Genomic DNA, 100,401 nt, shown 5'->3' on the forward strand with positions numbered 1-100,401 from the left:
GCGGCTGATGTATCTGGACCTGGAGTATCAGTCCGGATATTGCCGCTTACGCACTGCGGGCAGTGAGACGCAGATGGTGCCCGACGTGCTTATCTTTGCCCACCGCAGCGGGATGGCCGGTCTTTTCCCTGGCTTTGACCGTCGTCTGGTAAACGCACTGCTGATGTGCGATGAGTCTCCCTGCGTAATCGCACCCGCCAGTCCGGCTCCTTCGCCATCAGGCGCATTGTCTTTCTGGCGACTGATTCAGGCCATTACCGGGCGCAGGCGGGTGACTCTGATTGCCGAGGGGCAGCGCTGTGAGCGGCTGGCTCCCTGCCGGTTACTTATCCACCAGCAGGCCTGGTATCTGGTGGCAGAGCACGACGGACATATCGCCGTATTCTCCCTGGATGAAATCCATCTGGTTCAGCCCCTGCAGGAGACTTTCCGGCGTAACGACAGTCTGTGTCGTCTTGTTGAAGACCCGGGCTTTATTCAGTCCTTACCCCATTTTCGCTTTATCCAGCAGTCACTGCTTACGTTTGTTCCGGCCAACAGCTCACCAGAATAGCGCAAGCGTTGTTATCAACCCGGCAACAGGGAGGAGCCCTATGCCCGTTATTGCCATTATCGCCATTGTTGTCATCGTCATCATTCTGAACAAAACCGGGGTGTCCGACAGTCTCGCGGCCCTGACCCTTGCCACTGTTGCCGCACTGCTGACGGGAGGTGGCGCAGCCGGTGCTGCCAGTGTCGCGCTGACACCGTTCGTCGGCGTGCCGGTGGGTATTTTCGTGGGCATTTATGTCTTTGCCAAAGTGGTTCGTCTGATTTCAGGAAAAAAATAATGAAACGTAAAACACTGCCTCTGCTGGCGCTGGTTGCCACCACTCTGTTTCTCATCGCATGCGATGACAGAAGTGATGACCTGAAGGCCATCAGTAAATTTAAGGACCTCACCCCACCGCGTTTCAGTGATGTGGTCAGCCACCAGGATGATGTCAGCGAAGAATGGTCACAGGTTGACTACTTATCCGGTCCCACCTTGCAGGTTTTACGTACCCGCCAGTCGCCCGATGGCTGCGAGGATGGCAGTTACTACTACCTCGTGGATATGCAGGAAAAAACCGTCCAGCCACTGATGAATGCGCTGTGTATTGCCGATAACATCAAACTGGAATACCAGGAGGTGACGGACCCGTATACCAAAGAAAAATACTTTGAGTACGCCCATGACGGCAAACTGATGGGGCGACTGCTGATACCCTCAAACCCTGAGAACTAGGAATAAAACAACGACAAAGGAGACAAGAATGACAATACTTTCACTAAGTCGGTTTATGCTGGCGGGTGTACTGCTCGCGAGCTTTAATGCCTCTGCTATCCCGGGGTTCTGGCAGCAGGGTTACGGTCAGGGCAATACGGAATACAGTGTGACCGAAGCCAGCGGAAAGACGTTTACCATCAACTGCACAGGGAACCCGGACCAGAATGGTTTCTATCAGCATTCAGTCTTTCTTACCCTTGCCGATGACAAGATGGTCAGTTCGCACGATGACGACACTACTATCACCGTAGTGATGGATCACCAGCAGTACATTATTCCGTCCAGCCTGGGCTGGCGTAACGGCGATAACGCCTGGTTTGACTTCATCAGCAATATCTCTGAGGCCGGGCAGTTCGACGTCTACGTCAATGACCACAAAGCAGGGACCTTCACTGCGGACCGGAAGAACGCTGAGAAAGTTCTGTCCACTCTCGGAGACTGCAGCAACGACTGATAGTAGTATCTTCCCCAGCAAATCCACCCCGACAGCTAGCAGGCTGCCGGGGTTTTCTTTTATCAGGAGCCCGAAAATGACCCAATCCGTGTTGCTGCCACCGGGGCCTTTCACCCGGAGACAAGCGCAAGCGGTCACTACCACGTACAGCAATATCACACTCGAAGACGACCAGGGCAGTCACTTCCGTCTGGTGGTTCGTGATACTGAAGGCCGGATGGTCTGGCGGGCATGGAACTTTGAGCCGGATGCCGGTGAAGGTCTTAACCGCTATATCCGCACCTCAGGCATCCGTACAGACACGGCCACCCGCTGATCGCGAAGCATTTACCCGCATTCACCTCCCCGAACACACTTTATATCCCCATACGCCAGCCATCGCCGCTGGCGTTTTTATTGACGGAGACATACCCATGACAACACAGACGCAGCACGACCTCGCACCCGCTAACCAACCCGAATTTGAACTGACCGTCACGCCGGTCCCCGATGAACAGCGTATCGATTTCTGGCCACAGTACTTTGGCGCTATCCCGCAGTGGCTACTCCTGGAGCCGCATATCTTCGCCTGGATGGACCGCTTCTGTGAGGGCTACAGCGGTGGTATCTGGTCGTTCTACACCCTCAGCAATGGCGGCGCATTTATGTCCCCCGAGCCTGACAACGATGAGACATGGCGTCTGTTTAACTGCCTGAACGGTAACGATGCCCAAATGAGTGCAGAAGCAGCAGGTATTGCTGTCTGCCTGATTGCGTATAGCCACCATGCCTGCCGTACAGAATGTGACGCGATGACCGCACACTATTACCGCCTGCGGGAGTATGCCATGCAACATCCAGAGGCTCACGCCATTCTGCGTATTATCGACTGACCGAAGGAGCAACAGATGAAACAGCTTTCCTTTTTACCCGGCGAGATGACGCCACAGGACCGGCGTCTCATTCAGCGGGCGCTCAGGGCTCTGGACCGCCACCTGCATGAGCCCGGCGTAGCCTTCACCTCTACCCACGCCGTACGTGAATGGCTGCGACTGCATATGGCCGCGCTTGAGCGGGAAAAGTTCCGGGTGTTGTATCTGGACAACCAGAATCAGTTGATTGCCCATGAAACGCTCTTCACCGGCACGATTAACCGCACCGAGGTGCATCCCCGGGAGGTGGTCAAACGTGCTCTGCACTTCAACGCGGCGGCGGTGATACTCGCGCATAACCATCCTTCCGGCGAGACGACACCTAGCCAGGCCGACAAAACCCTCACGCAGCGACTGGTTCAGGTGCTTCAGCTGGTGGATATCCGCGTCCCTGACCACCTGATTGTCGGTGGCAGGCAAATCTATTCGTTCGCAGAACACGGTCTGTTGTGAGGTATGACATGAAAATTATCAGTAAACGCCGGGCAATGACGATATACCGCCAGCATCCTGAGTCCCGGATCTTTCGCTACTGCAGTGGAAAATATCAGTGGCACGGTAGCGTCTGCCATTACACCGGCAGGGATGTGCCGGATATCACAGGAGTCCTCGCGGTATACGCCGAACGCCGCCAGGACCGTAACGGGCCTTATGCCTGCCTAATTAGTATTACCCTGAACTGACAATAAAAGGAGAGCCGCCATGACCCACATCAACTGGGGCCTGCAGCGGGCTATCACGCCGCGCCTGGGAGCCCGTCTGGTGCAGGAGGGTAACCGACTGCACTATCTGGCTGACAGGGCCAGCATCACCGGCAGGTTCAGTGACACCGAATGCCGGAAGCTGGATGAAACATGCCCGCACTTTATCCGCCAGATGGAGTCGATGCTAACCACCGGTGAACTCAGTCCCCAACACGCCCACTGCGTCACCCTGTACCACAACGGTTTCACCTGCGAAGCCGATACTCTTGGCAGTTGCGGCTACGTATACATCGCCATTTACCCCACTCAGAGTTAATTACCTTCACGAGAGTAAACATGAAAACTTTACCTGCAACAACTCAGCGGGCGGCGAAGCCCTGCCTAACACCCGTGGCTGTCTGGCAAATGCTACTGACCCGCCTGCTGAAACAGCACTATGGTCTCACCCTCAACGACACACCGTTCAGTGAGGAACGTGTTATACAGGAACATATCGATGCCGGAATCACGCTGGCTGATGCCGTGAATTTTCTGGTGGAAAAATACGAACTGGTGCGTATCGACAGGAAGGGATTTAACTGGCAGGAACAATCCCCTTATCTCCGGGCTGTAGACATTCTGCGAGCACGGCAGGCAACTGGCTTGTTGCGGCAAAGCCGTAAAAATTCGGTACGGTGAATATTACAGGCAGTGCTACTGGCTTTCATCACTATCCGGGGATGCTGGCAGCGAGATGAAGAGGGCAGGGTAGCAATTCCTTACCTGACCCATTACCTGACCCAAATTGCATCCAAAGAAAAAGGAGTTAGACGATTTCTCATCTAACTCCTTGTTTTATCTGGTGGCCCCTGTTGGGTTTGAACCAACGACCAAGCGATTATGAGTCGCCTGCTCTAACCACTGAGCTAAGGGGCCGTGGCGGTGGATTATAAAGTAACTCTGCGTCGCAATCCAGACATATGCGAACGGATGCTGATTTTATAAACAATGTATTTTCAGTCCGTTATACTGTTACTCTGATGTATTGTTCGGAGTAATTATGGTTAAGGACATACTGGCACCAGGGCTGCGGGTGGTGTTTTGCGGCATCAATCCGGGACTATCTTCCGCAGGTACAGGGTTCCCCTTTGCACATCCCGCCAATCGCTTCTGGAAGGTCATCCATCAGGCGGGATTTACCGATCGCCAACTGAAACCAGAAGAGGCGCAACACCTGCTGGATTTCCGCTGTGGCGTGACCAAGTTTGTCGACAGGCCGACGGTGCAGGCTAATGAAGTGAAGCTACAGGAGATGCGTAACGGTGGTCGTCTGCTCATTGAGAAAATAGAAGAGTATCAGCCAGCCGCGCTCGCTATCCTTGGGAAGCAGGCATTTGAGCAGGGGCTTAGCCAGCGTGGGGCGCAGTGGGGAAAACAGACGCTGACCATTGGCGCGACGCAAATATGGGTATTGCCGAATCCCAGCGGGTTAAGCCGGATCACGCTGGATAAACTGGTAGAGGCGTATCGGGAAGTGAATGACGCCCTGGTCAGGCGGGGACTATAAAGAAAAACGCCACCTTGCGGTGGCGTTTATGCTTATGCGGCGAGATTAATCGTCCAGGAAGCTACGCAGTACTTCAGAGCGGCTCGGGTGGCGCAGTTTACGCAGCGCCTTCGCTTCGATCTGACGGATACGTTCGCGGGTAACGTCGAACTGTTTACCCACTTCTTCCAGCGTGTGGTCGGTGTTCATATCGATACCGAAACGCATACGCAGAACTTTCGCTTCACGGGCGGTCAGGCCAGCCAGAACGTCGTGCGTTGCGGCACGCAGGCTCTCGGTGGTCGCAGAGTCCAGCGGCAGCTCGAGGGTGGTATCCTCGATGAAATCACCCAGATGCGAATCTTCATCGTCGCCGATCGGCGTTTCCATGGAGATAGGTTCTTTAGCGATTTTCAGCACTTTACGGATCTTGTCTTCCGGCATCAGCATGCGCTCAGCCAGTTCTTCTGGCGTCGGCTCGCGGCCCATCTCTTGCAGCATCTGACGGGAGATACGGTTGAGCTTGTTGATAGTCTCAATCATATGCACCGGAATACGGATGGTGCGCGCCTGATCCGCGATCGAACGGGTGATCGCCTGACGGATCCACCAGGTTGCATAGGTGGAGAACTTGTAACCACGACGGTATTCAAACTTATCAACCGCTTTCATCAGACCAATGTTACCTTCCTGAATCAGATCCAGGAACTGCAAGCCACGGTTGGTGTATTTTTTAGCGATAGAGATAACCAGACGTAAGTTCGCTTCAACCATCTCTTTTTTCGCACGGCGGGCTTTCGCTTCACCGATGGACATGCGACGGTTGATATCTTTAACCTGCTCGATGGTCAGGCCGGTTTCTTCTTCAATCTGCTGCAGTTTCTGCAGGCCGCGGTGAACGTCATCTGCAACGTCGTGCAGTTTTTCAGACCACGGTTTGTTCATCGCGATTGCCGCGTTGAACCAGGTTTCGCTGGTTTCGTTGCCAGTGAACAGGGTGATGAAGTTTTTCTTCGGCATTTTGCACTGCTCAACGCAGAGCTTCATGATCAGACGTTCCTGAGTACGCACGCGGTCCATCATGACGCGCATGCTGTTTACCAGGTAGTCGAACTGCTTCGGCACCAGGCGGAACTGTTTGAACACTTCGGACAGCTTCTGAATTTCTTCCTGCGCGGCAGCATGGCTGCGGCCTTTCGCTTTGATGGTGTCGCGAGTGATTTCGTACTGAGTACGCAGTTCACCGAATTTTTCACGCGCTAACTCAGGGTCGATGCTGTTGTCATCATCGCTGCTGTCGTCGTCGCCATCTTCTTCATCTTCGTCTTCATCGTCATCCATCTCTTCCTGAGAGAGTTCAGAACCGACGTGGGTCGCCGTTGGCGCCATGTCTTCTTCCGCGTTTGGATCGACAAAGCCAGTGATCAGATCGGAAAGACGTGCTTCTTCAGCTTCTACGCGATCGTACTGCTCAAGCAGGTAGGTGATAGCTTCCGGGTATTCGGCAACGGAGCATTGAACCTGGTTAATCCCGTCTTCGATGCGTTTAGCGATGTCGATTTCGCCTTCGCGGGTTAACAGTTCAACGGTACCCATTTCACGCATGTACATGCGGACCGGGTCAGTCGTACGACCGATTTCGGACTCAACGCTGGACAGAACCTGGGCAGCCGCTTCTTCCGCGTCTTCATCGGTGCTGTTGGAGGTTTCAGCAAGCAGCAGATCATCGGCATCAGGTGCTTCTTCCATCACCTGAATACCCATGTCATTGATCATTTGGATGATGTCTTCGATTTGATCTGAATCGACGATATCTTCCGGCAGATGGTCATTGACCTCGGCATAGGTCAGATAGCCTTGCTCCTTACCACGTTGGACAAGAAGCTTCAGCTGTGACTGCGGGTTTTGCTCCATAAGACGGTATCCACACTTAATTCGTTTGATTGGTGTTGGGCGGTAAAACCGCCAACGGCAAAACGAGGGCATACTTATATTTTGCCGCTGCCTCTCCGTGCGGCTGTCGGGGGCTTCCCGATCGATATTCGGCAGTTAAGCCGTTAAATACTTCATCTTTCACGTTGTCTCTGCGTTAGCTGCGTTCGTTACTCGGCTCATCCTGAGCCTCGCCCCTTACGGGGCCGCCGCAAGCAGCGTTCAAATCCGCTCCCGGCGGATTTGTCATCCTGGTCATGTACTTATGTACACTCCCAGGCGTTCGTTCACTTGCTGCCTTGATACAACGCGAATGATTTTGTCTTTGTTTTGTCTTTCTTTTATTTCTTGGCCAGTTCCTGGTTCAGTGTCCAGAGTTCCCGGCGTTCTTCGCTGCTTAAACCGTGTGTGCGCTCACGAGCTATCAACTCTTCCTGGCGCAGTTCAAGCATCGAATCAAACATATGGTTGAGTGAGTCGGTGAAGGTTTTTTCCGCGATATCTTTATCTGCTATATCGTCCCACATCGACAGTTTTTCAAGGGTCGCAGCATCATTTGTGCCACGGTAGTGTTCTAAAAGTTGCCCGGTGGTCAGACCTGGCTGAGCCAGACAAGTGTTGACCAGTTCTCTGAATAAGCCAAGTCCAGGCAGCTTATTACTATCCAGTGCGCCTAACGGTGGAACCAGCGGGGCGAGGCCCGGGTTCTGTACCAGCAACCCTATAAGTATACGCATGGTCGTACGTTTTAGCTGTGGAACAGGGCGGGAAGCCCCATTTTCTGCCAGTTTAGGCATTAAACGTTCAAGCTGGCTGTCATCCAGAATGCCGAGCTTGTTCCCCAACTCCTGTCGCAGGTAAATGCGCAACGTTTCGCCTGGTACCTGAGTAATCAACGGTAATGCCAGCGTACTGAGCTGTGCGCGTCCGTCCGGGGTACTCAAATCAACCTGCGGCAGCAGGCTGTTAAATAAAAACGCGGAGAGCGGCAGCGCCTGCTCCATCCGGGCTTCAAAGGCCTCTTTCCCTTCTTTACGCACCAGCGTATCGGGGTCTTCGCCGTCAGGTAAAAACATAAAGCGTAGCTGGCGTCCGTCTGTCATATAGGGCAGTGCGGTTTCCAGCGCGCGCCATGCTGCGTCACGTCCGGCACGGTCGCCGTCGTAACAGCAAATTACGTTGTTCGTCGCGCGGAACAACAGTTGGATGTGATCGGCGGTAGTTGACGTCCCAAGGGATGCCACGGCGTAGTTAATGCCGTATTGCGCCAGCGCCACCACATCCATATAGCCTTCTACCACTAACAGGCGCTGTGGATCGGCGTTATCCTGCTGGGCTTCATAAAGGCCATACAGCTGGCGACCTTTATGGAAAATATCGGTTTCCGGGGAGTTCAGATATTTCGGCAGGGCATCGCCCAGCACGCGTCCACCAAAACCAATGACCCGACCACGTTTGTCGCGAATGGGGAACATTACCCGTTCGCGGAAGCGATCGTAACTGCGTCCCTGATCGTTGGTGACCAACATCCCCGCATCGACCAGCGATTTGCGATTCTCAGCATTGCCGCCAAACCGTTTCAGGACGTTGTCCCAGCCGGGGGGCGCAAAACCAATAGCAAAACGGGTGATAACGTCGCTACTTAATCCTCGCTTTTCCAGGTACTGGCGCGCAGGGGTAGCGGCGGGCTGCATCAAAGACTGTTGATAAAAAGTGTTCAGGCCGTCCATCAATTGATAAAGGCTTTGCCGTTGATGGCGCTCTATCTGATTGGGGCCACTGCCTGCTTCATAGGGCACTTCAAGGTTGTGCATTGCGGCCAGTTCTTCGACGGTTTCCACAAACTCGAGCTTGTCGTAGTTCATCAGAAAGTCGACGGCGTTGCCATGCGCGCCACACCCAAAGCAGTGATAAAACTGTTTTTCACCGTTTACGGTGAAAGAGGGGGTTTTTTCGTTATGGAACGGACAGCACGCGTGATAATTTTTGCCCTGCTTTTTCAGCTTTACCCGCGCGTCGATGAGATCGACGATGTCGGTTCTTGCCAGCAGGTCATTGATAAAAACGCGAGGAATTCGTCCAGCCATAAGCCCCTGTTTTTTGATGACTCATATACACAAAATCATTCAGGATGCATCAAGGCGGCAAGGAAGCGAATCCTCAGGAGCGTACAGCAGTACGTGACTGGGGTGAGCGACTGCAGCCAACACTGAGGCAGCTTGAATGATGACGTGTATAAACGAAAATAAGCCGCGCATTCCTTCCGGAAGCACGGCCTTACAACTACAACTCAGTCTGAATTGAGAGCTTTGGCTCTCAATGGATTAGTACAGACGAGTACGGCGTGCGTTTTCGCGAGCCAGTTTCTTCGCGTGACGTTTCACAGCAGAAGCTTTAGCGCGCTTACGTTCGGTAGTCGGTTTTTCATAGAACTCACGACGACGAACTTCCGCCAGAACACCTGCTTTTTCGCATGAACGCTTGAAGCGACGCAGTGCTACGTCGAACGGCTCGTTTTCACGTACTTTAATTACCGGCATGTAACTCTCACCTTTAATAAATTCGGTTTGCCGCTGGCATCAACGCCAGCTTATTTCAAAATGGTGCGGAATTTTACTGCAATTGCTGCTGCTTTGTAAAGCACCGACGCGATTTTGAAAGGGACTTTTATAAGGACAAGGAGTATACACGAGCGAAACTCCTGGGGCGAACAAAGTTTTACATCAACCCGCATTGGTCCTACACTGCGCGGTAATAAAGCGAGGTAAAACAAGTCATGCGTGTACTGGGTATTGAAACATCCTGCGATGAAACCGGCATCGCCATTTACGACGATGAAAAAGGTCTTTTAGCCAACCAATTGTATAGTCAGGTGAAATTACATGCTGACTACGGCGGCGTAGTGCCAGAACTGGCCTCGCGCGATCACGTACGTAAAACCGTACCGTTGATCCAGGCCGCGCTGAAAGAAGCGGGACTGACGGCAAAAGAGATCGATGCGGTGGCGTATACCGCAGGTCCTGGTCTGGTTGGTGCGCTGCTGGTTGGCGCTACCGTAGGACGTTCGCTGGCGTTCGCCTGGGGCGTACCGGCAATTCCTGTGCACCACATGGAAGGGCATCTGCTGGCGCCAATGCTGGAAGATAATCCCCCTGCGTTCCCGTTCGTCGCGCTGCTGGTTTCCGGCGGTCACACTCAGTTGATCAGCGTCACCGGTATCGGTCAGTATGAATTGCTGGGCGAATCGATTGATGATGCCGCAGGCGAAGCGTTCGACAAAACAGCCAAGCTGTTGGGGCTGGATTATCCTGGCGGCCCAATGCTGTCAAAGCTGGCTTCGCAAGGCGTTGAAAAACGTTTTGTTTTCCCGCGTCCAATGACTGACCGTCCGGGGTTGGATTTCAGCTTCTCCGGTCTGAAAACCTTCGCTGCGAATACCATTCGTAATAACGAAAATGACGATCAGACCCGCGCTGATATCGCCCGTGCGTTTGAAGACGCGGTAGTTGATACGCTGATGATCAAGTGCAAACGCGCGCTGGATCAAACCGGTTTTAAACGTCTGGTGATGGCGGGGGGCGTGAGTGCGAACCGTACGCTGCGCGCAAAACTGGCCGAGATGATGCAAAAACGTCGTGGCGAAGTGTTTTACGCGCGTCCGGAATTTTGTACCGATAACGGGGCGATGATCGCCTACGCGGGCATGGTGCGCTTTAAAGCGGGTGCAACGGCGGATCTTGGCGTGACCGTGCGTCCACGCTGGCCGCTGGCGGAATTACCGGCAGCATAAGTTTTTTTGCCCGGTGGCGCTGCGTTTACCGGGCTTACAAAACCGTAGGCCGGGTCAGGCGAATCCGCCGCCCGGCGATAGCTCTCACTACATCCGCAACATTCCTTTCTCTTCCAGAAACGCGATAATTTTTTCCAGGCCTTCTCCTGATTTTAAATTACTAAACGTCCATGGATGCTCGCCGCGCATGCGCAAGGTATCGCGCTCCATCACCTCCAGCGATGCGCCGACGTAAGGGGCCAGATCGGTTTTATTGATCACCAGAAAATCGGATTTGGTGATCCCCGGACCACCTTTACGCGGGATCTTCTCGCCTTCAGCAACATCGATCACATAGATCGTCAGATCCGCGAGTTCCGGGCTGAAGGTGGCGCTCAGGTTATCGCCGCCGCTTTCCACAAAAATCAGATCCAGATTACCGAATTTCTCGCTCAGCGCTTCTACGGCGGCCAGATTCATCGACGCATCTTCGCGGATGGCGGTATGCGGGCAGCCACCGGTTTCCACGCCGACGATCCTCTCTGGCTCCAGTGCGCCCGCCTCGGTGAGAATGCGCTGGTCTTCTTTGGTGTAGATATCGTTGGTCACCACCGCCAACTGATAGCTGCTGCGCATGGCTTTACATAACGCTTCCAGCAGCGCCGTTTTGCCCGAGCCAACCGGGCCGCCAACGCCCACACGCAGGGGATGCTTGTAGTTACTCATTTTTTCTCCTCAGGAGCGGAATAATCGGGAATATTGGGTTTCATGCCGGGCAGACGCGATAGCGGCCAACGGCGTTGCGGAGCCGAGGCTGGTGTCAGGACACGTCAGCGCCTGTGCCAAACCCTGCGCATAGCGATCGCAGAGCGCAATAATCAAACGCTGGGCCGCCTGTTGTCCAAAAGGAACCAGCTTGACGCCAGCCATGACAGCGCTCTCAATCCAGCTGTAGCCGAGGCTTAACGCCAGCTCCGTCAGCGGAATTTTCCAGCGTACGCCCAGCCAGGCCATGCCGCAGAGTTGGCTGTCGACAAAGAGGGTGCGCCATTCTCGCGAGCAATCCGACTCCCAGTCGGTGACCAGCCGCGTAAACGCTGCACCCCGACTGCGTTCTTCATCCCGCAGTTCGCGGGTTTCGCGACAGGCCAGCAGGTAAGCGCTCCAGCGGCGTGCTGCGTCGAGATCGTCCAGCTCGCAGGCGCGATACAGTCTCGCCAGCAGCGGTAGGTCAACGGTAAAAAAGTTTTGCTCCATCTGCTGGATTTGCCAGGCAGAGAAGTCATCGACGCTTTTCACCCAGCCGATTTCCACCGCCCACTCCAGACCCTGGGACCAGGTAAACGACCCCACCGGGAGCGCGCTGCTGGCGAGCTGCATCAGACGTAGCTGTTGGCTGTTATGCATCAGTGCGCATGGCCGTGGTGATGCCCGTGTGATTCACTGGCATAAGCGCCTGCTTCAGGTTCAAACGGCAACTGGGCGAAGGTCACCTCAAGGTTGAACTGGCGCAGCATGTCGTCCAGCACATGATCGTGGTGGTAACGCAGTTCGTCCGGCAGGATTTGCAGCGGAACGTGGCGATTGCCGAGGTGATAACAGGCTTTGGCGAGCAGGAAAGGATCGGCGCAGCGCACCACGGAAACCGACTCCGGTGCGGCGATCACTTCGATCACTTCGCTGCCATCTTCGGTACTTAGCAGATCGCCACCGCGCAGCAGCAAACCACGCGGTAGCATTAGCCCGGCTTCGCGACCGTCGTTCAGTGCTACCCTGGCGCGACTTTTTACCCGGACATCAATGGGCAGCGTGACGCTTGCAGTAACGTGGTGAGAGTGGTCAAGGCGTTGGGTCAGATAGATCATCGTCACTCCTCAAAACAGAAAATAGCGTTGCGCCATCGGCAAAACATCTGCCGGTTCGCTGGTGATAAGTTCGTCATCAATACGCACCTCGTAAGTCTGAGCATCGACGGTGATATTGGGTTGCAGGCCGTTGTGGATCATGTCGACCTTTTTCACCGTCCGACAGCCTTTGACGACGGCGATAGCGCTTTGCAGATTGAGCTGCTGCGGGATGTTTTGCGCGTCAGCGGCCTGCGAAATAAAGGTCAGCCGGGTGTGGTGCCGCGCCGCGCCAAGCGCGCCGAACATCATGCGGTAATGCACCGGCTGCGGGGTGGGGATCGAGGCGTTGATATCGCCCATTGGCGCGCAGGCAATCATCCCGCCCTTGACGATCGTCGCCGGTTTTACGCCAAAAAAGGCGGGCGACCACAGCACCAGATCGGCCAGTTTGCCAGGCTCAACGGAGCCGACTTCATGGGCGATACCGTGGGTTAATGCCGGGTTGATGGTGTATTTGGCGACGTAGCGTTTAACGCGCAGGTTGTCGTTGTCACCGGTTTCTTCTGCCAACGGGCCACGCTGAACCTTCATGCGGTGCGCCACCTGCCAGGTACGCAGGATCACTTCGCCCACTCGCCCCATCGCCTGTGAATCGGACGAGGTCAGGGAAAACGCGCCAATGTCATGCAGCACATCTTCGGCAGCGATTGTTTCCCGGCGAATGCGGGATTCGGCAAAGGCCACGTCTTCGGCGATATCCGGATCGAGGTGGTGGCAAACCATCAGCATGTCGAGATGCTCGTCGATAGTGTTGACGGTATAGGGCAGCGTCGGATTTGTGGAGGAGGGCAAAATATTCGGATGCGCGCAGGCGGTGATGATATCCGGCGCATGGCCGCCGCCCGCGCCTTCGGTGTGAAAGGTATGAATGGTGCGATCGCCAATTGCCGCCAGCGTATCTTCAACGAAACCGGACTCATTGAGCGTATCGCTGTGCAACGCGACCTGGATGTCCATCTCGTCGGCCACGGTCAGCGCGCAGTCGATAGCGGCAGGCGTGGCGCCCCAGTCTTCATGGATTTTCAGGCCAATTGCGCCCGCGCTGATTTGCTCGCGCAGGGCGTCTGGATTTGAGCCATTGCCTTTACCCAGCAAACCAATGTTAACCGGCAACGTGTCTGCCGCCTGCAGCATACGCGTGATGTACCACGGACCCGGCGTACAGGTGGTGGCGTGAGTGCCTGCCGCCGGACCGGTACCGCCGCCGATCATCGTCGTCACGCCAGAAACCAGCGCCTCCTGCGCCTGCTGTGGGCAGATCCAGTGAATATGCGTATCCACGCCGCCCGCGGTGACGATCTTGCCTTCCCCGGCAATGACTTCAGTTCCTACGCCTATCGGGATCGTCACGTTGGGTTGAATATCGGGATTACCTGCTTTGCCGATGGCGAAGATCCTGCCGTTTTTGATGCCGATATCCGCTTTCACGATCCCCCAGTGATCGACGATCAGCGCGTTGGTGATCACCAGATCCACGCATGTATCGGCGCGCATTTGTCCCTGGCCCATGCCGTCGCGGATCACTTTTCCGCCGCCGAATTTGACCTCTTCCCCGTAGGTGGTGAAGTCTTGTTCCACCTCGATCCACAGGTCGGTATCCGCCAGGCGCACTTTATCGCCGGTGGTTGGGCCAAACATGTCGGCGTACGCCTGCCGGGAAATGTCACTCATTATCTGCCTCCAGTGCGCCCATCACTTCGCTGCGAAAACCCACGATCCTTTGTGCACCAGCAACGCGCACCAGTTCGACTTCGCGTTTTTGTCCCGGCTCAAAACGTACTGCCGTGCCCGCAGCAATGTTCAGACGAAAGCCGCGTGCGGCCAGCCTGTCAAAGCGCAGCGCCGGGTTCACTTCGTAAAAGTGATAGTGCGATCCCACCTGTATGGGTCTGTCGCCATGATTTTCCACCACGATCGTGCAGATCTCTCGCCCTTGATTAAGCGCAATATTGCCTTTTGCGATCTGATATTCACCTGGGATCATTGCTGCTCCTTAGACGATCGGGTTGTGGACAGTGACCAGCTTCGATCCGTCCGGAAATGTGGCTTCAACCTGAATATCCGGGATCATCTCCGGTACGCCTTCCATCACCTGATCGCGGCGCAGGACGTGACGCCCGTCTTCCATCAGCGCGGCCACGGTTTGCCCGTCCCGTGCCCCTTCCATGATGAAAGCGCTAATCAGCGCCACCGATTCCGGGTAGTTCAGCTTCAGCCCGCGGGCCAGGCGACGTTCCGCCACCAGCGCGGCGGTAAACAGCAACAGCTTGTCTTTTTCTCTGGGAGTCAGTTCCATTAGGGTTCTCTTAGGTTTGCCAGATTCGCGGGAGTACGGGCGCTTTGTGTGTCAGCAGCGGGCGCAGAAATTGCCAGATGTCGCGCATAACGCGCTGGACAACCAGGTTGTCGTTAGCAAGAAAACGGATTGTCAGCAGCGAATCGTTAAGCGTTGCCCCGGCGTAATCGCCAAGCGCCGTAAGCCGCTCCCGCGTGCCCTCGAGCATGTGCTCGCTGGCCGGATAACACAGTAACGTACCGACCCAGGGATGATGTGCGACGCTGCTCAGATTCCACTCCTGCAACTGCAAGCGTTCTATCAGCAGTGGCTGCCCATCTCGCCACACTTCCAGGCGGTTTTGCAGCGTGCCGTAACTGAAGGTCTCCTGCATAACCGGTCGGCCAAGACACAGCAGATCCCAGGCCAGCAGGCGGCTTGCGGATGTCAGATGAAAGACGGTCTGAATAGCGGCGTTGGCACCGGGAAAGAGGATCGTATCCTGCGGCAGCCACTCCAGCGTCGCACGAGGCGCGAGGGTAAAATGCTGGCGCAGCAATGCCTGCGGTCCGCGGCTGCGGTAAAACTTTCCCGCACCAGGCTGGGTGATTAACGCGTGGCTGTTTTCGTCGAGCGTTACGGCGATATGGAGCTCATCTCCGCCGACGATCCCCGCCGGTGGATGAAGCAGATAAAGATGGCAGACGTTTTCTTCGGGGTAAAATGGGCGCTGAACCGTCAGTGGACCATGATGACGCGCCGAGGCGAGCACCGTTTTGTGCCCGGTGCAGGTAAAATGCAGATCCAGTTCGGCCTGCCAGCCCCGTGTGAGTGTCTCGTGCGCAACCGTGTCCAGAGCGTTTCCCTTATCAGCATGAGGGTGTTTGCATACAAAAAAGTATGCCTCAGCGCATCGGGAAATCGATCATACGAGAAGCTTATGGATAAAGGGGCGACAATACGTCGCCCCACCAGGGTTTTACAGTAAAACGAGGGGCATCCAGACCAGACCGGTAATCACCAGCAGCACGAGGAAAATCAGGCCAAAAATAGCACCGAGTCGCCAGTAATCCACCGTTGGCAAATAGCCGCTGCCGTAGTAGATAGGGCTAGGGCCGGTGGCGTACGGGGTCAGAATGCTGCCCAGACCAATGGCGGCGCCGACCATCAGGCAGAAGACCGGTAGCGGGATTTCCGGCATCGCCAGCGCGGCGGCAATCATCATCGGCGCGAGGGCGGAGGTATAGGCCGTGGCGCTGGCAAAGAAGTAACGCAGCAGATAGAACACCACGATCAGCGCTACCATCACCATCATCGGCGAATAGCCACTCAGCCCGTTTGCCAGCAGCTTGCCGAACCAGGTAATAAAACCGGTGTTATTGAGCCCGGTGGCCAGCGTGATCAGTGAGGCCAGCCAGAAAAAGACGTTCCACGCGGCTTTATTGCTGACGATGTCATCCCAGCTAATGATGCGCAATACCAGCATCAACGCTACCACGCTGTATCCGACCATCGCGGCGTCAATATAGTCACCGCCGAAGATCCACAGCACCAGTGCGCCGACCATCAGCACCAGCATCTTTTTCTCGCGAGCGCAGAGCGGTCCCATCGCTTTTAGCTCCGCATCCGCCCAGCGTGGCACCTGATCGCCGGATTTCAGCACCGGTGGATATAACACGTACGCCAGCCACGGCACGATCAGCACCAGTAAAATGCTCAGCGGCAGCATACCTAAGAACCAGTCCCCCCAGCTCAGCGCGGTGTGGGACGCGCCTTTCATCAGACCGATCAACAGCAGGTTCGGTGCCATTGCCGTTAAGAAAATAGCGCTGGTAACGCAGTCGGCGACAATCCCCATCCACATGATGTACGAGCCAATAGAGCGTGAACTGGCGCTATTGGGTTGTGAGTTATACAGCGGCGGCAGGTTGCGGATAATCGGGTAGATTATTCCGGCCCCACGGGCGGAGTTGGAAGGTGTGACGGGAGCGAGGATAAGTTCGGAGAACATCACCGCATAGCCGAGAAACAGCGTCCTATGCCCCATCTTTTTCACCAGCATCAGCGCGATTCGCCGACCGAGTCCGGTTTTCTCATAGCCAGTACCAAACATAAAGGCCGCGAAGATCAGCCAGATGACCGAGTTTGAAAAGCCAGATACCGCCCACGACAGCGATTTGGCGGTAAATTTAAAACCGTCCTGCGCGAGTTGCTCCGGGCTGAACAGGATCCACGGCGAAAGCACAGCGATGATCGAAATGCCAATCATCGCCACTACCGCACCTGGTACAGGTTCCAGAATAAGCCCGACAATCACACCGGTAAAGACGGCAAAATAGAGCCAGGTGTGGCTCTCAAGACCGGTGGGGACGGGTAGAACAGCAATAATGGCGATGACCACCAGCGGAGCCAGGTATCGCCACCAACCAGCTAAAGGTGCCATTGTTGTATCCCTGCGAAAGGGGAGAGGCGTAGCGCCTCTCCGGGAGGGTTATTTGATGTAATGCACGTGCTCGCAGATTTCATCGACGATAGGGTCGCGACGTTCAGCGAACAGCTTTTTGTTTTCAGCGATCAGGTTATTGCCGTGGGTATCGATGGAAACGATCAGCGGGCCGAACTCTTTTACCCGACACACCCACAGGGACTCCGGCATGCCGAGTTCCGTCCAGTGCACCTCTTCGATCTCCTCAACCTGGGTTGCCGCCACGACTGCGCAGCCTGCCGGGAAGATGACGTGCAGCGCTTTAAACTGCTTGCAGCCTTCTTCTGTCAGCGGTCCCATGCCGCCCTTGCCGACCACCAGTTTGACGCCAGTCTGTTCGATAAAGTCTTTCTCAAACGCTTCCATACGCATGCTGGTGGTTGGGCCGACGGAAACCATTTCCCATTTTTCACCGTTCTTACGTACGATCGGGCCCGCGTGGAAAATGGCTTTGCCGTTCAGGTCATAAGGAATCGGGCGCTTCAGTTCGATCAGGCGGCGGTGGCAAACGTCACGGCAGGTCACCAGCGTACCGGTCAGGTAAATGACATCGCCAACGCGAATGTCTGCCAGATCTTCGGCTTTGATCGGGGTTGTGAGGATCTTTTTCATAACGCGCTCCGGGTGTGAGACAGGTTTTCGAAGGAGAGGTCAGCATGAACCAACAGCGTGCCGCGACGGTGGGCCCAGCAGCCGGTAGAGACGGCAACGCCGATAGTCGACGGGTGGCGCGCGGCGGATTCGATATGCACGCCCATCACCGAGCTATTACCGGTCAATCCTTGCGGACCAATGCCCAGACGGTTAAGTCCTTCTTCCAGACGCAGTTCCAGTTCGGCCGCTTTCGGATTCGGATGACGTGAGCCGATAGGGCGCAGCACCGCTTTACGAGAAAGAACGGCGGCGGTTTCTACGGAGGTGGCAATACCTACGCCCACCAGCACTGGCGGACAGGCGTTGACTGCCAGCGTGGAGATATTTTCAAAAACAAATTTCACGACGCCTTCGTAGCCCTCAGAAGGCATTAACACTTTTGAGCGTCCCGGCAGCGTACAGCCGCCGCCTGCCATGTAGACTTCGATTTCCGCGTCATCGTTATCAGGGATGATGTCCCAGGTGACCCACGGCACACCGGTACCGGTATTTTTGCCGGTATTCACTTCGTCAAAAATCTCGACCGCGTTATGGCGCAGCGGCGCTTTTACCGTGGCGTCTTCAACGGCCTGCTTCAGGATGCTTTGCAGTTCGCCGAGGAGTGGAAAACGGGAACCGACCTTCACGAAGAACATAATCTCCCCGGTGTCCTGACAGGCTGGGCGGTTCAGGTCGATAGCTTTCTGCATGTTGTCAAACATGGTGTGGTAGATGATTTTACCCATCGGCGAGGTTTCGCCTTCACGCAGCTGTTTTAATTTATCCACGACGTCATCGGGCATGCGGGTAGAAATCATGGCGGTAAAATCAGCGACAATGTTCGTCAGCGTATTTATCGCATTTTGGTTATTTTGATTGCTCATCTTGTTAACTCCAGTTCTTTTATTTATCTGGAAATAAATTCTCCGCCACAAACTACCACTAAAAATGTGGATTAATATTATTTGCCACTGTGAATATCCAATTAACAGTTCGTGAATGATGTCCGGATAAGGCAATAAAAATTGCGCAAAGGCAGGGTTTAAGACGCATGAGAGAATTACACTGCGGTGAACAACATTACGGATAGACCGATCATGCTGAACACGTATCCCCTGGCGAAAGACCTGCAGGTGTTGGTTGAAATTGTGCATAGCGGCAGCTTCAGCGCCGCAGCCGCGACGCTGGGACAAACGCCGGCGTTTGTGACAAAACGCATTCAGATCCTAGAGTCCACGCTGGGAACGACGCTGCTAAGCCGCTCAGCGCGTGGCGTAGCGCTCACGGAGAGTGGTCAACGTTGCTATGAACATGCGCAGGCGATCCTCGCGAGTTATCAGCATCTGGTCGATGACGTCACGCAACTCAAAACGCGCCCGGCAGGGATGATTCGTATTGGCTGTAGTTTTGGCTTTGGGCGCAGTTATATTGCACCGGCAATTACCGAATTGATGCATAGCTACCCTGAATTACAGGTGCATTTTGAGCTTTACGATCGGCAAATTGATTTGGCACAGGATAATATAGATTTGGATATTCGTATTAATGATGAGATTCCGGATTATTATATTGCGCATTTGTTAACGAAAAACAAAAGAATATTGTGTGCGGCCCCACCGTATTTACAAAAATACGGTGAGCCGACGACGTTACAGGAATTAAGTCGTCATGATTGTCTGGTCACTAAAGAACGAGATATGACTCACGGGGTGTGGGAACTGGACAATGGTCAGGAGAAAAAGTCGGTCAAGGTGGCGGGACATCTTTCCTCTAACAGCGGTGAGATTGTGTTGCAGTGGGCGCTACAGGGAAAAGGGATTATGTTGCGTTCCGAATGGGATGTGCAGCCTTTTCTGGCCAGCGGTGAACTGGTGCGTGTGCTGCCGGACTATGCGCAGAGCGCTAATATCTGGGCGGTTTATCAGGAGCCTCTGTATCGCAGCGTGAAGCTGCGCGTGTGCGTGGAATTTCTGGCGATGTGGTGTCAGAACCGATTAGGCAAGCCAGTGGAGGGGTATCACATCCCCCACGCCGGATAAGACGCCGTTGCGTCGCTATCCGACAATAAAATCACTCGGGGTCTCGTTCGCGTTTTTTCTTCAGCTTGGTCCAGATCTTCGGCTCCTGACGACGCCACAGACGCTGAATGTTGTCATGGTGACGAAGCAGAATTAAGCACGACAGCATGGACACCGGAAAAGTGAACTGGGGATTGAACCACCAGACGTAAAAAGGGGCGATTAGCGCGCTGACGATAGCGCCTAACGACGAGTAGCCGCTTAATAAGACGGTCAGCAGCCAGGTCCCGGCCATCACGCCGGTTAAGTCCCAACCAATCGGCGCAATCGCGCCAAAAGCGGTGGCAACGCCTTTCCCACCTTTAAAGCCGAAGAATACCGGCCAAATGTGGCCCAGACAGGCGGCGATTGCGATCAATCCCAGCCAGAAGGGGCTGACGCCTAGCGCATAGGCCCCCCAGACGGGTAACATACCTTTCAGGACGTCGAAAATCAGCACCGCGACGGCGGCTCCCTTGCCACCGATGCGCAGCACGTTTGTCGCGCCCGGATTCCCAGAGCCGCTGTCGCGCGGGTCCGGCAATCCAGCAAGGCGGCATACCAGAATAGCACTGGAAATTGAGCCACAGAGGTACGCGAAGATAATCATTCCAGGCGCGATTGCACTCATAAGCTGTTCCGTTTTGAAAATGTCGTGTAAAACGCTACTTCTGTGGATAATACGCATATTTCGCCGGAAGTGGTATCCGGGTTAGCCAAAAAGCAGGCAGGTCGTGATGGATATTGTATTTATAGAGCAACTTTCTGTAATCACCACTATTGGTGTTTACGACTGGGAACAAACGATCGAACAACGGTTGGTGTTCGATATCGAAATGGCATGGGATAACCGCAAATCGGCTAAAAGCGATGATGTGGCTGATTGCCTGAGCTATGCTGATATTGCTCAAACGGTTGTTAATCATGTGGAAGGTGGGCGCTTTGCGCTGGTAGAACGGGTTGCGGAAGAGGTGGCGGATCTGCTGCTTAGCCGCTTTAATTCTCCCTGGGTACGGATCAAACTCAGTAAACCTGGCGCGGTAGCCCGTGCGGCGAACGTCGGGGTTATCATTGAGCGTGGCAATAATCTGAAAGAAAATAATTAATTTAATAATTTCTAAAACAAACGGGTATAAAAGGGTCCTTTCGTCGGCTCTTTTTTGCCGTGGTTTCTCTATCTAGGGGTTTATTAATGAGTGATATGCACTCGCTGCTGGTAGCGGCAATTTTGGGTGTGGTCGAAGGATTGACGGAATTTTTACCCGTTTCCAGTACCGGCCATATGATTATTGTTGGCCACCTGTTGGGTTTTGAGGGTGACACTGCAAAAACATTCGAAGTGGTTATCCAGTTAGGTTCTATCCTGGCCGTAGTGGTCATGTTCTGGCGACGTCTGTTTGGCCTGATCGGTATTCACTTCGGCAAGGCTCCTCATGAAGGCACTGGCAAAGGTCGACTGACGCTGGGACATATCCTGTTGGGGATGATTCCAGCCGTGGTACTGGGGCTAATCTTCCACGACACTATCAAATCGCTGTTTAACCCGATCAACGTGATGTATGCGCTGGTGGTGGGTGGTGTACTGCTGATTGCCGCAGAATGCCTGAAGCCGAAGGAGCCGCGTGCGCCGGGGCTGGATGATATGACCTATCGCCAGGCGTTTATGATTGGCTGTTTCCAGTGTCTGGCGCTGTGGCCGGGTTTTTCTCGCTCCGGGGCGACGATTTCTGGCGGCATGCTGATGGGCGTGAGTCGTTACGCGGCCTCGGAATTCTCCTTCCTACTGGCTGTGCCGATGATGATGGGCGCGACGGCGCTGGATCTCTACAAGAGCTGGTCTTTCCTCAGCGCATCAGATATCCCGATGTTTGCAGTCGGATTTGTGACGGCGTTTATCGTGGCGCTGGTGGCGATCAAAACCTTCCTGCAACTGATTAAACGCATCTCGTTCATTCCGTTTGCGATTTACCGCTTTATTGTGGCGGCTGCCGTTTACGTCGTGTTCTTCTGATGACTTACCGTGGTGCCGGATGGCGGCGTTCTGCCTTATCCGGCCTACGGGTTATATCCGTGTCGAACCTGTAGGCCGGATAAGCACAGCGCATTCGGCAACGCAGTGTCTACGCTTTCGGGCAACGCTGCTCCTTCCAACTGGCTACCGCCGCGATGCGACGCCGGGTCAGTTCTTCACGAATTGCCTGACCTTTGAATCCAGCTTCAACTACGTCTTTCGTTGGCACCGCCTGCGCAACCTGCCAGGCTTCGCGCAACAGCCTGCCTTGCGGATAATCTGCCGCTTCAAAACCGGTTCGCCCACGCACATCAGCCTCGCTGGTGAGGGCGATTTGCTCCACGCGCTGCGGTTTGCGCCAGGCATCTATGGAATCAAACAGCTTAACGATGGTTTTTGGCTGCAGGATCGGGAAGGTATGAATGAGGTCGTGGAACTCGGAAACCAGTTTGGCTAAATCACGGATGTCATTCGGTACGCGCAGGCGCTGGCACAGTTGTTCGACAAGCTTAACACCCGCCGGACCGTGGCCGTGATGGCGCGGCCACAGCGCTTTAGGCGTCAATGCTTTGCCAAGATCGTGGCACAGCGTAGCAAAACGCACGTCGACTTCCGGACTTAACATGGCTGCCATCGACAGCGTCATCAGCGTATGAATACCGGTGTCGATTTCCGGATGCCACTTCGCGGGGGCAGGAACGCCAAACAAAGCATCTACTTCCGGAAACAGGACGCGCAGTGCGTCGCAGTCGCGCAGGACCTGAAAAAATATCTGTGGGTTACGGGTGGTTAATGCGCCTTCGGTTTCTTTCCACACCCGCTCTGGTGTCAGATGCTCCAGTTCACCAGCGATGGTCATGTCACGCATCAGCGTCATGGTTTCTTCAGCGATACGAAAACCGAGGTGCGCATAGCGGGCAGCAAAACGCGCCACGCGCAGCACGCGCAGCGGATCTTCGCTAAAGGCAGATGAAACATGGCGCAGCAGACGGTTTTCCAGATCGTCGCGTCCGTTATACGGGTCGATAATCTCCCCGTTGTCATCGCGGGCCATTGCGTTGATGGTCAGGTCACGACGCTGAAGATCGGCCTCCAGCGTGACATCTGCGGCGGCATAGCAGGTGAATCCGGTGTACCCCGAGCCTGACTTACGTTCGGTACGCGCCAGCGCATACTCTTCGCGGGTTTGCGGATGCAGAAACACGGGAAAATCGCGGCCTACCTGCTGGTAGCCCGCGTCGAGCATTTCTTGCGGCGTGGCGCCAACAACAACCCAATCTTTATCTTTAATCGGTAGCCCTAATAACGCATCCCGAACAGCACCACCGACCAGATAAATCTTCACGCCACTTTCCTTTTGAAAACTATGATCCCTTAATCATATGTCAGTGTGGCGGAGAAGGCGATTCAGTTCATCCAGCGATCTTTGCGTTTACGGCTTGGGATCATGTGTGGCAGAACCAGGCCGAGCAGCAGACCAAGACCCAACACGCCGCCACCGTACATAAACCACTGCATGATGATGGTGCGCTGTTTGTCATCAAGCTGAAGGTTGGCTGCGCTGACCTTCTTTTGCGCCACGATAAGCTCGTTTTTCAGCTTCTGGTTTTCTTGTTTCAGCCCGTCGATCACGCTGTCGCTTTGCGCTACCTTTTGCTGCATATCGGCGGTGCGCTGGTTCCACGTGGTATCGATATTATTGAGCTTATCGGTCAAGGTCTTAACCTGGTTTTCCAGGTCGGGAACGCGGGTACGCAGGCTCGGCGTACTGTTCAGCTCTTTCAGCGGGATCCAGGCGGTACGTCCGGTGCTGTCTTTCACCTGACCGTAGTTAGTGTTGGCATCAGTCTGTAATAGCGTGACTTCCTCGCCGGCGTTAACCGTACCCACGAGGCGATAATTATCTCCCGGACCGCTGCGGACCCAGGTGTTCAGTTCATCAGAGACATAGCGCTTTTCTTCGGCATGAGAGACTGCAGTGGCGCTAAGTGCGAGTAAAGTTAATCCAATCAGGCGTAATTTTGGCATCAGGCTGTCGTTATTGTCATAGAAAGTGGAACGATAGTAGTGGCATCAGTGTCTCTACGCAAAGCATTCGACATCAATCGGAATCATCTGTGTCCTTTTTGCCACCACTCGAAACTTTTACGCCCGTCAAATTGCTCGTTGCATGGCAATTTGGCGCAAAATACTATCTACTGACCATAAAGAACGAACTTAGTTCGCAGTCAGTTTTCTCAACTGTGACATAACCCATAAGTACAAGACCATGGCCCAGGAAATCGAATTAAAATTTATCGTCAATAGTGACGCTGTAGATGCGCTACGTGAACGTCTGAATACGCTGGGGGGAGAGCATCATGCGCCCAGTCAGTTGCTGAATATCTACTACGAAACACCGGATGCGTGGTTGCGTGGTCACGATATGGGGCTGCGTATTCGCGGTGAAAATGGTCATTACGAAATGACCATGAAAATTGCCGGACGCGTGACGGGCGGACTGCACCAGCGGCCAGAATATAACGTTGCGCTAAACGCGCCTGAGCTGGACCTCACCTTGTTCCCAACGGAAGTCTGGCCTGATGGCGAGCTGCCTGCTGAACTTGCTTCTCAAGTGCAGCCGTTGTTCAGCACCGATTTTTACCGTGAGAAATGGTTGGTTGATGTTGATGGCAGCCGGATTGAAATGGCCCTCGATCTGGGGGAGGTGAAAGCGGGCGAGTTTGCAGAACCTATCTGTGAGCTTGAACTTGAACTGCTAAGCGGCGATACCCGTGCGGTACTGAAGCTGGCAAACCAGCTGGTTTCGCAAACCGGTTTACGCCAGGGTAGCTTGAGCAAAGCAGCGCGCGGTTATCACCTGGCTCAGGGGAATGCGCCGCGAGAACTCAAACCGACACGCATTTTGAAAGTTCCGGCGAAAGCGAGTATTGAGCAGGGGCTGGAAGCGGCGCTGGAGCTGGCACTATCACAGTGGCAGTACCATGAAGAGCTGTGGGTGCGCGGCGTTAAAGGGGCGAAAGCCGAGGTGCTGGCGGCTATGGGCCTGGTGCGTCACATTCTGATGCTTTTTGGCGGTAATGTGCCGCGAAAAGCGAGCGCTCACTTACGTGATTTTTTGACCCAGTCGGAAGCGATCATTTCGTCGGACGTTTCTGCTGTTTCGGCGGTTTACAGCACGCAAACGGCAATGGCCAAGCTGGCGCTGACCGAATGGCTGGTGACCAAAGGATGGCAGCCGTTCCTTGATGCGAAGGCGCAGGGAAAAATTGCCGACTCCTTTAAGCGTTTCTCGGATACCCATCTTTCACGCCATGCCGCTGAGCTTAAGACCGCTTTTGCGCAGCCGCTGGGCGATCAGTACGCCGATCAGCTTCCTCGTTTGACGCGCAACATTGATAGCATGCTGATGCTGGCGGGATACTACGATGAAAATGTCGCATCAGAATGGATCGCCAACTGGCAGGGTTTGCGCCACGCCATTGCGGCCAACCAATATATTGAAATTGAACACTTCCGTAACGAGGCAATTGCACTGGAACCGTTCTGGCTGCACAGCGGAAGACGATAATCAGGGCCGAGGCCGGGATGCCTGATGGCGCTGCGCTTATCAGGCCTACGCGATGTGTGTAACTGTCATGTAGGCCGGATAAGGCGAAAAGACGCATCCGGCACCATTCAAAGGATAACCCATAAATGAAGCAGCTCTCTTCACCGTTACAGCAGTACTGGCCGACCGTTGTTGAGCGGCTGCCAGCAGCAATATCTGAGTCCTTGCTTAGCGTTCAGGCGAAGTCAGTACTTACATTCAGTGATTTTGTCCGTGACAGCATTATTGCCCATCCCGAATGGCTGGTTGAGCTGGAAAGCACCCCACCCCTGGCGGATGAATGGCAACACTATGCCGACTGGTTACAGCAAGCATTGGCTGACGTTAGTGACGAAAACACGCTGATGCGTGAGTTACGCCTGTTTCGCCGTCGCATTATGGTGCGTATCGCCTGGGCACAGACGCTGTCGCTGGTGACCGAAGAGAGTATTTTGCAGCAGCTAAGCCATCTGGCTGAAACGTTGATCGTCGCCGCGCGTGACTGGTTATACGCCGCCTGCTGTCGCGAATGGGGTACGCCCTGTAATCCTGAAGGTGTGGCGCAGCCGCTGCTGATTTTAGGCATGGGGAAACTGGGTGGCGGCGAGCTGAATTTTTCCTCCGATATCGATCTGATTTTTGCCTGGCCAGAACATGGCAGCACACAGGGCGGGCGCCGCGAGCTGGATAACGCCCAGTTCTTTACCCGTATGGGCCAGCGGCTCATCAAGGTATTAGATCAGCCCACAATGGATGGGTTTGTCTATCGGGTGGATATGCGTTTACGCCCGTTTGGCGACAGCGGTCCGTTGGTACTGAGCTTCTCTGCGCTGGAGGATTATTACCAGGAGCAAGGGCGCGACTGGGAACGCTATGCGATGGTCAAAGCCCGCATTATGGGCGATGCCGACGGCACTTACGTCAGCGAGCTTCGTGCCATGCTGCGGCCTTTTGTTTTCCGTCGCTATATTGATTTCAGCGTGATCCAGTCGTTGCGTAACATGAAAGGGATGATTGCGCGTGAAGTGCGCCGCCGTGGTCTGAAAGACAACATCAAGCTGGGGGCGGGCGGTATTCGCGAAATTGAATTTATCGTGCAGGTATTCCAGCTTATTCGCGGTGGGCGCGAGCCGTCGCTGCAATCCCGCTCGCTGTTACCGACGCTTAGCGCCATCAATGCGCTGCACCTGCTGTCTGATACCGATACGGAACAACTGCGAGCAGCCTATCTCTATTTACGCCGCCTGGAAAACCTGCTGCAAAGCATCAATGATGAACAGACCCAAACGCTGCCAGGCGATGAGCTGAATCGCGCGCGGCTGGCGTGGGGGATGAACGTTGATGACTGGCAGCAATTAACTGATGTGCTGGCCAATCATATGGACAACGTACGCCGGGTATTTAACGAGCTGATTGGCGATGACGAGGCCGAAACTCAGGAAGAGTCGCTCTCAGAACAGTGGCGCGAACTGTGGCAGGATGCATTACAGGAAGATGACACCACGCCGGTGCTGACGCATCTGGCGGATGACGATCGTCGGCGCGTGCTGTCTCTGATAGCCGATTTCCGCAAAGAGCTGGATAAACGCACTATTGGCCCACGCGGACGCCAGGTGCTGGACCATTTAATGCCGCATCTGCTGAGCGATGTCTGTACGCGTGACGACGCCTCAGTCCCGCTGTCGCGCATTACCCCTCTGCTGGTGGGGATTGTTACCCGTACGACCTATCTGGAACTACTAAGCGAATTCCCCGGGGCGCTGAAGCATCTGATATCGCTCTGTGCGGCCTCGCCGATGGTCGCCAGCCAGCTGGCGCGGTATCCGCTGTTGCTCGATGAACTGCTGGATCCGAACACCCTGTATCAACCCACCGCGACGGACGCCTACCGTGATGAGCTGCGCCAGTATTTGCTGCGCGTGCCTGAAGATGATGAAGAGCAGCAACTGGAGGCTCTGCGCCAGTTTAAGCAAACGCAGCTACTGCGTATTGCCGCGGCTGATATCGCCGGTACACTGCCGGTGATGAAGGTGAGCGACCATTTAACCTGGCTGGCGGAAGCTATTATTGATGCGGTAGTCCAGCAGGCGTGGACGCAGATGGTCGCGCGCTACGGTCAACCCACTCATCTTAGCGAACGCGAGGGGCGTGGTTTTGCCGTCGTCGGTTATGGCAAGCTGGGCGGCTGGGAACTGGGGTACAGCTCGGATCTCGATTTGATCTTCCTGCATGACTGTCCGATGGACGTGATGACGGACGGTGAGCGTGAGATTGACGGGCGACAGTTCTATCTGCGTCTGGCGCAGCGCATTATGCACCTCTTTAGTACCCGTACTTCGTCCGGTATTTTATACGAAGTGGATGCGCGTTTGCGTCCGTCAGGGGCTGCGGGGATGCTGGTGACATCAGCTGACGCTTTCGCCGATTATCAGCGTAACGAAGCCTGGACATGGGAGCATCAGGCGCTGGTGCGTGCTCGCGTAGTGTACGGCGACCCGCAGTTGACCTCTCAGTTTGATGCGATTCGTCGCGATATCATGACCCTCGTCCGTGATGGGAAAACCTTGCAGACCGAGGTGCGCGAAATGCGTGAGAAAATGCGTGCCCATTTGGGTAATAAGCATCGCGATCGTTTTGATATCAAAGCGGATGAAGGCGGCATCACAGATATTGAGTTTATTACGCAGTATCTGGTGCTGCGCTATGCGCATGAAAAACCGAAGCTGACGCGCTGGTCGGATAACGTGCGCATTCTGGAATTACTGGCGCAAAACGACATTATGGACGAGCAGGAAGCGCTGGCGCTTACCCGTGCTTATACGACGTTGCGTGATGAACTTCACCATCTTGCATTGCAGGAACTTCCGGGCCATGTGGCGCCGGAGCACTTCGACGCTGAACGTACACTGGTGCGTGACAGCTGGCAGAAGTGGCTGGGTGCCGAGTGAAGTGTGCTATTATCGCGCGCAAATTTTAAGACACTCAGAGAATCTCTCAGGAGACAGGAATGAAAGTAACTCTGCCAGAGTTTGAACGTGCAGGAGTCATGGTTGTCGGTGATGTGATGCTGGATCGCTACTGGTACGGTCCTACCAGCCGTATTTCACCTGAAGCGCCTGTTCCGGTGGTAAAAGTGGATACCATCGAAGAACGTCCCGGTGGCGCAGCAAACGTGGCGATGAACATTGCCTCTCTGGGAGCGAATTCGCGCCTGGTGGGCCTGACCGGTATTGACGACGCGGCGCGTGCGCTGAGCAAAACGCTGACGGATGTAAACGTAAAATGCGATTTCGTATCCGTGCCGACCCATCCGACGATCACCAAACTGCGCGTGCTTTCCCGCAATCAGCAGCTGATTCGCCTGGATTTCGAAGAAGGTTTTGAAGGTGTGGATCCGCAGCCGCTGCACGAGCGTATTAACCAGGCGCTGGGTTCTATCGGTGCTCTGGTGCTCTCCGACTACGCCAAAGGCGCGTTGGCAAGCGTGCAGCAGATGATTGCTCTGGCGCGTAAGGCTGGGGTGCCGGTGCTTATCGATCCGAAAGGAACCGATTTTGAACGCTACCGTGGCGCAACGCTGCTGACGCCGAACCTGTCTGAGTTTGAAGCGGTGGCGGGCAAGTGCAAAAGCGAAGATGAACTGGTTGAACGCGGCATGAAAGTGATTGCTGATTTCGACCTTTCCGCACTGCTGATCACGCGATCCGAGCAGGGGATGACGTTACTGCAACCGGGCAAATCGCCGCTGCATATGCCGACGCAGGCGCAGGAAGTGTATGACGTGACCGGTGCAGGCGATACGGTTATTGGCGTGCTGGCGGCGACGCTGGCGGCGGGTAACTCACTGGAAGAGGCGTGCTATTTTGCTAACGCCGCAGCCGGTGTTGTCGTTGGTAAGCTGGGGACCTCTACCGTTTCACCGATCGAGCTGGAAAACGCCGTGCGCGGTCGGGCTGATACTGGCTTTGGCGTGATGAGCGAATCGGAGCTGAAACAGGCCGTTGCCAGCGCCCGCAAGCGCGGCGAGAAAGTGGTAATGACCAACGGTGTGTTCGACATCCTGCATGCGGGCCATGTTTCCTATCTGGCGAATGCGCGCAAGCTGGGCGATCGCCTGATCGTGGCGGTCAACAGCGATGCTTCGACCAAACGTCTGAAAGGTGAAACGCGTCCGGTCAACCCGCTGGAACAGCGTATGATCGTACTGGGCGCGCTGGAATCTGTCGACTGGGTGGTCTCTTTTGAAGAAGATACGCCGCAGCGTCTGATTGCTGGCATTCTGCCGGATCTGCTGGTCAAAGGCGGCGACTATAAGCCGGAGCAGATTGCGGGCAGTGAAGAGGTGTGGGCGAACGGCGGTGAAGTGCTGGTGCTGAACTTCGAAGATGGCTGCTCCACGACTAATATCATCAAGAAGATCCAGAAAGACAGCGATAAGTGAACCCTGACCTGATAGCCGGATAAGCGAAGTTCCTTCAGGCTTACAGGATGTACCGATTACAGGCCGGATAAGACGTTTGCGCGTCACAATCCGGCTTTTTTTCGCTTTATTCTTCAGCCGCTGCGCCTCTTTCCCTGATATACCCGCCATACTTCAAGCCTTCTTAGATTTCATAGGAAACTGTGAACCCGCGCAGTAGTTTTGCGCACAATATGTACAGAATAACTTCGTATCCAGGGAAATACTGAAATTAGAAAAAGCATATGGCCTTAGCAGATATTCAATAACTGGAGGGTATGCTCATGAACAGCAATATGTATTCACTAAACAATTTCGATTTCCTGGCCCGTAGTTTTGCCAGGATGCAGGCTGAGGGCCATCCCATTGATATCCAGGCGATAACCGGGAATATGGATGAAGAACATCGTAGCTGGTTTTGCAAACGCTATGCGCTGTACTGCCAGCAGGCGACGGAAGCCAGGAAGCTAGAACTGGAACACTAACAGAAAAACGGGCCTTGCGGCCCGTTGTCGTTTTTACTCTTGCGGATCGACTGACGGGATCGCGGGGGCAGGTTTAATTTCTGCCGTTTTATCACGTGATTCAAGCTCAGTCAGACGTTGCTCAAGCATCGCCAGCTTTTCGCGCGTGCGCAATAAAACCTGAGTCTGTACATCGAATTCTTCGCGGCTTACCAGATCCAGACGGGTCAGCTGTGACTGCAGCGTTTGACGAATTTTCTTCTCGACGTCTTCGCCAAACTCGCGGATCCCTTTCGGCATCGACTCGTGAACCTGACGAGCAATCTGCTCAATTTTTTTCGGGTCAATCATTGTGGTTTCCCTGAACTGGTACGTGTTGCTGCCTATTGTAGTGCGAACTGGCACAGGCATAAACCAGAATTGTGTGAAGCTAAGACGAGTAAAGGCGTTGATGAAGGTAATCAATAGCGTTATAGTTAACCCGCTTATTCTCAGGGCGGGGCGAAATTCCCCACCGGCGGTAAATCAACTGATGTTGAAAGCCCGCGAGCGCTTTTTGTTACGGCAAAAAGGTCAGCAGATCCGGTGTAATTCCGGGGCCGACGGTTAGAGTCCGGATGGGAGAGAGTAACGATCCAGTCGGGCATGGACCCGCTCACGTTATTTTTTTGCCGCTTAGACGGTACTCCTAAGACTGCCCTGATTCTGGTAACCATAATTTTAGTGAGGTTTTTTTACCATGAATCAGACGCTACTTTCCTCTTTTGGTACGCCTTTCGAACGTGTTGAACATGCGCTGTCTGCGCTGCGTGAAGGACGCGGTGTAATGGTGCTTGACGACGAAGACCGTGAAAACGAAGGCGATATGATTTTCCCGGCAGAAACCATGACTGTTGAACAGATGGCGCTGACCATCCGTCACGGTAGCGGTATTGTATGCCTGTGCATCACTGAAGACCGACGCAAACAGCTCGATCTGCCAATGATGGTGGAAAACAACACCAGCGCTTACGGTACCGGTTTTACCGTGACCATTGAAGCCGCAGAAGGCGTGACCACCGGCGTTTCCGCTGCAGACCGTGTTACTACGGTACGTGCGGCAATTAAGGATGGCGCTAAACCTTCCGATCTTAACCGTCCGGGGCACGTTTTCCCGCTGCGTGCTCAGGCAGGTGGCGTGTTGACCCGCGGTGGTCATACTGAAGCAACCATCGACCTGATGACGCTGGCAGGGTTTAAACCGGCGGGTGTGCTGTGCGAACTGACCAATGACGATGGCACCATGGCGCGTGCGCCAGAATGCATCGAATTTGCCGGTAAGCATAATATGGCTGTGGTTACTATCGAAGACCTGGTGGCTTACCGTCAGGCGCATGAGCGCAAAGCCAGCTAATTGCTGACTACCGCGACAACCGTGGTGGGGATAAAAAAACCGAAGTCAGTTTTCTGGCTTCGGTTTTTTGTTATTGCGGCCTGGCTATTTTTTTCTGGCCAGTTTAAGTGCCCAGGCTCCGCTCATTACCAGCAACAGCACTAAACACAAACCAAAGGCGAGCAGGCAGGCCTGCGCCATATTCATAAAATGCCATGGCGGGAGCAGATACCAGCCTTCGGACTGCTGGTACAGATCGACAAACCACTTTTGCGTACTGCTGAGCGCTACGCCATCGGGAACGACAGGTGCGTCATAGCCGCAATCTCCAGTGGGCTTAAACCATTCTGGAGCCCAGTTTGCCAGCGGCAAATTGAAAGGGAATGTCGGATCGGTGGAACATCCCTGTACACCAAAGAGTGAATCCGGGTCCGGGTTATGTACTGCATAATGGATGCCATTAAGTTTGATTGAAAACTTAATTCCCATAATGCTGCCATAAAATGCCGCAATGCAGCCGACCAGTTTTAGGATGAGGTTTTTAGGGTTTATTGCCGCGATCAGCCCACCGAAAACCATCACAAACATGGCAAAGCGGATGTATACACATTGCTCGCAAGGGGCCATGTAGAGATAGATTTGGAAGAACGAGTGCGCCAGAATAATTAACCCACCCATGGCACAAGCCATTAGCAACCACAAAAAGCGTCGCTCCTGCCATCTCACCAGGGTATCAACCGGTGCGGTACATAAGTCTCGCCACAATCCTTTGATAAAATCCATAGCCGGTTCCCTGTTTATTTTGTCGCCAGCTCTCTGACAAGCTCAGCCATGGAATCAATCGATTTGATGCTTTTGGTGTAGATCAGGTACTTACCATTGACGACGTAAGCCGGAACCCCCTGGATTTTGGCAACATCATAGGCCGCTTTCCATTTTTCCAAGGTCTCCTGAACTACGGGTTCTTTTAAGGCGTTCTCGAAGTCTGCTTGACTCATACCCGCAGCATCCAGCCCTGTTTTGATGAATGAAGCGGGATCTTTACCGTCAGACCAGCGTTCCTTCTTGTCGTGGTAGGCAGTGTAGTAAGCAAACTTGGCTTTTTTGAACTGTGATTTGGCGTCAAACAATGAGACCCCTGCGGCCTGATCCTTCGCAATCATTACTGCAAATACTTCACTGGCCTGTTTACCGTATTCTCCTTTGGTCCCAAGATGAAAAGGTGTGAAGGCGACGAGATCGGCAACTTTTTCTGACACCGGGCCGGTCACGGCTTTATCATATTTGTAGCAGAATGGGCAGGCATAGCTGAATACTTTGATCAACGTTTTATCAGCATTGGGAATCGGTTTCTCCAGCACCATATAGTCAGTACCTTCAGTAAAAGCCGATGCTGCAAATGGTGTTACCAGCGCCGCCGTTAATACCACGCTTTTAAATAATGAAGTAATCCATTTAGATGACATAATTAATCCTTAATCTAACGATACTATTTAAACATTTGTTGTGGGCGAACCAGTAATGCGCGGTAGTGCGTTTGGTTTGGTTTATCGGAAAGGACATCAATTTCGACTTTGACTTCTTTTGTTTTGTAGTCAATTTCGTTGATTTTGCCGGTGGTTGGCTGTCCAACGTCAAATAAATTAATAGAACCACCAAATCCAAACATGGTGTCGCGGTCTTTTTGATATTCAATTACCGACGTGATAGGACTGTAGAAATCATAACTGCGCTCTTTCCCGTACTCCCAAATTTGCTGAACGGTTCCTTTTTTCTCGTCAATTTTATATTCGACGAACCGGGAATATTTCATTGTTGGTAGCGCCGGTTGTTCGAGTCCACGCCCATCGCCATTGTCAAAGATGGTTAGCGTTCCTTTGCTGGAGAGCCAGGCGGTGTGTTGGGTGTAGGTAAAATCGAAATCAGTATTCTCGCACTTACCGTTTTCATCACACTTCAGCGCATTGCCCTTATCATCAACCGGTTTTAACAATTTGCTTGCCAGCGACTTATTCCAGCCTTTAGACGGTGCCAGAATCCATTTCACCTGTTTATCGCGACCGATTTTGACGACACCCTGATGGCGGGAAGAAAGAATGATGGAGTCATCTTTAGCGTCATAGGCAATGGAGTTGACGTGAGCCCAGTTACGGCCCGCACCAACGCCGAGGGCGTCACCATAGGGGGTATCTGGCTCCAGTTTCGCCTGTTGGCCTGCGTGAGCGAGATCCACGTTGACGCATACCGCGCCTGCGTCCAGCGCACCCAGCAGCGCGTCACGCATCGGGTCGAGAATTTTGGTTAGATCCCACACGTCAACAACACGTCCAGATTTATCGACTTCAATAATCTGGTCGCGGATGGTATGCACGTGAAGACCATCCTCTTTGCGATAGTCGCGTTTACCTACGCGCAGCAATACAGTGTTATTGACCGTTTCGATCGATTCATGTGATGCATCCATGAATCCGCGCGGTAGTTTATGGTCGGCCAGAATCTGGCCCAGCATATCGAATTCATACCAGTGCTGGCCTTGTACGGCGGTGAATGTGCCGCGCGGTGTCTCACGAATACCCATCAGGTAGCCGCGCTTGTTGATATCCATGTCGTGGCCGTCATAGAAGGTGTCCTGATCCAGCCACCACCGATATTCGCCTTCCGTATCGACGACAAAGGTAAAGGGTGCGATATCAAAAGGGAGTGCGCCGCCAGCCGGACCCGCATCCAGGATGCCGGCATTTTTATCTTTTTCACCATGCCAGTGGAATTCTGCACCCTGCGGGGTAAAGGTATGGGTATTCACCAGATAAAGGCGATCTTCAAAACCCGGTGCTACTTTAATCACTTTTGTTTGCTGTAAATCAGATATAGAGCGGTTATCCATATAGTGATTAACGATGGCGGATGTTTGAACCACGTAATCATCTTTCATGGTTTTGCCATTTTCTTTATATTCAACGGTTACCTTATTTGCGAACTTTTGATAAAGGCCAAAAATAGGAATGCCATCGTACGTGGCGAGCGACTCTTTGCCGACGGTATAAGTCACCGGAACGCCTTTTTCACCTTTACCATGGACGGTAACTTTAACATCTGAAATAACGTGGCTATCTAATTCAACCAGCGCAGTAAGCGGGGCATTTCCATAAGGGTCAACTACTATTGCGCCCAATTTTCCTGCAGGCTGGGCCGGTTGAAAACCAGCGGCAAGAGAGTTTCCTGCTGCCAATCCAAATGTCAGTGCCAGAGTCCCAGCCAGAAGTGTTTTTCGGTATTGTGTAAACATGGATATATCTCCTTATATTACCTATAAATATAATTTTGCTGAATATATTATGTTTTTACTATTTTGATAAAATAAAATGGTATTACTAATGCTACATTTCACAATGTATTAATTAATGTTGATGAAATGTATTATTCTGCAGGAGCTAATTTTTATTATTTTCTGGATAGTATGAGTGCGATATTTTAAGAACAATATTTATTATTGCGTAGTGTGATCTTGTCGACATTGTTTTAATTGTTTATAACGAGTTTGGCTAATAGCTTAGCCGCTGATTTATATGATCGAAATCATATATTTGTTTCTGAAATATGCCACTATATGAGTATGTCAGAATAAGGTTGTGTAAAATTTTAACGTTAAATGTTTAATGATGTTAAATTTTAAGGGTAGAAGAATGTTTATTGCCTGGTATTGGATTGTATTAATCGCACTCGTTGCGGTGGGTTATTATTGTCATATGAAACGTTATTGTCGGGCATTCCGCCAGGACAGAGATGCCTTACTTGAAGCGCGAAACAAACTCTTTCGCCGTTCTGGTGAAGATAACAGCGCGATTAAGGAACAGGATTAGTCCTTCATATTCTGCTATGGATGAGCGGATGCTGTAAATTTGCAGAGTGGCATCCGCCCTCTGGATTATCCGATTCCCATCGACTGGAGGATGACGAGGCTTAACCCCATCACCGACATTCCACATAACACCCCATAGCTGGGATTATTATTGGGATCGATCTCTTTTGCCAACGGCATCAATTCATCGACGGACAGCGCCACCATAATACCTGCGACAGCCGCCATTATTGCCGCCATTACCACCGGTGATATAAGGCTACCGAGAATTAACCACGCCAGTACGCCGCCCAGTATTTCTGCCATACCTGAAATCCCTGCCCAGAATATCGCCGTACGTTTGGAGCCTGTGGCGGCATAGACGGGACCCGCCACCGCTAATCCTTCAGGAATATTGTGTAATGCAACGGCGAGGGCAATACCAAAGCCCAGCTCAAGGTTGCTACTGGCGGTAACAAACGTCGCAATCCCTTCAGGAAAGTTGTGCAGGCTGATGCCGAGCGTTAATAAAATCGCGGTGCGTTTAATAGAGCCGGGTAGAGGCTGCGTTGTTTTTTGTACCAGATCCTGAGGGTGCGCGTGCGGCAATAGACGGTCCAGACCAAAGTAGCCCAGTAAGCCGACGATAAACATTCCGTAGCCCAGCACTGGCGACATACCTTCAGCGGCCAGCGCAGCAGGTAGCATCTCCATAAGGGAGATCAGTAGCATAATCCCGGCGGCGAAGCCTAAAGAAAAGGCGAGAACGCGGTTAGACGGTTTTTGCCCTAACACGCCGAGAAATGCGCCGATAAACGTGGCGGCACCTGCCAGTAAAGTCAGAAGTAAAGGTACTGACATCGACAAATAAAACTCCTTATCAATCTGCTGTCCGGGTTGGATCGTCAAAATAACTGATGATCTTCATCATGGTTATCTGAGTTCTTCATCAACCGAATAAGCGTATTGTGGTGGTATCAAAATGACTCCCTCAGTAAGGATATCATCATGTCTTCAACTCGTATGCCAGCATTGTTTTTGGGCCACGGTAGCCCGATGAATGTTCTGGAAGATAACGTTTATACCCGTGCCTGGCAGCAACTGGGGGAAACGTTGCCGCGTCCGAAAGCCATTGTGGTGGTCTCGGCGCACTGGTTCACCCGTGGAACGGGTGTGACTGCGATGGAAGCCCCCAAAACGATCCACGATTTTGGCGGTTTTCCGCAAGCATTATATGACACCCATTACCCGGCTCCTGGTTCGCCTGAACTGGCACAGCATCTGGTTAACTTGCTTGCTCCAGTGCCTGTTACCCTGGACAAAGAAGCGTGGGGTTTTGACCACGGTTCCTGGGGCGTGCTGATCAAGATGTACCCGAATGCGGATATTCCGATGGTGCAACTGAGCATTGATAGCACCAAACCCGCGGCATGGCATTTTGAGATGGGCCGTAAGCTGGCGGCGCTGCGTGATGAGGGCATTATGCTGGTGGCCAGTGGTAACGTGGTGCATAACCTGCGCACTGCGCGCTGGCACGGTGAGAACACGCCTTATCCGTGGGCGACTTCATTCAATGATTATGTTAAGGCAAACCTGACATGGCAGGGACCGGTTGAGCAGCACCCATTGGTGAACTATCTCGATCATGAAGGTGGATCGTTATCAAACCCGACGCCGGATCACTATCTGCCGCTGCTGTATGTACTCGGGGCATGGGACGGTAAAGAGTCTGTCACGATCCCGGTAGATGGTATTGAGATGGGAAGTTTAAGTATGTTGTCGGTGCAGGTTGGATGATGAATGCCCGATGGCACTGCGCTTATCGGGCAATAAGTTCATGCTGAAGGCCGGGTAAGGCGGAGCCGCCACCCGGCACTCTCAATTATTCGACAAAAATATGCGGATAGAAACGTGACAGATCCTGTGTGATCAACGCGCGGTCTTCACGAATGCCGATCCCGGCTGGTTGATCGTTGATCAGCCAGCTGCCAATCAGCATATAGCTGTCGCCAAACTTCGGTAGCTGATGGAACTGCTGCACGATCATACCTTCTTCACCGTACGGCCCTTCCACTGCTTCGATCGTTTTACCGTTCTCAACAATGGAGACGTTAGCCCCCTCGCGTGAGAAGATCGGTTTGACGACGAATTTATCCATCTGCGGATGATCGTCTTCGGCGAAGTACGCTGGCAGCAGGTTCGGATGGTCCGGGAACATTTCCCATAACAGCGGCAACAGTGCTTTATTGGAGATAATGCTCTTCCAGGCCGGTTCCAGCCAGCGAACGCCAGCATCTTCCAGCTTGGTGGAGAACATTTCACGCAGCATGAATTCCCATGGATAGAGCTTGAACAGGTTAGCGATTACCTGATCCTGCATGTCGGTGAACTGACCTTTTTCACCAAGACCAATATCTTCTACATAGAGGAATTCTGTAGCGATCTCAGCTTCGGCCGCGCAATCCTGTAGATACTGGATCGTACCGCGATCTTCCACCGTATCACGACAGCAGGTCAGATGAAGCAGTTGAAAACCATACTGCTCACGCAGCTCGGTGAAACGCTCGATCAGTTTTTCCTGCAGACTGTTGAACTGATCGCTGCCTTCCGGCAGGTTGCCCGCATTGAGCTGATCTTCCAGCCAGATCCACTGGAAAAACGCGGCTTCGTACAGCGAGGTTGGCGTATCGGCGTTGTTTTCTAAAAGCTTGGGTTCACCCGTGCCGTCCCATGCCAGATCGAGACGTGAATAGAGCGACGGTTGCTGCGTCTGCCAGGACTGGCGGACAAAGCCCCAGGTATGCTTCGGAATGCGAAACTTGGTCATCAACTCATCGCTGGCGATGACCTTTTCCACCACCTTGAGGCACATTTGATGCAGCTCTGCGGTGACCTCTTCCAGCTTTTCGACCTGAGCAAGGGTGAGCTTATAGTACGCGTCTTCACACCAGTACGGCTCGCCGTACATCGTGTGAAAATTGAAACCGTATTCGGTGGCTTTGTCGCGCCAGTCCGGGCGCTCAACAATACTGACTCTTTCCATGACGATCAGCCACCCATTGAACGTGTGGTGGTGCCGCTTGCGCTACGCTGCATGGTGCTCTGTTTGGCCACAGACTCACCAAATCCGCCGCGGGTTACGGTAGAGGTGGTGGCAGGTTTCGGTGCCATAGCGGTTTTCGGTACGGTCATGGTGCGACCCGGCGTTGCTGCACCGTAGTTTTTACCGCTGGCATCCGTGTATTTGCCGTAAGCCGGGCTGGCTGGGTTTTTCGAGCTGAACAGCGGTTGCTGAGCGCCCATTCCGCCGCCCATCAGTCGGCCCATCATGTAGCCCGCCATCAGCGGCATCCAGAAGCTGCCGCTGCTTTGATTCTGCGCCTGAGCCTGGCCTTCACCGGTCGGCGCCATACCTGCTTGCGCAGGAGCCTGCTGGCACTGGCCTTCGCCGAATTCAGCGATACAGTCTTCACGAGTGGCGTATTTTGGCGCGGTACGTTCAGCTTCTTTCAGCGCATTGTTAAACGCAGTAGTACATTCGGCGCTTTTACCCGGGTTAGCTGCAGAGCAGTCGTCAGCGTTCTGATAAAGCGAAACCGTTTCGTCGCTCTTTTCACAGCCCGCGAGCATAAACACAGCGGTAACTGCCAGGGCGACAGGAGTCAGATGGCGCGCGCTCCAGCTTTTGCGGAACGAGGCGTGATGTATAGATTTTGTCCGTTTCATTTATGTCTTCCAGTACCCAGTGGTAACTCTGCTCAGAATAGAGGATGACTGGTCGAAATTGAAGCGGGAAGAGGCGAGAATGCGGAAGAAGAGGCGGATCTTTACGTTGTCTTACGTTCAGACGGGGCCGAAGCCCCGTCATCAGCATCAGTTACGGAACGGGTTGTTGCCGTTGCTGCTGGTTGAACGCGCGGCCGTTGGCTGAGCTGCAGGCGTCGCGCTGTTGGACGTATAACCGTCCGCCGCGGCATCTTGCTGCGCGTTTTCCGGCGCGATCGTATCCGGAGTCGTGGATACGGGTTTACCCAGCGTATTGTTCAGTGCTACCAGATCTTGCTCGTTCAGCGTACCGAGCGCAGATTTGACGTTTAACTGGTTAATAAGATAGGTATAACGCGCATTCGCCAGTTGCTGCTTGGCGTTGTACAGCGTGGTGGTGGCATCCAACACATCCACGATGGTACGTGTACCTACGGAATAGCCGGCTTCCATCGCATCCAAAGAGCTTTGGGCCGAGACAACCGCTTGTTTGTACGCGTTAATGCTACTGATGGAAGCATTAATGTTGTTGAACGAAGAACGCACGGTTTGCACCACGCTGCGGTGCGCGCTTTCCAGCTGTTCGCTCGCGCCAACAAAGTTGTACTGCGCTTGTTTCACCTGCGAGTTAACCATTCCGCCCTGATACAGCGGCAGCGAGAAGCTCAGACCAATTTTGTTCTGGCCCATGTTGCTGTCGTCGTACTGGGAGGTGTTGGTTTTAGAGCCGCTGTAAGAGGTGTCAGAAACGCCGGTAGAGGCAGTCAAATTCAGAGTCGGTAAATGACCATCCTGCGCCAGACGAATCTGCTCACGTGCCAGATCCTGGCTCAAACGGGCCTGCAATAATGACAGGTTGCGGTTTTCTGCTTCTTTCAGCAGCGCGTTCACCGCCTGCGGTTTGTTGGTTTTAAAACCATCAACGTTCAGTGAAGCCAGTTCCGGGTAGTAGTTACCGGTTACCTGGCGCAGCTGTTCTACCGCGTTATCCAGATTGTTACGCGCGGTAACTTCGTTCGCCAGTACAGTATCGTATTGTGAACGGGCGTTCTGTACGTCAGTGATGGCAACCAGGCCAACGTTAAAACGCTGAGTGGTCTGATCTAACTGACGATAGACCGCATCTTTCTGTGCCTGGGTATAAGAAAGCACGTCAATTGCGTTCAATACGTTAAAATAGGCTGTGGCGGTATTCAGGATCAGCGTTTGCTGATCGGTCTGATAGGTCACGTCCTGGATGCCCGCTGATTTTTCTTGCAGCGTCAGGGCACGCCATTTAGACATGTCAAAAATAGACTGAGTTAACTGCAAAGATGCGCTGGTTGCATTGGAGTTGACGCCATTTGCATCACGGTAGCCATTGCTGTAGGTGTAATCGGCACCTAAACCCAGTTGCGGCAGCAATGGACTACGCGCTTCGTTAATTTTTTCGAATGCAGCATCGCGATCGGCGGCGGATTTACGCAATTCCGGGTTGCTCAGGCGTGCTTGCTGATAAACCTGCATCAGGTTTTCTGCCTGGCTCAAAGTACTGAACCCCGACAGGCTCAGGCCGATAAGGATGGGGAGCAATTTCTTCATTTGCATTCCTTGTTGTGAAGCAGTATTTAGCGCTGATCAAATTGTAAAAATATTTGCTGATTCTAGCAGAATCCGCCACTTCAAAAAGTTGGCGTTACGTGCCATACGGCGTTAATTTGCATCAATTTAACACAAGGGCGTTCAAACATCAGTCAAACGACCTTGAAATTCACATTTTAATCACTATTGGTTTCAGGACAGCACAATGCGTAAACCAGACAACTTGCCAATGACTTTCACTAAAAATGATGTAGAAATTATTGCACGAGAAACGCTATACCGCGGTTTTTTTTCACTGGATCTTTATCGGTTTCGCCACCGCCTGTTTAACGGGGGGATGAGCGGTGAGGTAACGCGCGAAATTTTTGAGCGCGGACACGCGGCTGTCTTGCTACCCTTTGACCCTGAGCGGGATGAAGTTGTGCTGGTCGAGCAGATTCGTATTGCGGCATTTGATACCAGCGAAAGCCCGTGGCTACTGGAAATGGTAGCCGGAATGATCGAAGAGGGCGAAACCGTTGAAGATGTAGCCCGTCGTGAAGCAATGGAAGAGGCCGGGCTGGAAGTTAAACGGACGAAACCCGTTCTGAGCTATCTGGCAAGCCCAGGTGGCACCAGTGAGCGTCTGTCTATTTTAGTCGGCGAAGTGGACGCCACGACCGCGAGCGGAATACACGGTCTGGCTGATGAAAACGAAGATATTCGTGTTCATGTGGTAAGCCGGGAACAGGCTTACCAATGGGTAGAAGAGGGGAAAATCGACAACGCAGCGTCTGTCATCGCCTTGCAATGGTTACAGCTGCACTATCAAGAGTTAAAAACTGAGTGGAAAAAATGAAGCGTTACACACCTGACTTCCCTGAAATGATGCGTCTGTGCGAAACCAACTATTCGCAATTGCGCCGCCTGCTGCCACGTAATGATGCAGCCGGTGAAACAGTGAGCTATCAGGTAGCAAACGCACAATATCGGTTAACGATCGTTGAATCGACCCGATACACTACGCTTGTCGCGATCGAACAAACGGCACCGGCCGTCACTTACTGGAGCCTGCCGTCATTGACTGTGCGCCTGTATCATGACGCAAGGGTGGCTGAAGTGTGTTCAAGTCAGCAGATCTTTCGCTTCAAAGCGCGGTATGATTATCCAAATAAAAAGTTGCATCAACGCGACGAAAAGCATCAAATTAATCAGTTTCTGGCCGACTGGTTACGGTACTGTTTAGCACATGGAGCGATGGCGATTCCGGTTTATTAGCGTCGTGAAACCTAAGGACACCATTTGGAAAGCCTGTTAACCCTTCCTTTGGCTGGTGAGGCCAGAGTCAGGATCTTACAAATTACAGACACTCACCTGTTTGCCGAAAAGCATGAAACGCTGCTGGGTGTGAACACCTGGGACAGCTATCAATCCGTACTGGATGCAATACATGCAGAGTCGCCTGAGTACGATCTGATCGTCGCGACGGGTGATTTGGCGCAGGATCAATCCGCTGCGGCTTATCAGCATTTTGCTGAGGGCATCGCAAGTTTTCGTGCGCCTTGCGTTTGGCTACCGGGCAATCACGATTTTCAGCCGGCAATGTACAGCGCGCTGCAGGATGCGGGCATTTCCCCGGCCAAACGTGTTTTCATTGGCGAACAGTGGCAAATATTGTTGCTGGACAGCCAGGTGTTCGGCGTTCCCCACGGTGAGTTAAGTGAATTCCAGCTCGAATGGCTGGAGCGTAAACTTGCTGATGCGCCAGAGCGTAATACCTTGTTGCTTCTGCATCATCATCCTCTGCCTGCAGGCTGCAGCTGGCTCGATCAGCACAGTCTGCGTAATGCCGCTGAGCTGGATAACGTGCTGGTGAATTATCCTCGCGCCAGGTATCTATTGTGCGGGCATATTCATCAGGAACTGGATCTGGACTGGAACGGTCGCCGTCTGCTGGCGACGCCGTCGACCTGCGTGCAGTTTAAACCGCACTGTTCCAACTTCACATTGGATACCATCAGCCCAGGCTGGCGGACGCTGGAGCTTTTTGCCGACGGAACGTTGCAGACTCAGGTACGTCGTCTGCAGGGTAATCGGTTCCACCCTGATACCGCTTCAGAAGGCTACTGATGTCTACGCTTCTCTATCTTCACGGATTTAATAGCTCTCCTCGTTCGGCGAAGGCGTGTTTACTGAAAAACTGGCTGGCGGAGCACCACCCGCACGTTGAGATGATCGTGCCGCAGCTACCTCCGTATCCAGCGCAGGCCGCAGAGATGCTGGAATCGATCATTCTTGAACATGGCGGAGAGTCGCTGGGGATTGTCGGTTCCTCTTTAGGCGGTTATTACGCCACCTGGCTGTCGCAATGTTTTATGCTGCCGGCAGTGGTGGTGAACCCTGCCGTACGGCCTTATGAACTGCTGGTCGACTATCTCGGTCAAAACGAGAACCCCTACACGGGGCAGCAATATGTGCTAGAGTCACGCCATATTTACGATCTTAAAGTCATGCAGATTGACCCGCTGGAAGCGCCGGATTTGATCTGGCTGCTCCAACAAACGGGCGATGAAGTGTTGGACTACCGCCAGGCGGTGGCGTATTACGCCTCCTGCCGTCAGACAGTTATTGAGGGCGGAAACCACGCATTCACGGGCTTCGAAGATTATTTCAACCCGATTGTCGATTTCCTTGGACTGCACAGTTTCTGACGATCAATTCGAATTGCTTATTTAAACCATGACGCAAACTTATAACGCTGATGCCATTGAGGTACTCACTGGGCTTGAGCCGGTACGCCGTCGCCCTGGGATGTACACCGATACGACCCGTCCGAACCATCTTGGACAGGAAGTGATTGATAACAGTGTGGATGAAGCACTGGCGGGTCACGCAAAACGCGTGGACGTGATCTTACATGCCGACCAGTCACTGGAAGTCATTGATGACGGACGCGGCATGCCGGTAGATATTCACCCTGAAGAAGGCGTTCCGGCGGTTGAGCTGATCCTCTGTCGTCTGCACGCGGGCGGCAAGTTCTCTAACAAGAACTACCAGTTCTCCGGCGGTCTGCACGGTGTGGGTATCTCCGTCGTCAACGCCCTGTCCAAACGTGTGGAAGTGAACGTGCGCCGCGACGGGCAGGTATACAACATCGCGTTTGAGAATGGCGATAAAGTGCAGGATTTACAGGTAGTCGGTACCTGCGGCAAACGCAATACTGGGACCAGCGTGCACTTCTGGCCGGATGAAAGCTTCTTTGACAGCCCGCGTTTTTCTGTTTCGCGCTTAACGCACGTACTGAAAGCAAAAGCGGTACTGTGCCCAGGCGTTGAGATCACTTTTAAGGATGAGGTCAACAACAGCGAGCAGCGCTGGTGCTACCAGGATGGTTTAAATGACTATCTGAGCGAAGCGGTGAATGGCCTACCGACGCTGCCGGAAAAACCGTTTATCGGTAATTTCAGCGGTGAGACGGAGACGGTGGACTGGGCGCTGCTCTGGCTGCCGGAAGGCGGCGAGCTGCTGACCGAAAGCTATGTGAACCTGATCCCAACCATGCAGGGCGGTACGCACGTTAACGGTCTGCGTCAGGGACTGCTGGATGCGATGCGCGAGTTCTGTGAATACCGTAACATCCTGCCGCGTGGCGTGAAGCTGTCGGCGGAAGATATCTGGGATCGCTGTGCTTATGTATTGTCGGTAAAAATGCAGGATCCGCAGTTTGCCGGACAAACCAAAGAGCGCCTCTCTTCGCGTCAGTGTGCGGCATTCGTCTCTGGCGTGGTGAAAGATGCATTCAGTTTGTGGCTGAACCAGAATGTGCAGTCAGCCGAACTGCTGGCTGAGATGGCGATTTCCAGCGCGCAGCGTCGTCTGCGTGCGGCGAAAAAAGTAGTGCGTAAAAAGCTGACCAGCGGTCCGGCGCTGCCGGGTAAACTGGCGGACTGTACCGCACAGGATCTTAATCGCACCGAACTGTTCCTTGTCGAAGGTGACTCGGCGGGCGGATCGGCCAAGCAGGCGCGCGATCGTGAATATCAGGCGATCATGCCGCTGAAAGGTAAGATCCTCAATACATGGGAAGTCTCTTCCGATGAAGTGCTGGCTTCGCAGGAGGTTCACGATATTTCCGTGGCGATCGGCATCGATCCGGACAGCGACGATCTGAGCCAATTGCGCTACGGCAAGATCTGTATCCTGGCGGATGCGGACTCCGATGGCCTGCACATCGCCACGCTGCTGTGCGCGCTGTTTGTGAAACACTTCCGCACGCTGGTGAAACACGGTCACGTCTACGTGGCGCTGCCGCCGTTATACCGTATCGACCTTGGTAAAGAGGTGTATTACGCGCTGACGGAAGAAGAGAAAGCGGGCGTACTGGAGCAGTTAAAGCGCAAGAAAGGCAAGCCGAACGTGCAGCGCTTTAAAGGTCTGGGTGAAATGAACCCGATGCAGCTTCGTGAAACTACGCTGGATCCGAACACCCGTCGCCTGGTGCAGCTCATTATCGATGATGAAGACGATCAGCGTACCAACGCAATGATGGATATGCTGCTGGCCAAAAAGCGTTCTGAAGATCGTCGAAACTGGTTGCAAGAGAAAGGCGACCTGGCGGATCTCGAAGGGTAATTGCATGTAGAAAAGCCGGAGACGGGCGTAAAATGCCTTATCCGGCTCTCATCTGACGAAGCGATTTATGCCGGATAGCTAAGCGTCACCCGGCAAATCGACAATCTTAAATGCCCGACTCCAGAATACGAATATTCATGTCCAGCACGTCACCTTTCACGGCTTCGCTGTAGGCTTTCATATGCGGGGTCTGCAAATGCGCCTCAAGATGCGCAATGCTTTCCCACTGCTCAACCATCACGATTGAATCTGGCGCTGTGGTCTGAAAACTGACACCTGCGGCATGATCCACCATCGGCGCATAGCCGTGGCAGCCTTCTTCTTTCAGTACGGTCGGAACGATTTTAGCAAACTGATCCAGTACCGCCTGGCGGTGATGTTGACCTGGACGTGTACGGATTTCTGCAATAACGGTAAGCATGGTTAACTCCTTCTAATTCCAGGTTACCAGTTAACCAAAAATTTCGGTCAGATGCTTGCGATATTCTGCGATATAACGCGGGACGTCCGGCATTTTAATCACGTCATTGGTGATAAAGGTCGGCAGCGCTTCCATTCCCAGGAACTGGTTTGCTTTATGGAACGGGAGATAGACGCCATCAACGCCAACGCCATGGAAAAACTGGTCTTTTTCAGTGAAGGCTTCCATCGGTGCGTTCCAGGTCAGGGACAGCATGTATTTTTTGCCCTGAATCAGCCCGCCGGAGCCGTATTTTTTAGAGGCATCTGAACGTGTGCGGCCGTCGCTGGCGTACAGCGTACCGTGACCTTCGGTAAACACGTCATCGATGTATTTTTTCACGGTCCACGGTGCGCCCATCCACCAGCCAGGCATCTGCCAGATAACCGCATCGGCCCAGACGAAATTCTGCACTTCTGCTTTTACGTCATAATCGCTGTCTGCGCGTACGACTTTAACATCATGCCCGAGGTCGCGCAGGATACCGTCCGCGACCTCGGTCAGGGTGTCATTCAGTTGACCATTAGAATGGCCGAATTTTTTCGCCCCGTTGATAATTAGAATGTTGCTCATTTTGTGTCCTCAAGGAAATACGTTTGAGGACGATTTTACTCCCACCAGCGGTGCGGTGAAATTAGCAAAATGTGCAAAGTCTTTTGCTATGTGAGCAACAATAACGCAATTACCAACTGACTTTTGCTTCAAAGCCACCTTCCGGGGCATTGCCAAACGAGGCTGACATTCCATGCAGTGTTGCGATACGGCGGACAATCGACAGGCCGAGGCCGCTGCCGGTCACGCTTTGTCCCGGTGGACGATAAAAGCGTTCACCGATGTGTGTAAGTACCTCCGGCGCAACGCCAGGACCATTATCTTTGACGCTGAAGTTACGGGCGTTGAGCGTCACTTCCACAATGCTCCCCTGCGGACTGTAGCGAATGGCATTATCCAGCAGATTTCGTACCATCAGGCTCAGCAACAGCGGCTGTCCTGTGCGCGTGATATTGTGTGCGTTAATCTGCAAACGTACGTCAATATGCGCCTGCAGGGCCGGGTGGTAGATATCCATCACCGCGGATTGCAGTAGCTCCTCCAGCGAGATTTCTGCCACATCCTGAAGATTATCGAGGGAGTCGAGGCGCGAAAGCGTCAGGAGCTGATCGACCAGTCGGGTGGCGCGTTCAATTCCCGCATGCAGCTGCACCAGCGCTTTTTCCCGCGTTTGCGGGTCGTCGTCTGACAGTTGCACCACTTCGGTTTGCACCTTCAGCGCGGTCAACGGACTGCGTAGCTCGTGAGCAGCGTCAGAGGTAAAGCGTCGTTCGCGGACCATCATAGAGTGGATACGGGTAAACAGCTGATTAAGCGATTCAACCAGCGGGCGCACTTCGCTTGGCACACCTTTCGGGTCGAGCGGTTCTTCTGACTCCGGGGCGCGCCAGCGCAGAGCTTGCGCCAGTTTTTTTAGCGGCCTGAGTTCGCGACTCAGCATGACCACCAGGATCAGCAACATCAGCGGCAGCGCAACCAGCCACGGGGTTAACTGTGCGGTAAGGATCGACAGCGCCATATCCTCCCGGTATTCCCACTCCTGGCCCACCACAATGCGATATTTTCCATCAGCGGAATTCAGCCACAGGAAGCGCCAGGAATCGTTGTCGCCCCTGAGTTGGCCGTCGCTAAACCCCTCCCGGCTGTAGCTGTAGGGAATATCCTGGCCATTGTCGCCATCGTGTAGCACCATTTTGCCGTCGGTGGAGTAGATGGCAAACGCCAGTGCGTCGTCATCAATATGGCCATGTTTCAGTTTTTTTGGCGTGCGGGCCATCGTGCTTGAGGTGGTGACATCGCTGATATCCAGCGTGCTAAGCCGCTTGGCGAACAGCATCAGCTGCGTATCAAACAGTTCATCGACATTATCGGTAGTCTGCCTCCAGGCCACAAAACTGGATACGGCCCAGGTCGCTGATGCCAGAATCAGAAAAATAAGCGTTAGCCTGACTCGCAGGCTGAGGCGTTGTGTGAGTTTCATGCGTCACCCAGGGTATAGCCAATGCCATGTACGGTACGGATAAAGTCGCTGCCGAGCTTACGGCGTAAGTGATGGACATGGACCTCAACCGCATTGCTGGAGACATTTTCGTCCCAGGTATACAGTTTTTCTTCAATCAGTTTGCGGGGCAGGACGCGACCTTTGTTGCGCATCAGCAGTTCCAGCAGCGCGAACTCTTTAGGTTTGAGTGACAAAGGTTCACCCGCCGCCGTGGCGACCAGCGCGCCGGGATCGAGCGTTACCTGGCCATGGCACAATGTGTTGCTGGCCTGGCCGCTGGCACGACGTACCAGTGCCTCCAGTCTGGCGGCAACTTCGATCAGCGCAAAGGGTTTGCACAGATAGTCATCTGCGCCCAGGCGCAGGCCTTCAACGCGTTCTGCCAGCGCGTCGCGAGCGGTCAGAATCAGCACAGGCTCCTGCTTTCCGTTGGCTCGCCATTCGCGCAAAATGTCCCGTCCGTCTATGCCCGGCAGTGTCAGGTCGAGGATTACCGCATCATAAGGTGCGCTGTAGAGTGCTTCTTTCCCTTGGCGACCTTCGGTAAACCAGTCGATGCTGAAACCCATTTTACTCAGACCTGTTTTCAGGCCATCGCCAATCAACGTGTCATCTTCGATCAGTAAAATACGCATATGTTCATCCCTGCGATAACTCATTTGCAGTCAGTAAACCTGTGGCTACAGTCTCTGTACAGCAAAAAAAGTATCTTTTTTTGCCTTAAGAACTTGTTAAGGATTAACTTATTTAATAGTCGTAAACCAACATGAAAGGGAGACATGACGATGAAAAAATTAGCTGCAATGGTTGCCGTAATGGCACTGTGTTCCGCACCTGTTCTGGCAGCTCAGCAGGGCGGCTTCTCTGGGCCAACGACAACCACCACGCAGAGCCAAAACGGCGGATTTGTCGGCCCGAACGGTAGCAGCACGACGGTAGAAAGCGCCAAATCACTGCGTGATGACACCTGGGTTACCCTGCGTGGGAACATCGTTGAGCGTATTTCCGACGACCTGTACGTGTTTAAAGATGCGACCGGCACGGTGAATGTGGATATCGACCACAAGCGCTGGAACGGCGTAACCGTCACACCGCAGGATGTGGTTGAAATCCAGGGTGAAGTGGATAAAGACTGGAACTCCGTTGAAATCGACGTGAAACAGATTACCAAAGTTGCTAAGTAATCCCCATCAGGGCCGCATTCGCGGCCCTTTTCTTTGTGACTCAACACGCCAGATAGGGTAGTATCTGCGGCAATATTGCCCTTCAATAGAGGGGTACAAAGTTGAGGAACCACGATTAATGAGCGATATGGCAGAGCGCCTGGCGCTGCATGAATTCACGGAAAACGCCTATCTGAACTATTCCATGTACGTCATCATGGACAGGGCGTTGCCGTTTATTGGCGATGGTTTGAAACCCGTTCAGCGTCGCATCGTGTACGCGATGTCCGAACTGGGGCTGAATGCCAGCGCCAAATTTAAAAAATCCGCCCGTACCGTCGGTGACGTGCTGGGTAAATACCATCCGCATGGCGACAGCGCCTGCTATGAAGCGATGGTGCTGATGGCGCAGCCGTTCTCTTACCGTTACCCGCTGGTTGACGGGCAGGGGAACTGGGGGGCACCGGACGATCCGAAATCCTTCGCGGCGATGCGTTATACCGAATCACGCCTGTCTAAATATGCGGAAGTCTTGCTGGGCGAACTCGGTCAGGGAACGTCGGACTGGGTGCCAAACTTCGACGGCACCATGCAGGAGCCGAAGATGCTGCCTGCGCGTCTGCCAAATATTCTGCTGAACGGTACGACCGGTATTGCCGTTGGTATGGCAACGGACATTCCGCCACATAACCTGCGTGAAGTGGCAAAAGCAGCGATTACTCTGATTGAGCAGCCGAAAACGACGCTGGATCAGTTGCTGGATATCGTGCAAGGGCCGGATTACCCGACCGAAGCGGAGATCATTACCTCTCGCGCGGAGATTCGTAAAATTTACGAAAACGGACGCGGCTCCGTACGTATGCGTGCGGTATGGACGAAAGAAGACGGCGCGGTGGTGATTTCCGCGCTGCCGCATCAGGTTTCCGGGGCAAAAGTGCTGGAGCAGATCGCCGCTCAAATGCGCAATAAAAAGCTGCCGATGGTAGACGACCTGCGCGACGAATCGGATCACGAAAACCCGACCCGTCTGGTGATTGTCCCGCGCTCGAATCGTGTGGATATGGAGCAGGTGATGAACCACCTGTTTGCCACTACCGATCTCGAAAAAAGCTACCGTATCAACCTGAACATGATCGGTCTTGATGGTCGTCCGGCGGTGAAAAACCTGTTGGAGATCCTCACCGAATGGCTGGCGTTCCGCCGCGATACCGTGCGTCGCCGCCTGAATTATCGTCTGGAAAAAGTGCTCAAGCGCCTGCACATCCTTGAAGGTTTGCTGGTGGCGTTCCTCAACATTGACGAAGTAATCGAAATTATTCGTCATGAAGATGAACCTAAGCCTGAGCTGATGTCGCGGTTTGGCATTTCTGAAACCCAGGCTGAAGCCATCCTTGAGCTGAAATTGCGCCACCTTGCCAAACTCGAAGAGATGAAAATCCGCGGTGAGCAGGATGAGCTGGCGAAAGAGCGCGATCAGTTGCAGGCCATTCTGGCTTCCGAACGTAAAATGAGTAACCTGCTGAAGAAAGAGCTGCAGGCCGATGCAGACGCCTATGGCGACGATCGTCGTTCTCCGTTGCAGGAGCGCGAAGAAGCGAAGGCGATGAGCGAGCACGACATGCTGCCATCTGAGCCGGTGACCATTGTGTTGTCCCAGAGTGGCTGGGTGCGTAGCGCCAAAGGCCACGACATCGATGCACCGGGATTAAGCTATAAAGCGGGCGACAGCTTTAAGTCGGCAGTGAAGGGTAAGAGCAACCAGCCGGTGGTGTTCGTGGACTCGACCGGACGCAGCTATGCCATCGACCCGATTACGCTGCCGTCGGCGCGTGGTCAGGGTGAACCGCTGACCGGGAAGCTCACGCTGCCGCCAGGCGCGACGGTTGAGCACATGCTGATGGAAGGCGACGATCAGAAACTGCTGATGGCCTCCGATGCGGGCTACGGTTTTGTCTGCACCTTCAATGACCTGGTCGCACGTAACCGTGCTGGTAAGGCGTTGATTACGCTGCCAGAAAATGCGCGCGTGATGCAGCCGGTGGTGATTGAAGATGAAACCGACATGCTACTGGCTATTACCCAGGCCGGTCGCATGTTGATGTTCCCGGTGAGCGATTTACCGCAGTTGTCGAAAGGCAAAGGGAACAAGATCATTAATATCCCTTCAGCGGAAGCGGCGAAAGGCGAGGATGGTCTGGCGCAACTTTACGTGCTGCCGCCGCAGAGCACGCTGACCATCCACGTCGGTAAGCGCAAAATCAAACTGCGTCCTGAAGAGTTGCAGAAAGTGACCGGTGAGCGCGGTCGTCGCGGCACGCTAATGCGTGGTCTGCAGCGTATCGACAGCATTGAGATTGACTCGCCTCGACGCGCCAGTCACGGCGACAGCGAAGAATAACGCTACCGTCCGGCTCTCCCTGTTAAAGCCCAGGGAGAGCCAACGTTAAAAATTCCCGTGAAACCGTTGTTTATTCGTGCGTTGCGATTAACAATACGCTTTTCCAGAGAGCCGCCCTTAACAAAGCCCTAACCTGATACCGCATGATGAATCAGGTGACGTAAAATGCCAGGCTCTTAGGCCTTAGAGGTTGTTATGCTATATATTTTTCGTTTAATTATTACTGTTATTTACTGCGTTCTGGTCTGTATTTTCGGTTGCATATACTGTCTGTTCAGCCCACGAAATCCAAAACACGTCGCAACGTTCGGTCATATGTTTGGCCGCCTGGCTCCCCTTTATGGCCTGAAGGTCGAGTGCCGCATGCCGGCAGACGCGCAGAACTATGGTAATGCTATCTATATTTGTAACCATCAGAACAACTATGACATGGTTACCGCTGCGAATATCGTTCAGCCGCCGACGGTGACAGTAGGTAAAAAAAGCCTGCTGTGGATCCCTTTCTTCGGGCAGCTGTACTGGTTAACCGGTAACCTGTTGATTGACAGAAACAACCGCGCTAAAGCGCACAGCACCATTGCTGCCGTGGTGAATCATTTCAAAAAACGTCGCATTTCTATCTGGATGTTCCCGGAAGGGACGCGTAGCCGTGGTCGCGGTCTGCTGCCGTTTAAAACCGGTGCGTTCCATGCAGCGATTGCTGCAGGTGTCCCGGTCATTCCGGTGTGCGTTTCCACAACCTCGAACAAGATAAAACTCAATCGACTCAATAATGGTCTGGCGATTGTCGAGATGTTGCCGCCGGTGGATATTAGCCACTTTGGGAAAGATCAGGTTCGTGAACTGGCAGCGCATTGCCGCACGCTGATGGAACAAAAAATCGCAGAACTCGATAAAGAAGTTGCTGAGCGGGAAGCCGCCGGTAAGGTTTAATCCGCGCAATTCGGGTTTTTTACAGGAAATGACTTCCTGCGTGTTAATAGCCAGTTTTTTATGGAGTTTATATGTCATTCAGTCGGCGTCAGTTCATTCAGGCATCGGGGATCGCACTGTGTGCAGGTGCTGTTCCGCTGAAGGCTAATGCTGCCGGTCAGCAACAACCGTTACCCGTGCCTCCGCTGCTGGAATCCCGCCGGGGGCAGCCGCTATTTATGACGCTGCAACGTGCGCACTGGTCCTTTACGCAAGGCACGCGCGCACCTGTCTGGGGAATTAACGGCCGCTATCTGGGACCGACAATCCGCGTCTGGAAAGGGGATGACGTCAAGCTTATCTACAGCAACCGTCTGACTGAAAATGTCTCGATGACCGTCGCCGGGTTACAGGTACCTGGCCCGCTGATGGGCGGCCCGGCGCGCATGATGTCCCCGAATGCTGACTGGGCGCCGGTGCTACCGATTCGCCAGAATGCCGCCACGTTGTGGTATCACGCTAATACGCCAAATCGTACTGCTCAGCAGGTCTATAACGGTCTTGCCGGGATGTGGCTGGTTGAAGATGAAGTGAGTAAATCACTATCTATTCCCAACCACTATGGCGTGGATGATTTTCCGGTCATTATCCAGGACAAGCGGCTGGACAACTTTGGCACGCCGGAATACAGCGAGCCCGGCAGCGGTGGCTTTGTCGGTGATACGCTGCTGGTCAATGGGGCGCAAAGCCCGTATGTCGAAGTCTCCCGCGGCTGGGTGCGCTTGCGTTTGCTGAACGCTTCAAACTCGCGTCGTTACCAGCTGCAAATGAGTGATGGCCGTGCTCTGCATGTGATTTCCGGCGATCAGGGTTTTTTACCTGCGCCTGTTTCGGTGAAGCAGCTCTCGCTGGCTCCGGGCGAGCGTCGTGAGATCCTGGTGGATATGACTAATGGTAATGAGGTCTCTATCACCTGTGGTGAGGCGGCCAGTATTGTCGACAGGATCCGCGGGTTCTTTGAGCCTTCCAGTATTCTCATCTCCACGCTGGTATTGACGTTGCGCCCGACAGGTCTTCTGCCGCTGGTGACTGACAGCCTGCCAATGCGCCTGCTGCCAACGGAAATCCTCAGCGGTTCGCCGATTCGCAGCCGTGATATCAGCCTGGACGACGATCCTGGCATCAACGGTCAGCTGTGGGACGTCAATCGTATGGATATTACTGCCCAGCAGGGCTCCTGGGAGCGCTGGACGGTGCGGGCGGATATGCCCCAGTCCTTCCATATTGAAGGCGTCTCGTTCCTGATCCGTAATGTGAATGGCGCGATGCCGTTCCCGGAAGACAGAGGCTGGAAAGATACTGTCTGGGTTGATGGCCAGGTTGAATTACTGGTTTATTACGGACAGCCTTCCTGGGCCCATTTCCCGTTCTACTTTAATAGCCAGACGCTGGAAATGGCGGATCGTGGCTCAATCGGACAGATGTTGGTGAACCCGGCGCCGTAATGCGCCGGGGTATTCGTTACGCCCGCCAGAACATGCGCGAGAACAGGATCAGAATGGGGTAAATCTCCAGACGCCCCATGATCATGGCCGCGCACATCAGTAGCTTTGCTTCCTCGTTTAAGGTGCCAAATGTCGTGGCGGTGACGCCAAATCCTAGCCCCATATTGTTGATGCAGGCGGCGACGGTGGCGAAAGAGGAGAATAGATCGTAGCCCATCAGATTGAGCGCCCAGATAAAAAAGCTGGTGAGCAAAACGTAGAGAAAGAAAAAGCTCCATACCGAACGCACTACCCGGTCGCTTACCACGCTATTGCCCACTTTGATATTCAGCAGGGCGCGAGGGTGCGCGAGCTGGTGTAACTCCTGGCGGCACTGCTTGAACATAATCAAAAAGCGCAGCACCTTAATCCCCCCGCAGGTCGATCCCACACAACCGCCGAAGAAACTGGCGCTGAGCAGCATGAAGATCGTGTGCGAAGGCCATTGTGCGTAATCCGCCGTCGACAGGCCATTATCTGTCAGCATCGAACTGGCCAGAAAAAAAGCATGCACCAGGCTGTCCGTTAATCCGTACATGCCTGCCCGCCAAACTTGCCAGGTGGCGATCAGAGTGACCACCAACGCAATAAGCAAAAAGAAACGCAATTCGGCATTACGACGAAAGGGTTTGAAGGTACGTTTCACGATAGCAACGTACCAGAGGGTGAAGTTAAATGCAGACAGCAGTGAAAATATCCCGGCGACAAGCTCAATGGCATGGCTGTTATAAAAGCCGATGCTCTCGCTGCGAGTGGAAAATCCGCCGAGAGAGACCGTCGACAGCCCGTGGCATAAGGCGTCGAAAAACGACATCCCGGCAGCCCAGTAGGCCAGAGTACAGATCAGACCCAGAATGACATAGGTCATCCACAGCGTACGTGCAGTATCAGCAAGTCTTGGCGTGAGGCGCTCTTCTTTAAAAGGGCCCGGCATTTCAGACTGATACAGCTTCATGCCACCAATACCCAGCAGCGGCAATACCGCTACGGCGAGGACAATAACACCCAGACCGCCAATAAAATTGAGCTGAGCCCGATAGTACAGATACGACTTCGGCAAGGCGCTGACGTCATCAATCACCGTTGCGCCTGTAGTGGTAATTCCAGAAACTCCTTCAAACAGGGCATCCGCAAAAGAGAGGTTTAAGCCATCGTCCATCCACATCGGCATCGCGCTGATAAATGAAAACAACAGCCAGAACAGGACGATAATGACGAAACCATCCCGGGTGCGCAGTTGAATACCCGCATGTTTGGTTGCCAACCACGCCCCGCCGCCGAGGGTGAAGAAAGTCATAAATGTGCTGAAAAAAGCGAACAAGCTCCGCTCTTTATTTAACAAAGCGATGAGCATCGGTGGCAGCATAGAAAAGCTGTAGAGAAGAACCAGAAATCCGCACAGGTGAACAACAACCCGTAACTGGGAAATATGCAGTGAATCGTTGAGTCGCAATGAAAAATCCCCCGCCGAAAAAGAGTTATCTCAGCTGGCTGGCATGGTGTTAATTATGATTGATAAAAATGATTGTCGTAAAATTTAACAATTTATATAACTTTCTACTGGTCTGGTTCAGACTCCACTTCATTTCTTGCCGATATACAGCGTATAATCCTCGGCCTTTGATTATTTTTTTACCATTTTTGGAAGCATTATGAGCGCAATATCCCTGATCCAGCCGGACAGAGACCTTTTCTCCTGGCCGCAGTACTGGGCTGCCTGTTTTGGCCCGGCACCGTTTTTGCCGATGTCACGCGACGAAATGGACCAACTTGGCTGGGATAGCTGCGACATCATTCTGGTTACCGGCGATGCATACGTCGATCATCCCAGCTTTGGCATGGCAATTTGCGGACGTATGCTGGAAGCACAAGGCTTTCGCGTAGGGATTATCGCCCAGCCGGAGTGGAACAACAAAGACGATTTTATGCGTTTGGGCAAACCGAACCTGTTCTTTGGTGTGACCGCAGGCAACATGGACTCGATGATCAACCGCTACACCGCAGATCGCCGACTGCGCCATGACGATGCCTACACACCGGACAACGTTGCGGGCAAACGTCCGGACCGCGCCACGCTGGTCTATACCCAGCGCTGTAAAGAAGCATGGAAAGATGTGCCGGTTATTCTCGGCGGTATTGAGGCCAGCCTGCGCCGTACTGCGCACTATGACTATTGGTCTGATACCGTTCGCCGCTCTGTTCTGGTGGATTCCAAAGCCGACATGCTGATGTTCGGCAACGGCGAACGTCCGCTGGTGGAAGTGGCGCATCGTCTGGCGATGGGCGAAACCATCGATCAGATCCGCGACGTGCGTAACACTGCGATTATGGTTAAAGAAGCGCTGCCGGGCTGGAGTGGGGTGGATTCCACGCGCCTCGACACGCCGGGCAAGATTGACCCGATCCCGCATCCGTATGGTGAAGATCTGCCGTGTGCTGACAACAAACCGGTCGCACCGAAAAAGCAGGAAGCGAAAGCGGTAACCGTACAGCCGCCGCGCCCGAAACCGTGGGAGAAAACCTACGTGCTGCTGCCGTCCTTCGAAAAAGTGAAGGGCGATAAAGTGCTGTATGCGCATGCGTCGCGTATCCTGCACCACGAAACCAACCCAGGTTGTGCGCGTGCGCTGATGCAAAAGCACGGCGATCGCTACATCTGGATCAACCCGCCAGCCATTCCGCTCTCTACCGAAGAGATGGATAGCGTCTTTGCGCTGCCGTACAAACGCGTGCCGCATCCGGCGTATGGCGACAGCCGCATTCCGGCCTATGAGATGATCCGTTTCTCGATCAACATTATGCGTGGCTGCTTTGGCGGCTGTTCGTTCTGTTCGATCACCGAGCACGAAGGTCGTATCATCCAGAGCCGCTCTGAAGACTCGATCATCAATGAAATCGAAGCCATTCGCGACACCGTTCCGGGCTTTACCGGCGTGATTTCCGATCTCGGCGGCCCAACGGCAAACATGTATATGCTGCGCTGTAAGTCACCGCGCGCGGAACAGACCTGCCGTCGTCTGTCATGCGTCTACCCGGATATCTGTCCGCATATGGACACCAACCACGAACCGACGATTAACCTTTATCGTCGAGCGCGTGATTTGAAAGGCATTAAAAAGATCCTCATCGCTTCGGGCGTGCGCTATGACATCGCGGTTGAAGACCCACGCTATATCAAAGAGCTGGCGACCCACCACGTTGGCGGTTATCTCAAGATTGCGCCAGAGCATACCGAAGAAGGCCCGCTGTCGAAGATGATGAAGCCGGGGATGGGCAGCTACGATCGCTTTAAGGAATTGTTCGATACCTACTCTAAACAGGCGGGTAAAGAGCAGTATCTGATCCCGTACTTTATTTCCGCGCACCCAGGTACGCGTGACGAAGATATGGTGAATCTGGCGTTGTGGCTGAAGCAACGTCGTTTCCGTCTGGATCAGGTGCAGAACTTCTATCCATCGCCGTTGGCGAACTCCACAACCATGTATTACACCGGGAAAAACCCGCTGGGTAAAATTGGTTATAAGAGTGAAGATGTGGTGGTGCCGAAAGGTGATAAGCAGCGTCGTTTGCATAAAGCCCTGCTGCGTTACCACGATCCAGCTAACTGGCCGTTAATCCGCCAGGCGCTGGAAGATATGGGTAAAAAGCATCTGATCGGCGGTCGTCGCGAATGTCTGGTCCCGGCACCTACGCTGGAAGAGATGCGCGAAGCGCGTCGCCAGAACCGTCATACCCGTCCGGCGTTGACCAAGCACACACCGGTGGCGCATCAGCGCCAGACGCCTGCTGCAAACAAAAAACGCGGGAAAGTGGCAGGGCGCTAATCTGTCTTGCCCGATGGTGAAAGCTAATCCGGCCTACGTACAGCACAGTTTTGTAGGCCGGATAAGTTCCTTGTACCGCCATCCGGTAGAAAGACGCAGTATTTATGCTTCACGAATTCTGGCCGCTAATGCGGCCAGTTTTGCATCATCCGCTCGTTCGTGGTCATGTGACGACAGATATCCTTCATATTGCTCGAAAAATTTATTCTGCCGCGCTTCAATCGGTTTCCAGTGGGTTAGATCGCCAGTGCCATGCATGGGGCTTAATTTGCTGTGTACATGGTCTACGCCGAAACCTTCGAAGAACATCCCTGTACGACTGACATCCGGGAAAGCCTTATCCAGTTTCTTAGCCACTTTTTGGGTTGCCAGCATCAGATCAGCCAGTGCCTGCGGCGGCATATCGAAGGCATAGCTGGGATAATGCTTTTTCGGGATCACCACGGTAAAACCGTCGGTGTTCGGGAAAATCGACAGAAAAGCCAGATGATGCTCGTCTTCCCAGACCTTATGGCAGGGGGCTTTACCTTCAACTATTTGACAGAAAATACAGGTCATTCCTTTTCTCCGCAGGTAAGGTGATTCGTCTGGACGCAGTCAGTTTAGTACAGACCCAACACCTTCCACCACATCAGACCCACGGTGATAAACACCGCCTGGTTAAACAAGCTGATGATAAATCCTGTGCGCCACCAGACGCCCGTTGGAACATACCCGGCACCAAACAGGATTGGACCGCGAGCGTGGGTGTACTGGGTGAGCGAGCAGTACAAACTGCTGGTGAAGGCCAGCATTAATGCCGTGGGGGCTGCGGGAATATTCAGATGCAGACCGACGCCGAGGAAAACGGCGTACAGCGCGGCAATCTGTGCATTACCGCTGGCAAAAAAGTAGTGGGTATAGAAGTAGGCGGCGTTCAGCAGCAGCAGGACGATCACCCAACTGGTACCGTGCATAGTACTGCTCAGGCTATCGCCGATCAGATTGCCAAACCAGGTGGTGAAGCCCAGTTTTTTCAGCTGGTTCGCCATCATCAACAGCGCGGCAAACCAAATCAGTGTGTCCCATGCACCTTTCTCGCTCTTCACATCTTCCCAGCTCAGAACGCCGCTTAGCAATAAAATGGACAGTCCCACGAACGAGGCAGTGGTGGCGTCGACGCCTAACGTATCGCCAAAAATCCACAGCACCAGCAGTACGCCGACGGTAGCCAGCATCAGCCATTCGCCGCGAGACATACTGCCCATTTCCGCCAGCTCTTTGCGCGCCAGATTCGGGGCATCCGGCGTGTGCTTAATTTCCGGGCGCACGATCCAGTAGACCAGCAGTGGAACCAGCAGTAAGGACACCAGGCATGGCAGCAGCGCCGCCATAAACCAGCCGCCCCAGGTCAGCGCGACGCCTGCATTGGCCGCCAGTTTCACCGCCAACAGATTGCCGGTATAGCCGGTCATAAAGAGCGCGGCGGTGACGTCGTTGACGTTGCCAATACAGGTGATAAGAAAGGTACCGATTTTACTGCGGGACTCATCTTCCGGGTTCGAATGGAAACTGCGTGCCAGAGAGTCAGCAATCGGATAGATGACGCCGCCGCAGCGTGCTGTATTACTCGGCATTGCCGGGGAGAGGATCAGATCGGCAAAAGCCAGACCATAGGCGAGTCCCAGCGTGCGCTTGCCGAGCAGACGGATCATCTGCAGCGCAATGCGTCGTCCGAGGCCAGTTTTGATAAATCCGCGGGCAATCATAAAAGCCACGACGATAAGCCAGATAAGTGAACTGTTCAGCTCACTCAGTGCCGTGGTGATAGCGCCGCTGGCGGTTTTATCCCCGGCAGCATAGGCGAGTGCAAAAACCGTAATCCCAATAATACCGACCGCGCCGATGGGTAAAACTTTTGCCACGATAGAGGCAATCGTCGCGACGAAGATAATTGCCGAATGCCAGGCTGGCGCACTTAACCCCGAGGGAGGGGTAAGTTGCCACAGTCCGGCAGAAATGAATATTATAAGAATTAATGGGAGCCATTTGACTCCGCTACTTTTTTTCTCAGTCACGCTTACGCACCTATGGATATGGTGAATATATTCATCAAATAAATATATTTATTTAATAATTAACAGGTTATGTTGCGTAATGCTGCTCCAGCGACTGCAAGAAATACATCAATATATGTGCGTGAATTGTTTCCTGATATTTCAAATCAGTAAAGGCCCGACGAGAGTGTCGGGCTGGAGGGAAGGGGTTAACCGCCGAACTGATCCGGGTCTGGCCCCAGACGTTTGCCCTGATCGAGTTTCGCGATTTCGCCTAATTCGTCTTTATCCAGGCGGAAGTCCCAGACGTTAAAGTTTTCTGCGATACGCGCCGGGGTGACTGATTTCGGAATCACCACCAGCCCGCTATCCAGGTGCCAGCGGATGACAATCTGCGCCGGTGATTTGCCATATTTCTCGGCGAGGTCACGGATGATCTTTTGATCAAAGACGTCTTTGCCGCCCTGCGCCAGCGGGCTCCAGGATTCGGTCTGGATTTTATGCGTTGCGTTCCAGGCGTGCAGTTGGCGCTGTTGCATAAGCGGATGAAGTTCGATCTGGTTAATCACTGGAGGTACGCCGGTTTCATCCATCAACCGCTGGAGATGATTGATCTGAAAGTTGCACACGCCGATGCTCTTAATCAGACCTTCTTTTTGCAGGTCGATCATGTTTTCCCACGCTTCAACGTAGTGGTCGATCGCCGGAACCGGCCAGTGCATCAGGTATAGATCGAGGTAATCAAGCTGGAGTTTTTCCATGCTTTCGAGCAAGGCTTCCCGGGGGCGTTTTTGGTCATCATTCCACAGCTTGGTGGTGATGAATAACTCGTCCCGTGGTACGCCAGCATCGCGTATTGCTTTGCCGACACCTTCTTCGTTTTTGTACGCAGCAGCGGTATCAATTGAGCGATACCCCACTTCCAGCGCTTTATGAATGGCGGTGATGACTTCTTCGTTACTTGCCTTCCAGACCCCCAGGCCCAGTTGCGGCATGACGTTACCATCCTGTAGTTTGATAATGGTTGGACCGGTCATAATTCCCCCCCTGGATTACAGTCACCGGGGCAGCCCCCGGTGAGTTAGGTGTGACTTAAGCCTGGTATAAATACCCAAAAACGAAAGGCGGAGGTTAAAAAACCTTAGCGGGCAGCTTCGTAAATCCGACGGCTGACTTCAAGCGTAATGTCCTGATGTTCGCCCAGTTGCGTACCACCGTGTGCTTTCAGTTTTTCCAGCAATGCCGGGATAGAGCTACCGTCCAGGCCGTAGTCAGACAGGCGAGTGGGTACACCCATTTGTTCGAAGAAAGTACGGGTAGCGGCAATGGCGGCGTCGATGCGCTGGTCGTCGGAACCTTCGGTGATATTCCAGATACGCTCTGCGTATTGCAGCAGTTTGGCACGCTTGGTATCACGTTTTTCATTCCACAGCGCTGGCAGAACGATGGCCAGCGTTTGAGCATGATCCAGACCATGCATTGCGGTCAGTTCATGGCCCAACATATGCGTTGCCCAGTCCTGCGGTACGCCTGCGCCAATCAGGCCGTTCAGCGCCTGGGTTGCCGCCCACATGACGTTCGCACGCACGTTGTAGTTTTCCGGCTCCTGCAAGGCTTTCGGACCTTCTTCTACCAGCGTGAGCAGAATGCCTTCGGCAAAGCGATCCTGAATTTTCCCGTCTACCGGATAAGTCACATACTGTTCCACGGTATGAACAAAAGCATCCACAACGCCGTTTGCAACCTGACGCGGCGGCAGGGTGTAGGTGTAAACCGGATCCAGTACGGCAAATACTGGCTGCACAAACGGGGTCATAAAGGCCAGTTTATCGCCGGTGGTTTTACGCGAAATTACCGCGCCGGAGTTAGATTCAGAGCCGGTTGCAGGCAGGGTTAATACGGAGCCCATCGGGATGGCGCTTGTTACGTCGCTGCCGTGGGTTTCCAGAATGCGCCATGGATCGATGCTGTCAGCGTACTGTGCCGCTGCCGCGATGAATTTGGTGCCGTCCAGCACTGAACCGCCACCTACTGCCAGCAGAAACGTCACTTTCTCATCACGCACGATTTTTACTGCGTTCATCAGCGTTTCGTAAGACGGGTTTGGCTCGATACCGCCAAACTCCAGCACATCCAGGCCTTTTAGCGCGTCCTGAACCTGTGCCAGGACGCCGGTTTTTTTCACGCTGCCGCCGCCGTAGGTAACCAGTACGCGAGCGTCCTGAGGAATTTGATCGCGCAGCTCAGCAATCGCGCCTTTACCAAACAAAATACGTGTTGGGGTATGGAGATTAAAGTTGTTCATTGCTCGTTCCCTTTGGTGGGTAATAAAAGAGGGCAGGAGAGTGTCTGCCGGATGATGAACATTGTGGTCGCCCGCCGCGCTGCTCTCAATGCTCATTTCTGCCGATGTCTTGCCCATTTCTACAGACTGCTGGAGAAAACGGATAAATCTGCGCATTATGTCAGGGTCGAAAACCGATGATGAAATGGTGCTCCATGAACCGTGATGAGATCTGCCTTCTGCTGACAGATAAAATTAAGCAGCTGAAAAGCAATGAAAATAGACTTAACGAACTGCTGCCAGATGTCCGCCTGCTATACGGTACGGAGCCGGCGGCACGTACACCAGTCATGTATCAGCCAGGCATCATATTTCTCTTTTCGGGACATAAAATTGGTTACATCAATGAGCGCATATTTCGCTATGACGCCAACGAATACCTGCTGCTAACCGTACCTTTACCCTTTGAATGTGAAACCTATGCGACGCCGGAGGTTCCTCTGGCCGGTATTTACCTGAATGTCGATATTCTGCAATTGCAGGAGCTGCTGATGGACATTGGGGAAGACGAACTGTTCCAGCCCGCCATGGCTGCCAGTGGGATTAACTCTGCGACACTCTCTGACGAAATTCTCTGTGCCGCAGAGCGCCTGCTGGATGTAATGGAGCGGCCGCTGGATGCGCGTATTCTGGGGAAACAGATTATTCGCGAGATCCTCTACCATGTGTTGACCGGGCCGCGTGGCGGTGCCTTGCTTGCGCTGGTCAGTCGCCAGACGCATTTCAGTTTGATAAGCCGGGTACTGAAGCGGATTGAAACCAAATACACCGAAAACCTCAATGTAGAACAGCTGGCGGCAGAGGCGAACATGAGCGTGTCGGCGTTTCATCATAATTTTAAAGCGGTTACCAGCACGTCGCCGCTGCAATATCTTAAGAGTTATCGCCTGCATAAAGCGCGGATGATGATGATTCACGATGGAATGAAGGCCAGTGCGGCTGCCATGCGCGTCGGTTATGAGAGCGCATCGCAATTCAGTCGGGAGTTCAAACGTTTCTTTGGCGTAACGCCGGGGGAAGATGCGGCAAGAATTCGTATGATGCAGGGGAGTTGATTTCTTGTAGGCCTGACAGGTACACCGTAGGCTATAAAGCTGCGCGCCATCAGGCAAAATGCCGGGGATTACCCCGGCTACGGATAATACTCAGGCGCTACAGTATTTTTTTTTAATCACCACGAACAATGTTCCCAACAGACCTGCGGTTAACAGGGCAATCGGCAGGATCATTAAAAAGGTCATCACCTGATCTTCATGGCGTTTAACGAACGGGATCATGCTCAGCGCATAGCCGAAACTGGTGACGACGGTGACCCACAGCAGGCCACTCAGCCAGTTAAAAAACTGGAACCGACGGTTAGGAAGCCCTGAAATGCCCGCCATCGTTGGCAGCAAGGTGCGAACAAACGCCAGAAAACGCCCTGCCAGCAGCGCCATCAGACCGTGTTGGTCAAACATGCAGGTTGCGCGCTGATGGTATTTTTCCGGTAATTGCGCCAGCCAGCCTTTCACCGTGCGCGTGTTGCCTAGCCAGCGTCCCTGAATATAACTCAGCCAGCAGCCCAGACTGGCTGCGGCCGTCAGAATAGCTATGGTAGGTAAAAAACTCATCACGTCCTGAGCGATCAGCGCTCCTGCCAGTAATAACAGGCTGTCTCCGGGTAAAAAGGAGGCTGGCAGCAGGCCATTTTCTAAAAACAGCGTGGCGAACATGACGAAGTACACCACGCTCACCACGTGCGGATCCGCCAGTGCGGCAAAATCGTGTTGCCAGAGTGCGGAGACAATATCTTGAATGACTACCATGGACTTTCCTGTGGAACAGCGTTTATGTGTGGATTGTACTCCTGAATTGCCCGGGATGCCTTGATCCCGGACGCAACAATTGCAGACTTTTCCACCAGAAGTGTCTGCATATATGTCCATCTGTGGCAATTTTACTCGATTCGGGCAAATCCTGCGGCCAAATCGGCAATCAGATCGTCAACATTCTCTAAACCGATATGTAAACGGATGAGCGTTCCGCTGAAATCCACCTCGCCTTGCGGACGGATTGCCGCAATGTGTTCCGGCTGGTTGGCGAGAATCAGCGACTCAAAACCGCCCCAGGAGTAGGCCATGCTGAACAGGCTGAAGTGATCCAGATACGCAGCAAGCTCCTCATTATTGAGCTTCTTATTCAATATAAAGGAGAATAGGCCGCTGCTGCCGGTAAAATCACGCTTCCAGAATTCATGGCCTTTACTGCCGGGCAGTGCCGGGTGGTTCACGCGGGCGACCTGCGGATGGCTGGCCAGCCACTCGGCGACCTTTAAGCTGCTTTCATGGTGCTGACGCAGGCGAACGCTCAGCGTACGCAGTCCACGGCTGGTCATATAGGCGGTATCGGCGTCCAGCATTTGCCCCATCAGATAGGCATTTTCGCGCAGTTGATCCCAGCAGCGGGCATTAGATACCGCCGTGCCGACCATGCCGTCAGAATGACCAATCAGATATTTGGTGCCTGCCTGAATAGAGATATCGATGCCAAAATCCAACGCTTTGAACAGCACCCCGGCAGCCCAGGTGTTATCAATCATGATGATTGCATCCGGCGCGACGCTTCTGACGGCGGCAACAATAGCGGGAACATCATGCACTTCCATAGTGACAGAGCCGGGAGATTCCAGAAATACGACTTTCGTGTTCGGCTGTATGTGCTTAACGATATCGGCGCCAACCAGCGGATCGAACCAGCCGGTGGACACGCCGAGCTTGCCGAGAATTTTGGTACAGAAATCCTGACTGGGTTCATAGGCGGTATTGGTCATCAGCACATGATCCCCTTGCTCCACAAAGGCAAGGATGGTGTTGGCAACGGCCGCCGCACCGCAGGGGAACAGCGCGCAACCCGCGCCACCTTCCAGTTCGCACATCGCTTCCTGAAGAGAGAAATGCGTTAGGGTTCCGCGACGCCCATAGAAAAGCGCACCGTTCGCCCGGTTGTGCGTGGCCTGTTTTTTGGCCTCTACGGTGTCAAAAACCAGCGAAGAAGCGCGCTGGATCACGCTATTTACCGAGCCCAGCGTGTACTTTTTACTGCGTCCTGCGTGAACGAGTTTGGTTTCAAGTTGCTTATCTGCCATGTTGTCTTACCTATTTTTATACGTCTGGATGTCTAAACTACCATGAATCAAAGATGACGCATCCTGCAGAACGGCCATACAGTAGAAAATAATCTCAAAATGCTTCTGGTGACTTTTTTACTGCGTGAGCGCAAGGAAAAGAAACCAAAGGTGCGGCAATATGTAAATAGTAATGAGAACGACTATCAATTCGACGTCGTTTTGATATGATTACGCTCAGATTTTGTGATTTGCGTCCTGGAGATACAGAGTGGGTAATAATTTGATGCAGACGGATCTTTCCGTCTGGGGTATGTATCAGCACGCCGATATCGTGGTTAAGTGCGTGATGATTGGGCTGATTTTGGCGTCAGTGGTCACCTGGGCTATCTTCTTTAGTAAGAGCCTTGAGTTCTTTACTCAGAAACGCCGCCTTAAGCGTGAACAGCAACTGCTGGCGGAAGCCCGCTCTTTAGATCAGGCAAGTGAGATTGCCGCAGGATTCGATGGCAAAAGCCTGGGCGCACAGTTGATTAACGAAGCGCAGAACGAGCTGGAACTGTCAGAAGGCAGCGAAGATAACGAAGGCATTAAAGAGCGTACCGGCTTCCGTCTGGAGCGTCGTGTGGCTGCGGTAGGTCGCCATATGGGCCGCGGTAACGGATACCTGGCCACCATCGGGGCTATCTCTCCTTTCGTCGGTCTGTTCGGTACCGTATGGGGCATCATGAATAGCTTCATCGGGATTGCACAAACCCAAACGACCAACCTGGCCGTTGTTGCGCCGGGTATCGCAGAAGCGCTGTTAGCGACCGCAATCGGTCTGGTCGCAGCAATTCCAGCGGTTGTTATCTACAACATTTTCGCACGTCAGATTGGCAGCTATAAAGCGATGCTGGGCGACGTCGCGGCACAGGTGCTGTTGTTGCAAAGCCGCGATCTGGACCTGAACGCGAGCGCATCCGCGCATCCGGTACGTGCAGCGCAGAAATTACGTGTAGGATAATGTTCCATGGCAATGAGCTTTAATGAAAACCTGGACGATAACGGTGAAATGCATGAAATCAACGTGACGCCGTTTATCGACGTTATGTTGGTTTTATTGATCATCTTTATGGTTGCCGCGCCGTTGGCAACCGTAGATGTGAAGGTGAATCTCCCTGCCTCCACCAGCACGCCGCAGCCGCGTCCGGAAAAACCGGTTTACCTGTCAGTTAAAGCCGATAAGAGTATGTTTATTGGCAACAATCAGGTGACGGATGAAACCATGATTAACGAGCTAAATGCGCTAACTGAAGGGAAGAAAGACACCACGATTTTCTTCCGGGCAGATAAAACCGTTGATTATGAAACCATGATGAAGGTGATGGATACGCTGCATCAGGCGGGCTTCCTGAAGATTGGTCTGGTTGGCGAAGAGACTGTGAAAGCGAAGTAATCCTCATCATGCCGGGTAATGGTTGCCGCCTTACCCGGCGTGCCTCTCCTGATTCAACTCCCTCGCACACTTGTTCTTATCTGTTCTCATCTAACGCGACCGTGGTTATTCTGGTGGGTTCGTAGTTCCCTTCAGACAGCTTTCGCGTCAGGCGTAAGGTGGCCGTTTCCCGCGCGAGTATATGCTGGTAGGTGCTTTCCAGTCGGGCCATGATTTTGTCCCGCAGTTCTGGTTGCTGCTCCATAATGGCTTCGATCGCGGCACCGTAGATCTCTTCTTTAGCCTGTAGCGAGTAAATTTCACGGCGATTTTGCCATTTCATCCGCACCAGTGCAGCGGGAATAGAGGCTATCTCCTGAGCAACGCTTTCCAGTGTCGTGTTTTTATTGGCAATCAACACGGCTAAATTTTGCTTTAAGACAAACTCATCGCTTTTATGGTTATCTAAAGCCAAATAAACATTATTATCCTCAACATCTTTCATTTTATTTCTCTTCCAGAGAATAAAAAATAGGATCGCTGGTTTCACGGGTAATTAAATTAAGCCAAATTTTGTTGCCCTGTTCATTTATGATGGCTGTTTTTTGAGTCAAAATTTTACTTAATTCTTGTGCATTAATGTCGCCTTCTGCCTGTAGTGAATTGAGCAGGCGAGAGAATGACTCAATTTTTGCTGCACGAAATAGACGCTCTTTTAAATGGCGGTCGCACTCTTCAAATAGCATATTCCGTGACTGACCGGTAGCGGTTGAGCTAATCAAAATATCGGATTCGTAATCGCTTAATGTTATCTTCCCCTGAGTCAAATTTTCACTATTATCTGTAGAGGTGGTATTGTCAGGTGAGCTGGATAAGTGAAAACGCGAGGGAACAAGATGCTCGGGAAGCATGTTGAAATATCCTTTGATGCCAATGATATGTTGTTTTAAATAAACCATGCCGCGTTGACAATAGCATGGCGTAATTTTAAAATCAAAAAAAATGGAGCCAGTATATGAACAGTATATTTTATTCTGTTATTACCCTGCTATTGCTGACTTGCGGGGTACTTTTGTTGATGCACAGTGCAAATAAAAACCGTAATGCAGAAAATGGATACGCTGAAAACCAGCCGGAAATACTGAGTAAAGAAGAGGGTGAAGATCATTTCTCGGTACTGATGAATTCGATTACTCCGGTTTGGTATTGGCGTGTCAATCACGAATATATCGATTTTATCCACTCGACGATCAAACGGATGACAATGGTGGAGCTGAATGAGACGCCAGGGCTATTTGATGCACAGCGGCGTTGCAGCGATCTCAACTCTGCGGTGTATAAATATTACGACAATATTAAAAAACGCTGCCTGAGTGGCGAGAAAGTCCCGCATGCCGATCTGGACGTGCTTAACTTACGTCAGTGCTTCAGGGAGTTCAGCCTGGAAGCCTATCCTGCACTTGTCGCGCTGGTGTGGCCGGAATATCAGCGCCCAGAAATCAAAGCAGAAGAGGTGTGAGGAGCTGGCTGGCCCGTATTACGTGCCGGGAAGAACAACGTTGCTACCCGGCACGGGATTACCTACGGTTATTTGTCAGATGAGGCCTGCCACAGGTTCAGCTTACCGTCCGCGACGTGCTTATCGATCTGCGCCAGTTCTTCGGCGCTGAACGTCAGATTCGCCAGCGCCTGAACGTTCTCTTCCAGTTGCTCCGGTCGACTGGCGCCAATCAATACCGACGTTACCCTGTTGTCTTTTAGCAGCCAGCTTAAGGCCATTTGTGCCATCGACTGTCCACGCTGTTGCGCCATCTCATTAAGCAAACGCAGGCTGGTAAGGTTTTCTTCCGTCAGCATGTTTTCCGTTAACCCACGAACTTTTTTCCCTTCACGCTGCATGCGTGAACCTTCCGGAATACCGTTAAGGTATTTCCCCGTCAGCAGTCCCTGAGCCAGCGGCGTAAATGCGATGCAGCCCATACCGTTGGATTCCAGCGTATCCAGCAGGCCGCTGCTGTCTACCCAGCGGTTAAGCAGGTTGTAAGACGGCTGATGGATCAGCAATGGAATTTTCCATTCCCGCATCAGCTCGGCCATTTTCTGCGTACGTTCCGGGGAATAGGATGAGATGCCGACATACAGCGCTTTACCGCTTTGCACGGCGTGGGCCAGCGCCGAGGCGGTCTCTTCCATTGGCGTATTTTCGTCAACGCGGTGAGAGTAGAAGATATCGACATAGTCGAGACCCATGCGTTTCAGACTCTGGTCGAGGCTGGCGAGCAGGTATTTGCGCGAACCGCCAGAACCATATGGCCCAGGCCACATGTCATAGCCTGCCTTGGTGGAGATAATCAGTTCATCGCGATAGTGTGCAAAATCCTCGCGCAGCAATCGGCCAAAATTCTCTTCTGCGCTGCCTGGTGGCGGCCCATAGTTATTGGCTAAATCAAAATGCGTGATGCCTAAATCAAATGCTTTACGCAACAGGGCTCGCTGTGAATCCAGCGCCTGAACGTGCCCAAAACTGTGCCATAAACCCAGCGATAGCGCGGGTAAACGCAAACCGCTGCGCCCAGAGTAGCGATAGAGCATCTGCTCGTAACGTTCAGGATTGGCAAACCAGGCCATGAGATCTCCTTAGTGCAGGTGAATTTCGAAACAACGTTTCTATTCTAGCGGGTTCACGGTGAATATCCCGTTCACCAGGTCACACTGAGATGAAAAACTGGGCAAAAACAGGTCACTGTGCTTTGCTTAAAAAAACATCAATCAGGAGTGCGACGATGCCGCGTTTGACTGCCAAAGATTTTTCGCAAGAACTGCTCGACTACTATGACTATTACGCGCATGGCAAAATAACGAAACGCGAGTTTCTCAATCTGGCAGCGAAATATGCAGTGGGTGGCATGACGGCGTTGGCCTTATTCAATTTATTGAAACCCAACTATGCCCTCGCAACGCAGGTAGAATTTACCGATCCCGATATTCTGGGGGAATATATTACCTATCCTTCGCCTGAAGGGCATGGTGATGTGCGGGGGTATTTAGTTAAACCTGCGAAGGTGACGGGGAATGTTCCGGCGGTGGTGGTAGTACATGAAAATCGTGGGCTGAATCCGTATATTGAAGATGTGGCGCGACGGGTGGCGAAGGCGGGCTTTATGGCACTCGCGCCTGATGGATTAAGTTCGGTAGGGGGATATCCAGGCAATGATGATAAAGGTCGGGAATTGCAGCAGCAGGTTGACCCCGTAAAGTTAATGAACGACTTTTTTGCCGCCATTGAATTTATGCAACATTATTCGGGGACCACGGGAAAGGTAGGTATCACCGGATTTTGCTACGGTGGTGGCGTATCGAATGCCGCCGCAGTGGCATTCCCGGAACTGGCCTGCGCGGTGCCTTTTTATGGGCGTCAGGTTCCTGCGTCAGATGTCCCTAAAATAAACGCGCCTTTATTACTGCACTATGCGCAATTAGATACACGTATTAATGAAGGATGGCCTGCCTATGAAGCGGCGCTTAAGGCCAATAAGAAAGTCTATGAAGCCTATATCTATCCCGGCGTTAATCATGGCTTTCACAACGATTCGACCCCCCGTTATGATAAAGCTGCCGCTGATTTAGCCTGGGAACGTACTCTTGCGTGGTTTAACAAATATTTGCGATAGAAAACAATAGATTATTTAATGCTTATAACTAATTACCTGAATAATAATGCTACCGAATTTCATTAGCATTCATATTGATATAGTGTGGAGAGATAGTGGATGTACTTAAGAAAGTAAAAAAATAAAGAACGCATTATATCTTCTCTACTGCCTGCCGATAACAAGGATAAGTATCGCCTGATGGCGAATTCCTCATCAACGGCAAGGAAATTATTATGCGTTTGCTGAAAAACTTCACTATTCGTATTGTCATGTTGGCAATACTGGGACTTTTTTGCCTGCTCTGGTCGGGCGTGGGTTTATTCAGTCTTCATTCGTTATCAAAAATATCTGAAGGCAATGATATTGACCGTCATCTTGTCCATCAGATGACGGTTCTCAGTCAGGGCAACGATCAGTACTTTCGCTTCGTAACGCGCTTAAGTCGCGCCATGGATGTCAAAATGAGTGGCGGAACGCCTGATTTTGCGCCAGCGCAACAGTCCCTGGAGAATATGAGCAAAAAACTCCAGGAGATGAAAACATTATCTCCGGGCCCTATGGACCCTGACGTCGCTAACGCAGTACTGACGAAGTGGCAGGCGCTGCTGGACAACGGCGTGATCCCGCAAATGCAGCTGGCGCAGCAGGGAACGCTTACGGCCTTTGCTGAGCATGCCAGCACTATTACACCTGCGTTGAGCCGTGAATTTGGCGCCAGTGCCGAGCGTTTTAACGCCACGGCAGGTGAGCGACTCGATACCACCCGCGTGATGGTCGATGGCAAAACCTCTATCATCCGGACGCTAATTATCACCGCCGTTATCCTTGGGATTGCCCTCCTTTTCTTTACCGACCGCTACCTTGTTTCCATGATGGTGAAACCGCTGGGACGTATTCGCCAACAGTTCCAGCAGATTGCGCAGGGCGATCTCAGCCATCCCATCGAAGATTTTGGTCGTAACTGTGTGGGTCAACTGGTGCCGTTATTGTGCGCGATGCAGGATAGCCTACGTGAAGCCGTCAGTACCATCCGTTCAGGTAGTGACAACATCTGGCGAGGGGCGACGGAAATTTCGACCGGCAATAACGATCTCTCCTCACGTACTGAAGAGCAGGCTGCGGCTCTGGAAGAGACTGCTGCCAGCATGGAGCAACTGACCGCAACGGTAAAACTGAACGCAGAAAATGCACGTGAAGCCAGCCAACTTGCCGATACGGCCACAGAAACGGCAGGCAAAGGGAGCACGCTGGTTTCAGAAGTGGTTGAGACGATGGACGGCATTGCCGCCAGCTCTAAACAGATCGCGGAAATCACGTCAGTTATTAATAGCATTGCTTTCCAGACCAACATTCTGGCGCTGAACGCGGCGGTTGAAGCAGCCAGGGCAGGCGAGCAGGGGCGCGGTTTTGCCGTCGTCGCCGGTGAAGTACGTAACCTTGCCAGTCGCAGCGCCGGGGCGGCGAAAGAGATTGAGACACTGATTGGCGAGTCATCGCGTCGTGTTGATCAGGGTGCTCGTCTGGTTAAAGAAACAGGATTAACCATGGAGGCGATTCTGCGCGGCGCCACCGAAGTGACTGTCATCATGAAGCAAATTGCCTCTGCCTCGGAAGAACAGAATAAGGGTATCTCGCAGGTGAGCGTGGCGATCACGCAGATGGACAGCGTAACGCAACAGAATGCTGCGCTGGTAGAACAAGTTTCCGCCGCGGCAGTAGCGTTGGAACGACAAACAGAGGAGCTGCAACGTTCGGTGCAACAGTTCCGCCTTTCCGCTAATGATGTGCAATACACAGCCAGCCAAACCGCTTCCTCTTCAGCAGACAGCAAAACGTCTGCGGCCGCTAAAACGGATGAGTGGGTGTCCTTTTAAGCCGTTATAAAAAGTTCGTGATACCTCTGGTCTTTGCTTAAAAAATCGCTATATAATTTATTATATAGCGATTGGAGGTTATGCATGGACAACCATTTTGGTAAAGGTCTGATGGCCGGATTAAACGCCTCAAGTGCGGATAGTGCACGCTCGGTGGCGAATTTTTGTGCGGATTATAAGCGTGGTTTTGTGCTGGGATTTTCACATCGAATGTTTGAAAAAACGGGCGATCGACAGCTCAGCGCGTGGGAAGCGGGGATCCTGACGCGCCGTTATGGGCTGGATAAAGAGATGGTGATGGATTTCTTTAAAGAGAACCAGTCCAGTACAACAATTCGGTTTTTCATGGCCGGCTATCGACTCGAAGCTTGATCCGAAAGGGGTATTATCTTGCTTTAATTAATTACACTATTGACCTACGCCTTCGTTTTGTTGCTCCGCCGAAGTATTATAATGCACATAACCATATAAAAAGTGTGGTAATGGCGCGCCGATCGCAATATGCAACATGCGAATGGTGCAAAATAAAAGCCAGGTCTTCGCAACGGAATAACTATAAAATGACTGGAGATAACTCTCTCATCAATTCGAGCGGCATTAATCGCCGTGATTTCATGAAGCTTTGTGCAGCACTGGCCGCTACCATGGGGCTCAGTAGCAAAGCCGCCGCAGAAATGGCCGAATCAGTTTCTCGTCCTCAGCGCCCACCGGTTATCTGGATTGGTGCTCAGGAGTGTACGGGTTGTACTGAATCGCTGCTTCGCGCGACACACCCTACAGTGGAAAACCTCGTTCTGGAGACAATCTCTCTGGAATACCATGAGGTGCTCTCTGCCGCCTTCGGCCATCAGGTCGAAGAGAACAAACATAACGCTCTGGAGAAGTACAAAGGGCAATATGTTCTGGTAGTAGATGGTTCTATCCCACTGAAAGATAATGGTATTTACTGCATGGTTGCCGGTGAGCCGATCGTGGATCACATCCGCCGGGCCGCAGAAGGCGCAGCCGCTATCATTGCCATCGGCTCTTGCGCCGCGTGGGGTGGTGTTGCTGCCGCTGGCGTTAACCCAACGGGTGCCGTCGGCCTGCAAGAAGTTCTGCCAGGCAAAACCATCATCAACATCCCCGGCTGTCCGCCGAACCCGCATAACTTCCTCGCAACGGTCGCGCATATCATCACTTATGGTAAGCCGCCGAAGCTGGATACCAAAAACCGTCCGACATTCGCCTATGGCCGTTTGATTCACGAACACTGCGAACGTCGCCCGCACTTCGATGCTGGTCGTTTTGCTAAAGAGTTTGGTGATGAAGGCCACCGTGAAGGTTGGTGCCTCTACCATCTGGGCTGTAAAGGGCCAGAAACCTACGGCAACTGCTCAACGCTGCAATTCTGCGATGTGGGTGGCGTGTGGCCGGTGGCTATCGGTCACCCTTGCTACGGCTGTAACGAAGAAGGCGTCGGCTTCCATAAAGGTATTCACCAGCTTGCTCATGTGGAAAACCAAACGCCGCGTTCCGAGAAACCTGACGTCAACATGAAAGAAGGCGGCAATGTTTCTGCCGGGGCGATTGGACTGCTGGGTGGCGTAGTAGGACTGGTTGCCGGTGTCAGCGTGATGGCGGTTCGTGAACTGGGGCGTCAGCAGAAGAAAGATAACGCTGACTCACGGGGAGAATAACCGTGAACAGACGTAACTTTATAAAAGCAGCCTCCAGCGGGGCATTGCTGTTGGGCGCAGCGCCGTCCATCAGCCATGCGGCTGCAGAAAACCGTCCGCCGATCCCAGGTTCTCTTGGGATGCTCTATGACTCGACGCTGTGCGTAGGCTGCCAGGCCTGTGTCACCAAGTGTCAGGATATCAACTTCCCGGCGCGTAACCCGGAAGGCGAGCAAACCTGGTCGAACAACGACAAACTGTCGCCGTATACCAATAACATCATTCAGGTGTGGCGTAGCGGAACAGGCGTTAACAAAGACCAGGAAGAAAATGGCTACGCATACATCAAGAAACAGTGCATGCACTGTGTTGATCCGAACTGCGTTTCCGTTTGCCCGGTCTCCGCGCTGAAGAAAGATCCGAAAACCGGCATCGTCCATTATGACAAAGATGTCTGCACGGGCTGTCGTTACTGCATGGTCGCCTGCCCGTACAACGTGCCTAAGTACGACTACAACAACCCGTTTGGTGCGCTTCACAAATGTGAACTGTGTAACCAGAAAGGCGTTGAGCGTCTGGACAAAGGTGGTTTACCGGGTTGTGTTGAAGTGTGCCCTGCCGGTGCGGTGATTTTTGGTACGCGTGAAGAGCTGATGGCTGAGGCGAAAAAACGTCTCGCGCTGAAGCCTGGTAGCGAATACCACTATCCGCGTCAGACGGTGAAAGCAGGCGATACCTATCTGCATACGGTACCGAAGTACTACCCGCACCTGTACGGTGAGAAAGAAGGCGGTGGTACGCAGGTTATGGTACTGACGGGTGTTCCTTACGAGGATTTGGATCTGCCGAAGCTGGATGATCTTTCAACTGGTGCGCGTTCCGAACATGTTCAACATTCCCTGTACAAGGGCATGATATTACCCCTGGCTGCGCTGGCGGGCTTAACCGTGCTGGTTCGTCGTAACACGAAAAACGACCATCACGATGGAGGAGACGATCATGAGTCATGATCCTAAACCGCTGGGCGGAAAAATAATCAGCAAACCGGTCATTATTTTTGGGCCGCTTATCGTCCTGTGTATGCTCCTGATCGTGAAACGTCTGGTCTTCGGACTGGGCTCAGTCTCCGATCTGAACGGCGGTTTCCCATGGGGTGTATGGATCGCGTTTGACCTGTTGATTGGTACTGGCTTCGCGTGCGGCGGTTGGGCGCTGGCATGGGCGGTGTACGTTTTCAACAGAGGACAATACCATCCATTGGTTCGTCCGGCGCTGCTGGCGAGCCTGTTTGGCTACTCGCTGGGTGGTCTGTCGATCACCATTGACGTCGGTCGTTACTGGAACCTGCCGTATTTCTACATTCCGGGCCACTTCAACGTGAACTCGGTACTGTTCGAAACGGCGGTCTGTATGACCATCTATATCGGCATCATGGCGCTGGAATTTGCTCCGGCTCTGTTTGAACGTCTGGGGTGGAAAGTTTCCCTCAAACGTTTGAATAAAGTGATGTTCTTTATTATTGCCCTCGGCGCGCTGCTGCCAACCATGCACCAGTCTTCAATGGGTTCATTGATGATTTCTGCGGGTTATAAGGTGCATCCGCTATGGCAAGCTTATGAAATGCTGCCGCTTTTCTCGGTATTAACCGCCTTTATTATGGGCTTCTCGATCGTCATCTTTGAAGGCTCGTTGGTACAAGCCGGTCTGAAAGGTAACGGTCCGGACGAGAAAAGTTTGTTCATCAAGCTGACGAATACCATCAGCGTGCTGCTGGCGATTTTCGTCGTCCTGCGCTTTGGCGAACTGATCTATCGCGACAAGCTGTCCTATGCGTTCTCAGGCGATCTTTACTCCCTGATGTTCTGGCTTGAAGTCGTGCTGATGGTCTTCCCGCTGGTGGTGCTGCGCGTCACTAAGCTGCGTAATGACTCGCGCATGCTGTATCTGTCTGCGCTGAGCGCGTTGCTGGGTTGTGCAACATGGCGTCTGTCCTATTCGCTGGTGGCGTTCAATCCTGGTGGTGGCTACCACTACTTCCCGACCTGGGAAGAGCTGTTGATTTCTATTGGTTTTGTGGCTATTGAGATTTGTGCATACATCGTACTCATTCGTCTACTGCCGATACTTCCTCCTTTAAAACAAAACGATCAAAATCGTCATGAGGCGAGCAAAGCATGAGCCAGAGAATTACTATTGATCCGGTAACCCGTATTGAGGGTCATTTACGCATCGACTGCGAAATCGAAAATGGCGTAGTATCTAAAGCATGGGCTTCCGGTACCATGTGGCGTGGCATGGAAGAGATCGTGAAAAACCGCGATCCGCGCGATGCCTGGATGATTGTGCAGCGTATCTGTGGCGTTTGTACGACCACTCACGCTATCTCTTCCGTTCGTGCAGCAGAAAGTGCGCTGAATATTGATGTTCCGGTGAACGCACAGTATATCCGTAACATCATTCTGGCCGCGCACACCACGCATGACCACATTGTTCACTTCTATCAGTTGTCTGCGCTGGACTGGGTGGATATCACTTCTGCACTGAAAGCCGACCCAGCGAAAGCGTCTGCCATGCTGAACGGCGTGTCCTCCTGGCACCTGAACAGCGCAGAAGAGTTCACCAAGGTTCAGAACAAGATCAAAGATCTTGTTGCCAGCGGTCAGTTAGGCATTTTTGCTAACGGTTGCTGGGGTCACCCGGCAATGCAGCTGCCGCCGGAAGTGAACCTGATTGCGGTCGCACACTACCTGCAAGCGCTGGAATGCCAGCGTGATGCCAACCGCGTTGTGGCACTGTTAGGCGGTAAAACGCCGCACATCCAGAACCTGGCGGTAGGTGGGGTTGCTAACCCAATTAACCTTGACGGCCTCGGCGTGCTGAACCTTGAACGCCTGATGTACATCAAGTCCTTCATCGATAAGCTGAGCGACTTCGTTGAGCAGGTGTACAAGGTTGATACCGCGGTTATTGCTGCGTTCTATCCTGAGTGGCTGGAACGTGGTCAGGGTGCGGTTAACTACCTGAGTGCGCCGGAATTCCCGACAGACGGTAAAAACGGCAGCTTCCTGTTCCCGGGCGGTTATATCACCGATGCCGATCTTTCGACCTATCGTCCGATCACCTCTCACTCAGATGAGTACCTGATCAAAGGGATTCAGGAGAGTGCGAAACACGCGTGGTACAAAGACGAAGCGCCGCAGGCTCCGTGGGAAGGCACAACGGTTCCTGATTACACCGGTTGGTCAGACGACGGCAAATACTCCTGGGTTAAAGCACCGACCTTCTACGGTAAAACGGTTGAAGTGGGTCCGCTGGCCAACATGCTGTGTAAACTGGCGGCCAAACGCGAGTCTACCCATGCCAAGCTGAATGAAATCATCGCGATTTACACCAAGCTGACTGGTAAAACTATCGAAGTGTCGCAGTTGCACTCTACGCTGGGCCGTATTATTGGCCGTACCGTTCACTGCTGTGAACTGCAGAACGTTCTGCAGGATCAGTACAACGCGCTGATTGTGAACATCGGTAAGGGCGACCACACCACCTTCGTGAAACCGGATATTCCGGCAACGGGTGAATTCAAAGGTGTTGGTTTCCTCGAAGCGCCACGCGGTATGCTGTCTCACTGGATGGTGATTAAAGACGGCATTATCAGCAACTACCAGGCGGTTGTACCGTCAACCTGGAACTCTGGCCCACGTAACTTTAATGATGAAGTGGGACCATATGAGCGCTCGCTGGTAGGTACGCCGATTGCCGATCCAAACAAACCGCTGGAAGTGGTTCGTACCATTCACTCCTTCGACCCTTGTATGTCATGTGCGGTGCATGTGGTGGACGTTGACGGGAACGAAGTGGTCTCAGTTAAGGTTCTGTAATGCGGATATTAGTCTTAGGGGTCGGCAATATTTTGCTGACCGACGAAGCCATCGGGGTACGTATCGTTGAGGCATTAGAGCAACGGTACATCCTGCCAGACTTTGTTGATGTTCTGGACGGTGGTACGGCTGGGATGGAGCTTCTCGGCGATATGGCGAACAGAGATCATCTGATCATTGCTGACGCCATTGTGTCGAAGAAAAACACGCCAGGAACGATGATGATCCTGCGGGATGAAGAGATCCCGGCGCTGTTTACCAACAAAATCTCACCGCACCAGCTTGGCCTGGCCGACGTATTGTCGGCCCTGCGTTTTACCGGCGAGTTTCCGAAAAAGCTGACCTTAGTCGGCGTTATTCCGGAATCGCTGGAACCGCATATCGGGCTAACGCCAACGGTTGAAGCGATGATTGAACCGGCGCTGGAGCAGGTTCTTGCCGCGCTTCGCGAATCAGGCGTTGAAGCGATCCCTCGGGAGGCGGCTCATGTCTGAGGAGTTTGTCGGTTTTCAGACGGCCCCGAAGACGCAGATTCAGGCAGCGTTTGAAGAGGTTGCCCGGCGTTCGATGCACGATCTCTCTTTCTTGCATCCGAACATGCCGGTGTATGTCTCTGATTTTACGCTGTTTGAAGGGCAGTGGACGGGGTGTGTTATCACACCCTGGATGCTCAGCGCACTGATTTTCCCCGGACCGGACCAGATCTGGCCGGTGCGTAAAGTCAGCGAAAAAATCGGGCTGCGTCTGCCGTATGGCGAGATGACCTTTACCGTTGGTGAACTGGATGGCGTATCGCAATACCTTTCCTGTTCACTGATGTCGCCGCTTTCGCACAGCATGTCGGCGCAAGAAGGTGTGCGTCTGACTGACGATTGCGCGCGCATGCTGTTATCGCTGCCGGTGAGCGATCCGAATGCGCCGCAGCTAAATCGTCGCGCGCTACTGCTGGGTCGTCGGAACTGCGAAAATGCATGAGCTGTCCCTTTGTCAGAGCGCGGTTGAGATTGTTCAACAGCAGGCAGAGCAGCACGGTGTCAAACGTGTAACCGGCGTTTGGCTGGAAATCGGAGCGCTCTCGTGCGTTGAAGAGAGCGCCGTCCGTTTCAGTTTCGACATCGTCTGTCAGGGCACGCTGGCGCAAGGGTGTGAGCTGCATATTGATTACAAACCAGCCCAGGCATGGTGCTGGGATTGCAGTCAGGTTGTGGAAATCACCCAGCATGATGCGCAGTGTCCACTATGTCAGGGCGATCGTCTGCGGGTTGATGCAGGCGATTCACTGAAAGTGAAAAGTATTGAAGTCGAATAACCCATAGGTTGCTATGGGGCGGAGTCAGATATGTGTATTGGAGTCCCTGGTCAGGTTCTGGCCGTTGGTGAAGATATTCACCAGCTTGCGCAGGTTGAAGTGTGCGGCATCAAACGTGATGTCAATATTGCCCTGATTTGTGAAGGTGATACCGCTGAGCTGGTAGGCCAATGGGTGCTGGTGCACGTAGGGTTCGCCATGAGCATCATTGATGAAGATGAAGCTAAAGCCACGTTAGACGCACTTCGCCGCATGGAGTACGACGTCACCAGCGCGTGATTTTATGCTGGATGGCGGCGCAAACGCCTTATCCGGCCTACGGCATGGCATCTTTGTAGGCCTGATAAGACGCCCCGGCGTCGCCATCAGGCATTTTAACCCTGGCGCTTATCTTCGGTATTGGTGTCGAAGTCGCTGGCGTCATGACGTTCATGAAGCTGCTCGTTCAGCGGCCCGTTAGTGCGGTTTACAATACGACCTCGCTTAACTGCCGGACGCGCGGCAACCTCTTTTGCCCAGCGCTGCACGTGCTTGTAACTTCCTGCGTCAAGGAATTCTGCCGCGTCGTACACGTTGCCCAGCACCACATTGCCAAACCACGGCCAGACCGCCATATCGGCAATGGTGTATTCATCTCCAGCCACAAACTTATGCTGTGCTAACTGCTTATCCAGCACGTCGAGTAAGCGCTTGGCTTCCATAGTGAAGCGGTTAATAGCGTACTCAATTTTTACCGGCGCATAGTTGTAAAAGTGACCAAAACCACCGCCGAGGAACGGCGCCGCACCCTGTAACCAGAACAACCAGTTCAGCGTTTCGGTACGTTTTGCCAAATCCTGCGGCAGGAAATAACCGTATTTTTCCGCCAGATAGAGCAGTATTGCGCCAGATTCGAATACGCGAACCGGTGGGTTTTGCGAGTGGTCACGCAGTGCCGGGATCTTCGAGTTCGGATTCACCTCAACAAAGCCGCTGGAAAACTGATCGCCATCGCCGATGCGGATAATCCAGGCATCGTATTCCGCGCCCTTCACGCCCTGCGCCAGTAACTCCTCCAGCATAATCGTCACTTTCTGCCCGTTTGGCGTACCCAGCGAATAGAGCTGTAGCGGATGCTTGCCAACCGGCAGCGTTTTCTCGTGGGTGGCACCGGAAACCGGGCGGTTGATATTGGCGAATGCGCCGCCGTTCGACTTTTCCCACGTCCAGACTTTCGCGGGCTGATAGGTATTGTCTGACATATTGACCTGCCTTCTGAGTGGTTGTGTTGATGCAGTGTAGCAGTTAGGTAGAACTCAATTTAACAGATTGGGACTTTATGTCGCTTTGTGCTGAAAGGGGAAGATAAATCTAACCCGTTCATTGTACCTGGCCCGTACTCCATGAAGAGGAAATCAATGTTGGACGGAAATTGCTACCGTATTCACCATCAAAAATTGGCGGCGAATAAGCAGTAATAATGAAAAATGGTGTTCCAGGAGTAAGCGGTTATCAGGGCCCTGCGGGTGGGTGGGGCGCGGTAAAATCCGTCACTGCTTCGGTGTTTTCGCAAAAGGCTGTTGCGCGCGACATTATCGCGATGTTCAAAATGAACCAGGTGAAAGGGTTCGATTGTCCGGGATGTGCGTGGCCGGACCCAGGGCATCGTGCGCCAATGGAGCTGTGCGAAAATGGCGTTAAGGCGGTTTCCTGGGAGACAACCAGTAAGAAAGCGTCACCGGAATTTTTCAGCCGTCACCCGGTTTCCACACTCTGGCACTACAGCGATTATGAACTGGAAAACATTGGTCGTTTGACGCATCCAATGAAATACGATGCAGTGTCAGACACCTGGCAGGCGGTAGATTGGGATTTCGCCTTTCGGGAGATCGGCGAGCGTCTGCGCAGCTATGACTCAGCACAACAGGTTGAATTTTACACCTCCGGCAGAACGTCAAATGAGGCGGCGTTCCTGTATCAGCTGTTTGCCCGCGAATATGGTAGTAGCAACTTTCCTGATTGCTCAAACATGTGCCACGGACCGACCAGCGCAGGGCTAACGCCGGCCATTGGTCTTGGGAAAGGGACCGTTGAACTTGATGATTTCGACCACTGCGATCTGGTGATTTGTATCGGGCATAACCCTGGTACTAACCATCCACGCATGCTGACCACCTTGCGCGACGTTGCCAAACGAGGAGCCAAAATTATCTCCATCAACCCGCTGAACGAAAGGGGGCTTGAGCGCTTTAGCTTCCCGCAAAGCGCGAAAGAGATGTTCACCGGTCAGGCGACGGAGCTGAGCAACGACTACTACCAGGTAAAAATGGGCGGAGACGCCTCGTTGCTCAAAGGCATAATGAAGGCGCTAATCGAAATGGACGAAGCGCGGATCCTACTGGATCAGCAGCCGACGCTCGATCATGCGTTTATCGACCAACATACCGCGGGATACGCAGCGCTGTATGACGACTTACGTCAGCATAACTGGGCTGAGCTGGAACAGGACTCGGGCCTGACGCGCAGTCAGATGGAAGATCTGGCGCACAGCTACAGTAAATCCAGCGCCACGATTGTTTGTTATGGTCTGGGCATCACTCAGCATAAAAACGGCACCGAGAACGTCCAGCAGCTGGTAAATCTGTTGCTGCTGAAAGGCAATATGGGTAAGCCGGGGGCGGGGATCTGCCCGTTACGCGGTCATTCTAACGTGCAGGGCGATCGTTCTGTAGGGATCAACGAAGCGGCGTCCGAAGACTTCCTGCAACGCCTTGAGAAGCATTTTTCTATCCGTGTTCCGCGCAAACATGGCCGCTCCAGCGTGGAGAGTATTCGGGCCATCGAGCGGGGAGATGCAAAAGCGCTCATCTGCATGGGCGGCAATCTGGCGGTAGCGATGCCCCAGCCGCAGCGTACCTTTGCGGCGATGAAAAATCTGGATCTGCAGGTCCATGTGGCGACCAAACTGAACAGATCTCATCTGCTGCTGGCAAAGCATAACTACCTGCTACCTGCATTAGGCCGAACGGAGCGCGACATGCAGGCGACGGGGATCCAGTCGGTGACCGTCGAAGATTCTATGTCGATGGTTCACGCTTCCTGCGGCGCGCTGAAGCCGGCTTCCCGCTGGCTAAAATCGGAGCCCGCGATTGTGGCGGGCATGGCGCGTGCCACGCTACCGCGTTCACCGATCAACTGGGAAGCATTTACCGGGGACTACGCGTTGATCCGTGACGCCATTGAAGCCGTGATCCCGGCGTTCCACGATTACAACGCACGTATTGCCGAGCCGGGCGGATTTCGTATGGATACGCCTGCTTCGCGCCGTGAATGGCAAACGGCGAATGGCAAAGCCAACTTTATCGTCAGTAATCAGCGGGCGGTGGAGCGGGAACATCAGCCTGCCGATGCGCTGGTGCTGGCGACGTTGCGTAGCCACGATCAGTACAACACCACGATTTATGGGATGAACGATCGCTATCGTGGCATTACCGGTCGTCGGGATGTGGTGTTTTTAAGCGCCGAAGAAGCGACGAGCCGCGGTCTGAGCCAGGGTGATGTGGTCAACGTTCAGGCGCTGGACGACAACGGTCAGCCCTGCGCGGATCGCATCATGTACGGCTTAACGGTGGTGATTTACAACATGGCGGCTGGCTCAATTGGCGCTTATCTGCCTGAAGCGAATGTCCTGCTTTCGCTGGATGCAGTAGATACACAAAGTTTGACTCCGGCGTATAAAAGCGTACCGGTCACCCTGACCAAAGCGTAGTTCCTGCTGTGAATTTTTCGCCTCTGAGCGCCAGCCGCTGCGTTGAGGTGTATGATGATGTCGACCTCTGTCCGGTTAGTGTCGCAGAGCAGGCAACCAGAGCGAAAAATTCACGCCAACCTGCTCAGGCTGTATTGTTTTGAGGTAAGGTGCATGAGCAAAGGAACGACCAGTCAGGATGCCCCATTCGGGACATTATTGGGCTACGCCCCAGGTGGCGTAGCAATCTACTCTTCAGATTACAGCTCCCTCGACCCACGGGACTACGACGATGATGCGGCATTTCGCAGCTATATCGACGATGAATACATGGGCCACAAATGGCAGTGCGTAGAGTTCGCACGCCGCTTTCTCTTCCTAAACTATGGCATGGTCTTCACCGATGTGGGTATGGCCTGGGAGATCTTCTCCTTACGCTTCCTGCGCGAAGTAGTGAATGACAACATCCTACCGTTACAGGCATTTCCGAATGGTTCGCCCCGCGCGCCGGTAGCAGGCGCTCTGCTTATCTGGCAAAAAGGCGGCGAATTTAAAGATACCGGGCATGTGGCGGTCGTCACCCAGTTGCTGGAAAACAAAATCCGTATTGCCGAGCAGAACGTGCTCCATACGCCGTTGCCTCCCGGACAGCAGTGGACCCGCGAACTGGAGATGGTGGTTGAGAACGGTTGTTATACCCTGTGTGATACCTTTGACGACACCACTATCCTTGGTTGGATGATTCAGACCGATGATACCCGTTACAGCCTGCCGCAGCCGGAGATCGCCAATGACTCGCTGAAAATCAGCGGTGCGCGACTGGAAGATAATGGGCAGTTTGACGGCAAATGGCTGGATGAACAGGATCCGCTGCAAAAAGCCTACGTGCTGGCGAATGGGCATGTGATTAATCAGGACCCTCATCAGTACTTCACCATTACCGAGAGCGCCGAGCAGGAGCTGATTAAAGCCACCAACGAGCTGCACCTGATGTATCTGCACGCGACTGACAAGGTGCTGAAAGACGACAACCTGCTGGCGCTGTTTGATATTCCGAAAATCCTCTGGCCGCGCCTGCGCCTTTCCTGGCAGCGTCGTCGGCATCATATGATTACGGGGCGTATGGATTTCTGTATGGATGAACGCGGACTGAAGGTGTATGAGTACAACGCTGATTCCGCATCGTGCCATACCGAAGCCGGTTTGATCCTCGAAAGATGGGCCGAACGGGGCTACACAGGGCAGGGACACAACCCGGCTGAAGGGTTGATCAACGAACTGGCGGGGGCCTGGAAGCACAGCCGCGCACGTCCGTTTGTCCACATCATGCAGGATAAGGATATCGAGGAAAACTATCACGCGCAGTTTATGCAGCAGGCGCTGCGTCAGGCCGGGTTTGACAGCAAAATTCTGCGAGGTCTGGATGAACTGCGCTGGGATGACGCCGGTCAATTGATTGACGGGGACGGTCGTCTGGTGAACTGCGTCTGGAAGACCTGGGCGTGGGAAACCGCAATTGAACAGGTGCGCGAGGTTAGCGAAACGGAGTACGCCGCGGTGCCAATTCGTACCGGGCATACGAATCAGGAAGTGCGCTTAATCGATGTGTTGCTGCGCCCGGAAGTGCTGGTCTTCGAACCTCTGTGGACGGTTATCCCTGGCAACAAAGCGATTCTGCCGATCCTTTGGCAACTGTTCCCGCACCACCGTTATCTGCTTGATACGGATTTCACTGTTAATGAAGAGCTGGCGCAAACCGGTTATGCGGTGAAACCTATTGCAGGACGTTGTGGCAGCAACATCGATCTGGTGAGTCATCAGGAAGAGCTACTGGATAAAACCAGCGGTAAGTTTGCCGAGCAGAAGAACATTTATCAGCAGCTTTGGTGTCTGCCAAAAGTTGCCGGTAAATATATCCAGGTTTGTACCTTTACCGTAGGTGGTAACTATGGCGGTACCTGCCTGCGTGGTGACGAGTCGCTGGTGATTAAAAAAGAGAGCGATATCGAACCGCTGATTGTGGTGAAGGAAGACTAATCTTTCTGCTCGCTCATGAGTGAGATATGAAAAGCCGGAGTATATCTCCGGTTTTTTTTATTTATGATTAGATTGATAGCACTTATATTTAAATGAGTATCTATATTTATATAAATGACAGTAAATATTCTCATGGTAAATGATATTTAATGATTAATGCATTCGTTAAATGAATGCATCAATCATTAAATAATTATTGTTGTTTGTATTAGATAAATATCTTCTTGATTGTCATTTTAAATATAAAAACATAATGTGTTATTCGATTAATTAATGACATTGATCATGTTTTTACCTATGGAATATATCGGATTGCATTAGCGTGATAATTATAATAGTTAATTGTCATCAACAGCCATTGTTAACTGCCTGCAGAAATGACGTTGTAAGAAACATGTTGAGCGATTGGAACGTGCTCCATTAGGAAACGCAAAATACCGGCAGGAGTCGCCGGTCTGAGAGGGACGTATGGGTGACAGTTTTCAGAATGAAGTGCCGACGGCACGCGTTAATATTAAGTTAGATTTACACACTGGAGGCGTTCAAAAGAAAGTTGAATTGCCTTTAAAACTACTAACTGTCGGTGATTTCAGTAATGGCAGAGAGCAGCGACCATTATCTGAGCGTGAAAAGATAGATATTAATAAAAATAATTTTAACGATGTGTTGGCCAAGTTTTCACCAGTGGTTAATTTAAGTGTTAAAAATACGTTAGCTGATGATGACAGAAAGGACGATATTAACCTTACCTTTAAGAATATCCGCGATTTTGAACCTGAGCAGGTCGCACGAAATATCCCACAATTACGTGTTCTGTTGGCTATGCGTAACTTACTACGTGACCTGAAATCTAACTTACTCGATAACGCTGCTTTTCGTCGCGAGCTGGAAACAATCCTTAAGGATCCAGCCCTGAGTCAGGAATTGCGTAATGAGCTGGCAACTATGATGCCAGAAGAGATTTAACGCTCTACAGGGTTTCCTCCGCTAAATCGGCAGGAATAGTAAAGGAACATAAAAGGAATATGTTGATGTCTGTTCAGGAACATACCTCTTCAGCCGCGACCACCACGACCAGTGAACGCAGTGTTTATCAGTCCCTCTTTGACAAAATTAATCTTTCTCCCGTCGCGTCATTAAAAAATGTAGATGCGTGGCAGAGTGATGAAGCGCTTTCTGATGCCGCTCCGGCGGAGCGTGTGACCGCTGCTATTCAGGTTCTGGTCTCATGTCTGGCTGATGCTGCACAACCCTTAGAACGCCTGGATAAAACGCTACTCGATGAGCAGATTGCTCGTCTGGATAAGCAGATTAGCGATCAGGTTAATGAAGTTATGCATCATGCTGAATTTCAAAAACAAGAATCGCTCTGGCGTGGTTTGCATTCAATGATCTCTGGCATTGATTTTCGCCGAAATGTCCGTGTCGAAATGATGGATGTCAGTAAGGATGCGCTGCGTGATGATTTTGATGACGCGCCGGAACTTATCCAGAGCGGATTATATCGTCATGTTTATATTGAAGAATATGACCAGCCAGGTGGCGAACCTATTGCGGCAATGATTTCAGCGTACGAATTTGATAACAGCCCGCAGGATATTGCGCTACTGCGCAATATTTCTGGCGTATCGGCAGCCTGCCATATGCCATTTATTGGTTCAGTTGGGCCGAAATTCTTCCTGAAAGAAAATATGGAAGAGGTCGCAGCCATAAAAGATATCAATGATTATTTCGAACGTGCTGAATACATCAAATGGAAAGCATTTCGTGATAGTGATGATTCACGCTATATCGGATTAACTATGCCGCGTGTACTCGGGCGTTTGCCGTACGGCCCTGATACCATTCCTGTGCGCAGCTTTAATTATGTCGAGGAAGTTAAGGGCCCGGATCACGAAAAATATCTGTGGACCAGCGCATCTTTCTCTTTCGCTGTGAATATGGTGAAAAGTTTTATCAAGAATGGTTGGTGCGTCCAGATCCGTGGACCACAGGCGGGTGGCGCGGTTAAAGATTTACCTATCCATTTGTACGATCTGGGGACGGGTAATCAGGTGAAAATCCCGTCTGAAGTGATGATCCCGGAAACTCGTGAATTTGAATTCGCCAACCTCGGTTTTATTCCGCTTTCTTATTATAAGAATCGTGATTACGCCTGCTTCTTCTCTGCTAACTCGGCTCAAAAACCTGCGCAGTTTGATACCCCGGAAGCAACAGCTAATAGTCGAATTAACTCACGTTTGCCGTATATCTTCCTGCTTTCTCGTATTGCTCATTACCTGAAAATCTTGCAGCGAGAAAACATTGGTACGACCAAAGATCGCCGCCTGCTTGAGCTTGAACTAAACAACTGGTTACGCAGTCTGGTAACCGAAATGACCGATCCTGGCGATGATTTGCAGGCTTCACATCCGCTTCGTGATGGGCGTGTCGTGGTGGAGGACATTGAGGATAACCCGGGTTTCTTCCGCGTGCGCCTGTACGCCATCCCGCATTTCCAGGTTGAAGGTATGGATGTCAGCTTGTCGTTAGTTTCACAGATGCCTAAGTCGAAATCTTAACGGCGTAATGCACAGGAGGTGCGATGAAGATCTATCGTCCGTTATGGAGCGAGGGGGCTTTTCTGGCTCCCCAACAGTTTCAGCAACAGACACGTTGGGATGCTTACGTTGCTGACGTTGTTGCTCACATGTCACTTTCATCACCGTGGGGCGTCATCAGCGCGGAGTTTGATGAAAGTGCGCTAACGGTTTCCCGTTTGAATCCCGTTAATCTGGTTGTGCGCTTTCCTGACGGTACGTTAGTGGATACAGGTATTTCAGATAACCTGCCTCCAGCGTGTGATTTATCGCATCTTACTGGCTACAACAGCGTTGATATCGTGCTGGCATTGCCGCTGCTTTCAGCTAATGGCGGCAATCTTTCATCAGGCAACGGTGTCAGCCGTCCGTGTCGCTGGCAGCAGGAATGGCTGCCAGTTCAGGATCTCTCCGGTCAGGAACGGACTGATATGGCAGTGCTGCGGCATGCTATCACCCTCCGGTATGCCCATGACGATAACAGCGCTTACCTGACTTGTCCGGTAGCTTGCCTCATTCGTAATGCTCAGGGGCAATGGGAGCTGGGACGTGATTTTTTACCCCCATCGCTTTCACTCTCAGCCAGCCCTTTATTAATCAATTCGCTCAGTGATTTGGTGCATCGTATCCAGGCTCGTTGTCGCCGCCTGATGTCCTTGCGCCGAGAAAGTAACGAACGAATGGCGGATTTTGCAGTAGCAGATGTTTCGTTGTTTTGGCTGCTGAATGCGCTTAATAGTTCGGAACCTGTTCTGAAAGAAATGCTGCAAAACCCAGGCCGTCATCCCGAACTTTTGTGGCGTGAGCTGGCGCGGTTAGCGGGCAGCCTGCTGACCTTCTCGTTAGAAAATGATGTCAGCGTTGTACCTCCATATCAGCATGCAAATCCGCAGCAGGTATTCCCGCCGCTGTTTGCTCTGCTGGTGGAACTGCTGGAAGCCAGCCTGCCGTCTCGTGTTGTCGCTATTGAACTGACGCAGGAGCGACAGTTCTGGTATGGCGCTCTGTCGGATGCCCGACTGCGTGAAGGTGCTGATTTTTACCTGTCCGTTCGCTCGGGTCTCCCCGCACATGTCCTCCTGGCGCAATTTCCACAGCTCTGTAAAGCAGGGAGCCGGGCGGATGTGTCAGATGTCGTCAATGTGGCACTCAGCGGTATTCCATTAAAACCGCTGACACATGTACCCGCAGCCATCCCGTTACGACTGGAAAATCAATACTTTGCTCTTGAAATTAATCATCCAGTAGCCCAGGCCATGTTGGACGCCGGTAATTGTGCTTTCTATGTGCCGGGAACGCTGGGAGAGATTCAACTTGAGCTGTTTGCAGTATTAAGGGATTGAAATAAATGAATAAGGAAATTGATCAGGTTTTCTGGCCAACATGGCTTGCTGTAAGCCAGCTACGTGACGGGGCAGAAGTCGACGACGGAGCTGTTCTTTATCGTCGGGCCAGCCAATGGGTTGAATCTGCACGTGAGGCATTGCGTGATATGGGGTACAGCGAACACAGCGTTGAACATATGCTCTACACGCAATGTGCGTTACTGGATGAAAGCGTGTTGAACCGCAACCGGCAGGATAGCGGTTATATCACCTGGCTTGCGACACCCTTACAGGCCCGTTATTTCAATACCACCAACGCAGGGGAAGAGTTCTGGGAACGCATCCGGTCTGTGCTGCGTGAGCCCGTTCCTGATACCGCCGTAATAACCTGCTTTTATCGCGCAATCACGCTCGGTTTTGTTGGGCGCTATCGTGAGCAAGGTGACGAACGTCGTGAAGATGTTCTTGAGGCGCTGGCGGCTCAGGCGAAGCCTTTTAAGTTAACGCACGATGCGCCCGTAATCATGCAGGCGTCCGGTTTCTCTGGCAGTAAGCGTCGCTGGTGGCAGGCATGGATTGTCGGCGCGGTGGCGTTGGGGGCTTTATGGTTAACATTTTCTCATGTCTTACAAGGGCTGGTTGCTCAGCTTATTGGGCAGGGCTAAAACATGGCTCAGTTGCGAGGGATCGTTAACTATGTGCTGACAGCTGTCCTGGCTTTGTTGCTGGTTTGGGGATTCAGTCCGTTAAGTACGGGTGTCCGGGGCGGCCTGACCGTCTTTATTTTATTGTTTTCCATTCCAGGGATCGTTTACGGCTGGCGTCAATATGGCCAGTTGAGATCAGCGCATTCCGAGCATGAAGTTCCGCTCCCTCCGGAGAGTTTCAGTGGGCCAGTTGTGCTCGTGTGTGGCGATAATGCCCCCTTGTTTGCCGGACGCAGCGGTTCTTGCGAGAGCTCGCAGGGCTGGTATTTATCTGTCCAGTCCCCTGAGCATTACATTGCTCTGGTTCGTCAGATAGCTGCTCAGCGTCCTGGGCTTCTTATGCGCGTCTCCGTAATGCTGGCATTAACTCCGGAACGGCATACTGATGAAGATGCGCTTAAGCACATACTGCTCAGTTGGCGGCGAGTGGTGACCCAGAGTCGGCGTTGGTTATCAGGTGTACCGCCGTTTTGGTTGTGTTGTTGGCTGAATTCTCCTCAATGTAATGAGGCTGTACGCTGGTTTATTCGAACCCCTCAGGATGCAGAAGTGCAGTCGGCTACGGGATTAGACGACTTTGCTCCTTTCTCTTCGCAAGAGAGCCCAGCCCGCCATTTTCATCTTACACATGCAGTGTGGTTAGATAATTTACTGGGCTGGCTGAAGAAGGTACAAGGCGATACTGAACACCATGCTCTGCCTGTTTTCTTTGCATTACGGGTTGTGTGTTTCACCTCATCAGCGGTCTGCGAAAATAACCTCTGGCAACGGCATATCATTGCTCAAACAACGCTTTCCCCTGCGGCGTCAGTAGCGCCCGCACTGCTGCCTTTTCCAGATTTAGCATTGCCATTCTTATCCCGCCGTCGGGCGTTGACAGCATTTCAACGGACGGTGGGCGTAAGTGGTCTGCTATGCGGCATTTTCATCGGAATGGCGATGGCATGCAGCTTTATCAATAACCAACATCTCATCAGGATCACAAACGATCACCTGATGCTATACCGCCAACTTAGCGGTAATCCCGCCGAGCCAAAGATCTTGGCCCAGGATCAACTTCGTCGTGATGCGCAACTTCTTGAGCGCTGGTATCAGCGTGGCGAACCACTTTCTCTTTCAATGGGATTGTATCAAGGAATGAGATTGATCCCCCCTTTGCAGGTTGCCATAAGTGACTGGGGGTCACCCGAAAAACCGAAAGTGACTGCCCCGCAAACTGTACGTCTCGACAGTATGTCGCTGTTTGATACGGGTAAGTGGGCGCTAAAAGCGGGTTCAACAAAAGTACTCATTGGGGCTTTGGTCAATATCAAAGCCAAACCCGGGTGGCTGATAGTCATCGCCGGACATACCGATGATGTGGGTGACGATAAATCTAATCAGCTGCTCTCTCTCAAACGCGCGGAATCTGTTCGTGACTGGATGCGAGATACCGGTGATGTCGCGGAGAGCTGTTTTGCCGTTCAGGGATACGGCGAATTACGCCCCTACAAAAACAACGATACGCCGGAGGGTCGGGCTGCCAACCGCCGTGTAGAGATCAGTCTGGTACCGCAGGCTGATGCCTGTCGGCTGCCGGGCATGAAGGAACCGTCACCGCAAGGTGGTGACGCATTAGCGAAGTAAAAATGGAGAAAGAGTTATGGCAATTCCAGTCTACCTTTGGCTGAAAGATGATGGCGGCGCGGATATTAAAGGTTCTGTTGACGTAAAAGACCGTGTAGGCAGTATCGAAGTGGTGGCACAGGAACATAACCTGTACATCCCTACCGATAACAATACAGGTAAGTTGACCGGTACGCGCATCCATACCCCGTTCCTTTTCACTAAGGAAATCGATGCCTCCAGTCCATATCTGTACAAGGCTGTAACCACCGGTCAGACCCTGCGCCAGGCAGAGTTCAAATGGTATCGCATCAATGACGCGGGTCAGGAAGTGGAATACTTCAACACCACGTTACACAACGTGAAAGTGGTGAAAGTAAACCCTGTGATGTACGACATCAAAGATCCCGCAAAAGAGAAGCATAACCACCTGGAACAAATTGAACTGCGCTACGAGAAGATCGTCTGGACGTATAAGGATGGCAACATTATCCATTCTGACGCCTGGAACGAGCGTACCACCGCGTAATGCGCTAACGGATGAGGATTTCCTCATCCGTTTTTTTATGCCCTCTGCTGAGCTTCCGGGGCGGGGGTTAAGCAGAGAGTATCAACATCACTATTACCTTATGGGCATTGGATTACGGCTACGGGCGGTAGCGTGCCTGAATACAGGGAGTCAGGAAGCAAATGGAACACCATTCAGCAGTGCTATTACGACGTCTCAACCCCTATTGTGCTCAGGCGCTTGAAGCAGCGGCATCGTTATGTCAGACGCGCGCGCATGCAGAAATCACTCCAGAACACTGGTTGCTGAAGCTGTTGGAGCAGGGGGAGGGCGATATTACTGTCATTGCTCGTCGTTATGAATGGGATATCGATAATCTCTGGCAATCGCTGCTGAAGCATCTGGATGTTCAGCCGCGTTCCGTGAAAAGCCGCCCGCAGTTGTCTGATGCGCTCCTTTCTTTAATGCAACAAGCGTGGCTGTGTGCCGCAACGGATGAAAATTCGCAGATACGTGGTGTGCATCTACTGATGGCGCTGGTGGGAAAGCCTTCGCTGCTGAAGTGTGACGGTCTGTGGCCGCTTCTGAGTACCGGACATACTCAACTGGAACGCCTCCTGCCGCTATTAAATTCCCAGTCGGATGAACGTCCGGAAAGGCAGCAAGAAGCCTCTCTGGTGCAGGTTTCCCCTGATGATGAACCGCGTCCGGCTGAGTCGACGTTGTCGCCAGCATTACAAGGCGTGCTCGATAAATTTACGCTGGATGTGACCGCGAAAGCGCGTGCCGGCGATATCGACCCGGTATTTGGTCGCGATAATGAAATCCGGCAAATGGTGGATGTGTTGTCCCGTCGGCGAAAAAATAATCCCATTCTGGTCGGGGAACCCGGTGTCGGCAAAACAGCTCTGGTGGAAGGTCTGGCGCTGCGTATTGCTGAAGGTAACGTGCCGGATAGCCTGAAATCAGTAACATTACGCACGCTGGATCTTGGGCTGTTACAAGCAGGTGCCGGGGTGAAAGGTGAGTTTGAGCAGCGGTTGAAAAATATCATTGATGCCGTTCAACAATCGCCAACGCCTGTTCTGCTCTTTATCGATGAAGCACACACCATCATTGGGGCCGGTAATCAGGCGGGAGGCGCTGATGCAGCCAATCTGCTAAAACCCGCTCTGGCCAGAGGTGAATTACGAACTATCGCGGCGACCACATGGAGTGAATATAAACAGTATTTTGAGCGTGATGCTGCGCTGGAGCGGCGTTTTCAGATGGTTAAAGTGGATGAGCCGGATGATGACACTGCCTGCTTAATGCTGCGTGGTCTGAAATCACGCTATGCAGAACACCATGGCGTTCACATCACCGACGAAGCGGTTAAAACTGCTGTTACGCTCTCTCGCCGCTATCTTACCGGGCGACAATTACCCGACAAAGCCGTCGATCTGCTGGACACCGCAGGTGCAAGAGTGCGGATGAGCCTTGATACCGTTCCGGAACCACTGACGCGTTTGAAGTCGGAGATCACCGCGCTTGAAATGGAAAAGCAGGCATTGCTTGCAGACCTCACGGTAGGAAATGGTCAGCATGGTGAAAGGCTGGCCACCATTGAACAGCGTGAAAATCTTCTGCTTGTCGAACTGGATGAACGAGAAACTCAGTATGGTCAGGAATTAGCGCTCATAGAGCAACTGCTGGCCAGTCGCCGTGATATTTCTCGTCAGGCGGAAACGGTTGAATTGCAGCAGCAGCTAAGTATGCTTCAGCAGGGCCATCCTTTGCTGTTTCCGGATGTAGACGCGCGCACCGTGGCTACGGTGATCGCCGACTGGACCGGTATACCATTGTCTTCATTAATGAAGGACTCCCAGGCAGACTTACTGACGCTTGAAACCCAGATGGGAAACCGGGTTGTCGGCCAGGATTACGCGCTGAATGCGATCGCACAGCGGTTGCGGGCATCAAAAACAGGACTGACGCCGGAAAACGGCCCACAGGGTGTGTTCCTGCTTACTGGACCAAGTGGAACCGGAAAAACGGAGACGGCGTTGGCCCTGGCTGACATTCTGTTTGGTGGTGAAAAATCGCTGATCACGATTAATCTGTCTGAATATCAGGAGCCGCACACTGTGAGCCAGCTAAAAGGCTCACCTCCGGGATATGTGGGTTATGGTCAGGGAGGGATCCTGACCGAGGCGGTGCGAAAACGCCCCTATAGCGTGGTACTGTTGGATGAAGTAGAAAAAGCGCATCGCGACGTCATGAATCTGTTTTACCAGGTATTTGACCGTGGTTTCATGCGTGACGGCGAAGGCCGTGAAATTGATTTTCGCAATACTGTTATTTTGATGACCTCCAATCTTGGCGGCGACGCAGTGATGCAACTGCTGGAAGAACAACCGGAAACCACAGAGTCTGAGTTGCACGAACTGCTGCGACCACTTTTGCGCGATCACTTCCAGCCAGCGCTACTGGCCCGCTTCCAGACGATTATCTACCATCCGCTCTGTGAATCTGCGTTACGTACGATTGTACAAATGAAACTGGATCAGGTTAGCCAGCGATTACTGCGTCACTACGGCATCACCACGACGATATCCGAGAGCCTTTTTGATGCCCTGACCGCCGCTTGCCTGCTACCGGATACGGGGGCGAGGAATATCGATAGTCTGCTCAATCAACAAATCTTACCTGTGCTTAGTCAGCAGTTGTTAACGTATCTTTCCCGGCAGCAAAAACCACACTCTCTGATCCTTAGCTGGGATGAGTTCAAGGGCATCATAATGGAGTTTGAGAGTGCCAAATAATATTAAGGAAGGTGGTCTCAGAAGACTTACCTCTGGAGAGGTTGAACTGGCAAAGTCTGTATTTGGTTCCACTCTCCAGTATCATAAAGTGTGGATCCACAGGGACAGTTATTTGCCTTTTAATTTACAGGATTCGAATACGGCGATGACGCCTGACGGTGAGATTTACTTTCGCAATCAGTACCGGGATGATTTTTCTCAGACATTATCCCATTATCAACACTTATTTATCCATGAAATGAGTCATGTCTGGCAACGAGAAAAAGGCATGAATGTTATCTGTAGAGGCCTGGTGAGTTGGCTAGTCAGTTATCGATATAAACTGGATGGGCGACTTCTAAGTGAGTACCCTATGGAGCAGCAGGCTCAAATTATTGCGGATAGTTTTATTCTACAAAAGAGTGGATATAGAACGTGGCTGGATATGCGCTTCAATCATAATATAACTTTAGATGGGGATATTCATGAAAGTGTAATCCGAGAATCTTATAGGAATACTCTTCGAGGATTCCCCTGGTGATGAAAAGTAGATTGTTTTTTTGTTTCAGTCTGTTGAGTTACAGTCTGGTATTTCTCACCGGATGTCCAGGATATGGGGATGTGTTACTTCTGGATAAGGAAGCTGTGGTTAGCATGGTTGGGGAAAATGTCTGTTTCTGGGTTTATGATTCTGCGAAACATAAACCCAGTATCATTACTATCACACAACGAGGATCTGAATTCGGAAGGGAAAAATTCACTATAGATCCACCATTGATATTGATTGACGATAAATGGTGCATTACTCCAAATTTTTATATTTTCCCAGATAAGGGGCAGTTTATCGTTTCCTATAGCCTACCAAATGATAGTTTAGATGGCCGACCGCAGCGCGTTGTTAGTGGTGTGGAAGTCTCTAATGGGAATGTCCACAATTTTCATCTTACCGATATGGAGATCATAAGACCATATTCTGAGATGGATAGGTAAAACACATCAAGTATGTATAAATCATAATGACTTCACTATGGGTTATTAAAGAGAATGAGTCCATATGGTCTTATATGGAGCTTGCTATAAAGATGTCATTAAATAAGCACAGTGAGGACTTCTTTGGTAAAAAGAGCTAAGAGGTTAATTAATGCAACTTTTCTGAGTTACAGTCTGGTATTTCTCACCGGGTGTACAGGATATGGTGACAGATCGTTTACTGATGAAGAAACAGTGGTTAGCATGATTGGAAAAATATCTGCTTCTGGGTGAAGGACTCGGAAGAATACAAACCAGATATCATTACGATTACTCGTAGAGGTGCTGGTTTTGGTAATGAAAAATTCATGCCAAACCCACCGCTCATTCTTCTTGATAATAAATGGTGCATAACACCCGATTTTTATACTTTTCCAGATGGTGGCCAGTTTATAGTTACGTATACGTTAGGGAGGGGTTATTCAAATGATAGGCCACGAAGTGTTGTTAGTGGAGTGGATGTCTCTAACGATTGTATTTATAACATCCATCTTACCGATCTGGAAATAGCGAGGCCTTATTCTGCGATGGATAAATTATTTTTTAATGGAAAATAAAGTGTGTTAAACGGAGTCAATCTTATGGATAAGTCACAGCAAACAATGGCAACTACGCTTAATCGATATTTTCTATCTATTCCTTCTTGTTCTTCTGTGTTGGATGTTGAGGATTTCAATGGTTCAGAAGGACTGAGCCGAAATTATTACTATGATATTTTGTTTACCAGTGCGGATAAAGATATTCAAGCCAATCAATTTTTGCGTCAGGTGGCAACATTGACGATGAATGGTGGCAAGCTGGGATTCATGACGACGCAAAAAATAGTCCATGGTGTGATAACTGATTTTCAACGGTTATCTGGCTCTGCCGATGAAGCAAGATATCATATTACGTTAACGCCTTATCTCTCCCTGCTGGATAAACAGTTCCGTACGCACCGCTTTTTTATTAATAAATCGGTCCCGGAAGTGGTGGGTGAAATCCTGCAGGAGCACGCCCTGCATGGCTGGGAGTATGAATTCACGCTGACGCAGACTTATCCGAAGCGTGAACAGATAAATCAGTATCAGGAGAGCGACCTGGCGTTTATTGAGCGTCTGCTGGCGGAAGTGGGGATATTTTACTTCTTCACGCTGCAGCCGGACACGCGGACGGAAGTGGTGCATTTTGCAGACCAGCAGAGCGCCTATGAGTTTGATAAACGGCTGGCGCTGAACAGCCCGTCAGGAATGAGCGACAGCGGGGCGGACTCCGTCTGGGGACTGAACATTCTGCACCAGGTGGCACCGGCGGGAGTGACCACAAAAGACTATAACCACCGCGAAGCGCAGAAGGTGCTGCAGTCGGCGAGGGCGGATATCACCGGCGGCGAAGGCGAGGAAATACGCTATGGCGAGGTGTATCACTACAAACCGCGGCATCTTGAAACCGGGGAGGCATTTTCTCCTGCGCCGGAAACAGGGAACTTCTGGGCGCGACTGGACCATGAGCGGTTTCTTGCAGAGCAGACGCTGATAACGGGTTTCAGCACGGATGTGGGGTTGCGTCCGGGACAGGTGCTGACGATAACGGACAGCAGTGTGCCGTCGACGCTGCCGGACGTGCTGCAGCAGCCGGTGGTGGTGGTCCGGGCGGGGTTCAGCGGCAGCAGGAAGGATGCGCTGAAAGTGTCGCTGGCGGCGGTCCCGTACAGTGAGACGCAGTGCTGGCGTCCGGCACTGAAGGCAAGGCCGAAGGTCAGCGGCACGCTGACAGCACGGGTCAGTAGCCCGAAGAGCGGGGATATCTACGCGCATCAGACGGCGGAGGGGCTGTACCGGGTGAAGTTTGATGCAGACCAGGACAGCAAACAGCAGGGTTACGAGAGCATGCTGCTGCGCCTTGCCAAACCCTACGGCGGCGACACTTACGGTATTCACTTCCCGCTGATACAGGGCACAGAAGTGGCGGTGGCGTTCCATGAAGGGGACCCGGACCGGCCCTATATCGCCCATGCGCTGCATGACTCCCGGCATCCGGACCACGTGACACAGGCAAACCATACCCGCAACGTCATCCGCACGCCCGCGAACAACAAGCTGCGCATGGAAGACAAACGGGGTGAGGAGCACGTCAAACTCAGTACCGAGTATGGCGGGAAAACGCAGCTTAACCTGGGGCATAACGTTGATGCGGGGCGTGCGCTGCGGGGAGAGGGCTTTGAACTGCGTACAGACCAGTGGGGAGCTATTCGGGCTGGGAAGGGGATCTTTATCAGTGCCGATCGTCAGGAACTGGCTGGAGGTTTGCAGTTAGATATGCATGAAGCAGTAGCTAACTTACAAGCTGCGCTTCAGGATGCGAAAGGTATTCGCTCTGCGGCAGAAAAAGCGAAAGCAGAACTGGCTGATATAGAGAGGCAAAAAGCGTTGTTAATGGAGTCTATGACAGACCTCAAGAAACAGGCTTTACTTTTCTCTGCCCCTGCTGGTATAGCGCAGGTAACGCCCGCCAGTATCCAACTCTCATCGGGTGATAATGTCATTGTGACCTCTGGAGCGGACACCGATGTCAGTGTCGCTAAAAAATTCCGCCTTGGTGTGAAAGAAACAATAAGCCTTTTCGCCCAGTGGATGGGGATTAAGATTTTCGCCAGCAAAGGAAAAGTGGAAATTCAGGCGCAGGGAGATGCAATGGATCTGCTGGCAAAAAAAACGCTAAGTATAGCCAGCAAGGATGAGCAGGTGATCATTACCGCAGCGACAGAGTTAGTGCTCAGTTGTGGTGGAGCATATATCAGGCTTAAAGATGGTGAAATAGAAGTAGGGGCACCTGGTAACGTTCGCGTAAAGAGTATTGGAATTCAAAAAATGGCGCCTGCAATATTGAACGCCAGCATAGAGCTACCGGACCCTTGCGCCACTGCCATTGATGCTGCGGGTGGTACACAAAGCCCTACAGTCACGCTGGGTTGATGGAGGGCCAATAATGAAGGAATCTTTAATAACTTATGATTACTCCTTACAGGCAATGCAAAATCAGGGGGATTATATTGGTGAGGAAATATTTAATCGTTTTAGAACTCTAAATAGAAATTGCATATTAATGATTGATGCTGCAATTATAAGGTTGAGGAATCAAGATTCATCATTCTACAACCAAATAATAGATAGAGGGGTTGTGAGGGTGCCAGTTGCTAATCGTTATCTAACCTCAGAATTTGAGCCATGTTTGGTATCACTGGATTTATCTTTACCTGAGGATTGTAAAATACTACATGAAAGTATTATGCAAGCCCTGAAAGAGATCGAACCTAATGAGATACTGCTGGGTAAGGGTAGGATGATTTGTGGTTGGCTTACTTGTGCAGAAGATATTATAAATCTCGCTGCCTACCTGGGAAAAGTCGCTATCCAACAGCGTGATGGTAAAGATGTTTTGCTTCGGTATTATGACCCTGCAATTATGATCTCTCTTTTATCTATTCTGGATGATTGGCAACAACAACGTTTGCTAGGACCAGTTGAAGTGTGGAGTTTTATTGATGGCGATGGGCAGTTTATTAATAAAATAAATCAGACTGACAATCAACCTCGGCTTTCATATACGCTCTCGCTGAGTGCTGATAATTGGCATGATATGAATTTTATAGGTATAAAAAATAGGATTATCTGTAATTATCGCTTGGCGCATTTGAGCAGTAAACGTTTCACGGAATCAGCAGTGTTTAAACTATTGCAGCAGTCACTTAAAAGAGCCGGGTTGTGCGCTTTTTCTGATGAAGAAGATCTTATTAAGTGGGGAGAGTGTTCAATTAATATTGCTCCAGAGTTTTATAACCATAGTTTTATTAAAAAATTGCTTGAAATAAGCAGCCTAAGTGAGAAGAGAAATTTTACTCAAATCATCTCCCATGTCACAGAACAGCAATGGAATGAAATTCGCGCAGATCATTAATTAAGCGATTTACAGTTCGAATATGCAGGAGAACAGGGATGAAAAATCATAAATGTGACTGTATGTCACAGGGACCGGCATTACTACCTGTCCGTTATGCAGTGGTCCCTGAATATATTAAAAGGTCGTTGCCGGCGTGGGCAAAACCAGGAGCGTCGTCTTATCCGGCAGAAAGTGAAAATTATCACTATGCGCTGCGTGCGATGCGCAGGGGCTATATCTATATCTACTATCCATACCTGACGGACTGGGAAGCATGGTCGGTGTGTGATGACGGCAGTTTATGGAAGCAACTGTCGGCGAAAAATGTTCTGGAGAAATCAGAGCCTGACTGTAGGCAGGGAACCTACAGTAATGGCGGAAAGGATTTTCTGACGCTGCCATATGAAGTGCTGGAGAATGATATCTGGATAGCATTCACACAGTGTCGCTGGACGGAAAAGACGCTGGAACGTTACGCAAGCGATGGCGGGCAACGGCAGAGCAGAATGCAGCGTCTGAGTGCATTAAACTGGACGTCACCGCAGACTTCAGAGCAAACGACAGAAGCCACGACAGGCAATCTTGCAGGGGTTCTGGATTACATCGCGCCGCAGGGAAGCCAGCTGAGTCCGGCAATGCTGTTACCGTATGGCACCCAGACTAAAATCCGCGTCAGCCAGTGTGTGGGTGAACGCTATGCAATAGTCAAAGAGCCGGGGCCGCAGGAGACATTGTATCCGTGGAAGAGCGGAGTGGCCGGAAACACAATCCGGCAGATGAAGGAACGGGGAGTGAAGCCAGACGGTTCCCCTGTCACGCCGTTGCTGATGGCGCTGCATGATGCAACAGGGATAACGCATGAGCTGACGGGATGGACGAATGATGTCCTGGCGATGGCGAAGATAT

General features: G+C 52.4%; 101 protein-coding genes, 1 tRNA gene and 1 riboswitch (1 of these 103 running past the window's edge). Of the genes, 62 read left to right on the forward strand and 40 right to left on the reverse strand.

The features are described from left to right. From OGX89_RS02165 to OGX89_RS02210, 10 genes are all read left to right on the forward strand, one after another. A protein-coding gene (locus OGX89_RS02165) for a DeoR family transcriptional regulator (RefSeq protein ID WP_006812588.1) crosses the window boundary here: on the forward strand, positions 1-553 show its 3' portion. 149 nt of this gene lie to the left of the window's left edge; the window shows 553 of its 702 coding nt (coding positions 150-702); its start codon lies beyond the left edge, outside the window; the stop codon is at positions 551-553. Between the two features lie 40 nt (positions 554-593). Further along, positions 594-830 carry a protein YpjK gene (gene ypjK / locus OGX89_RS02170; RefSeq protein WP_001144031.1) on the forward strand — a complete coding sequence of 79 codons (237 nt, stop codon included), beginning with the start codon at positions 594-596 and terminating at the stop codon, positions 828-830. Continuing rightward, complete coding sequence (locus tag OGX89_RS02175; RefSeq protein WP_016154551.1) at positions 830-1,267, forward strand: YfjS/YafY family lipoprotein; 438 nt, start codon at positions 830-832, stop codon at positions 1,265-1,267. The genes ypjK and OGX89_RS02175 overlap by 1 nt, the downstream gene beginning before the upstream one ends. A gap of 28 nt (positions 1,268-1,295) precedes the next feature. Further along, on the forward strand, positions 1,296-1,763 hold the full coding sequence (locus tag OGX89_RS02180; RefSeq protein WP_001547765.1) for a YfjT/YkfB family phage-associated protein: 468 nt from the start codon (positions 1,296-1,298) through the stop codon (positions 1,761-1,763). A 76-nt stretch (positions 1,764-1,839) separates the two neighbouring features. Continuing rightward, the gene (locus tag OGX89_RS02185; protein WP_000194654.1) at positions 1,840-2,079 is read left to right on the forward strand and encodes a DUF905 domain-containing protein; all 240 of its coding nucleotides are present in this window, start codon (positions 1,840-1,842) and stop codon (positions 2,077-2,079) included. A 97-nt stretch (positions 2,080-2,176) separates the two neighbouring features. Continuing rightward, a complete protein-coding gene (locus OGX89_RS02190) occupies positions 2,177-2,635 on the forward strand; it encodes an antirestriction protein (RefSeq protein ID WP_000211838.1) in 459 nt (152 codons plus the stop codon). Between the two features lie 15 nt (positions 2,636-2,650). Beyond that, on the forward strand, positions 2,651-3,127 hold the full coding sequence (gene radC, locus OGX89_RS02195) for a RadC family protein (RefSeq protein ID WP_100126893.1): 477 nt from the start codon (positions 2,651-2,653) through the stop codon (positions 3,125-3,127). A gap of 8 nt (positions 3,128-3,135) precedes the next feature. After that, the gene (locus tag OGX89_RS02200) at positions 3,136-3,357 is read left to right on the forward strand and encodes a DUF987 domain-containing protein (RefSeq protein WP_100126894.1); all 222 of its coding nucleotides are present in this window, start codon (positions 3,136-3,138) and stop codon (positions 3,355-3,357) included. Between the two features lie 19 nt (positions 3,358-3,376). Then, positions 3,377-3,694: a type IV toxin-antitoxin system YeeU family antitoxin gene (locus OGX89_RS02205; RefSeq protein ID WP_006812013.1), complete on the forward strand. Its 318-nt coding sequence runs from the start codon at positions 3,377-3,379 to the stop codon at positions 3,692-3,694. Positions 3,695-3,714: 20 nt separating this feature from the next. Next, positions 3,715-4,056 carry a TA system toxin CbtA family protein gene (locus OGX89_RS02210; protein WP_100126895.1) on the forward strand — a complete coding sequence of 114 codons (342 nt, stop codon included), beginning with the start codon at positions 3,715-3,717 and terminating at the stop codon, positions 4,054-4,056. Positions 4,057-4,217: 161 nt separating this feature from the next. Here the strand turns inward: OGX89_RS02210 and OGX89_RS02215 are convergent. Continuing rightward, positions 4,218-4,293 (reverse strand) — tRNA-Ile (locus tag OGX89_RS02215). A 124-nt stretch (positions 4,294-4,417) separates the two neighbouring features. Between OGX89_RS02215 and mug the strand changes: the two genes are divergently transcribed. Beyond that, a complete protein-coding gene (gene mug / locus OGX89_RS02220) occupies positions 4,418-4,924 on the forward strand; it encodes a G/U mismatch-specific DNA glycosylase (RefSeq protein WP_079939802.1) in 507 nt (168 codons plus the stop codon). Positions 4,925-4,969: 45 nt separating this feature from the next. Here mug and rpoD read toward each other — a convergent pair whose 3' ends face one another. From rpoD to rpsU, 3 genes are all read right to left on the reverse strand, one after another. Next, the gene (gene rpoD, locus OGX89_RS02225; protein ID WP_003024699.1) at positions 4,970-6,817 is read right to left on the reverse strand and encodes an RNA polymerase sigma factor RpoD; all 1,848 of its coding nucleotides are present in this window, start codon (positions 6,815-6,817) and stop codon (positions 4,970-4,972) included. A 359-nt stretch (positions 6,818-7,176) separates the two neighbouring features. After that, positions 7,177-8,922: a DNA primase gene (gene dnaG / locus OGX89_RS02230; RefSeq protein ID WP_063941841.1), complete on the reverse strand. Its 1,746-nt coding sequence runs from the start codon at positions 8,920-8,922 to the stop codon at positions 7,177-7,179. 237 nt (positions 8,923-9,159) lie between these two features. Continuing rightward, the gene (gene rpsU, locus OGX89_RS02235; protein WP_001144069.1) at positions 9,160-9,375 is read right to left on the reverse strand and encodes a 30S ribosomal protein S21; all 216 of its coding nucleotides are present in this window, start codon (positions 9,373-9,375) and stop codon (positions 9,160-9,162) included. Positions 9,376-9,611: 236 nt separating this feature from the next. On the opposite strand from rpsU, the gene tsaD reads away from it, so the two are divergent. Next, positions 9,612-10,625, forward strand: coding sequence for a tRNA (adenosine(37)-N6)-threonylcarbamoyltransferase complex transferase subunit TsaD (gene tsaD / locus OGX89_RS02240; RefSeq protein WP_003024694.1), 1,014 nt, complete (start codon positions 9,612-9,614; stop codon positions 10,623-10,625). 87 nt (positions 10,626-10,712) lie between these two features. Here tsaD and ureG read toward each other — a convergent pair whose 3' ends face one another. The 10 genes from ureG to ttdA all read right to left on the reverse strand — a co-directional run bounded on the left by ureG (position 10,713) and on the right by ttdA (position 18,788). Further along, positions 10,713-11,330, reverse strand: coding sequence for an urease accessory protein UreG (gene ureG, locus OGX89_RS02245; RefSeq protein ID WP_126957653.1), 618 nt, complete (start codon positions 11,328-11,330; stop codon positions 10,713-10,715). A gap of 9 nt (positions 11,331-11,339) precedes the next feature. Further along, on the reverse strand, positions 11,340-12,011 hold the full coding sequence (locus tag OGX89_RS02250; RefSeq protein WP_003828461.1) for an urease accessory protein UreF: 672 nt from the start codon (positions 12,009-12,011) through the stop codon (positions 11,340-11,342). Further along, positions 12,011-12,469, reverse strand: a complete 459-nt coding sequence (gene ureE, locus OGX89_RS02255; protein WP_126957655.1) for an urease accessory protein UreE — start codon at positions 12,467-12,469, stop codon at positions 12,011-12,013. The genes OGX89_RS02250 and ureE overlap by 1 nt, the downstream gene beginning before the upstream one ends. Before the next feature lie 9 nt (positions 12,470-12,478). Then, complete coding sequence (gene ureC, locus OGX89_RS02260) at positions 12,479-14,182, reverse strand: urease subunit alpha (RefSeq protein WP_126957657.1); 1,704 nt, start codon at positions 14,180-14,182, stop codon at positions 12,479-12,481. Then, positions 14,175-14,495 (reverse strand): urease subunit beta, encoded by a 321-nt coding sequence (locus OGX89_RS02265; protein ID WP_003828455.1) that lies wholly within the window; start codon positions 14,493-14,495, stop codon positions 14,175-14,177. Before OGX89_RS02265 ends, ureC begins: the two co-directional genes overlap by 8 nt. 9 nt (positions 14,496-14,504) lie before the next feature. After that, positions 14,505-14,807, reverse strand: coding sequence for an urease subunit gamma (locus tag OGX89_RS02270; protein WP_003024678.1), 303 nt, complete (start codon positions 14,805-14,807; stop codon positions 14,505-14,507). A 10-nt stretch (positions 14,808-14,817) separates the two neighbouring features. Beyond that, the gene (locus tag OGX89_RS02275; protein ID WP_196776262.1) at positions 14,818-15,642 is read right to left on the reverse strand and encodes an urease accessory protein UreD; all 825 of its coding nucleotides are present in this window, start codon (positions 15,640-15,642) and stop codon (positions 14,818-14,820) included. Positions 15,643-15,765: 123 nt separating this feature from the next. Beyond that, on the reverse strand, positions 15,766-17,229 hold the full coding sequence (locus tag OGX89_RS02280; protein ID WP_126957659.1) for an anion permease: 1,464 nt from the start codon (positions 17,227-17,229) through the stop codon (positions 15,766-15,768). Between the two features lie 48 nt (positions 17,230-17,277). Continuing rightward, positions 17,278-17,883, reverse strand: coding sequence for a L(+)-tartrate dehydratase subunit beta (ttdB, locus tag OGX89_RS02285; protein WP_003828447.1), 606 nt, complete (start codon positions 17,881-17,883; stop codon positions 17,278-17,280). Then, entirely contained in the window at positions 17,880-18,788 is a 909-nt protein-coding gene (gene ttdA, locus OGX89_RS02290; RefSeq protein ID WP_003828445.1) for a L(+)-tartrate dehydratase subunit alpha, read from the reverse strand. The genes ttdB and ttdA overlap by 4 nt, the downstream gene beginning before the upstream one ends. Before the next feature lie 213 nt (positions 18,789-19,001). On the opposite strand from ttdA, the gene ttdR reads away from it, so the two are divergent. After that, positions 19,002-19,943, forward strand: a complete 942-nt coding sequence (gene ttdR, locus OGX89_RS02295) for an L-tartrate utilization transcriptional activator TtdR (RefSeq protein WP_063941836.1) — start codon at positions 19,002-19,004, stop codon at positions 19,941-19,943. A gap of 31 nt (positions 19,944-19,974) precedes the next feature. Here the strand turns inward: ttdR and plsY are convergent, their stop codons facing one another. Further along, positions 19,975-20,592 carry a glycerol-3-phosphate 1-O-acyltransferase PlsY gene (plsY, locus tag OGX89_RS02300; protein WP_003828443.1) on the reverse strand — a complete coding sequence of 206 codons (618 nt, stop codon included), beginning with the start codon at positions 20,590-20,592 and terminating at the stop codon, positions 19,975-19,977. Positions 20,593-20,698: 106 nt separating this feature from the next. Between plsY and folB the strand changes: the two genes are divergently transcribed. Continuing rightward, on the forward strand, positions 20,699-21,067 hold the full coding sequence (folB, locus tag OGX89_RS02305) for a bifunctional dihydroneopterin aldolase/7,8-dihydroneopterin epimerase (protein WP_003024659.1): 369 nt from the start codon (positions 20,699-20,701) through the stop codon (positions 21,065-21,067). A gap of 86 nt (positions 21,068-21,153) precedes the next feature. After that, entirely contained in the window at positions 21,154-21,972 is an 819-nt protein-coding gene (gene bacA, locus OGX89_RS02310; protein WP_003828439.1) for an undecaprenyl-diphosphate phosphatase, read from the forward strand. A gap of 109 nt (positions 21,973-22,081) precedes the next feature. Here bacA and OGX89_RS02315 read toward each other — a convergent pair whose 3' ends face one another. Together OGX89_RS02315 and OGX89_RS02320 are read right to left on the reverse strand one after the other, a co-directional pair. Continuing rightward, positions 22,082-23,317, reverse strand: a complete 1,236-nt coding sequence (locus tag OGX89_RS02315) for a multifunctional CCA addition/repair protein (RefSeq protein ID WP_126957663.1) — start codon at positions 23,315-23,317, stop codon at positions 22,082-22,084. Between the two features lie 62 nt (positions 23,318-23,379). Beyond that, the gene (locus OGX89_RS02320; RefSeq protein ID WP_003828434.1) at positions 23,380-24,000 is read right to left on the reverse strand and encodes a TIGR04211 family SH3 domain-containing protein; all 621 of its coding nucleotides are present in this window, start codon (positions 23,998-24,000) and stop codon (positions 23,380-23,382) included. Between the two features lie 241 nt (positions 24,001-24,241). Here OGX89_RS02320 and OGX89_RS02325 point away from each other — a divergent pair, with 241 nt between their 5' ends. The 4 genes from OGX89_RS02325 (at position 24,242) to glgS (ending at position 30,505) form a co-directional block, all read left to right on the forward strand. Further along, the gene (locus OGX89_RS02325; RefSeq protein WP_126957665.1) at positions 24,242-25,543 is read left to right on the forward strand and encodes a CYTH domain-containing protein; all 1,302 of its coding nucleotides are present in this window, start codon (positions 24,242-24,244) and stop codon (positions 25,541-25,543) included. Positions 25,544-25,668: 125 nt separating this feature from the next. Beyond that, complete coding sequence (gene glnE, locus OGX89_RS02330; RefSeq protein ID WP_126957667.1) at positions 25,669-28,509, forward strand: bifunctional [glutamate--ammonia ligase]-adenylyl-L-tyrosine phosphorylase/[glutamate--ammonia-ligase] adenylyltransferase; 2,841 nt, start codon at positions 25,669-25,671, stop codon at positions 28,507-28,509. Positions 28,510-28,568: 59 nt separating this feature from the next. Beyond that, positions 28,569-30,002, forward strand: coding sequence for a bifunctional D-glycero-beta-D-manno-heptose-7-phosphate kinase/D-glycero-beta-D-manno-heptose 1-phosphate adenylyltransferase HldE (gene hldE / locus OGX89_RS02335; RefSeq protein WP_003828429.1), 1,434 nt, complete (start codon positions 28,569-28,571; stop codon positions 30,000-30,002). Between the two features lie 296 nt (positions 30,003-30,298). Then, complete coding sequence (gene glgS, locus OGX89_RS02340; protein ID WP_008785836.1) at positions 30,299-30,505, forward strand: cell surface composition regulator GlgS; 207 nt, start codon at positions 30,299-30,301, stop codon at positions 30,503-30,505. Positions 30,506-30,538: 33 nt separating this feature from the next. Here glgS and ubiK read toward each other — a convergent pair whose 3' ends face one another. Beyond that, positions 30,539-30,835 carry a ubiquinone biosynthesis accessory factor UbiK gene (gene ubiK / locus OGX89_RS02345; RefSeq protein ID WP_003828426.1) on the reverse strand — a complete coding sequence of 99 codons (297 nt, stop codon included), beginning with the start codon at positions 30,833-30,835 and terminating at the stop codon, positions 30,539-30,541. Positions 30,836-30,967: 132 nt separating this feature from the next. Next, positions 30,968-31,117: riboswitch (FMN riboswitch) on the forward strand. Between the two features lie 106 nt (positions 31,118-31,223). Here ubiK and ribB point away from each other — a divergent pair. Beyond that, positions 31,224-31,877, forward strand: a complete 654-nt coding sequence (gene ribB / locus OGX89_RS02350; protein ID WP_003828424.1) for a 3,4-dihydroxy-2-butanone-4-phosphate synthase — start codon at positions 31,224-31,226, stop codon at positions 31,875-31,877. An 84-nt stretch (positions 31,878-31,961) separates the two neighbouring features. Here the strand turns inward: ribB and dsbI are convergent, their stop codons facing one another. Genes dsbI through assT form a run of 3 tightly spaced genes read right to left on the reverse strand, consistent with a single transcriptional unit; the run spans position 31,962 to position 35,142 of the window. Beyond that, positions 31,962-32,639, reverse strand: coding sequence for a protein-disulfide oxidoreductase DsbI (gene dsbI, locus OGX89_RS02355; protein ID WP_003828423.1), 678 nt, complete (start codon positions 32,637-32,639; stop codon positions 31,962-31,964). A gap of 14 nt (positions 32,640-32,653) precedes the next feature. Then, complete coding sequence (locus tag OGX89_RS02360; RefSeq protein WP_126957669.1) at positions 32,654-33,322, reverse strand: thiol:disulfide interchange protein DsbA/DsbL; 669 nt, start codon at positions 33,320-33,322, stop codon at positions 32,654-32,656. Positions 33,323-33,345: 23 nt separating this feature from the next. Further along, the gene (gene assT / locus OGX89_RS02365; protein ID WP_126957671.1) at positions 33,346-35,142 is read right to left on the reverse strand and encodes an arylsulfate sulfotransferase AssT; all 1,797 of its coding nucleotides are present in this window, start codon (positions 35,140-35,142) and stop codon (positions 33,346-33,348) included. A gap of 397 nt (positions 35,143-35,539) precedes the next feature. Between assT and OGX89_RS02370 the strand changes: the two genes are divergently transcribed. Next, on the forward strand, positions 35,540-35,716 hold the full coding sequence (locus OGX89_RS02370) for a hypothetical protein (RefSeq protein WP_003828416.1): 177 nt from the start codon (positions 35,540-35,542) through the stop codon (positions 35,714-35,716). 65 nt (positions 35,717-35,781) lie between these two features. Here OGX89_RS02370 and zupT read toward each other — a convergent pair whose 3' ends face one another. After that, positions 35,782-36,555: a zinc transporter ZupT gene (gene zupT, locus OGX89_RS02375; protein WP_003024600.1), complete on the reverse strand. Its 774-nt coding sequence runs from the start codon at positions 36,553-36,555 to the stop codon at positions 35,782-35,784. Between the two features lie 147 nt (positions 36,556-36,702). On the opposite strand from zupT, the gene ygiD reads away from it, so the two are divergent. Continuing rightward, positions 36,703-37,491, forward strand: a complete 789-nt coding sequence (gene ygiD, locus OGX89_RS02380) for a 4,5-DOPA-extradiol-dioxygenase (RefSeq protein ID WP_126317407.1) — start codon at positions 36,703-36,705, stop codon at positions 37,489-37,491. 85 nt (positions 37,492-37,576) lie between these two features. On the opposite strand, the gene OGX89_RS02385 is transcribed toward ygiD, so the two are convergent. The 3 genes from OGX89_RS02385 to tolC form a co-directional block, all read right to left on the reverse strand. Then, a complete protein-coding gene (locus OGX89_RS02385) occupies positions 37,577-38,737 on the reverse strand; it encodes a glutathionylspermidine synthase family protein (protein ID WP_003828411.1) in 1,161 nt (386 codons plus the stop codon). Between the two features lie 5 nt (positions 38,738-38,742). Continuing rightward, positions 38,743-39,420 (reverse strand): DUF1190 family protein, encoded by a 678-nt coding sequence (locus tag OGX89_RS02390; protein ID WP_003024591.1) that lies wholly within the window; start codon positions 39,418-39,420, stop codon positions 38,743-38,745. Between the two features lie 147 nt (positions 39,421-39,567). Next, positions 39,568-41,046: an outer membrane channel protein TolC gene (tolC, locus tag OGX89_RS02395; protein WP_126957673.1), complete on the reverse strand. Its 1,479-nt coding sequence runs from the start codon at positions 41,044-41,046 to the stop codon at positions 39,568-39,570. A gap of 199 nt (positions 41,047-41,245) precedes the next feature. On the opposite strand from tolC, the gene nudF reads away from it, so the two are divergent. The 5 genes from nudF to parE are packed head-to-tail and all read left to right on the forward strand — an operon-like array spanning position 41,246 to position 45,651. Continuing rightward, the gene (gene nudF, locus OGX89_RS02400) at positions 41,246-41,878 is read left to right on the forward strand and encodes an ADP-ribose diphosphatase (protein ID WP_048225550.1); all 633 of its coding nucleotides are present in this window, start codon (positions 41,246-41,248) and stop codon (positions 41,876-41,878) included. Further along, on the forward strand, positions 41,875-42,297 hold the full coding sequence (locus OGX89_RS02405) for a DUF1249 family protein (protein WP_003024582.1): 423 nt from the start codon (positions 41,875-41,877) through the stop codon (positions 42,295-42,297). Before nudF ends, OGX89_RS02405 begins: the two co-directional genes overlap by 4 nt. Positions 42,298-42,321: 24 nt before the next feature. Beyond that, positions 42,322-43,149, forward strand: a complete 828-nt coding sequence (gene cpdA, locus OGX89_RS02410) for a 3',5'-cyclic-AMP phosphodiesterase (protein ID WP_008785825.1) — start codon at positions 42,322-42,324, stop codon at positions 43,147-43,149. Next, positions 43,149-43,730 (forward strand): esterase YqiA, encoded by a 582-nt coding sequence (gene yqiA / locus OGX89_RS02415; RefSeq protein WP_003024575.1) that lies wholly within the window; start codon positions 43,149-43,151, stop codon positions 43,728-43,730. Before cpdA ends, yqiA begins: the two co-directional genes overlap by 1 nt. Before the next feature lie 28 nt (positions 43,731-43,758). Continuing rightward, positions 43,759-45,651 carry a DNA topoisomerase IV subunit B gene (parE, locus tag OGX89_RS02420; protein WP_003024571.1) on the forward strand — a complete coding sequence of 631 codons (1,893 nt, stop codon included), beginning with the start codon at positions 43,759-43,761 and terminating at the stop codon, positions 45,649-45,651. Between the two features lie 106 nt (positions 45,652-45,757). Here parE and OGX89_RS02425 read toward each other — a convergent pair whose 3' ends face one another. The 4 genes from OGX89_RS02425 to qseB all read right to left on the reverse strand — a co-directional run bounded on the left by OGX89_RS02425 (position 45,758) and on the right by qseB (position 48,799). Beyond that, positions 45,758-46,072, reverse strand: coding sequence for a putative quinol monooxygenase (locus OGX89_RS02425; protein ID WP_003024557.1), 315 nt, complete (start codon positions 46,070-46,072; stop codon positions 45,758-45,760). Positions 46,073-46,102: 30 nt separating this feature from the next. Further along, on the reverse strand, positions 46,103-46,684 hold the full coding sequence (locus OGX89_RS02430; protein WP_003828397.1) for an NAD(P)H-dependent oxidoreductase: 582 nt from the start codon (positions 46,682-46,684) through the stop codon (positions 46,103-46,105). A gap of 109 nt (positions 46,685-46,793) precedes the next feature. Further along, a complete protein-coding gene (gene qseC, locus OGX89_RS02435) occupies positions 46,794-48,143 on the reverse strand; it encodes a quorum sensing histidine kinase QseC (protein ID WP_003828395.1) in 1,350 nt (449 codons plus the stop codon). Next, positions 48,140-48,799: a quorum sensing response regulator transcription factor QseB gene (qseB, locus tag OGX89_RS02440; RefSeq protein WP_003828394.1), complete on the reverse strand. Its 660-nt coding sequence runs from the start codon at positions 48,797-48,799 to the stop codon at positions 48,140-48,142. Before qseB ends, qseC begins: the two co-directional genes overlap by 4 nt. A 150-nt stretch (positions 48,800-48,949) precedes the next feature. Between qseB and OGX89_RS02445 the strand changes: the two genes are divergently transcribed. The 4 genes from OGX89_RS02445 to ftsP all read left to right on the forward strand — a co-directional run bounded on the left by OGX89_RS02445 (position 48,950) and on the right by ftsP (position 54,142). Next, a complete protein-coding gene (locus tag OGX89_RS02445) occupies positions 48,950-49,348 on the forward strand; it encodes a YgiW/YdeI family stress tolerance OB fold protein (protein ID WP_003024544.1) in 399 nt (132 codons plus the stop codon). A gap of 118 nt (positions 49,349-49,466) precedes the next feature. Continuing rightward, a complete protein-coding gene (gene parC / locus OGX89_RS02450) occupies positions 49,467-51,725 on the forward strand; it encodes a DNA topoisomerase IV subunit A (RefSeq protein ID WP_003828391.1) in 2,259 nt (752 codons plus the stop codon). 195 nt (positions 51,726-51,920) lie between these two features. Continuing rightward, the gene (plsC, locus tag OGX89_RS02455; protein ID WP_003024540.1) at positions 51,921-52,658 is read left to right on the forward strand and encodes a 1-acylglycerol-3-phosphate O-acyltransferase; all 738 of its coding nucleotides are present in this window, start codon (positions 51,921-51,923) and stop codon (positions 52,656-52,658) included. 71 nt (positions 52,659-52,729) lie between these two features. Beyond that, a complete protein-coding gene (gene ftsP / locus OGX89_RS02460; protein WP_008785819.1) occupies positions 52,730-54,142 on the forward strand; it encodes a cell division protein FtsP in 1,413 nt (470 codons plus the stop codon). Positions 54,143-54,158: 16 nt separating this feature from the next. Here the strand turns inward: ftsP and OGX89_RS02465 are convergent, their stop codons facing one another. Beyond that, positions 54,159-55,634, reverse strand: coding sequence for a TrkH family potassium uptake protein (locus OGX89_RS02465; protein ID WP_003828387.1), 1,476 nt, complete (start codon positions 55,632-55,634; stop codon positions 54,159-54,161). A gap of 199 nt (positions 55,635-55,833) precedes the next feature. Here OGX89_RS02465 and OGX89_RS02470 point away from each other — a divergent pair, with 199 nt between their 5' ends. Continuing rightward, positions 55,834-58,005, forward strand: a complete 2,172-nt coding sequence (locus tag OGX89_RS02470; RefSeq protein WP_003024532.1) for a YgiQ family radical SAM protein — start codon at positions 55,834-55,836, stop codon at positions 58,003-58,005. Positions 58,006-58,107: 102 nt separating this feature from the next. Here the strand turns inward: OGX89_RS02470 and OGX89_RS02475 are convergent, their stop codons facing one another. The 4 genes from OGX89_RS02475 to yqhD form a co-directional block, all read right to left on the reverse strand. Then, positions 58,108-58,563: an HIT family protein gene (locus OGX89_RS02475; protein WP_008785817.1), complete on the reverse strand. Its 456-nt coding sequence runs from the start codon at positions 58,561-58,563 to the stop codon at positions 58,108-58,110. Positions 58,564-58,607: 44 nt separating this feature from the next. Beyond that, positions 58,608-60,062, reverse strand: coding sequence for a DASS family sodium-coupled anion symporter (locus OGX89_RS02480; protein WP_126957679.1), 1,455 nt, complete (start codon positions 60,060-60,062; stop codon positions 58,608-58,610). Positions 60,063-60,250: 188 nt separating this feature from the next. Beyond that, positions 60,251-61,078: a 2,5-didehydrogluconate reductase DkgA gene (dkgA, locus tag OGX89_RS02485; protein WP_008785816.1), complete on the reverse strand. Its 828-nt coding sequence runs from the start codon at positions 61,076-61,078 to the stop codon at positions 60,251-60,253. Between the two features lie 104 nt (positions 61,079-61,182). Continuing rightward, positions 61,183-62,346, reverse strand: coding sequence for an alcohol dehydrogenase (gene yqhD / locus OGX89_RS02490; RefSeq protein ID WP_063941827.1), 1,164 nt, complete (start codon positions 62,344-62,346; stop codon positions 61,183-61,185). A gap of 194 nt (positions 62,347-62,540) precedes the next feature. Here yqhD and OGX89_RS02495 point away from each other — a divergent pair, with 194 nt between their 5' ends. Further along, positions 62,541-63,440, forward strand: a complete 900-nt coding sequence (locus tag OGX89_RS02495) for an AraC family transcriptional regulator (RefSeq protein WP_032934199.1) — start codon at positions 62,541-62,543, stop codon at positions 63,438-63,440. Between the two features lie 90 nt (positions 63,441-63,530). Here the strand turns inward: OGX89_RS02495 and yghB are convergent, their stop codons facing one another. Next, the gene (gene yghB, locus OGX89_RS02500; RefSeq protein WP_003024510.1) at positions 63,531-64,190 is read right to left on the reverse strand and encodes a DedA family general envelope maintenance protein YghB; all 660 of its coding nucleotides are present in this window, start codon (positions 64,188-64,190) and stop codon (positions 63,531-63,533) included. Between the two features lie 131 nt (positions 64,191-64,321). After that, positions 64,322-65,509 carry a cystathionine beta-lyase gene (gene metC, locus OGX89_RS02505; protein ID WP_003828372.1) on the reverse strand — a complete coding sequence of 396 codons (1,188 nt, stop codon included), beginning with the start codon at positions 65,507-65,509 and terminating at the stop codon, positions 64,322-64,324. A gap of 250 nt (positions 65,510-65,759) precedes the next feature. Between metC and exbB the strand changes: the two genes are divergently transcribed. Together exbB and exbD are read left to right on the forward strand one after the other, a co-directional pair. Further along, complete coding sequence (gene exbB, locus OGX89_RS02510; RefSeq protein ID WP_003828371.1) at positions 65,760-66,494, forward strand: tol-pal system-associated acyl-CoA thioesterase; 735 nt, start codon at positions 65,760-65,762, stop codon at positions 66,492-66,494. Positions 66,495-66,500: 6 nt separating this feature from the next. Further along, positions 66,501-66,926 (forward strand): TonB system transport protein ExbD, encoded by a 426-nt coding sequence (gene exbD / locus OGX89_RS02515; RefSeq protein WP_003828370.1) that lies wholly within the window; start codon positions 66,501-66,503, stop codon positions 66,924-66,926. 76 nt (positions 66,927-67,002) lie between these two features. On the opposite strand, the gene OGX89_RS02520 is transcribed toward exbD, so the two are convergent. Together OGX89_RS02520 and OGX89_RS02525 are read right to left on the reverse strand one after the other, a co-directional pair. Continuing rightward, positions 67,003-67,410, reverse strand: a complete 408-nt coding sequence (locus tag OGX89_RS02520) for a hypothetical protein (protein ID WP_003828369.1) — start codon at positions 67,408-67,410, stop codon at positions 67,003-67,005. Between the two features lies 1 nt (position 67,411). Further along, the gene (locus tag OGX89_RS02525) at positions 67,412-67,816 is read right to left on the reverse strand and encodes a hypothetical protein (protein ID WP_003828367.1); all 405 of its coding nucleotides are present in this window, start codon (positions 67,814-67,816) and stop codon (positions 67,412-67,414) included. A gap of 104 nt (positions 67,817-67,920) precedes the next feature. Between OGX89_RS02525 and OGX89_RS02530 the strand changes: the two genes are divergently transcribed. Next, positions 67,921-68,424 carry an ESA_00282 family adhesion-associated protein gene (locus tag OGX89_RS02530; RefSeq protein WP_003828365.1) on the forward strand — a complete coding sequence of 168 codons (504 nt, stop codon included), beginning with the start codon at positions 67,921-67,923 and terminating at the stop codon, positions 68,422-68,424. 68 nt (positions 68,425-68,492) lie between these two features. Here the strand turns inward: OGX89_RS02530 and OGX89_RS02535 are convergent, their stop codons facing one another. Beyond that, positions 68,493-69,533, reverse strand: a complete 1,041-nt coding sequence (locus OGX89_RS02535) for an aldo/keto reductase (RefSeq protein WP_126957681.1) — start codon at positions 69,531-69,533, stop codon at positions 68,493-68,495. Positions 69,534-69,688: 155 nt separating this feature from the next. Between OGX89_RS02535 and yghX the strand changes: the two genes are divergently transcribed. The 11 genes from yghX (at position 69,689) to hybG (ending at position 79,556) form a co-directional block, all read left to right on the forward strand. After that, positions 69,689-70,576, forward strand: a complete 888-nt coding sequence (yghX, locus tag OGX89_RS02540; protein ID WP_126957693.1) for a YghX family hydrolase — start codon at positions 69,689-69,691, stop codon at positions 70,574-70,576. Positions 70,577-70,791: 215 nt separating this feature from the next. Continuing rightward, the gene (locus tag OGX89_RS02545) at positions 70,792-72,432 is read left to right on the forward strand and encodes a methyl-accepting chemotaxis protein (protein WP_063941825.1); all 1,641 of its coding nucleotides are present in this window, start codon (positions 70,792-70,794) and stop codon (positions 72,430-72,432) included. An 84-nt stretch (positions 72,433-72,516) separates the two neighbouring features. Continuing rightward, entirely contained in the window at positions 72,517-72,804 is a 288-nt protein-coding gene (locus OGX89_RS02550) for a DUF2623 family protein (RefSeq protein ID WP_003024490.1), read from the forward strand. A 188-nt stretch (positions 72,805-72,992) separates the two neighbouring features. Then, entirely contained in the window at positions 72,993-74,111 is a 1,119-nt protein-coding gene (gene hybO, locus OGX89_RS02555; RefSeq protein WP_003024486.1) for a hydrogenase 2 small subunit, read from the forward strand. A 2-nt stretch (positions 74,112-74,113) separates the two neighbouring features. Beyond that, on the forward strand, positions 74,114-75,100 hold the full coding sequence (hybA, locus tag OGX89_RS02560; protein ID WP_003828357.1) for a hydrogenase 2 operon protein HybA: 987 nt from the start codon (positions 74,114-74,116) through the stop codon (positions 75,098-75,100). After that, positions 75,090-76,268, forward strand: coding sequence for a Ni/Fe-hydrogenase cytochrome b subunit (gene hybB / locus OGX89_RS02565; protein ID WP_003828354.1), 1,179 nt, complete (start codon positions 75,090-75,092; stop codon positions 76,266-76,268). The genes hybA and hybB overlap by 11 nt, the downstream gene beginning before the upstream one ends. Then, positions 76,265-77,968, forward strand: coding sequence for a hydrogenase 2 large subunit (gene hybC, locus OGX89_RS02570; RefSeq protein WP_003828353.1), 1,704 nt, complete (start codon positions 76,265-76,267; stop codon positions 77,966-77,968). Before hybB ends, hybC begins: the two co-directional genes overlap by 4 nt. Beyond that, positions 77,968-78,462 (forward strand): HyaD/HybD family hydrogenase maturation endopeptidase, encoded by a 495-nt coding sequence (locus OGX89_RS02575; protein WP_003828351.1) that lies wholly within the window; start codon positions 77,968-77,970, stop codon positions 78,460-78,462. Before hybC ends, OGX89_RS02575 begins: the two co-directional genes overlap by 1 nt. Beyond that, positions 78,455-78,943 (forward strand): hydrogenase-2 assembly chaperone, encoded by a 489-nt coding sequence (gene hybE / locus OGX89_RS02580; RefSeq protein ID WP_003828350.1) that lies wholly within the window; start codon positions 78,455-78,457, stop codon positions 78,941-78,943. The genes OGX89_RS02575 and hybE overlap by 8 nt, the downstream gene beginning before the upstream one ends. Further along, on the forward strand, positions 78,936-79,277 hold the full coding sequence (gene hypA / locus OGX89_RS02585) for a hydrogenase maturation nickel metallochaperone HypA (RefSeq protein ID WP_003828349.1): 342 nt from the start codon (positions 78,936-78,938) through the stop codon (positions 79,275-79,277). Before hybE ends, hypA begins: the two co-directional genes overlap by 8 nt. A 30-nt stretch (positions 79,278-79,307) precedes the next feature. Then, the gene (gene hybG, locus OGX89_RS02590) at positions 79,308-79,556 is read left to right on the forward strand and encodes a hydrogenase maturation factor HybG (RefSeq protein WP_003024459.1); all 249 of its coding nucleotides are present in this window, start codon (positions 79,308-79,310) and stop codon (positions 79,554-79,556) included. Positions 79,557-79,651: 95 nt separating this feature from the next. On the opposite strand, the gene yghU is transcribed toward hybG, so the two are convergent. Next, positions 79,652-80,518 (reverse strand): glutathione-dependent disulfide-bond oxidoreductase, encoded by an 867-nt coding sequence (gene yghU / locus OGX89_RS02595; protein ID WP_003828346.1) that lies wholly within the window; start codon positions 80,516-80,518, stop codon positions 79,652-79,654. Positions 80,519-80,736: 218 nt separating this feature from the next. Between yghU and OGX89_RS02600 the strand changes: the two genes are divergently transcribed. The 15 genes from OGX89_RS02600 to OGX89_RS02665 form a co-directional block, all read left to right on the forward strand. Next, a complete protein-coding gene (locus OGX89_RS02600; RefSeq protein WP_126957683.1) occupies positions 80,737-83,025 on the forward strand; it encodes an FdhF/YdeP family oxidoreductase in 2,289 nt (762 codons plus the stop codon). Positions 83,026-83,178: 153 nt separating this feature from the next. Continuing rightward, on the forward strand, positions 83,179-85,041 hold the full coding sequence (gss, locus tag OGX89_RS02605; RefSeq protein ID WP_003828343.1) for a bifunctional glutathionylspermidine amidase/synthase: 1,863 nt from the start codon (positions 83,179-83,181) through the stop codon (positions 85,039-85,041). Positions 85,042-85,509: 468 nt separating this feature from the next. After that, complete coding sequence (tssB, locus tag OGX89_RS02610) at positions 85,510-86,007, forward strand: type VI secretion system contractile sheath small subunit (protein WP_048225523.1); 498 nt, start codon at positions 85,510-85,512, stop codon at positions 86,005-86,007. A gap of 65 nt (positions 86,008-86,072) precedes the next feature. Continuing rightward, entirely contained in the window at positions 86,073-87,602 is a 1,530-nt protein-coding gene (gene tssC, locus OGX89_RS02615) for a type VI secretion system contractile sheath large subunit (RefSeq protein WP_048225521.1), read from the forward strand. 23 nt (positions 87,603-87,625) lie between these two features. Beyond that, on the forward strand, positions 87,626-88,963 hold the full coding sequence (gene tssK, locus OGX89_RS02620) for a type VI secretion system baseplate subunit TssK (RefSeq protein WP_003828337.1): 1,338 nt from the start codon (positions 87,626-87,628) through the stop codon (positions 88,961-88,963). A gap of 5 nt (positions 88,964-88,968) precedes the next feature. Further along, positions 88,969-89,610, forward strand: a complete 642-nt coding sequence (gene tssL / locus OGX89_RS02625; protein WP_003828335.1) for a type VI secretion system protein TssL, short form — start codon at positions 88,969-88,971, stop codon at positions 89,608-89,610. Positions 89,611-89,613: 3 nt separating this feature from the next. Continuing rightward, positions 89,614-91,278 carry an OmpA family protein gene (locus OGX89_RS02630; RefSeq protein ID WP_003828333.1) on the forward strand — a complete coding sequence of 555 codons (1,665 nt, stop codon included), beginning with the start codon at positions 89,614-89,616 and terminating at the stop codon, positions 91,276-91,278. Between the two features lie 16 nt (positions 91,279-91,294). Then, positions 91,295-91,786: a type VI secretion system tube protein TssD gene (gene tssD, locus OGX89_RS02635; RefSeq protein ID WP_003024437.1), complete on the forward strand. Its 492-nt coding sequence runs from the start codon at positions 91,295-91,297 to the stop codon at positions 91,784-91,786. A gap of 161 nt (positions 91,787-91,947) precedes the next feature. Further along, positions 91,948-94,569, forward strand: a complete 2,622-nt coding sequence (gene tssH, locus OGX89_RS02640; RefSeq protein ID WP_126957685.1) for a type VI secretion system ATPase TssH — start codon at positions 91,948-91,950, stop codon at positions 94,567-94,569. Next, positions 94,559-95,089 carry a hypothetical protein gene (locus tag OGX89_RS02645; protein ID WP_003828330.1) on the forward strand — a complete coding sequence of 177 codons (531 nt, stop codon included), beginning with the start codon at positions 94,559-94,561 and terminating at the stop codon, positions 95,087-95,089. The genes tssH and OGX89_RS02645 overlap by 11 nt, the downstream gene beginning before the upstream one ends. Further along, a complete protein-coding gene (locus OGX89_RS02650) occupies positions 95,089-95,538 on the forward strand; it encodes a putative T6SS immunity periplasmic lipoprotein (protein ID WP_003828329.1) in 450 nt (149 codons plus the stop codon). The genes OGX89_RS02645 and OGX89_RS02650 overlap by 1 nt, the downstream gene beginning before the upstream one ends. A gap of 257 nt (positions 95,539-95,795) precedes the next feature. Beyond that, positions 95,796-96,134 (forward strand): putative T6SS immunity periplasmic lipoprotein, encoded by a 339-nt coding sequence (locus OGX89_RS23745; protein WP_072025537.1) that lies wholly within the window; start codon positions 95,796-95,798, stop codon positions 96,132-96,134. Positions 96,135-96,158: 24 nt separating this feature from the next. Continuing rightward, the gene (locus OGX89_RS02655; RefSeq protein WP_126957691.1) at positions 96,159-98,531 is read left to right on the forward strand and encodes a type VI secretion system Vgr family protein; all 2,373 of its coding nucleotides are present in this window, start codon (positions 96,159-96,161) and stop codon (positions 98,529-98,531) included. Between the two features lie 13 nt (positions 98,532-98,544). Beyond that, a complete protein-coding gene (locus OGX89_RS02660; RefSeq protein ID WP_079940122.1) occupies positions 98,545-99,513 on the forward strand; it encodes a DUF4123 domain-containing protein in 969 nt (322 codons plus the stop codon). Positions 99,514-99,551: 38 nt separating this feature from the next. Further along, the coding region (locus tag OGX89_RS02665; RefSeq protein ID WP_286559864.1) for a T6SS effector BTH_I2691 family protein at positions 99,552-100,401 on the forward strand (850 nt) is incomplete at its 3' end.

This window comes from Citrobacter sp. Cpo103 (assembly GCF_030332605.1).
Taxonomy (GTDB): Bacteria; Pseudomonadota; Gammaproteobacteria; order Enterobacterales; family Enterobacteriaceae; genus Citrobacter; species Citrobacter portucalensis.

Excerpts from the sequence above, each read along its gene's own strand:
- ypjK (WP_001144031.1), top strand. The coding sequence starts at position 594 with ATGCCCGTTATTGCCATTATCGCCATTGTTGTCATCGTCATCATTCTG.
- OGX89_RS02175 (WP_016154551.1), top strand. The coding sequence starts at position 830 with ATGAAACGTAAAACACTGCCTCTGCTGGCGCTGGTTGCCACCACTCTG.
- OGX89_RS02180 (WP_001547765.1), top strand. The coding sequence starts at position 1,296 with ATGACAATACTTTCACTAAGTCGGTTTATGCTGGCGGGTGTACTGCTC.
- OGX89_RS02185 (WP_000194654.1), top strand. The coding sequence starts at position 1,840 with ATGACCCAATCCGTGTTGCTGCCACCGGGGCCTTTCACCCGGAGACAA.
- OGX89_RS02190 (WP_000211838.1), top strand. The coding sequence starts at position 2,177 with ATGACAACACAGACGCAGCACGACCTCGCACCCGCTAACCAACCCGAA.
- radC (WP_100126893.1), top strand. The coding sequence starts at position 2,651 with ATGAAACAGCTTTCCTTTTTACCCGGCGAGATGACGCCACAGGACCGG.
- OGX89_RS02200 (WP_100126894.1), top strand. The coding sequence starts at position 3,136 with ATGAAAATTATCAGTAAACGCCGGGCAATGACGATATACCGCCAGCAT.
- OGX89_RS02205 (WP_006812013.1), top strand. The coding sequence starts at position 3,377 with ATGACCCACATCAACTGGGGCCTGCAGCGGGCTATCACGCCGCGCCTG.
- OGX89_RS02210 (WP_100126895.1), top strand. The coding sequence starts at position 3,715 with ATGAAAACTTTACCTGCAACAACTCAGCGGGCGGCGAAGCCCTGCCTA.
- mug (WP_079939802.1), top strand. The coding sequence starts at position 4,418 with ATGGTTAAGGACATACTGGCACCAGGGCTGCGGGTGGTGTTTTGCGGC.
- rpoD (WP_003024699.1), bottom strand. The coding sequence starts at position 6,817 with ATGGAGCAAAACCCGCAGTCACAGCTGAAGCTTCTTGTCCAACGTGGT.
- dnaG (WP_063941841.1), bottom strand. The coding sequence starts at position 8,922 with ATGGCTGGACGAATTCCTCGCGTTTTTATCAATGACCTGCTGGCAAGA.
- rpsU (WP_001144069.1), bottom strand. The coding sequence starts at position 9,375 with ATGCCGGTAATTAAAGTACGTGAAAACGAGCCGTTCGACGTAGCACTG.
- tsaD (WP_003024694.1), top strand. The coding sequence starts at position 9,612 with ATGCGTGTACTGGGTATTGAAACATCCTGCGATGAAACCGGCATCGCC.
- ureG (WP_126957653.1), bottom strand. The coding sequence starts at position 11,330 with ATGAGTAACTACAAGCATCCCCTGCGTGTGGGCGTTGGCGGCCCGGTT.
- OGX89_RS02250 (WP_003828461.1), bottom strand. The coding sequence starts at position 12,011 with ATGCATAACAGCCAACAGCTACGTCTGATGCAGCTCGCCAGCAGCGCG.
- ureE (WP_126957655.1), bottom strand. The coding sequence starts at position 12,469 with ATGATCTATCTGACCCAACGCCTTGACCACTCTCACCACGTTACTGCA.
- ureC (WP_126957657.1), bottom strand. The coding sequence starts at position 14,182 with ATGAGTGACATTTCCCGGCAGGCGTACGCCGACATGTTTGGCCCAACC.
- OGX89_RS02265 (WP_003828455.1), bottom strand. The coding sequence starts at position 14,495 with ATGATCCCAGGTGAATATCAGATCGCAAAAGGCAATATTGCGCTTAAT.
- OGX89_RS02270 (WP_003024678.1), bottom strand. The coding sequence starts at position 14,807 with ATGGAACTGACTCCCAGAGAAAAAGACAAGCTGTTGCTGTTTACCGCC.
- OGX89_RS02280 (WP_126957659.1), bottom strand. The coding sequence starts at position 17,229 with ATGGCACCTTTAGCTGGTTGGTGGCGATACCTGGCTCCGCTGGTGGTC.
- ttdB (WP_003828447.1), bottom strand. The coding sequence starts at position 17,883 with ATGAAAAAGATCCTCACAACCCCGATCAAAGCCGAAGATCTGGCAGAC.
- ttdA (WP_003828445.1), bottom strand. The coding sequence starts at position 18,788 with ATGAGCAATCAAAATAACCAAAATGCGATAAATACGCTGACGAACATT.
- ttdR (WP_063941836.1), top strand. The coding sequence starts at position 19,002 with ATGCTGAACACGTATCCCCTGGCGAAAGACCTGCAGGTGTTGGTTGAA.
- plsY (WP_003828443.1), bottom strand. The coding sequence starts at position 20,592 with ATGAGTGCAATCGCGCCTGGAATGATTATCTTCGCGTACCTCTGTGGC.
- folB (WP_003024659.1), top strand. The coding sequence starts at position 20,699 with ATGGATATTGTATTTATAGAGCAACTTTCTGTAATCACCACTATTGGT.
- bacA (WP_003828439.1), top strand. The coding sequence starts at position 21,154 with ATGAGTGATATGCACTCGCTGCTGGTAGCGGCAATTTTGGGTGTGGTC.
- OGX89_RS02320 (WP_003828434.1), bottom strand. The coding sequence starts at position 24,000 with ATGCCAAAATTACGCCTGATTGGATTAACTTTACTCGCACTTAGCGCC.
- OGX89_RS02325 (WP_126957665.1), top strand. The coding sequence starts at position 24,242 with ATGGCCCAGGAAATCGAATTAAAATTTATCGTCAATAGTGACGCTGTA.
- glnE (WP_126957667.1), top strand. The coding sequence starts at position 25,669 with ATGAAGCAGCTCTCTTCACCGTTACAGCAGTACTGGCCGACCGTTGTT.
- hldE (WP_003828429.1), top strand. The coding sequence starts at position 28,569 with ATGAAAGTAACTCTGCCAGAGTTTGAACGTGCAGGAGTCATGGTTGTC.
- glgS (WP_008785836.1), top strand. The coding sequence starts at position 30,299 with ATGCTCATGAACAGCAATATGTATTCACTAAACAATTTCGATTTCCTG.
- ubiK (WP_003828426.1), bottom strand. The coding sequence starts at position 30,835 with ATGATTGACCCGAAAAAAATTGAGCAGATTGCTCGTCAGGTTCACGAG.
- ribB (WP_003828424.1), top strand. The coding sequence starts at position 31,224 with ATGAATCAGACGCTACTTTCCTCTTTTGGTACGCCTTTCGAACGTGTT.
- dsbI (WP_003828423.1), bottom strand. The coding sequence starts at position 32,639 with ATGGATTTTATCAAAGGATTGTGGCGAGACTTATGTACCGCACCGGTT.
- OGX89_RS02360 (WP_126957669.1), bottom strand. The coding sequence starts at position 33,322 with ATGTCATCTAAATGGATTACTTCATTATTTAAAAGCGTGGTATTAACG.
- assT (WP_126957671.1), bottom strand. The coding sequence starts at position 35,142 with ATGTTTACACAATACCGAAAAACACTTCTGGCTGGGACTCTGGCACTG.
- OGX89_RS02370 (WP_003828416.1), top strand. The coding sequence starts at position 35,540 with ATGTTTATTGCCTGGTATTGGATTGTATTAATCGCACTCGTTGCGGTG.
- zupT (WP_003024600.1), bottom strand. The coding sequence starts at position 36,555 with ATGTCAGTACCTTTACTTCTGACTTTACTGGCAGGTGCCGCCACGTTT.
- ygiD (WP_126317407.1), top strand. The coding sequence starts at position 36,703 with ATGTCTTCAACTCGTATGCCAGCATTGTTTTTGGGCCACGGTAGCCCG.
- OGX89_RS02385 (WP_003828411.1), bottom strand. The coding sequence starts at position 38,737 with ATGGAAAGAGTCAGTATTGTTGAGCGCCCGGACTGGCGCGACAAAGCC.
- OGX89_RS02390 (WP_003024591.1), bottom strand. The coding sequence starts at position 39,420 with ATGAAACGGACAAAATCTATACATCACGCCTCGTTCCGCAAAAGCTGG.
- tolC (WP_126957673.1), bottom strand. The coding sequence starts at position 41,046 with ATGCAAATGAAGAAATTGCTCCCCATCCTTATCGGCCTGAGCCTGTCG.
- nudF (WP_048225550.1), top strand. The coding sequence starts at position 41,246 with ATGCGTAAACCAGACAACTTGCCAATGACTTTCACTAAAAATGATGTA.
- OGX89_RS02405 (WP_003024582.1), top strand. The coding sequence starts at position 41,875 with ATGAAGCGTTACACACCTGACTTCCCTGAAATGATGCGTCTGTGCGAA.
- yqiA (WP_003024575.1), top strand. The coding sequence starts at position 43,149 with ATGTCTACGCTTCTCTATCTTCACGGATTTAATAGCTCTCCTCGTTCG.
- parE (WP_003024571.1), top strand. The coding sequence starts at position 43,759 with ATGACGCAAACTTATAACGCTGATGCCATTGAGGTACTCACTGGGCTT.
- OGX89_RS02425 (WP_003024557.1), bottom strand. The coding sequence starts at position 46,072 with ATGCTTACCGTTATTGCAGAAATCCGTACACGTCCAGGTCAACATCAC.
- OGX89_RS02430 (WP_003828397.1), bottom strand. The coding sequence starts at position 46,684 with ATGAGCAACATTCTAATTATCAACGGGGCGAAAAAATTCGGCCATTCT.
- qseC (WP_003828395.1), bottom strand. The coding sequence starts at position 48,143 with ATGAAACTCACACAACGCCTCAGCCTGCGAGTCAGGCTAACGCTTATT.
- qseB (WP_003828394.1), bottom strand. The coding sequence starts at position 48,799 with ATGCGTATTTTACTGATCGAAGATGACACGTTGATTGGCGATGGCCTG.
- OGX89_RS02445 (WP_003024544.1), top strand. The coding sequence starts at position 48,950 with ATGAAAAAATTAGCTGCAATGGTTGCCGTAATGGCACTGTGTTCCGCA.
- parC (WP_003828391.1), top strand. The coding sequence starts at position 49,467 with ATGAGCGATATGGCAGAGCGCCTGGCGCTGCATGAATTCACGGAAAAC.
- plsC (WP_003024540.1), top strand. The coding sequence starts at position 51,921 with ATGCTATATATTTTTCGTTTAATTATTACTGTTATTTACTGCGTTCTG.
- ftsP (WP_008785819.1), top strand. The coding sequence starts at position 52,730 with ATGTCATTCAGTCGGCGTCAGTTCATTCAGGCATCGGGGATCGCACTG.
- OGX89_RS02470 (WP_003024532.1), top strand. The coding sequence starts at position 55,834 with ATGAGCGCAATATCCCTGATCCAGCCGGACAGAGACCTTTTCTCCTGG.
- OGX89_RS02475 (WP_008785817.1), bottom strand. The coding sequence starts at position 58,563 with ATGACCTGTATTTTCTGTCAAATAGTTGAAGGTAAAGCCCCCTGCCAT.
- dkgA (WP_008785816.1), bottom strand. The coding sequence starts at position 61,078 with ATGACCGGTCCAACCATTATCAAACTACAGGATGGTAACGTCATGCCG.
- yqhD (WP_063941827.1), bottom strand. The coding sequence starts at position 62,346 with ATGAACAACTTTAATCTCCATACCCCAACACGTATTTTGTTTGGTAAA.
- OGX89_RS02495 (WP_032934199.1), top strand. The coding sequence starts at position 62,541 with ATGAACCGTGATGAGATCTGCCTTCTGCTGACAGATAAAATTAAGCAG.
- yghB (WP_003024510.1), bottom strand. The coding sequence starts at position 64,190 with ATGGTAGTCATTCAAGATATTGTCTCCGCACTCTGGCAACACGATTTT.
- metC (WP_003828372.1), bottom strand. The coding sequence starts at position 65,509 with ATGGCAGATAAGCAACTTGAAACCAAACTCGTTCACGCAGGACGCAGT.
- exbD (WP_003828370.1), top strand. The coding sequence starts at position 66,501 with ATGGCAATGAGCTTTAATGAAAACCTGGACGATAACGGTGAAATGCAT.
- OGX89_RS02520 (WP_003828369.1), bottom strand. The coding sequence starts at position 67,410 with ATGAAAGATGTTGAGGATAATAATGTTTATTTGGCTTTAGATAACCAT.
- OGX89_RS02525 (WP_003828367.1), bottom strand. The coding sequence starts at position 67,816 with ATGCTTCCCGAGCATCTTGTTCCCTCGCGTTTTCACTTATCCAGCTCA.
- OGX89_RS02530 (WP_003828365.1), top strand. The coding sequence starts at position 67,921 with ATGAACAGTATATTTTATTCTGTTATTACCCTGCTATTGCTGACTTGC.
- OGX89_RS02535 (WP_126957681.1), bottom strand. The coding sequence starts at position 69,533 with ATGGCCTGGTTTGCCAATCCTGAACGTTACGAGCAGATGCTCTATCGC.
- yghX (WP_126957693.1), top strand. The coding sequence starts at position 69,689 with ATGCCGCGTTTGACTGCCAAAGATTTTTCGCAAGAACTGCTCGACTAC.
- OGX89_RS02545 (WP_063941825.1), top strand. The coding sequence starts at position 70,792 with ATGCGTTTGCTGAAAAACTTCACTATTCGTATTGTCATGTTGGCAATA.
- OGX89_RS02550 (WP_003024490.1), top strand. The coding sequence starts at position 72,517 with ATGGACAACCATTTTGGTAAAGGTCTGATGGCCGGATTAAACGCCTCA.
- hybO (WP_003024486.1), top strand. The coding sequence starts at position 72,993 with ATGACTGGAGATAACTCTCTCATCAATTCGAGCGGCATTAATCGCCGT.
- hybB (WP_003828354.1), top strand. The coding sequence starts at position 75,090 with ATGAGTCATGATCCTAAACCGCTGGGCGGAAAAATAATCAGCAAACCG.
- hybC (WP_003828353.1), top strand. The coding sequence starts at position 76,265 with ATGAGCCAGAGAATTACTATTGATCCGGTAACCCGTATTGAGGGTCAT.
- OGX89_RS02575 (WP_003828351.1), top strand. The coding sequence starts at position 77,968 with ATGCGGATATTAGTCTTAGGGGTCGGCAATATTTTGCTGACCGACGAA.
- hybE (WP_003828350.1), top strand. The coding sequence starts at position 78,455 with ATGTCTGAGGAGTTTGTCGGTTTTCAGACGGCCCCGAAGACGCAGATT.
- hypA (WP_003828349.1), top strand. The coding sequence starts at position 78,936 with ATGCATGAGCTGTCCCTTTGTCAGAGCGCGGTTGAGATTGTTCAACAG.
- hybG (WP_003024459.1), top strand. The coding sequence starts at position 79,308 with ATGTGTATTGGAGTCCCTGGTCAGGTTCTGGCCGTTGGTGAAGATATT.
- yghU (WP_003828346.1), bottom strand. The coding sequence starts at position 80,518 with ATGTCAGACAATACCTATCAGCCCGCGAAAGTCTGGACGTGGGAAAAG.
- OGX89_RS02600 (WP_126957683.1), top strand. The coding sequence starts at position 80,737 with ATGAAAAATGGTGTTCCAGGAGTAAGCGGTTATCAGGGCCCTGCGGGT.
- gss (WP_003828343.1), top strand. The coding sequence starts at position 83,179 with ATGAGCAAAGGAACGACCAGTCAGGATGCCCCATTCGGGACATTATTG.
- tssB (WP_048225523.1), top strand. The coding sequence starts at position 85,510 with ATGGGTGACAGTTTTCAGAATGAAGTGCCGACGGCACGCGTTAATATT.
- tssC (WP_048225521.1), top strand. The coding sequence starts at position 86,073 with ATGTCTGTTCAGGAACATACCTCTTCAGCCGCGACCACCACGACCAGT.
- tssK (WP_003828337.1), top strand. The coding sequence starts at position 87,626 with ATGAAGATCTATCGTCCGTTATGGAGCGAGGGGGCTTTTCTGGCTCCC.
- tssL (WP_003828335.1), top strand. The coding sequence starts at position 88,969 with ATGAATAAGGAAATTGATCAGGTTTTCTGGCCAACATGGCTTGCTGTA.
- OGX89_RS02630 (WP_003828333.1), top strand. The coding sequence starts at position 89,614 with ATGGCTCAGTTGCGAGGGATCGTTAACTATGTGCTGACAGCTGTCCTG.
- tssD (WP_003024437.1), top strand. The coding sequence starts at position 91,295 with ATGGCAATTCCAGTCTACCTTTGGCTGAAAGATGATGGCGGCGCGGAT.
- tssH (WP_126957685.1), top strand. The coding sequence starts at position 91,948 with ATGGAACACCATTCAGCAGTGCTATTACGACGTCTCAACCCCTATTGT.
- OGX89_RS02650 (WP_003828329.1), top strand. The coding sequence starts at position 95,089 with ATGAAAAGTAGATTGTTTTTTTGTTTCAGTCTGTTGAGTTACAGTCTG.
- OGX89_RS02655 (WP_126957691.1), top strand. The coding sequence starts at position 96,159 with ATGGATAAGTCACAGCAAACAATGGCAACTACGCTTAATCGATATTTT.
- OGX89_RS02660 (WP_079940122.1), top strand. The coding sequence starts at position 98,545 with ATGAAGGAATCTTTAATAACTTATGATTACTCCTTACAGGCAATGCAA.